The following is a 115343-nucleotide window of genomic DNA, read 5'->3' on the forward strand; positions in this document are numbered from 1 at the left end:
GACTCTCGGTATGACGGTGGCAGATTTTCGCCATCCAGCACCAGCGGATTGCCATACGCAGGTTGCCGTGAAATTAGACCGCGATAAGTTTTGGCAGATGGTCATCGACGCACTGAAGAATATTGGTTAATGGAATCGTATTTAACATGAATAGTGAATTAGAACAGATGCCTTACGAGGCATTAATTGAACGCAGCATGAATTCCCTGCAATTGAAAAACCAGTTCCATTGCGATAATTGGAAACTGGATGAAGCCAGTTGGTCGGTGGATCAAGATGAAGGTACCATTATTTTCCATGCACCGGACAATATAATGGTGACGGCACCCGTGCAAATCGTTGGGACTTATGACCAAAATGTCGGGAGCTGGATGTGGGGCTGGGCGAATAGCTCTATTGACCCATCATTAATGCGAGATGCGATTGTGGTTAAAGCCTACGGCGAGCGCCAAGATAATAGCTTGCTGACTTCCCGAGTGAGCGATATCGAAGAGTATGATGCATGGCAGTTGGCGGCATTGGCTTGTGAGTTAAATGAGCAACAAGGTGTTTATCGCGGCGTTGCTGGTAGTACTCTGATTTTTATGACATTCGGTCAAATTTCCCTTCAAAAAATCTAAGCTATAAACGCCTTTTTTATTGTTGATAAAAAGGGCGTCACTAACTCCTCAAAAACGACTTGCACAGTTTATTATGGCAATAGTTTATTATGACAAAAGAAAGCCAGCTGTTAAAATGCGGCTTTCTTTTGCTATTTCACAACAGCATAAGCCTTAAATTCGATATCAACGCCAAAAGACCAACATGCAACAAAATCAAACGATAGAACAAAATACACCATCAACAACAGATGGTTACAAAAATCTTAACCGCTTCTCGGTTGCGCCTATGCTCGATTGGACCGACCGTCATTGCCGTTATTTCCATCGCTTATTAACGAAAAATACGTTGCTGTACACCGAAATGGTGACGACGGGTGCGATCATTTATGGCAAAGGCGACTATCTTGCTTATAGCGAAGAAGAGCATCCGGTTTCCTTGCAATTGGGTGGCAGTGATCCTGCGGCTTTAGCGCAATGCGCAAAATTAGCGCAAGAACGTGGCTACGATGAAATCAACCTGAACGTCGGTTGCCCATCAGACCGCGTACAGAACGGACGCTTTGGTGCGTGTTTAATGGCAGATGCTCAACTGGTCGCAGATTGTGTCAAAGCGATGCGTGATGTGGTGTCTATCCCTGTGACGGTGAAAACGCGTATTGGGATTGATGAGCAAGATAGCTACGAATTTTTATGCGAATTCATTGATACCGTCTCCACAAAAGGGGACTGCGACATGTTTATTATCCATGCTCGCAAGGCGTGGTTATCTGGATTAAGCCCAAAAGAAAACCGTGAAATTCCCCCTCTGGATTACCCTCGCGTATACCAATTAAAACGTGATTTCCCGCATCTCACCATGGCAATTAATGGGGGGATTAAAACCCTCGAAGAAGCTAAAGAGCATCTAAAACATTTAGATGGTGTGATGGTGGGGCGTGAAGCGTATCAAAATCCGTCAATTTTAACCGCGGTAGATAATCAATTGTTTGATGAAACAATGCCAATTGTCGATAGCGTTGCTGCTGTTCGCAGTATGTATCCATACATCGAAAAAGAGCTGTCTAACGGGGCTTATTTAGGGCATATGACTCGCCATATGCTAGGGATTTTTCAAGGAATTCCGGGGGCTCGTCAATGGCGTCGCCACTTAAGCGAAAATGCCCATAAACAAGGTGCTGACTTATCTGTGGTCGAACAAGCGCTCGCGTTTGTAACTCGCGGCGAGTAAATATTACTTAAATGAAACTGCAATTTTGGTTGATGCGGGCTGAATAGGATTATCTGCATGCTATGATAAAACTCATGAATGAATGGGGAAAAAGCAGATGAAAATATTAATAGTAACTTCTTTGCTGCTGTTAGTTGCTGGATGTTCGGGGTCAGGTGGGCAGATGCGAGAACCACCCAAGCAAGATCCCTATGAGGGAACGGTGCTAAACACCATTAAAGAGAACCAGCAGATCTACAAAGAGCAGCAAGCACGCAAAGGGCATTATTAATTGGTGCAACTGAAGTCATTAATCAGTGCAACTGAAGTGAGTAAAATTGCCGTTGTTAGAATTTTAAAAGCGCCAGTTATTGATAGCTGGCGCTTTTTTATGAATTAAGGAATGAGCAAGCTTGAGCCTTGGGTTTTACGTTGTTCCAGTGTTTGATGGGCTTTTTGGGCATCTTTCAGCGCAAAAATTTGAGATGCCGGCACATCCACATTCACTTTGCCACTTAAAATCATGTCAAACAGGGCTTTGCTGGCTTGGTCTAACTCTTGTCTGTTAGTGACATAGCCACCTAATGATGGGCGGGTCACGTACAGGGAGCCTTTTTGATTTAAGATCCCCAAGTTAACCCCAGTTACGGCGCCAGACGCGTTACCAAAGCTCACCATTAAACCGCGACGTTTCAGTGAATCTAAAGACGCCAACCACGTCGCTTGACCTACAGAGTCATACACCACATTCACTTTTTCGCCATGAGTGATTTCTTTTACGCGTTCAGCGATGTTTTCGGTTTGGTAATTGATAACTTCCCATGCGCCTGCGGCTTTCGCACGCTGCGCTTTCTCTTCAGAGCCAACGGTACCAATCATTTTCGCGCCTAACGCTTTGGCCCATTGGCAAGCAATTAGGCCAACACCACCTGCTGCAGCGTGGAATAAGAAAACTTCATCTTTTTGAACTTGGTAGGTTTGATTGAGCAGGTAGTAAACCGTCATACCCTTAAGCGAACAGGCTGCCGCTTGTTCGAAGGTGATGCCGTCGGGTAAGTGTGCCACGGCATTGACGGGTACATTATGAACTTCACTGTATGCGCCTAGCGGACCTTGTGCGTAAACGACGCGATCACCCGGTTTGAAACCGGTGACTTGGGAGCCAGTTTTAACCACTACACCGGCCGCTTCTGTGCCAAGCCCACATGGCAAACTTGCAACTGGATACAATCCACTACGTACATAGGTATCAATAAAGTTAATACCAATTGCACGGTTTTCGATTTGGATTTCATTTTCAGCCGGCGCATTCGGGGAATAGTCGACAAAATTGAGAACTTCAGGACCACCATGTTGCGAAAATTCAATACGTTTTGCCATGATCATCTCCAATGAGTGAGTTTGTTTTTATTAACAGTATCAATTGCTCCATCATAACGCGATGCTTTAATGAGAAGAATTATCGGTTTGTGCGCTGCGTTAAGATTGTGCCTGCAATAATATCTTGTGCAGATAACAATAAAGACGCCACATGACACCTAAGATTGGCGTATACTAACTGTTGGTTAATTATAGACGTGGATATTTCAAGTATGGCTAAAAAACCCTCCTCAGATTACAAGACAAACCCACCGCGCGATCAGCAAATGGAAGGCTTAAAACTTCCGCCGCACTCTATCGAAGCGGAACAGTCTGTATTGGGGGGGCTGATGTTAGACAACGAACGTTGGGATACGGTTTCCGAGCGTGTTACATCAGCCGATTTTTTTAGTCGTCCTCACCGCACTATCTTTGCACAAATGCAAATCCTGCTTGAGCAGGGCAAGCCTATTGACTTGATCACCTTGTCAGAATCCCTTGAACAGCAAGGTGAATTGGACAGCGTTGGGGGCTTTGCTTACTTAGCGGAATTATCGAAAAATACCCCAAGTGCGGCGAACATCAATGCTTATGCGGATATCGTCCGTGAACGTGCTATCGTGCGAGATATGATTTCCGTCGCCAATGATATTGCTGATGCTGGGTATGACCCACAAGGCCGCAGCAGTGAAGATCTCCTCGATTTCGCGGAAACCAAAGTTTTCCAAATAGCAGAATCGCGCGCAAATAAAGATGAAGGTCCGAAAGGGATCGAAGCGATTTTGTCGGAAACCGTTGAAAAAATTGAACAGCTTTATCAGCAGCCTCATGATGGTGTCACCGGGGTTTCCACGGGCTATCAAGATTTAGATAAGAAAACCGCAGGGTTACAAGGCTCAGATTTAATTATTGTTGCCGCGCGTCCATCCATGGGTAAAACTACCTTTGCGATGAACTTGTGTGAAAATGCGGCAATGACCGAAGAAAAACCAGTACTTATCTTCAGTTTGGAGATGCCCGGCAACCAGATCATGATGCGTATGCTTGCATCACTGTCTCGCGTTGACCAAACCCGTATCCGTACGGGGCAGCTTGATGATGAGGATTGGGCACGAATTTCGAGCACCATGGGCATATTGATGGAAAAACGCAATATGTACATCGATGACTCATCGGGGTTAACGCCAACAGAAGTCCGTTCTCGTGCTCGCCGAATTTATCGCGAACACGGCGGGTTAAGCCTGATTATGATCGACTACCTTCAGTTAATGCGCGTGCCTGCGTTGTCCGATAACCGTACATTGGAAATCGCTGAAATTTCTCGTTCTCTCAAGGCGTTAGCGAAAGAATTAAACGTGCCAGTGGTGGCGCTTTCCCAGTTAAACCGTAGCTTGGAGCAACGTGCAGACAAACGTCCAGTCAACTCCGATTTACGTGAATCAGGCTCCATCGAGCAAGACGCCGACTTAATTATGTTTATCTATCGTGACGAGGTCTATCACGATAACAGCGACCTCAAAGGGGTTGCAGAAATTATTTTAGGTAAACAGCGTAACGGCCCGATAGGGACGGTGAGATTGACGTTTAATGGGCAGTGGTCGAGGTTTGATAATTATGCGGGGCCAGCCTACGATGACGAATAACCTAATCTCGTCATATTTTGAGCTGTAGCTGTGTTGGTTGCTCTCAGCCACCCTAGTCACATACTTGTGTATGCTCCTAGGGATGGCTTCGTTTACCGCCTTGCTACAGTTCAAACTATTTAGAGATTGGTAAGCTCGTCATATTTTGAGCGTATAGAAAATTGAAAACTAAATAAGTTAAATTTTAAAACGAATAATTAAGAGGAAGAAATGAAAGCGGCAACCGCATTAATAAACCGCCGCGCTCTGCGACACAACCTGCAACGCGTGAGAGAATTGGCGCCGAATAGCCGTCTGATTGCAGTTGTTAAAGCAAACGCTTATGGTCATGGATTAATTGGAGTTGGCACCGAAATTCAAGGAATTGTCGACGGTTTTGGGGTGGCGCGTTTAAATGAAGCCCTACTGCTTCGACATCAAGGCGTGACAAAACCGATTGTTTTATTAGAAGGTTTCTTCGAAAAATCCGATTTGCAGTTGATGGTGGAATACAACATCGATACGGTGATCCACTGCATTGAACAACTGGAAATGCTGGAAAATGCCCAACTCGCCACAAAAATCAAAGTATGGATGAAACTCGATACTGGCATGCATCGCCTTGGCGTACTTCCTCAGCATGCGGAAAGTTTTTACCAACGCCTTAAAAGCTGTAGCAACGTTGATTTACCTATCAATATTGTTAGCCACTTCTGTCAGGCCGATGCGCCTGAACTCCCAACCACCAAAAAACAAATCGAATGCTTCCAACAGTTTGTGTCTGACAAACCAGGTGAAAAATCCATCGCAGCATCCGCGGGGATCCTCTTATGGCCAGAAGCTCATTATGACTGGGTTCGCCCCGGTATTATGATGTATGGCGCCTCACCACAGGAAGGCAAAAGCGCTGCAAGCTTCGGTTTATTACCCGTCATGACCTTAAAATCCAGCCTGATTGCGGTACGAGAGCATTCGGCAGGGCAGTGTGTTGGCTACGGCGAAACATGGTGCAGTGAACGTAATACCCGCCTTGGGGTGGTAGCGATTGGTTATGGCGATGGTTATCCGCGTAACGTGCCATCAGGAACGCCAGTTCTAGTAAATGGACGAAAAGTGCCGATTATTGGACGAATTTCCATGGATATGACCGTCGTGGATTTAGGGCCAGATGCCACCGATAAAGTGGGGGATGACGTCATTCTATGGGGAAATGCTCTGCCAGTGGAAGAAATTGCCACACAAACAGGCATCATTAACTATGAGCTTTTGACGAAATTGACCTCACGAGTCGCAATGGAATATGTAGACGAATAGGTTTTAAAGGGTTATTTTCACAAGACAAAAGTAATAAAGAAAACCTACAAGTAGGAGATATCCTGTGTACCAACATGTTGATGCTTATCCGGGCGACCCAATTTTATCGCTGATGGATGAATTTAATAAAGATACTCGTGAAGGCAAAATTAACCTGAGTATTGGTCTTTATTATGATGCAGAGGGGAAAACCCCTGAGCTGGAAACCGTCGGCACAGCGAAAGCTGCACTGAGAAAACTTCCGGCAAGTGCATCGCTTTATCTGCCAATGGAAGGTTTGAAAGATTACCGTACTGAATTACAAAAATTGGTGTTCGGTGAAGATTGCCCGCTAATTGCTCAAGAGCGCATTGCTACCGTACAAACCATCGGTGGTTCTGGCGCACTGAAAATTGGGGCTGATTTTTTACACCACTATTTCCCGAATTCAGAAGTTTGGTGCAGTAACCCAACATGGGAAAACCACGCCTCTATCTTCTCTGGCGCTGGCACGAAAGTGCATTATTACCCTTATTTTGATGAAAAAACCAAAGGGGTTAAATTTGATGAAATGCTAGAAACTTTCAAGAAGTTACCAGAAAATAGCATCATCTTAATGCACCCATGCTGCCATAACCCAACAGGCTCCGATTTAACGCCAGCTCAGTGGGATGAAGTGACGAAAGTGGCACTTGAGCACAAATTGATCCCATTCTTAGATATCGCATATCAAGGTTTTGCGGAAGGTATCGATGAAGATGCTTATGCAATTCGCACGATGGTAAAAGCGGGTCTGCCAGTATTCGTCAGCAATTCATTCTCGAAAATCTTTGGTATCTACGGTGAACGTGCGGGTGGTTTATCTGTTATCTGTAAAGATAAAGATGAGCGCGATCGCGTGCTGGGGCAATTGAAAGCGGGCGTTCGCCGTCTGTATTCAAGCCCACCGTCTAACGGCGCAAAAATTGTTGCGGCAGTACTGACTGATAGCCAACAAAAAGCCAAATGGCTGGACGAAGTGGAAGAGATGCGCCTGCGTATTTTAGATATGCGCACCGTCTTGGTGGATGAGCTGAAAAAAGCGTTACCAAACAAAAACTTCGACCACCTGTTAAAACAGCGAGGTATGTTCAGCTACACCGGATTTTCTCAACAACAAGTTGACCGTCTGAAAGATGAGTTTGCGGTTTATTTAGTTGGAACTGGTCGTGTGTGTATGGCAGGGGTGAACCGCCATAATGTGAAGCGCATTGTGGAAGCATTTGCAGCAGTTAGCCAATAACAAATTGTTATTCAAGCATAAAAAAGGGAAGCTGAGCTTCCCTTTTTTCTTTAACGTCATTTAGTATCCACGCGCTAAGATAGGCTTCAAGAAACGTGCAGTATGGGATTTTTTACATTCAGCCACTTGTTCTGGGGTGCCTGAAATTAAAATTTCACCGCCACCGCTACCGCCTTCAGGGCCTAAGTCGACAATCCAGTCTGCCGTTTTGATAACATCCAAGTTATGCTCGATGACAACGATGGTATTGCCTTGGTCACGTAGCTGATGCAAGACCACAAGCAGTTGTTGGATATCGGCAAAATGCAATCCGGTGGTTGGTTCATCTAAGATATAGATAGTTTGTCCGGTGCCGCGTTTAGACAACTCGCGAGCTAATTTCACGCGCTGGGCTTCACCACCTGACAAGGTTGTCGCAGATTGACCTAAGCGAATATAAGACAGACCCACATCCATCAGCGTTTGCAGCTTACGCGCTAGCGCAGGCACGGCATCAAAGAACTCACGGGATTCTTCGATGGTCATATCCAACACTTCATGGATGCTTTTGCCTTTGTATTTGATCTCTAAGGTTTCGCGGTTATAGCGCTTGCCTTTACATTGGTCACACGGCACATAGACATCGGGTAGGAAGTGCATTTCGACTTTAATCACCCCATCCCCTTGGCAGGCTTCACAACGACCGCCTTTCACGTTAAAACTGAAACGCCCTGGGTTATAGCCACGAGTCCGTGACTCTGGTACACCTGCGAACAGCTCACGAATTGGTGTAAAGATACCCGTGTAAGTGGCTGGGTTCGAACGTGGAGTACGTCCAATAGGGCTTTGGTCGATATCGATCACTTTATCGAAATGCTCTAAACCTTCGACATTGGTATACGGCGCTGGGTTAATCACTGTAGCGCCATTTAATTGACGCTGAGCGATTGGGAATAACGTATCGTTGATAAGCGTCGATTTACCGGAACCAGAAACCCCGGTAATACACGTAAATAAACCAACAGGAATATTCAGGGTAACATTCTTCAGGTTGTTGCCTGTTGCGCCAGAGACAGTCAGTACTTTGTCTTTATTAAACGGAACACGCGTTTGTGGAATATCAATCTTGCGCTCGCCACTTAAGAACTTACCGGTTAACGATTCAGGGTTAGCAACAATATCTTCCAATGTGCCTTGCGCTACAATTTGCCCACCGTGAACACCGGCTCCTGGGCCAATATCAATCACATGGTCGGCTGCGCGGATCGCATCTTCATCATGCTCAACCACAATGACGGTGTTCCCCAAATTACGTAAGTGAATCAAGGTTTCCAGTAATCGGTCATTATCGCGCTGATGGAGCCCTATAGACGGTTCATCCAACACATACATTACCCCAACCAGACCCGCTCCAATTTGGCTTGCTAGGCGGATACGCTGCGCCTCACCACCGGATAAGGTTTCTGCGGAGCGTGAAAGACTTAGGTAATTCAGCCCCACATTCACTAAAAATTTCAGGCGGTCGCTGATCTCTTTCAGGATTTTTTCGGCAATCTTGGCTCGTTGTCCGCTGAGTTTTAAGTTTTGGAAAAATTCCATCGCATGACCGATGCTGTAATCTGCAATTTCAGGCAGCGTGGTATTTTCCACAAATACAAAACGGGCTTCTTTACGCAGACGGGTTCCTGCGCAAGTCACGCAAGGGCGGTTGCTAATGTATTTTGCTAACTCTTCGCGCACCGCGGTGGATTCCGTTTCTTTATAACGGCGTTCCATATTGTTAAGCACACCTTCGAACGGATGGTGGCGTACGGTAATATCTCCGCGATCATTACGGTATTTGAATTCAATAGTTTCTTTGCCAGAACCATACAAAATGACTTTTTGAATGGCAGGGCTGAGTGAGTCATAAGGGGCTTCAACATCAAACTTATAGTGTTCGCCCAATGACATTAACATCTGAAAATAATAGAAATTACGACGATCCCAGCCGCGGATAGCTCCGCCTGCAAGGGAAATTTCGGGATTTTGAATCACGCGCTCAGGGTCAAAAAACTGCTGAACTCCTAAGCCGTCGCAGCTTGGGCAGGCCCCTGCTGGGTTGTTGAATGAGAACAGGCGAGGTTCTAATTCCATCATGCTATAGCCACAAACGGGGCATGCAAAGTTAGCGGAGAACACTAATTCTTCAGCTTTCGGATCATCCATATCTGCAACAACAGCGGTGCCGCCAGACAGTTCCAGTGCAGTTTCAAAGGATTCAGCAAGACGCTGGGCGATATCGTCGCGTACTTTGAAGCGGTCAACCACCACTTCAATGGTATGTTTTTTCTGTAATTCGAGTTTTGGTGGATCGGATAAATCACAAACTTCACCATCAATACGGGCGCGAATATACCCTTGGCTCGCTAAGTTATCGAGTAACTTAACGTGCTCACCTTTACGCTCTTTCACGACCGGAGCCAGCAGCATCATACGGCGATCGGTCGGCTGTGCGAGGACGTTATCCACCATCTGGCTAACGGTTTGTGCCGCAAGCGGAATATCATGATCAGGGCAGCGAGGCTCACCCACACGGGCAAACAATAGGCGCAGGTAATCATGGATTTCGGTAATGGTCCCGACCGTTGAACGCGGGTTATGGGAAGTGGATTTCTGTTCAATGGAAATAGCTGGCGACAGCCCTTCGATATGGTCAACATCCGGTTTTTCCATTAAAGAAAGGAATTGACGAGCATACGCGGATAGTGATTCAACATAACGACGCTGACCTTCAGCATAGAGGGTATCAAAGGCGAGGGAGGATTTCCCTGAACCAGATAGCCCTGTAATAACTATCAGCTTGTCTCGGGGGATGATGAGATTGATATTTTTTAGGTTATGCGTGCGTGCGCCGCGGACTTCGATATTCTCCATTTACCACTTCCCGAATGAATTGATAGTGAACAAAAATGAACTTGGTCGTCTTAATTAATGAGCCAGTACTAATAAACGATTTAGTATTGCACAAAATTTGCTGAATGGATATACAGTATATGTGCTCTTTCTATATCATTTCATAGGGGGCTGATGGCAACTTATCTGTGACGCCAATAATTAGCGTCTATACTAAAAAACAGTAATGCAGATTTCACTTAAATTTGGAAAGCGCTTCGCAACTTCTCATCAGCAATCTCAATTTATGGTGCAATACAGATAGGTCGTGGTAAACTTCACGGTCAGTCCAGAGATTAAAAATTCAATGCATCAGGAGTAATAAATGGCCACCAGAGGCGTAAATAAAGTAATTCTTATCGGTAACTTAGGACAAGATCCAGAAATCCGTTATATGCCTAACGGCGGAGCTGTCGCTAACCTGACTCTGGCAACTTCTGAAAGTTGGCGTGACAAGCAAACCGGTGAAATGCGTGAAAAAACCGAATGGCACCGTGTTGTGATTTTCGGCAAATTAGCCGAAGTTGCTGGTGAATATCTGAAAAAAGGTTCACAAGTTTATATCGAAGGTTCACTGCAAACCCGTAAATGGCAAGACCAAAGCGGTCAAGATCGCTACACCACCGAAGTTGTGGTAAATATCGGCGGTTCAATGCAGATGCTTGGTGGTCGTGGCGGCGATGCCCCATCACAAGGTCAAAGTGGCGGACAAGGCGGTTGGGGTCAACCACAACAGCCACAACAAGCAGCACAACAATTCAGTGGCGGCGGCGCAGCACCAGCGCGTTCACCAGCTCCACAAACCAATGAACCACCAATGGATTTTGATGACGATATCCCATTCTAATTTCTACATTAGAAAATCAAAATCATCGATTAAAGCCCTTAGTATTAAGGGCTTTAATTTTTTATAAGCAATTTCAATTCAAATTATCACAACTCAACAACATTCTGTGATATGCCTCTCATTTGAAATCCACAACCAAGAAAAACGAAAAAAAGGGTTGTGAAGGTTAGGATTTTATGGTTTCTTAAATGCAGCAAACACAAAAATGAAAAATCAGACAGACTTTAGCTAAACAGGAAATTCATTAATTATGGATTTTTGCTAAATCAGACAGAATTAAATGACAGGAAACTCTCGTGAAAATGACCGCTAACCGTTCAAACCTACTACTTACCGCGCCACTAGCCGCGGTAGTCGTGCGTGTGGTGGTGGTCGTGGGCTTAGCGCCGTAACGGGAACAAATCACGCGATTTAGAAACCCCGCCGGCGCAAACCGAGCGGGGTTTTTTTATGACCTAAAACTCGGATCCGCAGGCTAGTGAAGGAATAAAAAATTATGAGCGAGTCGGGCACAACATCACCACAAAAAAACTGTTTTACAGGTGCAGAATTAATCGTCCATTTATTGGAAAAACATGGTATTACCATCGTTTCTGGTATCCCGGGCGGGGCAGCATTGCCATTCTATGATGCACTGGGACAGAGCAAAAAAATTCGCCACATACTGGCGCGTCACGAGCAAGGTGCGGGTTTTATTGCACAGGGAATTGCGCGTAGCACAGGCAAAGCGGCGGTATGTATTTCCTCAAGCGGTCCCGGTGCCACTAATTTAGTGACTGCCATTGCGGATGCGAAACTGGATTCAATTCCACTGGTATGTATTACTGCGCAGGTGCCATCTTCGATGATTGGTACCGATGCGTTTCAGGAAGTGGATACTTACGGTATTTCAATTCCGATTACGAAACACAACTATTTGGTGCGCAGCATTGAGGACTTACCGCGTGTTATCTGCGAAGCATTCCGTATCGCTGAATCTGGGCGTCCGGGGCCTGTTTGGATTGATATTCCAAAAGATGTTCAGACTGCAACCATTGAATTAGATGCGCTGCCAGAGGTTTTACCGAAAGATAAAGCCCCAAGTTTCGATATGGAAAAAGTGATCCAAGCGGCGGAAATGATCAACCGCGCGAAGCGTCCAGTACTTTATTTCGGGGGCGGGGTGATTAGCTCAGATTCAACCACGACGGCTATCGCTTTTGCCGAAAAAGCCTCTTTACCAACGACAATGACCTTGATGGCATTGGGTACCATTCCGATGCGTCATCCGCTGTATTTGGGCATGTTGGGTATGCATGCGGCACGTAGCACGAACATGATCATGGAAGAGTCTGATTTGCTGATTGTTATTGGTGCTCGCTTTGATGACCGCGCCATTGGTAAAGCGGAAAAATTCTGCCCGAATGCCAAAATCATTCACGTTGATATTGATAAAGCAGAAATCAGTAAAATCAAACGTCCAGACATTGCTATCCATGCGGATGCAGGGCAAATCTTAGAATTACTGTTACCGTTAGTTGAGCGCAATGATCGTCAAGAGTGGGTTCAGCAAGTTAATGATCTGAAAAATAATTACCCGCTGAACTTAGCGAATGTGGATGATCCATTAGATCACTACGGTTTGGTATTAGCCACCGCACGTGCTGCAGGGGAAGAGGCGATTGTTACAACGGACGTTGGACAACATCAAATGTGGGCGGCGCAAGCTTATCCATTGTCACGTCCTCGCCAGTGGTTAACATCCGGTGGTTTGGGCACCATGGGCTTTGGTTTACCGGCAGCGATTGGCGCTGCATTGGCTCACCCCGATAAAACCATCGTTTGTTTTTCAGGTGATGGCAGCTTAATGATGAATATTCAGGAACTGGCAACAGCGGCGGAGCATCAATTAAACATTAAAATCATTTTAATGAACAACCAAGCGCTTGGCATGGTGCATCAGCAGCAAGATTTATTTTTTGAGAATCGTATCTTTGCTGCGGCTTATCCTTATCAGACCGACTTTATTAAAATTGCCTCTGGGTTTGGTTTCCAAACGTGTGATTTAAATAATGAAGCTGACCCTGAAATGGCGCTGGAAGCGATTATGAACACTAAAGGACCTTGCTTAATTCATGCCTTGATTGATGTAAATCAGAAGGTATATCCAATGGTTCCTCCTGGTGCCGCTAATATTGATATGATCGGAGCGTAATTATGGTATTTGAACATCACCCAATCGCCTTAGAATTAATTGTTCGCAACCATCCGGGCGTCATGTCACATATTTGCGGGCTATTTGCGCGTCGAGCATTTAACGTGGACGGCATCCTATGTATGCCAATTAAAGATAGGGACGAAAGCCGCATTTGGTTATTAGTTCAGAAAGATGAGCGTTTATCGCAGATGGTTAACCAAGTTGAAAAACTAGAAGACGTCCGTGAAGTTCGCTTTAGCGATGACCTGCGCGTGTTTGAAACCATGCAGGATTACTTGCAGTAATTCTGAATAAATAAGGTCGGCTTACAAGGAGCGTAGGCTGACGAATTACACGCCATCACTTAAATGTGAATAGGTCATCACGACGGTGGCATGCACATCCCCCTCAATGCATAAGTAAGCATGAGGAAAGTCTCCGCTGAACGCGTAAAAATCCCCAGCCTCAAGAACGACATTTTGTTCATTTTCTAAGCGTAGCATTAGGGAGCCCGCGTGTACCATAATGTGTTCATGGGTACCGACCATATGCGCGGGGCTATTAATAATGGCGCCTCTTTTCATACTAAGTTGCCAAATTTCAGAGACGTTACCCATACTGATGCGGAATTTAAATTGCTCTAAATAATCGCCTTCGAGTGGCGTGGCCTTCACCAAATAGGGATAAGATTCATTTTGACGTGTAAATAAATCGCTGAGCGGAAAACGCAGAGCTGCCGCAATGGACTCCAAAGTATCGATGCGTGGATTTGAATCCCCTGATTCCAACTTAGAGAGGGCGGCTTTAGAGATCCCTGATAAATGAGAAAGCTCACTCAAAGAAAGGTTTCTCGCCTGACGTAGCAGACGCACTTTCTGGCCAATTTTTATATTTATTTTATTTTCCATGACACTGTCTTCCACAATATTATTTTTATAAATTCTCATTTCTGCTGCCAATTCTAACATCTTAAATATGAAATGTCAGAAACCCGATATTATGAAAATAATATTTTGCCGAATGAGAATAAATGGAAAAATAATCTAAAAAATTATTTTTTAAATACACAGTTATAAAAATAAGATTTATTGTTCTTTCAGTGTGTTATTTTGTTGAATAAATTCATGATATAATTTAATTTGTATTATTCTAATGACTGAATATGTTACAGCGTTTTATTTCAAATAAATAATATCTTTTCGGAGTTTATATCTGACAATTAATCCTAATTGAGCAGATTAATACAAAAATGAGCCCTGCTAATTCGAGTTTTCAACATTTTCGACGTTCTGCTTCTTTTGCTATTTTTACGATTACAACCAGCATCGCCGTTATCGGCATTGTGATTGGTCTCAGCATCCCTATGGTGGCGCTGCGACTGAATAATTTTGGTGTGGGTGAGCTGTACATTGGCATTATCTCTGCGGCTCCGGCTTTGGGGATGTTTTTAATTGCCCCAGTGGTACAGCGCATTGTGAAGTGGTGTGGAAAGCGTAAAGCGATGTTAATCGCGACGGTGATCTCCGCTATTAGCTTACTGCCACTATTGAGTTCCCTACCTTTATGGCTGCTTTTTCCTTTACGGTTGATTACGGGACTTGCGAGCGGGGTGATGATTTGTTTGGGGGAAACATGGATCAACGAATTATCCCCTGAAAACAAGCGAGGGCGTATATTGGCGATTTACACGACGGTATTTACCGTTAGCCAATTATTAGGTCCGTCATTTATTGCCTATTATGGTGTGGAAGATAAATCGCCGCTGTTTATTTGTACCTTGATTCACTTAATTTCTGTGGCTTTATTTCTACTTATGGATCAAAAAGTGGGAGATAGGCTCGCAGAAACGGCGTCAGAATCTAACTTTTCAATTGTGCAGTTCGTGAAAGTTGCTCCTGGAATTTGTGCCGGAATTCTATTTTTTGCTTTTTTCGATGGCACTATCCTGTCAATGTTCCCAATTTACGGGATGGGTATGGGGCATACCGAGGCGGTTGCGGCGATGATGATCAGCGCAATTTTGGCGGGAGATGCGATTATGCAAATGCCATTTGGTTGGTTAGCTGACCATATGAATCGCGAAAAACTGTACCGAATTTGCGGCGTGGTGACGTTAGGGGCAAGTATGTTGCTACCGTTCTTAATTACGCACACTTACTTTATTTGGATTTTACTGTTTGTGTTGGGGGCGACGGCTGGGGCCATTTACACTATCGCTTTAGTACAGATTGGCCAATACTTCAGAGGGAATGAGCTGATTATAGCCAACGCCGCAGCGGCAATGTTATGGGGAATTGGTAACCTTTCTGGTCCATTGTTGGCTGGCGCTGCAACGGCGATTTCGCCATCAGGTCTGCCGATATTATTGATTGGAATAGCGGGACTATTTTTATGGTTTACCCGTGAAAAATATGGCGCTCAAGCCATTGAGCAACAAGCTCAGTAACATTTTTTATCCTCAATATATAAAAAAATCCCCGGGTTCAGTTCTGGCTCGGGGATTTTTATTCGCTATCAACTATTCTGTCACTCGATAAACCACTAAATTCTCGCGGAATTCATCAGGACGATGATTTGACCAAAACAATTTCATGCCTTCAGGCGCAGGTTGAATTTCTTTGGATAACACAATCAGCCAGCGGCACTGTTGCGGCTTCTCAAACTCCAGCTGCCTTTGATGCAAAATACCCGTGTAGTAATAGAGCATCGGTGCTTCGGATTCCCCAAGGTTTTCGGAAGCCATACAGTCATTCTGGGTAAATTGCCCTTCTAAATGATGACGAAGGTCTACAAAAACGCCTTCGTAGCCTTTTGAATAATCAATCCAACCAACAAACAATGTGAGAATAATGCTCCACACGCTCACCATCCCCAGAGACCAGTTTCTTATCGCTTGGAAAGCGCTGTCTGAAGAGGAAATAAGACGATTGCGGAAGAACCAAAAACAGGTAATAAAAATGCCCGCTATCAACGCAAACACAGAAAAATGCATTTGGTAATCAAGCGGTAACCAACGACCAAAAACAGGTAACCATTGGGCGTGATGACCCGTTAATACGATAACGTAGCAAGCCCACAGAAAGAGAATTAACCCAGACCAGAAAAAGGCAGCGAAGCGTGCAAATGCGTTCAAGGTTTTCTCTGAAAACCAGCCAAGAGCCTGCACGCCGAGGATCGCCATCGGAGCAATAAAGGGCAGCAAATAGAGCGCTCGCCCACTGGCAGACATTTGCAAGAATGCGATGCCAAGGACAGGAAATATGGCAATCAAATATTCATTATGATCGCGCAGGCGTTTGAGTGGATGACGTAAAAAATAGGTTGTCGCTAGTAGCCCTGCAGGAAGGGCAAAGAATGCAATAGCGGAAGGAATTCGCGTGAAATTGGCTTTAGCTCCTAACTTTTCAACGGAAAATCCAAGGAAACGGCCAATATTATTTTCCCAAAACCAAGTCACGAACAGCTCGGGATGCTGCACATACAGCATAATTGGCCAAGGCAGGATAGCGATGAGAGAGACTAAGCCTGCGAATAGCGCGGGTAACCAAAACTGTTTAGACTGGCACTGAGCGAGAAACACAGGTGCCAAAAATAGGCTGATCCACAGAACGCCAGGAATAAATACGCCTTTAGATAAGGTGGTGATAATGGTTCCAAGGCAGAGCCAGAAGGCGGACGTAGCAATTTTCTGTTGCTGAATTAACCCTAATAAGCCATATAAGCCGATGGTAGCCCCTGTAATTAACGAAACATCCGTGAACATTTCATGGGTGTGTCGCAATATTCCCGGCGCACAAACGTACAGTGCAAAGGCTGTCCAAATACGGGCATCAGAAAAACTGTCAGATTTAAAAAAGCGGCGAGCTAATAAAACAAAAAAATAAAAATTAATAATAGAGAAAAATAAACTGGCGCTGCGTGCGGCATCGTATAGCGGCATCACTCCAGATAATAAATGAGAGAAAATCGTCGCCGTCCAATAATAGAATGGCGGTTTTTCCATAAAAGGCTCGCCCGCATTGGTCGGTACCAGCCAATTTCCAGTTTCATACATGGTTTGAATAATACCGAAACTGTAGTTTTCATCTTGCTTCCATGGGCTATGCCCATAAATCCCGGGAAGGAGATAAATCAGTAAAAATACAGCAAAAAGTATTAAGGCACTTTTTGGCATTGTTTTAATTGAGGCTGTAATGGTTGACATAATATTTATAGCGAGTGTTAAGTATTATTAAAAAATATATTTATAAAAATAATCACCAGAGAAATGAGTTATTTAATTAGTATTAGAGAATAAATACTTTCATAAACAGATTATTTATTAAAAACTCAATATTAGTGGGGATTTTAGCAACACTCTTCCGCATGTATTTAAACAAAGGGTATATAGAACGAAATATGACTGACTTTTATGGAGGATTGTAAAAATACGGCGTAGTTTTTATGGTTTTTGGCTAAAAAGCAGCCAATCATAAAACACTTGATCAATTCCCCCCTTTCGAACGATAATTACGCTCTTCACAATTCGCCTCGCTTTGTTCTGAAAGCCAAACGTTTGCGCACTGTTCCTAGAGAGTCATTCTGTTTACCAGTTATCTCGGTTCAGTAAATATTTTTTCAAAAAGGTAATCGTTTACGTGAGTTTCAGTTTGAGGCGATATTCGCTAAGTCACCAAGCAAAAAATGAATAAATGCTTATGAAAAGCTTAGCAAAAATAGTGATATAGAATTTTCTAAAATTAATAGCAGAGGTATACCATGGCAGGCCAACAGGCTTCATCCAATTGCAAATTGGATTCATATTTTAAGATCACAGCGCGTGGCTCATCAGTGCGTCGCGAAATCATTGCGGGATTAACGACATTCTTAGCGATGGTTTATTCTGTCATCGTCGTGCCGGGTATGTTAGGACAAGCAGGCTTCCCCCCTACTGCAGTATTTATCGCAACCTGTTTAGTCGCGGGTTTCGGTTCTTTATTAATGGGGTTATGGGCGAATCTGCCAATGGCAATTGGCTGTGCAATCTCATTAACGGCGTTTACCGCCTTTAGCTTAGTGTTAGGGCAACACATTAGTATTCCAGTTGCGCTGGGTGCCGTGTTCTTAATGGGGTGTTTATTCACCATTATTTCTGTGACAGGTATTCGTAGTTGGATTTTACGTAACATGCCAATGGGCGTGGCTCACGGTACGGGTATTGGCATCGGCCTGTTTTTACTCTTGATTGCAGCAACGGGCGTTGGCTTAGTGGTTAAAAACCCAAATGCAGGCTTACCCGTTGCGCTGGGTGAATTTACTTCATTCCCTGTTTTAATGTCTCTGATTGGTTTAGCTGTAATTTTCGGTTTAGAAAAACGCCGTGTACCGGGCGGAGTGTTATTAGTCATTATCGCGATTTCGATTATTGGTTTGATTTTCGACCCTGCCGTTAAATACCAAGGTTTCTTTAAACTGCCTTCATTCGGTGAAGATGGTTTAGCGCTGATGTTCAGCATGGATATCATGGGTGCACTTCAAGCTGCGGTTCTGCCAAGCGTTCTGGCATTAGTAATGACGGCAGTTTTTGATGCAACGGGAACTATCCGCGCGGTTGCGGGTCAAGCGAACTTACTGGATAAAGACGGTCAGATTATCGATGGTGGAAAAGCGTTAACCGCTGACTCTGTCAGCAGCATTTTTGCTGGGGCGATCGGCGCATCACCAGCCGCGGTATATATCGAATCTGCAGCAGGAACCGCAGCAGGCGGTCGTACAGGTTTAACCGCTGTAGTTGTTGGTGTTTTATTCTTATTTATCTTGTTCTTATCGCCATTGTCTTATCTGGTACCTGCCTATGCAACGGCGCCAGCACTGATGTATGTGGGTCTGTTGATGTTGAGCAATGTCTCGAAATTAGATTTCGATGATTTTGTGGATTCGATGTCAGGTTTACTGTGCGCGGTATTCATCGTATTAACCTGTAATATCGTCACCGGTATCATGCTAGGTTTCGCTTCACTGGTTATCGGGCGTATCTGTGCGGGTGAATGGCGTAAACTGAATATTGGTAGCGTGGTTATCGCGGTTCTATTGGTAGCGTTTTATGCTGCCGACCTCGCTATCTAAAGGTAATTCTAATGATAGGGCGGCACCTGTTGTCGCCCTTTAACGGATTGTTGCGATTCGTTCTAAACTCCAAATTATTTTCCCGTCAGATAGCCTGTTAAGGATAGAATAGTGCTAAGGCGGTATATGAAGTGAAAATGCCTATTTTCAACCAGTGGCTGCCTTGACTGAAAATCTCATGGTCTGGACGGTGCTATCTCTTACTATGCGGCGGCAGGCAAATTTTGGGTTCTCCCGTTATACTTTAAGCTGCGATATTTAGGGTATGCATTAGTTAATAAGTAAGGGCAACATGGAAATTTTCTTTACTATTCTGATTTTGATCTTGGCTGTCTCTGTTTCTGGTGTGGTGACGAAAGTCATTCCCATCCGTATTCCCCTTCCTCTTATTCAAATTGCTATCGGTGCATTATTAGCGTGGCCTCAATTTGGGTTACATGTCTCTTTTGACCCCGAACTCTTTATGGTTCTGTTGATTCCACCGTTGTTATTCGTCGATGGTTGGAAAACCCCTACCCGTGAATTTTTCCAGAATGGACGAGAAATTTTCATTCTGGTATTAGTGCTAGTGTTAGTAACCGTTATCGGGATTGGTTATCTGATTTACTGGTTGATGCCTGGTATCCCACTTATTGCCGCCTTTGCGCTGGCTGCGGTACTTTCCCCAACAGATGCGGTGGCATTGTCCTCTATCGTCGGGAAAGGGCGAATTCCCAAGCGCATGATGAGCGTACTCGAAGGGGAAGCGTTGATGAACGATGCTTCCGGTCTGGTGGCGTTGAAGTTCGCCGTGGCGATTGCCATGGGAACGATGGTCTTCAGCGTATCGGGCGTTACAATCGAATTCTTTAAAGTCGCAGTCGGTGGCCTGTTGGCAGGTGTTGCTGTGACGTGGTTATACAGTAAGTCTCTGCGCTTAATGAGCCGCTGGAGTGGGGATGACCCCGCAACACAAATCGTCTTCATGCTGTTGTTACCATTCGCTTCCTACATGATTGCGGAACATATCGGTTTCTCGGGGATTCTGGCGGCGGTTGCTGCGGGTATGACTATCACCAAATCCGGTGTTATCCGTAATGCGCCTTTGGCGATGCGTTTACGTGCTGATAGCGTCTGGTCGATGTTAGAGTTTGTCTTTAACGGCTTAGTGTTCATTATGCTCGGTTTGCAATTACCGGGGATTTGGGAAACCTCAGTTATTCAAGCAGAACTCGACCCAAGCGTTGAAACTTGGATGCTGTTTACTGCCGTTGTTATTATCTATTTTGCCTTGCTGATTTTACGTTTCTGCTGGCTATGGTTGATGAAGAGATTCAGCCGTCTGTTCCTGAAAAAACGCCCATTACAGTTCGCGAGCTATACCGTCCGTGAATTGTGGTTAGCGTCGTTTGCCGGGGTTCGTGGGGCAATTACCTTAGCCGGTGTGCTCTCGGTGCCATTGTTTCTCACCGATGGTTCTCCGTTCCCTGCAAGGTACCAGCTAGTGTTTATCGCCGCAGGGGTCATTTTATTCTCCATTTTTGCGGGCGTTGTGGCGTTACCGCTTCTGCTGCGCAATTTTAAAGTGGGGGATAAAGAGGCGGATATCAACGAGATCCGTATGGCGAAAGCCGCAATGGCCGAAGTGGCGATTGTCAGCTTGAACAAGATGCAAGAGCGTTTATCGGCGGATGTGGAAGAGCAATTAGACTCGGAAGACATCAACGAAGTCGCGACAAGGGTGATTGGTCATTTACGCCGTCGAACCGCAGACCAAGACGAGATGGAACATAACTTGCAGATTGAAGATCTTGAACGGCGTTTTCGCTTAACGGCGCTACGTGCAGAACGCGGTGAGCTCTATCACTTACGCGCAACACGAAAAATTAGCAATGAAACCTTGCAAAGTTTGCTGGTGGACCTGGATTTATTAGAAGCCGTACTGATCGAAAAAGAGCATTAAAACGAAAAAACGAGTATTCTACGGGCATCTTGTTTGTTAAATCATTGTGCTTGAGAGTGAACAACAATGTGGTTACTCGTTTTCACGACGCTGCTCTGGGCAGCGTCTTTTAGTTTAATGGGGGAATACCTCGCAGGGCAGGTAGATAGCTGGCTATCTGTGCTTATCCGCGTGAGTTTAGCCTCTTTGGTATTCCTACCTTTCCTGCGTTGGCGCAACTTCAGTGCCAAAGTGATCTCACTGTATATGCTAGTGGGCGCTTGCCAGCTGGGGATCATGTATTACTTTGTTTTCCAAGCCTATAAATACCTGAGCGTGGCAGAATTTTTGCTATTTACGGTATTAACTCCGCTATATGTCACGTTGATTTACGATCTTTTAGAGCGCCAGCGACTACGTAAAGGCTACCTGTTTAGCTCGATATTAGCCGTGATTGGTGCTGCCATTATTCGTTATGATCACCTTAGCGAATCATTCTGGATTGGATTGATGTTTGTGCAGCTTGCCAACATCTTCTTTGCACTTGGACAAGTGGGCTATAAGCGCTTAATGGAAGTGCATCCGATCCCCCAGCATCAAGCCTTTTCATGGTTCTACCTCGGTGCGACGTTGATTGCCTTGGTGGGATGGCTACTGTTTGGAAATAAGGCGATGGTGCCGACAAGCCAAGCTCAATGGATAGTTTTACTCTGGTTGGGTGTGGTTGCGTCGGGGATTGGTTATTTTCTGTGGAACTATGGCGCCACAAAAGTGGATGCCGGAACCCTCGCGATAATGAATAACATGATGGTTCCAGCCGGTTTATTAGTGAATTTTGCCATTTGGCAGCAACATCCTAATTGGCTCAGTTTTACCATTGGGTCGAGCCTGATAATTGCGTCTCTGTGGGTGCATAAGCGCTGGATCCTCGCACCGGCTTCACGTAAGACAAATTCTCCACCGCGTGATCAGTAGCGGTATTGGTAAATGTTTCAATGGCTGGCTGGCGCTGTTCCCCTTCACGACATGCAGCGTACAGTCGGCTCCATAACCCACTTCCTAAAGTTTTCGTTGTAATCAAACCTTGCTTTTCAAAGGAATCCACCGCCCAGTGTGGCAGTGCCGCAATCCCCATTTTAGCCGCCACCATCTGAATTAAAATCAGCGTATTGTCGACGGTTTTGATATTGGGTGAAATACCGGCTGGCTGTAAAAAATGACGCCAGATATCAAAACGTTGACGCTGAACTGGATAAATCAGCAATGTCTCTTTGGCAAGATCATGAGGCTCAATTAACGGTTTTTTAGCTAAAGGGTGGTCATTCGCTACCACCAGTTTCACTTCATAATCAAACATCGGCGTGTAGTGCAAATCTTGATCCGCCAGAATATCAGAGGTCATCACGATATCTAATTCCCGCGAAAGTAATTCAGGCTGCGGGTCAAAGGTCACGCCAGATTTAAAATCAACGGTCACTTGTGGCCATGCTTGCCTAAACTGTTGCAATGCAGGGGTTAGCCACTGAATACAGCTGTGGCATTCAATCGCGATACGTAAAGTACTGACCGTCGGTTCATTGCAGACACGAATGGCATCTTTCACCATTGGCAAAATACGTTGCGCTAGTTGCAGCAGAACTTCCCCTTGCGGCGTGAAATGGACGGGCTGAGTTTTACGAACAAACAGTTTGTAGCCTAAGCGATGCTCTAAATCACTAAATTGGTGAGATAGCGCAGACTGAGTCTGGTGCAGGTGCGTCGCAGTGGCAGCTAATGATCCGTATTGGCTGAGCGCCTGCAACGTTTTTAAATGTTTTAATTCGATCATGAGAAACCTTCAAGTAGACGATGAATAATTTGCGCTTGTGCTTTATACAGTACCTGTTGATTATAGATGTGTAAACATCTAGACGGCTAAATATTTTAAGGGGTCAATATGTCTGTTATAAATCATACACTTGGTTTTCCACGTGTCGGTCTGAAAAGAGAACTCAAACGTGCACAAGAAGATTATTGGGCAGGCAAAATTGACCAATCTGCACTTCTTGAAACAGGTTACCAATTACGTGTTCGTCACTGGGAACAACAAAAAAATGCAGGTGTAGACCTGCTACCCGTCGGTGACTTTGCGTGGTATGACCAAGTTTTAACCACTAGTTTATTACTAGGAAACGTTCCGCCGCGTCATCAAAATGAAGATGGCTCTGTTGATTTAGATACCTTATTCCGTGTAGCTCGGGGTCGTGCGCCAACAGGCAAGCCAGCGGCAGCGGGAGAAATGACGAAATGGTTTAATACTAACTATCACTACATCGTGCCGGAATTCCAGCAAGGGCAACAATTTAAGCTGTCGTGGAATCAACTGTTTGACGAAGTCGACGAAGCGTTAAAACTCGGTCATAACGTTAAGCCTGTCGTCATTGGCCCGATTACCTATTTGTGGTTAGGAAAAGTGAAGGGACCTGCCTTCGATCGTCTATCGTTACTGAAAGATTTACTGCCTGTTTACCAAGAAATTCTAACTAGACTGGCTGAAAAAGGCGTGGAGTGGTTGCAAATTGACGAGCCCGCATTGGTACTCGATTTACCTCTCGAATGGCAGAACGCGTATCAACAAGCGTATCAATCCCTAGCTGGTAAAACTAACTTATTGTTAACCACCTATTTTGACGGTATTAGCCATCACTTGGATGTAATTAAACAACTGCCAGTGCAAGGGCTGCATGTGGATGTGGTTGCGGGCAAGGATGATATCGCGGCACTACATCAAGCGCTTCCTAAGGACTGGGTGCTTTCACTAGGGTTAATTAACGGCCGCAACGTATGGAAAGGGGATTTAGGCGAGAAATTCCAACGGGTGAAACCGCTGCTAGGGGAGCGTACTCTGTGGGTCGGTTCATCTTGCTCGTTACTGCATAGCCCAATTGATTTAAATGATGAGACGCGTCTGGATGCCGAAGTGAAAAGCTGGTTTGCATTTGCGCTGCAAAAATGTGAAGAACTGGCGCTATTGACGAAAACACTCAATCAACCAACGGCAGAAAACATCGCAGCGCTAGAAACCTATAGTGCGCCAATTCGTGCTCGCCGCACCTCTTCTCGAGTCAATAATACGCAGGTCGCTCAGCGCTTAGCGGCAATTAACGCGAAAGATACCGAGCGTACTCGCCCTTATGTAGAGCGTACTGAACTTCAGCGCCAACGTTTTAATCTGCCATTGTGGCCAACCACGACGATTGGCTCTTTCCCACAAACCAGTGAAATTCGTTCTTTGCGTCTTGATTTCAAAAAAGGCAATGTGGATCAACTGAATTACCGTACCAGTATCAGTGAGCACATCAAACAAGCGATCAAGGAGCAGGAGCTACTGGATATTGACGTCCTCGTGCATGGTGAAGCTGAGCGAAATGACATGGTGGAATATTTCGGTGAACACTTTGATGGCTATGTCTTTACGCAAAATGGTTGGGTACAGAGTTACGGTTCTCGCTGCGTGAAGCCACCGGTGATCATCGGTGATATTAGCCGCCCAGAAGCCATTACCGTGGAGTGGGCCAAGTATGCGCAGTCGTTGACGGATAAACCGGTGAAAGGAATGCTGACAGGCCCGGTAACAATCCTGTGCTGGTCATTCCCTCGGGAAGATGTCAGTCGTGAAACAATAGCCAAGCAAATTGCGCTGGCATTGCGTGACGAAGTGGATGATTTACAAAAAGCGGGTATTGGCATCATTCAGATTGATGAGCCTGCATTACGTGAAGGGCTGCCGCTGCGTCGCGATGAATGGAATGACTATCTGACTTGGGCGGTAGATGCCTTTAAATTAAGTGCCGCTATCGCCGATGATGAGACACAGATTCACACCCATATGTGTTATTGCGAGTTCAATGACATCATGGATTCGATTGCTGCGCTGGATGCTGATGTGATCACCATTGAAACCTCGCGCTCGGATATGGATTTATTAGATGCATTCGAAGATTTTGATTACCCAAATGAAATTGGTCCGGGGGTTTATGATATTCACTCGCCTAACGTCCCAAATGTAGAGTGGATTGTGGCGCTATTACGTAAGGCTGCACAGCGAGTTCCCGTGGAGCGTTTATGGGTGAACCCAGACTGCGGTTTAAAAACTCGGGGATGGGCGGAGACTCGCCAAGCTCTGGCTAACATGGTGGAAGCGGCGAAAAAACTGCGAAATGAGTATCAAAACTAGTAACAAGTTAGTTTAGTAAAAAGCCCACTTTAAAGTGGGCTTTTATTTGTGCCAAAGACTGGGCTTAACCGAACAGTTTTTGTTTCAGTAAGTTCATGCCAATTGACGCTAAATCGATATTTTCTGGCAGCACACCATTCGGGCTCGCGCTATCCACGATAGTCGGTAAATATTTCGCGACCATATCTGTTGCTTGTTGTGGATCTAAACCAACGCGTTGAGCGAGCTCTTGGATCCCTGAATCACCGAAAACTTGCATTAGCTGGCTAGCATTAACTGGCAAATTTTCACCTTCAGCAATCCATGATGAAACAATCCCGCCTAAGCCTTCAGTGTTAAATTTATCGACGACACCGGAGAGCCCGCCTTGCTTTTCAACCCAATCAATAACAGATTGAAACTGTTGCATTTTATCACCTGCAACCATGCTTAACACTTGATCAAACAGACCCATTTTGACTCCTCGATAACGTAATTGATGCGTTCAATACCAAGTATGGAACATTTTACAAAAAATAATAGGCGGCTATTTTGGGGAATTTACTCAACAGGTCAATGAAAATCAGAGACAAAGAGGGAATTTAATCGGTATAAAAACCAATAGATTAAAAAGTAACCAAATTACTCACAGTTTTTGTCACACTTTCTTGTGAAGGGTAGTATCAGATTGTTAAATATAAAAACACTTAAATATCAATGAGATAATAAATAATTGTTTAAAGTTTATATTATCTTTAGTGTGATGATAGTCATGTGTTTGTGAATTTGGTTATGTGAAAATTCACAACATTCACCAGAATTCACAGTATTTACCAAAACTAACCGTATTCACCAGAATTTATCATTTGTTGGAACTGACAACATCAGGGGGCTAGATGAAAAATACCGTTAACCATGTTGGCGTTATTGGTCTGGGTTCGATGGGAATGGGGATCGCGCAATCACTAATAAGAAATAAGATCCCAACCTATGGGTTTGATTTAAATCCACAAGCGTGTGAGACGCTACTCGAATATGGGGCACAAGCCACAGGGCAAGATGCCGCGCAGTATGCGCAACAGCTAGATGCGCTACTTATGGTCGTCGTCAATGGCCAGCAGGTTGAGGCGATTTTGTTTGGTGGTGAGAAACCACTGGTAGAGCAGCTTCGTCCAAATACGATTATTGTATTGCACAGCACACTGGCGGCGGAGCAGACAAAACAGATAGCTCAGCGCCTTGCCGAATACCAGCTTCTATTAGTCGATGCGCCGATATCTGGCGGCGCGATTAAAGCGGCAGAAGGCAAACTGACCGTCATGGCATCGGGTTCCCCCGAGCTATTCACTCAGCTTGCGACGGTATTTGAGGCAATTTCAGAGCGCCTTTATCGTGTGGGGGATGAAATCGGCCTTGGCTCAACCGTGAAAACTATCCACCAGCTACTGGCGGGGGTGCATATTGCGGTTGCTGCGGAAAGTATGGCGCTGGCGGCAAAAGCGGGCATCGATTTAGATGTGATGTATGACATCGTCACCCATGCGGCTGGTAACTCATGGATGTTTGAGAACCGCATGCAGCATGTACTTGACGGAGACTATACCCCTAAATCGTCAGTCGATATTTTTGTGAAAGATCTCGGTTTGGTGATGCAAACCGGAAAAGCGCTGAATTTCCCGTTACCTCTGGCGGCAACAGCGCATCAAATGTTTATCTCAGCCAGTAATGAAGGTTTTGGCTTACAGGATGATAGTGCCGTTATCAAAACCTTTAAGGGAATTACTTTACCGGAGAAAAAGGCATGACAGTGAAATTAGGCGTGATTGCTGATGATTTTACCGGCGCGACAGATATTGCAGGCTTTATGGTACAAAACGGCTGGAAAGTGGTGCAGCTACTGAATGAGCCGAATGAAAATACGCCAATCCCTCAAGATGTGGATGCCATTGTGGTGAGCTTGAAAAGTCGTTCTTGCCCTGTGGATGAAGCCATTAGTGCCTCGGTTAATGCCTGCCGCTGGCTGAAGGAATCGGCGCAGTGCCAGCAAATTTTCTTTAAATATTGCTCCACATTTGATTCAACCGAGAAAGGCAACATTGGCCCAGTGACTGATGCGCTGATGAAGCAACTGGGTACGTCATTATCATTAGTGTGCCCTGCATTGCCTGTTAACGGTCGAACCGTGGTACATGGGCACCTGTTTGTTAACGGTCAATTGCTCAATGAAAGTGGAATGCAGCATCACCCAGTCACTCCAATGACCGATGCCAACCTGATGCGCGTCATGGAAAAACAGTCCGCAGGTAAAGCGGGGCTGATTAACCTAGCGACCGTGCAAAAAGGCAGTGCCGCTATCACTGAACAGTTAGAACAGCTACGCCAGCAGGGCATTAGTTATGCGGTTGTGGATAGTTTCACGATGGATGATTTACTGCCTATTGCTCAGGCTTCGCAATCACTGCCTTTATTAACGGGCGGGTCAGGATTAGGGGCTGCCCTTGCGAATATTGATAGCCAAGTGGCCTGGGGGCAAGGGGAAAGCCGCGGCACTAAGCCGACGGGGAAAGAGAGAAAAACGGTCATTTTATCGGGAAGCTGCTCGCTAATGACCAACAAGCAAGTGCAAAACTATCAGCAAGTCGCGCCTAGCAAAGCGCTAGATGTGGGTGAATGCATCAATAATCCAGACTATGCAACTGTATTAGCGCAATGGGTTAAAGATCAGAAAATCACAGGGTTAGCGCCTTTGTTATATGCCACCCAACCGCCAGAGTTATTGAAGCAAACGCAGGAAAAATACGGCGCTGCATTATCGAGTACCGCGGTAGAAAATGTGTTTGGGCAGGTAGTGACGTTACTTCAGCAGCAAGGTTATAACACTTTTATTATCGCGGGCGGAGAAACCTCTGGAAAAGTGGTGCAAAGCCTTGGAACTGAACAATTAAGTATTGGCTCACCTATCGCGCCGGGTGTGCCTTGGGTACAAGACTTAGCGAGCGGTAACTGGTTAGCACTGAAATCAGGCAATTTTGGTCAAGAGAATTTCTTCCAGTTAGCACAGGAGATGGTTAATGAGTAATGAAAAGGCGCTACGCCAAGAGTTAGTGGATTGGGCGAAGTCGATGTTTAATCGCGGCTACAGCAGCGGTGGTGCAGGCAATATCAGCGCCCGCCTGCCGGATGGCTGCATTATTGTCACCCCGACTAACTCAAGCTTTGGCGATTTAGATCCTGAGCGCCTGAGCAAACTAGACGCGCAAGGTAACTGGATTGATGGTGACAAGCCAACAAAAGAAGTTTCCATGCATATGGCAATGTATTTGCAGCGTTCAGATTGCCAAGCGGTGGTTCATCTACATTCACCTTGGCTAACGGCACTGTCCTGTTTACCGAATTTAGATACCGCAAACTGCTTACCGCCGATCACGCCTTATTACGTGATGCGTGTGGGCAAATTACCGTTGATTGAATATTTACCACCGGGTGATGACCGTATTGGTGAAGAAATCGCAAAATTAGCGCCAAATCATAATGCGATTTTACTCTCTAACCACGGCCCCGTTGTTGGCGGAAAAACGTTAAGACAGGCGTTTTTCAATGCGGAAGAATTAGAAGATACCGCACGTCTATACATTACATTGCGCCCACACGGCTTCACCACGTTAACGCAAGAGCAGGTTCATGAGCTCGAAAGCCGTTATCCACAGAAATGAGGCGATAGACATGGCTAAATTTGCAGCAAATCTCAGTATGATGTTTAACGAAGTTCCGTTTATTCAACGCTTTGAACGTGCCGCTCAAGCTGGGTTTAAGGGCGTTGAGTATCTTTTCCCTTATGAAGAAGATGCGGATGTTATTGCGGGTGAATTGAAAAAACATCAACTTACTCAAGCTCTATTCAATATGCCTGCGGGAAATTGGGGCGCTGGCGAGCGTGGAATGGCGTCGATTCCCGGCCGTGAAGCCGAGTTCGCTCAAGGTGTACAAACCGCCCTGAAATACGCTTTAGCATTAGGCTGCAAGCAAGTGCATGCTATGGCAGGAAAAGTGGATGATAAATTCACGCCTGAAGAGCAAAAAACGTGTTTTATTAAGAATATACAGCATGCTGCGGACGTGATGGCTGAGCACGGCATTCGTGTGCTTATCGAGCCGATTAATACCCGCGATATGCCAGGGTATTTCTTAACGACCCAAAAGCAGGCTGAAGCGCTGTTACCTGAAATCAATCGCGAAAACGTGTTTATTCAATTGGATTTATATCACTGCCAGATTATGGAAGGTGACTTATTGAAAACAATTGAGCGTCTTTGGGGTAAATTTAGTCATATTCAGATAGCATCAGTACCTTTTCGCCATGAACCTGATAGCGGTGAAGTTAATTACCCATGGATTTTTAATCAACTCGATGAAATGGGATATGAAGGCTGGCTGGGATGTGAATACCACCCAGCAGGACGCACCGAAGACGGTTTAGGCTGGCTAAAGCAAGCTAATTCCTAGGAGAACCGAATGATCCCTTCCGAACGTCGTGATTTTATTTATCGCTATGTCTATGAGCACCAAACTGTGTCTATCAATGACTTGGTTGGTTTAATGAATGTCTCTCATATGACGGTTCGACGTGATATTCGCATGTTGGAAGAGGAAGGGAAGGTTGTCGGAATTAGCGGTGGTGTTCGGTTAAATGATGCGTTACGCCAAGAGCTTCCGTGGAGTGAAAAGGCAAGACTTCATCATCAAACGAAACGCGAAATCGGTCAATTTGCCAGCTCACTGGTTGAAGATGGTCAGGTGGTTTACCTCGATGCAGGCACCACCACCTTTGAAATTGCCCGTGTATTGGGTGAGCGTTTTAATCTCACTATCGTGACCAATGATTTTTCCATCATGCAGTACTTGATGAATAAATCACAACTGAACTTGTATCACACAGGCGGGCAGGTTGATAAACGCAATCACTCCTGTGTTGGCAATACGGCGGCCGCTATGTTGCAGACACTGAATGTAGACATCGCGTTTATTAGTACCAGCTCATGGGATCTGCAACATGGGGTTTCCACTCCTCATGAGGAAAAGGTCCAAATAAAACAAACTTTATTGGATGTTGCTCGTCGGTGTGTACTGGTTTCAGACAGCAGTAAATTCGGTAAATACGGTATGTTCCGTGTCTGCCCATTAGATCAATTGCACGACATCATTTGTGACCAACATTTACCGTCTGATGTGGTGCAACGGATACTCGAAAAAAACATAAAACTTCATTTAATAAATACATAAAAAAACATCTTACCTACTGATGCATAGCCCGACAGGGTTATAGCAAGGAGAATGACAATGAAAGTTATTATTACTGGTGGCGCAGGCTTTCTGGGCCAGCAGCTAGCCGCTGCTTTGCTTAAAAACAACCAAGGATTAAAATTTGACCAGCTCGTTTTAGCGGATATTCAATGCCCTACATCGCCTATTGAAGACTCTCGCGTGAGTTGCGTTGCATTAGATTTAACCCAGCCAGAAGCAGCAGATAAGCTGATTGACGCGCAAACTGACGTGGTATTCCACCTTGCGGCGATCGTCAGTAGCCATGCTGAAAGTGACTTTAACTTAGGCATGAAAGTGAACTTCGATGCGACTCGCCAATTGCTTGAAGTCGCTCGCGCTAAAAACCCTGCCATCAAGTTTTTATTCACCAGCTCCCTTGCGGTTTTTGGCGGTGAATTACCGGATGTGATCACCGACCTGTGTGTTGTGAACCCTCAGTCTTCTTATGGCGCTCAAAAAGCCATGTGTGAATTGATGGTGAACGACTATTCCCGTAAAGGCTATGTGGATGGACGCGTGATGCGCTTACCTACCATTAGTATTCGCCCGGGAGTCCCGAATAAAGCGGCATCTTCTTTTGCTAGCGGTATTATCCGCGAGCCACTAAATGGGATTGAGAGTGTTTGCCCAGTGTCTCCAGAGTTGGCGCTATGGTTATCTAGCCCAGAAACGGTAATCAACAACTTCATCCATGCGGTTTCGATTCCTGCAGAGAAATTTGGTCTTTCACGCACAGTGAACCTGCCAGGGATCACCGTGACAGTACAAGAGATGATTGATGCCCTGCGTGATGTCGCTGGTCAACAAGCAGTTGATTTAATTCGCTTTGAACCGGATGAATCCATCAACCGTATTGTGGCAAGCTGGCCGGGTAAATTCGATATTCGCCGTGCACTGGATTTAGGCTTTAAAGCTGATGGGTCATTTAGCGATGCGATCCGTTCCTTCATTAAGCACCATGGCTGTGCGAAATAGGAGATTAAATAATGTCCTATATTCCTATTATTGGCCTCGCGGTGGCCATATTTGTCCTTATCTTTTTAGTATTGCGAACGCGGGTTCACGCCTTGTTAGCGATGTTGATTGCGGCTGCAATCGCAGGGTTATCAGGGGGATTAACTGCAGCGGAAACCGTCACCGTTATTACAAAGGGCTTTGGTTCGACCCTCGGTAGCATTGGTATTGTTATCGGTCTCGGGGTAATGATGGGAAGGGTGCTGGAAGTGTCCGGTGCTGCTGAGCAGATAGCCTATAGCTTTATCAAATGGTTAGGTAAAAAACGCGAAGAGTGGGCGCTGGCAATTACCGGTTATATTGTCAGTATTCCTATCTTTGTCGACTCTGCATTCGTTATTTTGTATCCGCTGGCAAAAGCGTTAGCGAAGAATGGAAAACGCAGTATTTTAACCCTTGGTGTCGCATTGGCGGGGGGATTAGTTGTTACCCACCATACTGTACCGCCAACTCCGGGCCCTCTCGGTGTTGCAGGGATCTTCGGGGTTGATGTTGGTGCCATGATTTTAGCGGGTATGACGCTGGCAGTGCCGTGCGTTATCGGGATTGTGTTCTACGCCAAGTGGCTGGGAACTAAATACCCTGAATTCATGCCAGATGAGACGGGCAGCGAAGATTTAAAAGAAGTACATGCGCGTTACATGGAAGAAAAAGCCAACAAACCATTACCGAGCTTATTCTTATCATTGTTACCAATTATCACGCCAATTCTGTTGATCTTCATTAATGCTATCAACGGATTATTACTGAAAACAGCCGCATTCCAAGGTATGGATGATAATTGGTACTTCCAATCATTCCAATTCTTGGGAGCACCGATTATCGCCTTATCTATTAGTGTCCTGATTTCGGTCTATACGTTAATGCCAAAAGCATCGAAAGAAGAAGTTATCGACCGTATGGAAGAGGGTTTACAAGCGGCGGGTATCATCCTGCTTGTGACAGGTGCTGGTGGAGCATTAGGTGCAGTATTGCGTGACAGCGGGACGGGAACCATTCTTGCGGAGCATGTCGCGAATTTACCGATTACGCCCGTATTAATCCCGTTTATTATCGCGACATTAGTGCGTTTAATTCAGGGGTCTGGAACGGTAGCAATGATTACCGCAGCATCGATTTCTGCGCCAATCATTAGCCAAATTCCTGATATCAACTTATTGGTTGCAGCTCAGGCAGCAACAATGGGGTCTCTGTTCTTCGGTTATTTCAACGACAGCCTTTACTGGGTGGTGAACAGAATGATGGGGATCAAAGACGTTAAACAACAAATGATTGTTTGGTCTATTCCAACAACAATAGCTTGGGCTATCGGGTTGGTTGGGGTCTTGATCCTTGATGTCGTGCTATAAATCTAGCATGTTGATATTGTAGTATTTTCTATATTCTGCCTATCTAAAGCGCCCATTCGGGCGCTTTCTTTCGATAATCACAAACATTCATCTATACTGGGTGTATCTCATTATTCACATTCATCTTAAGATGATTTATTTGTGATCATGATCTCGTTTTAATGAAATTCAAGTGTATCCGTTTCTATTAAAGTAGATATTGGTCACTAAATTAATCAAAGCTAAGCGCTATATTGACAATAACGTACTAATTCAATGATGCCATTGTGTAAAGGAGTTTGATATGTCTGACGTTTTCCACTTAGGTTTAAAAAAGAGTGACTTACAGGGTGCAACTGTTGCTATTGTTCCTGGGGATCCTAACCGTGTTGAAAAAATTGCACGTCTGATGGACAACCCTGTACATTTGGCTTCATTACGCGAATTCACATCATGGCGTGGCGAGCTCGATGGCAAAGCTGTGATTGTCTGCTCAACGGGTATCGGTGGACCATCAACTTCTATCGCAGTTGAAGAACTGGCTCAGTTAGGTATCCGTACTTTCTTACGTATTGGTACAACAGGTGCAATCCAAGAAAACATCAATGTGGGTGATGTGCTTGTCACCACGGGTGCCGTTCGTTTAGATGGCGCAAGCCAGCACTTTGCACCACTGGAATTCCCAGCCGTCGCTGACTTCACGTGTACTAATGCGCTGTATGCTGCGGCAACAGAAGCGGGTGCAACCGTACACGTCGGTATTACCGCATCTTCCGATACCTTCTACCCAGGTCAAGAACGTTACGACACCTACACAGGTCGCGTAATGCGCCATTTCAGAGGCTCAATGAAAGAGTGGCAAGACATGGGCGTGATGAACTATGAAATGGAATCTGCAACGCTGTTAACCATGTGTGCAAGCCAAGGCCTGCGTGCAGGTATGGTCGCTGGGGTTATCGTAAACCGTACTCAGCAAGAAATTCCAAATGAAGCGCTTCTGAAAAAAACAGAAGGCAATGTTCTGAGCATCGTTGTCGAAGCTGCTCGTCGCCTGCTGTAATCCTAATTAGCTGACCCGTTTACTGACTTCACTCGGTTGTGGATTTGCGGTAAACGGGTTCAGTTATCATCGTGCTACCCATGTATCTTAAATATTCTTGTATCTCTAATTGATCAGCGCAAAATTTATTTTCTCGCGTTTTTCTTATTCCCTTCATCGATGAATCTGTTATTGTCATTTAAAACAATTAATAGAAGCCTCTTAAGTTACTCAAATTACAAGTAATTGATGATTTCGTTTATTTTTAGTTTGAGCAATGACAGAGCTAAAAAGGGAAAATGTATGTCAACCAAACCTTACCTTCACCCCTCTGTACTGCCTTTAACAGGTGGAATTAACTTTCGTGATTTAGGGGGAAAAAAGCTTTCCAATGGCGGAAAAATAAAGCCCGGTGTTTTATTTCGTTCTGGGGCGCTCGACCGATTAACCCAAGATGATGAAAAAGTCTTACAGTCACAAAACCTTTTCCAAATCATCGATTATCGCGATGAAGCTGAAATTTTGGATAAACCAGATGTGGTGTGGCGTGGCGCTCATTATGTACATGCCCCTGCGAACCCGCTGGCAAAAGAAGTGAGTGCGAATCTTGATAAACTCACCCCAGAAGTACTAGAACAGTTTGATCCTCAAGCTTTTATGTTTCGCCTCTATGAGTTGCTTCCGTTGAATAATGCCGCTTATCACCAATTAGTGAACATGTTGAAGCAGCCAGAAAAAGGTGGGCTTGTGCAACACTGTGCTGTGGGTAAAGACCGCACAGGAGTTGGCTCGGCTCTCGTGCTGTTTGCGCTGGGCGCAGATGTGAATACAGTAATGGATGATTACCTTTTAACGAACGAGACGTTAGCGCCATTTCGTAATCATTTACTCGAAGAGTTCTCCAAGACCATGAGTGAAAACGTGGTGAAAAAATTCGAATATGTATTTTCTGTTCGTGAAGAATTTTTACAAACTGCATTGAAAAGTATAGAAAATAATTATGGCGGTGTGGATAGCTGGCTAGAAAAAGACTTTGGATTAGATAACGCTCAGCGCAGCGTATTACAAAGTTACTTCCTCGAATAAACCTCTGCGGAATTGAAGTTGCAATGCGCCAGTTTTGTTGCAACTTTATTTACTTCCAAGAACTATAATATATTCACTTAGCGGCGTAATAATTGCTTATCTTAATAACAGTTAATTAGCTGAATAATAGTTACTTAGTCTACTCATAGTTAACATACTAATCTCAAACCGTAGGAATTCGCCCTTGAGCATTAATGAAATTGTCACGGTCATTACAGAATTCACTCGCGCTCACGAAGTGTGGGCTATCCCTATTGTGTTCATTCTTGCGTTTGGCGAGTCCCTCGCTTTCTTATCGTTATTGCTCCCTGCGACCGTTATCTTGCTTGGGCTAGGGGCATTAATTGGTGAAAGTGAGATTGCCTTTTTCCCGATTTGGTTAGCCGCTGCATTGGGCGCATTTTTCGGGGATTGGGTCTCTTATTGGTTTGGTTTTCACTATAAAGATAAAGTTCGTGAAATGTGGCCGATTTCCCGCAACCCTGAAATGGTAGACAAAGGGCATCGCTTCTTTGAGAAGTGGGGTGTTTGGGGTATTTTCTTTGGTCGGTTTTTCGGGCCACTGAGGGCGGTAGTGCCGCTTGTTGCGGGGATCTGTGAAATGAAGCAGCGACATTTCCAAGTCGCTAACCTAGCCTCAGCGATGATTTGGGCGTTTGGCATTTTAGCCCCTGGTGCGCTTGGTTTACGTTGGTTTGCGAGTTGGATGGGATAAGCTGCGAAGCCGCTCGCAAAAAGTAGCCGTTGGGAGATTTACCTCTGGACACTTATACAGTATCCCATTACCTTACTCTAGATTTTAAAAAGTAAGGATTGAGTCGTGGATACCTCTCTTTTATATGCAATTATTGGCGCCTTGAGCGGCATTTTGGTCGGCGGTTTAGCGGTCTGGTTTTCTATTGTCCAAAAAATAGCGGGAAAAGAGCGAGAGCTACAAGAGGTATACCGCCAATTGGCGGCGAGCGATGAAAAAAATGTGCATTTAGCGCAGTGGAAAGAGGAATGTGACAGGCTCGATCAGGAGCTACGTACACAGCGGGATATTAACCGCGAACAGGAAGCAGAGCTGCGGGAAGTGATGACCCGCTTTGAGCAGACTCAACTCGCCAATGAAGAAAAACAACGGATTTTACAAAACAGCGAGCAGCGCCTTACCGCTCAGTTCGAAAATTTAGCCAATCGTATTTTTGAGCAGAACGAACGTCGAGCATCCGAACAACATCAGAAAAATTTAATGGCGATGCTGTCACCGTTTCGTGAGCAACTTGAAGGGTTTCGCCAGCAAGTACAGCAAAGTTATGGTGAAGAAGCCAAAGAGCGCCATACACTCACTTATGAAATTCGCCAATTACAGCAGTTAAATAGCCAAATGACCAAAGAAGCGGTCAATTTAACCCGAGCCCTAAAAGGAGATAATAAAATCCAAGGGAACTGGGGGGAAACGATTTTAACGCGGATTTTAGAAGTTTCAGGGCTGCGAAAAGGCAGTGAATTTGAAACTCAGGTAAGCATCAATACGGGGTTTAATAGCCGCTATCAACCCGATGTGATTATCCATCTTCCTGAAGGCAAAGATGTGGTGGTCGATGCGAAAATGTCGCTGGTGGCTTATGAACACTATTTTAATAGCGATGATCCAGAACAGCAGCAGCAAGGCATCAAGGAGCATGTGGCGTCCATTCGTAACCATATGAAAATGCTCAGTCGCAAAGACTACCATCAGTTACCGGGAGTTCGCTCTTTAGATTATGTGCTCATGTTTATTCCGATTGAGCCTGCGTATTTATTAGCATTAAAAGAAGCGCCTGAACTACTTGATGAAGGATTAAAACTGAATATCATGTTGGTTTGCCCATCCACCTTACTGGTGGCCGTGCGTACCATTAATAATTTGTGGCGCTATGAACGGCAAGAGCAAAATGCTCAAGAAATCGCAGATAGAGCCGCTAAAATGTACGATAAGCTGCGTTTATTTATCGATGATATGCAAGTATTGGGCTCGAGTTTAGAGAAAGCAAATCATACTTATTCTTCAGCAATGAAGCGCCTTGCTGAAGGCCGAGGTAATTTGCTTGCTCAAGCGGAAAGTTTTAAAGAGTTAGGTGTGGAAGTTAAGCAATCTATAGACCCTCAGCTAGCTGAGCGGGCTGACAAGTCTAATTGTGCGGAATCTTAGAGTTATAATAGGGTTTTCACTCAAAGGCTGGTACACTTCACAAAAAAGTTTGAACGATTAACAGGCATAATAGAAATGACCGAACCAACAAAAGAAACCATCGATTTTGGTTTCCGTACTGTAGAGAAAGAAGAAAAAGCTGGCCTAGTCGCAAATGTTTTTCACTCTGTAGCCTCTAAATATGACCTGATGAATGACTTAATGTCTTTTGGTATTCATCGTATCTGGAAACGTTTCACAATTGAAGCGAGTGGTGTGCGTCGCAATCAACGCGTACTTGATCTTGCTGGTGGAACTGGTGACCTCACTGCAAAATTCTCTCGCCTTGTGGGTGAAAAAGGTGAAGTGGTTCTCGCAGATATTAACGATTCAATGTTAAAAATGGGACGCGAGAAACTGCGCGATTTAGGCATTGTCGGTAATGTTAATTACGTTCAAGCTAACGCAGAAGAGTTGCCATTCCCTGATAACTATTTTGACTGTATTACCATCTCTTTTGGTTTACGTAACGTCACCGATAAAGATAAAGCATTACGCTCCATGTTCCGTGTATTGAAGCCGGGTGGACGCCTATTAGTGCTTGAGTTCTCTAAACCAATTCTTGAACCACTGAACAAAGCTTACGATGCTTACTCATTCCATATTTTACCGCGTATTGGTCAAGTGATTGTGAATGATCCTGAAAGCTATCGTTACCTAGCTGAATCTATCCGTATGCACCCAAATCAAGAAACCTTGAAAGGGATGATGGAAAACGCAGGTTTTGAGCAAGTCTCTTATGACAATATGACCGGTGGTATTGTTGCATTACATAAAGGGTTTAAATTCTAAGATGGAAGCACCATCAGCGCATATTGAAAATCCTAATACTGTTTTGTATTCCTTGATGACGGCATTAATGGAAACTTCCTTGAACCACATGTTGTTCAAGGAAAAAGTCCTGCAACCTGCAAGAATGCGTTTAGCAGGTAAAGTGATGGGGATTGAGCTTAAAGAGCTGAATAAAACTCTGACGCTTATTTTTGCTGAAAATCATGTTGATGTATTAAGTGAATGGCAAGAACCTGCAGATTGCACTATCAAAACGTCACTGTTTACATTGATTAAGTTGAAAGATAAGCAGCAGCTTTCACAACTCATCAATAATGGTGACATTGTGATTGAAGGCGATATGCAAATTGTTCAACACTGGTCTTCATTACTGGATTTAGCTATCTGGAACCCGGCTCATTATTTATCTCCTTATATTGGTGATGTTGCGGCAGAAGGCATCAGTAAAGTGTTGGGTAAAGGGGCTTGCCTCGCGTCTCGTTTAGTCAGTCGCCAAAAAACATACGTTAAAGACATTATTCTGGAAGAGTGGAAAATGGCGCCAAGCCAGCTGGAATTAGTGCATTTTAGCGATGAAGTTGAGCAGGTTTCAAATTCAATGAGTCAGTTAGAACAACGACTCAATCAGTTGGAGGAGAAGAATGACTCCCGGTGAAATAAAACGTCTTTACTTCATTATTCGGGTATTTCTCTCTTATGGACTAGATGAGCTGATCCCTAAAATTAAGCTGACATTGCCTTTAAGAATTGGGCGGTTAGGTTTTTTTTGGATCAAAAACAGACACAAAGATAAAGATCTTGGTGAACGACTGCGCTTAGCATTACAAGAATTAGGGCCGGTTTGGATCAAATTTGGTCAAATGCTTTCGACTCGCCGAGATTTATTCCCTCCTGCAATTGCTGACCAGCTGTCATTATTACAAGACAAAGTGGCGAGTTTCGATGGTAAATTAGCCCGTCGTTATATTGAGGAGTCACTCGGTGGTCCATTAGAACAATGGTTTGATAACTTTGATGAGCAAGCTCTTGCCTCTGCGTCGATTGCCCAAGTTCATACTGCAACATTAAAAGAAAATGGCAAAGATGTTGTTTTAAAAGTGATTCGCCCAGATATTTTGCCTGTCATCAAAGCGGATATTAAGCTGATGTACCGTATCGCCAATTGGGTTCCTCTTCTTCCTGATGGACGACGTTTACGCCCTAAAGAAGTCGTGCGTGAGTACGAAAAAACCTTAATTGATGAGCTAAATCTTCTTCGCGAATCTGCTAACGCTATCCAGTTACGACGCAACTTTGAAAACAGTTCTATGCTGTATATCCCTGAAGTTTATCCTGATTATTGCCGTGAAAACGTGATGGTCATGGAGCGTATCTACGGTATTCCTGTTTCAGACATTGCGGCATTAGAAGCGCAAGGCACGAACATGAAGTTGCTGGCAGAGCGGGGCGTCAAAGTCTTCTTTACCCAGGTATTTCGTGACAGTTTCTTCCACGCAGATATGCACCCGGGCAACATTTTTGTTAGCTACGACCACCCAGAAGATCCTCTCTATATTGGTATCGACTGTGGGATCGTGGGTTCACTTAACAAAGAAGATAAGCGCTATTTAGCTGAAAACTTTATTGCTTTCTTTAATCGTGATTATCGTAAAGTTGCTGAATTGCATGTGGATTCTGGCTGGGTTCCGCCAGATACCAATGTTGAAGATTTTGAGTTTGCTATCCGCACCGTTTGTGAGCCTATCTTTGAAAAGCCATTAGCTGAGATTTCATTTGGGCATGTGTTATTGAATCTGTTCAATACCGCCCGTCGCTTTAATATGGAAGTTCAGCCGCAATTGGTGTTATTGCAGAAAACCTTATTGTACGTTGAAGGTTTGGGTCGTCAGTTATACCCGCAGTTGGATTTATGGAAAACAGCAAAACCATTCTTAGAGGATTGGATCCATAGCCAAGTGGGTATTCCGGCTATCACCAAAGCGTTAAAAGAAAAAGCGCCATATTGGGCGGAGAAAATGCCAGAAATCCCCGATTTGATTTATGGGGCATTAAAGCAGCACCGTTTCTTGCAGTCTAATATTGAACAGCTTACACAAGAGTTAAAGCACCAACGCACTAAACAACGTAAATCACAGTACCTATTAGGAATTGGGGCAACCTTTATTCTTTGTGGTAGCTTATTCTTTATTTCTGACTTAACCCGAATTGCAGCAGCATTTATGGCTGTAGGTGCATTGTCGTGGCTTGTAGGTTGGTGTAAAGGAGAGGATAATTAAGTAGACTTTGTTTTGCGACAAGTTTATAAGGCTGTGATCATTTCCGTATTTAGCGTTGGTTGTATATAATAGAGTTAGTTACAATTGATCCCAAAACTATAGAGGTATTAACAATGGAATCAACTTTTGCAATGGCTGCTTTCGGTAGTCCTTGGCAATTAATTATCATTGCTTTGCTTATCATTTTAATTTTCGGCACCAAGAAATTACGTTCTTTAGGTTCTGATTTGGGCGAATCACTTAAAGGCTTCAAAAAAGCAATGAGTGATGATGAAGCTGCAAAAGCGAAAGCAGAGCAAGAGAAGCAAGACGCTGATTTTGCACCAAAAAATATCACTGAACAACAGGCTCCTGAAAAAAAAGACAGCCCAGTTGAGAGCAAAAATAAAGAGCAGGGATAAACCGTGTTTGACATAGGTTTTAGTGAACTACTGCTAGTTGCGATCATCGGTCTTGTGGTATTAGGCCCACAACGTCTACCAGTGGCAGTGAGAACTGTTGCTGGTTGGATTCGTGCTATGCGCTCTATGGCTGCTAATGTCCAGAATGAGCTATCACAAGAACTGAAATTGCAAGAACTGCAAGAGACTCTTAAAAAAGTTGAAGAGAAAGCGGGTTTGGAAACTCTTTCTCCAGAACTTAAAAAGTCGATGGATGACCTGCGTCATGCTGCTTTGTCTTTACAAAGTGGTTATCAGGCAACAACCAATGATGTCCAATCTGAGTTGAACAAAGCAAAAGAGATCACAGAAAACTACGATGCTGCGGTAAAGGAATCCCATGCTAGTTCTTCGCAAACTCAAGAGTCAGACCCTGATCCTGAGTATGCTGCTAAGATGGCTGCAGTTGTTGAAGAAAAACCTGCTTCAGCAACACCAACAGACTCTAAGCCACTCGATGCTAAAGTAACAAACTCCAATCAAACAGAAAGTGAAAAATAACACATGGCTGTCAATGATGCTCAACCACTTATTAGCCACCTGATTGAACTAAGAAAGCGGCTACTAAACTGTTTGATTACGGTATTAATCGTCTTTGCGGCGCTCGCTTATTTTTCAAATGATATTTATCGCCTTGTTGCTGCGCCTTTGATTGATAAGCTGCCTGTTGGCTCTCAAATGAGTGCGACAGACGTAGCATCGACGTTTTTTACCCCGATTAAACTGACCATGATGGTATCTGTATTTGTTTCGATACCGGTCATTTTGTACCAGGTCTGGGCATTTATCGCGCCTGCGCTGTATAAGCATGAACGTCGATTAATGCTGCCGTTACTGGTATCAAGTAGCTTCCTATTCTATCTAGGAATGGCATTTGCTTACTTTGTGGTATTCCCGTTAGCTTTTGGCTTCTTTGTAAAAACAACGCCAGAAAGCGTTAACTTTATACCGGATATCAGCAAATACCTCAGTTTTGTCATGACATTGTTTATGGCATTCGGGGCTGCGTTTGAAGTGCCAATCGCGATTATTTTACTGTGCTGGACTGGCGTAACGACTCCAGAATCACTCAGACGTAAGCGCCCATACATCTTAGTAGGTGCGTTTATCGTCGGGATGTTCCTGACTCCGCCAGATGTTTTATCGCAAACTCTACTCGCAGTACCGATGTACTTGCTGTTTGAGCTTGGGGTATTACTGTCGAATTTCTATGTTGGCAAAGGTCGACGTAGAGGCGATGACGAAGAAGAAGAGCCAGAAGAATAGTCACGGTGACAACGTTATTGTGAAATAAAAAGCCCACTCAATGGGCTTTTTTTATGCCTGTTTGAAGCAAATATATCGAGAGAAACTTATTCGGACTCTTTTCTAAATTGCGTATTATTAATGACTTTTGCGACAGTGGTATTTAAGATGTTAAGCAAAAGAATTGAACGCGACTCACCATTTGGTTCATTGAAGATGGCCTTAACACCGGCAAAAATGCCTTCAGTAATAACAACACTGTCTCCCTGAGAAGGGAGATCCGGAGATTGAGTATGGCTGATAGGCGTCTGCTGTATGAGGTTAATTATCTCTTCAGGAACTTCAGCCGGTAATGCGCCAAAACGAATAAAGTGGCTGACACCACGTGTAGATTGGATAGTGGTTGTATGAATTTGCTCATGATCGAATTTTACAAACAGGTAATTGGGAAATAGCGCTTCAGTGATAACTGTGCGTTTGCCTCGAACGACTTTTTCCATTTCAGTCATTGGAGTCATGCAAGTCACATCTTGTCGAGTTAAGTGCTCAACCGCTCTATCCAGTTGCCCTCGTTTGCAATACAGCAAATACCATTTTTCCATTTTTTGATCCCATCCAACAAATTTATGCTCATGATAACAAATTAAGGCATAAGAATGTGACTAATGATGAGTAGCACAATATTATTCATCTACACAAGTATCGATTAATTCGATAGTTACGAAATTAGATACATAATAAACACAGCAGTTAATACACTTTTTGTAGGAGACACCATGGATATCTTTTTACTGAGTAATGGCAAACTTTCCGGCAACCCTGTATGGCTAAGTTACGCATTACCAAGAATTAGCGAAATGATTGAACGTAAACAGATTAAGTCTGCAGTATTAGTGCCTTATGCTGTTTTACGAGGTTCTCACGATGAGCGTGCGGAGCAGTTAAGCGATGCTTTAGGTATTAAAGTGACTTCGATTGAACATTTTGAGAGCCCAGTAGAAGCCATCGAACAAGCAGAATGTATTCTTGTGAGTGGCGGTAATACATGGTGGTTAAATAAATGCTTGCATGAGAATGGCTTAATTGTTGCTATCCAACGTGCAGTACGTGAACGCGGTGTACCTTACATTGGTTGGAGCGCAGGTTGCAACGTGGCGACTCCAAGCATTCGTACAACGAATGATATGCCTGTGAGTAATGCAGTTATCATGCCATCCTTGGGTCTGTTCCCAATGCAAATCAACCCACACTATATTGATGCGCATATTTCTGGGCATATGGGTGAAACACGCGATGAGCGCCTACAAGAATTCTGTGTTATTAACCCTCATGAAGTGGTTGTTGCGTTACGTGAAGGTAGCGGATTACAGATCAAAGGTAATGAGTTAAGTTACTTCAGTGGCAAAAATGAAGGCTTCAAGCTGTTTCAGCACAACAAAACATTCCCTGAGCAATTTGATACCGTATCATTAAAGGATTATGTTCCGTTTGATTGCAAGTAAAGTGATATACTTAATCTGAAGATATTGATTATTAAGTATGTTTAACAGCAACTTGTAACCTTGGCTGGGAACCTTATAATGAGGTTCCCCCTGTAATAGTAAAAGAAGATAATGAAATACCGTGACCTTAGAGATTTCATCGCGCAGCTTGAAAAGCAAGGCGAACTAAAACGCATTACGATGGAAGTCGATCCTTACTTGGAAATGACTGAAATCGCAGATCGTACACTAAGAGCAGGGGGGCCAGCCTTACTATTCGAAAATCCTAAAGGCTATAACATGCCCGTTCTGTGTAACTTGTTTGGTACAACCAAGCGCGTTGCTATGGGAATGGGGCAAGAAGATATTAAAGCCTTACATGATGTGGGTAAGTTACTCGCCTTCTTGAAAGAACCAGATCCTCCGAAGGGTTTTCGTGACTTAATGGACAAATTGCCGAAATTCAAGCAAGTGCTGAACATGCCAGCTAAACGCTTGAGCTCAGCGCCTTGTCAGGAAGAGATTTGGGCAGGTGATGATGTTGACCTGACTAAGATCCCTGTTATGCATTGCTGGCCGGAAGATGCTGCGCCGCTGATTACTTGGGGTTTAACGGTCACGAAAGGTCCTCATAAAGAACGCCAAAATTTAGGTATCTATCGCCAGCAAGTCCTTGGTAAAAATAAAGTTATTATGCGTTGGTTATCTCATCGCGGTGGTGCGCTGGATTTCCAAGAGTGGTGTCAGGCACATCCAGGTGAACGATTCCCAGTCGCTGTGGCGCTAGGTGCTGACCCCGCAACGATTTTAGGCGCAGTGACGCCGGTTCCTGATACGCTATCTGAATATGCTTTTGCTGGGTTACTTCGGGGCAATAAAACGGAAGTTGTAAAGTGTATTTCTAATGACTTAGAAGTTCCCGCTGGGGCTGAAATTATCCTTGAAGGGTATATTGAACCTGGCGAAATGGCACCAGAAGGTCCTTATGGCGACCACACGGGTTATTATAATGAGATTGATGATTTCCCGGTATTTACTGTGACTCATGTGACTCAACGTCGCGATGCGATTTATCACTCTACTTATACAGGTCGTCCACCGGATGAACCCGCAGTATTAGGGGAAGCCCTGAACGAAGTTTTAGTACCTATTTTACAAAAGCAGTTCCCTGAAATTGTGGATTTCTATTTGCCACCAGAAGGTTGTTCCTACCGTCTGGCGGTTGTTACCATGAAAAAACAGTATGCAGGACACGCAAAAAGAGTAATGATGGGCGTCTGGTCTTACCTGCGCCAGTTCATGTACACTAAGTTCGTGATTGTTTGTGATGATGATATCAATGCTCGTGATTGGAAAGATGTTATTTGGGCCATCACAACACGTATGGATCCAGCTCGCGATACTGTCATGATGGAAAACACACCGATTGATTATCTCGATTTTGCATCACCGATTTCTGGACTTGGTTCCAAAATGGGAATGGATGCGACCAATAAATGGCCGGGAGAAACCAACCGTGAGTGGGGACGCCCAATTGTCATGACGCAGAGTGTCAAATCCCGCGTAGATGATATCTGGGAACAGTTAAATATTATTGAAAAGTAAGAGGAAAATCATGGCAACTTTGAGCTGTAAAGTCACATCTGTTGAATCTATCACGGATACAGTTTATCGGGTTATTTTGTTGCCAGACGGACCTTTTCATTTTAAAGCGGGTCAATATCTTATGGTCGTTATGGATGAAAGAGACAAACGACCATTCTCTATGGCTTCTACACCTGAAAATAATCAATCTATCGAACTGCATATTGGCGCATCAGAATTTAATTTGTACGCGATGGCGGTGATGGATCGTATTTTAGAACAGCAACGTATTGATATTGATATTCCTCACGGCAAAGCGTGGTTCCGCGAAAATAGCCAAAACCCGATGATCTTGATCGCAGGCGGTACTGGCTTCTCTTATACCCATTCTATTTTATTGGCTGCACTGGCTGAAAATTCTCAACGAGATATTACTTTCTATTGGGGTGGTCGCCAGTTGGAGCATTTGTATGATCTCGGTGAATTACAAGCTATTAGTGAGCGTTATCCTAACCTGAAAGTTGTCCCTGTTGTTGAGCAACCGGATGAAAATTGGCGTGGAAGAACGGGAACTGTTTTGAGTACCGTGCTAGAAGATTTCGGTGATTTGTCTGGGCATGATATTTATATTGCAGGGCGTTTTGAGATGGCGAAGATTGCGCGGGATAGGTTTTGTAATGAGAGGGGGGCAAAGCCCACCCAGTTGTTCGGCGATGCCTTCGACTTTCTATAACTCGTCATATTTCAAGTTGTAGGGGTGTTGGCTTCATAGGCTACCCTAGTCACATACTCATAGTTTGCATATCCCCGTCATATTTCAAGCCACAGGGGTGTTGGCTTCATAAAGCTACCCTATCACATACTTCAGTATGCTCAAGGGATAGCTTTACTCGCCGCCTACCTGTGACCTGAACTATTTAGGGGATGGACGGAGTTGTATTCAATATTCTGGTTGATTGGTTGATTGGTTGATTGGTTGATTGGTTGATTGGTTGATTGGTTGATTGATTTCACTGAGCGGTTCGTGGATAAAAAAATCCCGCCCCTGACTAGGCGGGAACATTGACAACAGATGACAATGTAACGGCAAAACTGATTAAACCCTTTCAATAATTGTGGCGATGCCTTGCCCAAATCCAATACACATTGTAGCTAAACCAAACTGCTTATCATGTTGCTCTAACTGATTAAGTAACGCGGTTGTGATCCTTGCGCCAGAGCAACCGAGAGGGTGACCTAATGCAATTGCGCCGCCACTTAGATTTACCTTCTGGTCCACTTGACTTTCTGAAATTTGCAGTCCTTTTAGGCAAGCAATAGACTGAGCCGCGAAAGCCTCATTAAGTTCAATAATATCAATATCATTCAACGTCAGCCCCGCACGCTTTAACGCTAACTCAGTTGCAGGAACCGGTCCAAATCCCATGATGGATGGATCACAACCAACCACGGCCATGGCTCGAACTTTTGCACGAGGTTTTAATCCATGCTGTTTGGCATAAGATCCACTGGCAAGTAGCATGGCTGAAGCACCATCAGACAGTGCTGACGAATTGCCTGCGGTCACAGTACCACTGACAGGGTCGAAAGCGGGTCTTAGTGCAGCGAGTCCTTCCAAAGTGGCATCAAAACGGATGACTTCGTCATAGTTGATTGAAATCAGATTGCCATCGGCATCATGCCCTGCAATCGGAACGATTTCACGGCTAAATTTACCATTCTTGGTTGCCGCAGCCGCGCGTTGGTGAGATCTCAATGCAAAAGCATCTTGCTCTTCTCGGCTGATTTTATACATTTTAGCAAGCATCTCAGCAGTTAAACCCATTGCTCCAGAGGCTTTTGCTACGCGTAATGTGAGCTTTGGATTGAAATCAATACCGTGAGTCATTGGAACATGCCCCATATGCTCAACACCGCCAATCAAAACGGAGTGTGCATCGCCCGTCATAATGAAACGGCTTGCATCATGAATGGCTTGCATCGAAGAGCCACAAAGGCGATTGACTGTAACGGCTGGCACGGTGTGCGGGATATCAGTTAACAATGCTGCATTTTTGGCGATATTAAAACCTTGCTCTAAGGTTTGCTGAACACATCCCCAAATAATGTCATCCAACTCTTTCTTTTTCGCATTGGGATTGCGTTCAAAAATTGCATTCATCAGGTGTGCAGAGAGGTCTTCTGCTCTTACATGACGAAATACACCGCCTTTGGAACGGCCCATTGGTGTGCGTATACCATCAATAATGAAGACATTTTCCATAGGATTAACCTCTCGCAACTTTTTTAACATCAATAGCCACAACCGGTGGCTGCGGATAGTATCTGGCGTTAGTGGCCGCTTTTTCTTTTAATCCATTTGGAACCTGATAAAGCGGGCTTAAATGGGAGTAGGACTCCGCAGTTTTGACGTAAGACTGGCTACCGAGTGTGTCAAGATAGCAGAAAACACCCCCACGGAATGGTGGAAAGCCAAGGCCATAAACTAGCGCAATATCGGCATCTGAAGGGCTTTGAATAATACCTTCTTCAAGGCAGCGAACCACTTCGTTCACCATTGGTGTCATCATTCGAGCAATAATCTCATCTTTAGTAAATGAACGCTTACTTTGGCGAATCGAATTTAATAGTTCATCGGTTTTTGGGTCATCAGTTTTCTTTGGCTTTCCTTTTTTATCTTTTTCATATTGATAAAAGCCTTTGCCATTTTTCTGACCAAAACGTTGTTGTTCAAACATAATATCGATGGCGTTTTTACCTACTTTTTGCATTCTTTGCGGGAAGCCTTGAGCCATGACTTGCTCTGCATGAAACGCGGTATCAATTCCAACAACATCCAGTAGATAAGCTGGGCCCATTGGCCAACCAAACTCTTTTTCCATGACTTTGTCGATTTCTCTAAAATCGGCGCCATCTTGAAGCAGCAAGTTAAAACCAGCGAAGTAAGGGAAAAGGACACGGTTAACGAAGAATCCGGGGCAGTCATTCACAACGATTGGAGTTTTCCCCATTTTATTCGCGTAAGCCACCACTTTAGCAATGGTGCCATCACTGGTTTTTTCCCCACGAATAATTTCCACTAAAGGCATGCGGTGAACTGGGTTGAAAAAATGCATACCACAGAAATTTTCTGGGCGTTTAAGGGAATTTGCTAACTCGGTAATTGGGATGGTTGAAGTATTAGAAGCCAGTATAGTCTCAGATGTGATGAGTGATTCTACTTCAGACAGTACGGCAGCTTTAATTTTAGGATTTTCAACGACAGCTTCAACGATCACCTGAGAATTTTCAATACCAGCATAGGACAACGAAGGGTGAATAGCTGCTAGTGTTGTCGCCATCTTATCTGCGGTTATTTTTCCTCTTTCAAACTGACCATTGAGCAGTTTTCTTGCTTCATCAATACCTAAATCTAATGATTTTTCATTGATATCTTTCATTAAAACAGGAACGCCTTTGCTCGCAGATTGATAAGCAATGCCGCCACCCATAATACCCGCACCCAAAACAGCCGCATGGGTCGGAGCACCTGCGGAGCCTGCAATTTTTTTACTGGTAGACTTAACCTGTTGATCATTTAAGAAAACATTCACTAATGCGCGAGCAACATCACTGTGAGCTAACGGGACAAACGCGGCAGTTTCATGTTTCAGCGCTTCATCGCGGGTGCAGTTAGCTGCTTTCTCGATGGTATTGACGGCGCTCATTGGTGCAGGGTAGTGTTTCCCTGCAACTTGATAAACCATGCCTTTGGCAACATTAAAGCTCATTGCCTGCTCAAGTGCGCTAAGTTTTAACGGCTCAAGTTTTGGCTGTCGTGCTTGACGCCAATTTAGTGCACCAGAGATAGCTTGCTCGATGATTTGTAAGGCCGCTTGTGGTAATTTTTCAGTTTCGACAATCGCATCCACTAAACCGAGTTTAAGCGCTTGAGGCCCACTAACATCTTTACCTGCAGTGATAATTTCCAGAGCGCTATCAAGACCAATAAGCCGAGGTAAACGTACTGACCCGCCAAAGCCAGGCATAATCCCTAACTTAGTCTCAGGTAGGCCAATTCTGACATCCGGTGACGCAATTCTAAAATCAGTAGCGAGTACACACTCACAGCCACCACCCAGCGCATAACCATTAATGGCACTAATCGTTGGGACGGGAAGATCTTCAAGGCGATTAAATATACTATTTGCGTAACCAAGCCAATCACTGAGGGTTTCTTTGGATGCTTCGAATAGGGATAAAAATTCTTTGATGTCTGCGCCAACAATAAAAGCGGGTTTATCTGAGCGCAAAATAACGCCTTGTAAATCGCTTTGTTGTTCGAGTACTGCAACGGCTTCATCAAGTGAAGCGACGGTATGTGTATCCAATTTATTGATTGGTCCTGATGAGTTAAACACCAGTTCTGCAATACCTTTTTTCAACCATTGAATAGAGATTGTCTCACTTTGATAAAGCATGCTGTTCTCCTTTATGTGGCGGTCTTATCTGGTATGACCAGATGAAAATCAGTGTGACGATAATGTTAATTAAATGCAAATGGTTAATAACAAAACTGGAAGGCGGCTCACAGGAATTAAGGTAAATAACACAAGGTGAAAATGATATTTTCATTAATAATCAATGTATTAATCTTATCTTGTCATTGAGTACATACACGTTATTAGCAGAACGTGATAAGCTTGATTTTTCTAACTAATACTGAAAGGTTGAACGAAATGGAAAAACTGGCTGGACTCTACGCAGAACATATTAAAACGTTACAAGAAACGACTCAGCAAGTTTTACAACGCAGTAAATTAGATGCCATCCTGATTCATTCGGGAGAGCCAATTCGCATTTTCCTCGATGATAGTGACTACCCATTTAAAGTAAATCCGCATTTCAAAGCTTGGGTTCCTGTAACGGATGTCCCTCATTCCTGGTTATTAGTCGACGGTGTGAATAAGCCGAAGTTATGGTTTTACTCACCCGTTGATTATTGGCATAGCGTTGAACCTTTACCAACTAGCTTCTGGACGAAAGAAGTTGAGCTTATTCATCTAAAAAATGCGGATGAAATTAAAGGCTTTTTAGCTAATTTACCGAAAGAGCATCTAGCTTATATTGGCTCCTCTGCAAACAAAGCTGAATCCCTAGGTATTTCTACACACAATATCAATCCAAAACCTGTACTCGATTATTATCACTATCATCGTTCATATAAGACAGACTATGAGCTGTACTGCATGCGCGAAGCCCAAAAAATGGCGGTGAATGGTCACTTATCAGCTTTCGAAGCTTTCCAAGCCGGAGCAAGTGAATTTGATATTAATATTAGTTATTTAGGAGCGACAGGTCATCGTGATACTAATGTACCTTACGGTAATATTGTAGCTTTAAATGAAAATGCAGCAGTGCTTCATTATACTAAATTACAGCAAACGGTCCCGAGTGAATTACGTAGCTTCTTGATTGATGCGGGTGCTGAGTACAATGGTTATGCCGCTGATATTACTCGCACTTATGCAGCTAAGAACAAAAGCGAATTTGCAGAATTAGTTGCAGATTTGAATACAGAACAACTCGCTCTGATCGCATCGATTAAAGCTGGCGTGCGTTATACTGATTACCATGTAGATATGCATCACCGTATTGCCAAATTACTCGCTAAACATGGAATTGTGAAAGGAATTAGCGAAGATGCCATGGTTGAAAATGGCCTAACAACACCATTTTTACCACACGGCTTAGGCCACCCGTTAGGTTTGCAAGTACATGATGTAGCTGGTTTTATGCAGGATGAAGATGGGACTCATTTAGCTGCACCGAAAATGTATCCATTCTTACGCTGCACTCGTATTTTAGAACCAAGAATGGTGTTAACTATCGAGCCGGGTCTTTACTTTATTGAGTCCCTGCTTTCTGCGTGGCGTACAGGGGAGTTCAGTCAGCACTTTAATTGGGATAAAATCGAGCACTTCAAACCTTATGGTGGTATTCGAATTGAAGATAATATCGTCATCCATCATAACCATATTGAAAATATGACTCGAGATTTGCATTTACCGTAATGAAAGCGTACTCAATTCCGGCAGAAACGATCTCTTTTTCGGAAGAGATCAAAAAAAGCCGTTTTATTACTTATATCGCTCATACCGAGGGTATTGAAGCTGCGAAAGATTATATTCAATCGATTAAAGCGCAATACCCCGATGCCCGGCATCATTGCTGGGCATTTGTGGCGGGGCGACCTGATGATTCTCAACAGTTAGGTTTTTCTGATGATGGAGAGCCTACGGGAACAGCAGGTAAACCCATTATGGCGCAGCTATTAGGTAGTAACTTAGGTGAGATCACTTGTGTTGTTGTGCGTTATTTTGGTGGAATAAAGTTAGGTACGGGTGGGCTAGTCCGTGCTTATGGCAGTGGGGTTCAGCAGGCACTGAAGTTGCTCCCAACACAAACGAAAGTCCCTCAAAAAATCTTCAATGTGGTATGTGATTACTCACTTATCAATGGAGTTGAGCAATTATTAGCTCAGGTAAATGGTACTATATTGCTCAGTGATTATAATGAGTCTGTATCTTTGCAAATTTCTATTCCTGCTACTTGTGAGCAGGAGGTTAATGATAAATTACGTGATATCAGTCGTGGGGAAGTTACTCTCTTAGAACCGTCACAAGAGCAAACAGCATAGCAAGGAACCGGCCGAATGCATTTTCGCGCAATAACTCGTATTGTCGGGTTACTCGTCATTATCTTCTCTTTTACTATGGTCATACCTGGTATTGTCGCACTGATATATCGCGATGGTGCGGGACGAGCATTTAGTCAAACTTTTATAACGGCATTGCTGATTGGGCTTTTTTTATGGTTACCTACGCGAAATAGCCGACATGAATTAAAAGCAAAAGAAGGTTTTTTGATCGTTGTTCTGTTCTGGACGGTGCTAGGAAGTGTCGGGGCGCTGCCATTTATCTTCTCTGAAAAACCCAATTTATCTGTTACAGATGCCTTCTTTGAATCCTTTTCTGGGCTAACAACTACCGGTGCAACAACTCTGACGGGATTAGACTCTCTTCCGAAAGCGATTTTATTCTATCGGCAGATGCTGCAATGGCTTGGAGGGATGGGGATTATTGTACTTGCTGTCGCGATTTTGCCTCTCTTAGGTGTCGGGGGGATGCAGCTCTATCGGGCTGAGATGCCGGGGCCATTAAAAGATAACAAAATGCGTCCGCGAATTGCGGAAACGGCAAAAACCCTTTGGCTTATTTATGTATTGCTAACTATTGCGTGTGCGATTGCATTATGGATCGCCGGTATGGATGTGTTCGATGCGATATCACACAGTTTTTCAACCATCGCGATCGGTGGGTTTTCTACCCATGATGCCAGCATCGGCTACTTTAATAGTCCTGCCATTAATACCATTATTGGCGTCTTTCTAATTATCTCGGGTTGTAACTTTGGTTTGCACTTTGCGGTTCTAACGGGAAGAAGCCTTGGAATTTATTGGCGCGACCCTGAATTTAGAATGTTCATCAGTTTCCAGTTTGTTCTAGTCGTGATCTGTACCGCGGTGCTGATGTATCACTCCGTATATGCTGGCTTTGGACAAACGCTGGATCAAGCCTTTTTCCAAGTGGTCTCGATGGCGACCACCGCGGGCTTCACCACCGACAGTTTTTCTGGCTGGCCGATGTTCTTACCAATGCTTCTATTATGTGCGGCGTTTGTCGGTGGATGCGCAGGGTCAACGGGAGGGGGATTAAAAGTTATTCGTATCCTTTTACTGTTCCTGCAAGGCTCACGAGAATTAAAGCGATTAGTACATCCTAATGCGGTCTATACCATTAAATTAGGGCAGCGGGCGTTGCCTGAAAGGATCATTGAAGCTGTCTGGGGATTCTTCTCTGCTTATGCTTTAGTTTTCGTGGTTAGCTTGCTGCTTTTAATCGCTACTGGGGTGGATGAGTTTTCTGCATTCTCAGCGATTGCAACAACGTTGAATAACTTAGGTCCTGGCTTAGGTACTGTTGCTGATAACTTCACGACAATGAATCCTGCAGGTAAATGGATTTTAGTTGTCACGATGCTGTTTGGTCGTTTGGAAGTGTTTACTTTATTAGTGTTACTGACCCCAACTTTCTGGCGTGAGTAATATAGCTGCGTCGCTAACGTATATAGATAGTAACGATTAGGAAGAAAAATGAGTTATCTACTTTTGCACTCAAGCACCGATGGGCAAACCAAAAAAATCATACTTAAAATGGCAGATCAATTACGTCGCGCTGGGCGTGAGTGTGATATTCGTGATTTGAATTCAGATAAAAGCTTTAACTTATCTGCTTACGAAAAGGTGCTAGTGGGAGCTTCTATTCGTTATGGACATTTCAATAAGCAGTTAGTGCGTTTTGCCACAACCCATCAAACTCAACTTAATTCGATGAAGACGGGATTCTTTGCCGTTAACCTTACAGCAAGAAAAGAAGGTAAGAATACTGTTGAGACGAATGCGTATACTCGTAAGTTCTTAGAGAAGTGTCCATGGCAACCGACCGTGAAGTCTGTTTTTGCAGGTGCGCTGTTTTACCCCCGCTATAAATGGTTTGATAGAGTGATGATCAGACTGATTATGAAAATGACAGACGGGCCAACCGACCCAAATACAGAAATTGAATACACTAATTGGGATGATGTCGCTGAGTTCGCAACGAGATTTGATAATATCTAGGCTTATTTTTAAACAAATCGTGGTTGATTTATACGATTTGTTTAAAAAGAAAACGGTCGAATAAAAATATTCAAAAAACACTTGCAGGATTTCTGCGACTCCCTATAATGCGCATCCACTGACCGGGAACAAGCCAACGCAAAGCGCGATGGACACTGAACCGGCAGCGAGAGAATCTGAAAAGATTAAGCAAAAAAATGCTTGACTCTCACTGAGGAAAGCGTAATATACGCCACCTCGCGACAACGACCTAAGTTGATAAAAACTGAGTCGAATTTCTTAAGAAATGTCGCACCGCTCTTTAACAATTTATCAGACAATCTGTGTGGGCACTCACAGGACACTATCAAAAAAATATTTGATTTTAAGTCTTGAAGAGTGACTAACACGTTAATTCATATATATGAACTAATAGGTAATTTGGTTTCTTCGGAAATCAAACGACAGTAACATTCTTTGAGCATCAAGCTTTTTAATTGAAGAGTTTGATCATGGCTCAGATTGAACGCTGGCGGCAGGCCTAACACATGCAAGTCGAGCGGTAACAGGGGAAGCTTGCTTCTCGCTGACGAGCGGCGGACGGGTGAGTAATGTATGGGGATCTGCCCGATAGAGGGGGATAACTACTGGAAACGGTAGCTAATACCGCATAATCTCTTAGGAGCAAAGCAGGGGAACTTCGGTCCTTGCGCTATCGGATGAACCCATATGGGATTAGCTAGTTGGTGAGGTAATGGCTCACCAAGGCGACGATCCCTAGCTGGTCTGAGAGGATGATCAGCCACACTGGGACTGAGACACGGCCCAGACTCCTACGGGAGGCAGCAGTGGGGAATATTGCACAATGGGCGCAAGCCTGATGCAGCCATGCCGCGTGTATGAAGAAGGCCTTAGGGTTGTAAAGTACTTTCAGTTGGGAGGAAGGCGTTGATGCTAATATCATCAACGATTGACGTTACCAACAGAAGAAGCACCGGCTAACTCCGTGCCAGCAGCCGCGGTAATACGGAGGGTGCAAGCGTTAATCGGAATTACTGGGCGTAAAGCGCACGCAGGCGGTTGATTAAGTTAGATGTGAAATCCCCGGGCTTAACCTGGGAATGGCATCTAAGACTGGTCAGCTAGAGTCTTGTAGAGGGGGGTAGAATTCCATGTGTAGCGGTGAAATGCGTAGAGATGTGGAGGAATACCGGTGGCGAAGGCGGCCCCCTGGACAAAGACTGACGCTCAGGTGCGAAAGCGTGGGGAGCAAACAGGATTAGATACCCTGGTAGTCCACGCTGTAAACGATGTCGATTTGGAGGTTGTTCCCTTGAGGAGTGGCTTCCGGAGCTAACGCGTTAAATCGACCGCCTGGGGAGTACGGCCGCAAGGTTAAAACTCAAATGAATTGACGGGGGCCCGCACAAGCGGTGGAGCATGTGGTTTAATTCGATGCAACGCGAAGAACCTTACCTACTCTTGACATCCAGAGAATTTAGCAGAGATGCTTTAGTGCCTTCGGGAACTCTGAGACAGGTGCTGCATGGCTGTCGTCAGCTCGTGTTGTGAAATGTTGGGTTAAGTCCCGCAACGAGCGCAACCCTTATCCTTTGTTGCCAGCACGTGATGGTGGGAACTCAAAGGAGACTGCCGGTGATAAACCGGAGGAAGGTGGGGATGACGTCAAGTCATCATGGCCCTTACGAGTAGGGCTACACACGTGCTACAATGGCGTATACAAAGAGAAGCGACCTCGCGAGAGCAAGCGGAACTCATAAAGTACGTCGTAGTCCGGATTGGAGTCTGCAACTCGACTCCATGAAGTCGGAATCGCTAGTAATCGTAGATCAGAATGCTACGGTGAATACGTTCCCGGGCCTTGTACACACCGCCCGTCACACCATGGGAGTGGGTTGCAAAAGAAGTAGGTAGCTTAACCTTCGGGAGGGCGCTTACCACTTTGTGATTCATGACTGGGGTGAAGTCGTAACAAGGTAACCGTAGGGGAACCTGCGGTTGGATCACCTCCTTACCATTGAAGTGTACTTGTGAAGTGCTCACACAGATTGTCTGATAGAAAGTAGAGCAAAAAGCGCGTCTGCGAAGCTGACTGTAGTGTCCCCTTCGTCTAGAGGCCTAGGACACCGCCCTTTCACGGCGGTAACAGGGGTTCGAATCCCCTAGGGGACGCCAATTGCGCGGAGAATGAGTGAAAGACGTTCCCCACAAATAATGATTAAGCCAATTACCTTGTAGTTGGTTTAACAATTATGCTCTTTAACAATCTGGAACAAGCTGAAAATTGAAAACAACGCACATTGTTTATCGCTTAAACAATGTGAGAGTCTCTCAAAAATCTCAACTTGAACGTGTTTTTCAAACACACAAGCAAGTGGCATGAGCGAGCAGTGTGAAATTCAAGGCGGACAGCGTGCAGCAAGCGCAGCGTACATGAGTACGTGAGCATTGCGAACCCTGCCCAACGAAGAACTTCACCACGCACAGCCATGACGTTTCGTGTCGTCTGATGAAAAGACACCTTCGGGTTGTGAGGTTAAGCGACTAAGCGTACACGGTGGATGCCTAGGCAATCAGAGGCGATGAAGGACGTGCTAATCTGCGATAAGCGTCGGTAAGGTGATATGAACCGTTATAACCGACGATTTCCGAATGGGGAAACCCAGTGCAATTCGTTGCACTATCGTTTGATGAATACATAGTCAAACGAGGCGAACCGAGGGAACTGAAACATCTCAGTACCTCGAGGAAAAGAAATCAACCGAGATTCCCCTAGTAGCGGCGAGCGAACGGGGAGCAGCCCAGAGTCTTAATCAGCATTAGCATCAGGAGAACGGTCTGGAAAGGCCGGCAGTAAAGGGTGATAGCCCCGTATCCGAAGGTGTTAGTGTTGTGAACTCGACGAGTAGGGCGGGACACGTGTTATCCTGTCTGAATATGGGGGGACCATCCTCCAAGGCTAAATACTCCTGATTGACCGATAGTGAACCAGTACCGTGAGGGAAAGGCGAAAAGAACCCCGGCGAGGGGAGTGAAATAGAACCTGAAACCGTGTACGTACAAGCAGTGGGAGCACCCTTGTGGTGTGACTGCGTACCTTTTGTATAATGGGTCAGCGACTTATATTCTGTAGCAAGGTTAACCGTATAGGGGAGCCGTAGGGAAACCGAGTCTTAACTGGGCGAATGAGTTGCAGGGTATAGACCCGAAACCCGGTGATCTAGCCATGGGCAGGTTGAAGGTTGGGTAACACTAACTGGAGGACCGAACCGACTAATGTTGAAAAATTAGCGGATGACTTGTGGCTGGGGGTGAAAGGCCAATCAAACCGGGAGATAGCTGGTTCTCCCCGAAAGCTATTTAGGTAGCGCCTCGTGAACTCATCTTCGGGGGTAGAGCACTGTTTCGACTAGGGGGTCATCCCGACTTACCAACTCGATGCAAACTACGAATACCGAAGAATGTTATCACGGGAGACACACGGCGGGTGCTAACGTTCGTCGTGAAGAGGGAAACAACCCAGACCGCCAGCTAAGGTCCCAAAGTCATAGTTAAGTGGGAAACGAAGTGGGAAGGCTCAGACAGCCAGGATGTTGGCTTAGAAGCAGCCATCATTTAAAGAAAGCGTAATAGCTCACTGGTCGAGTCGGCCTGCGCGGAAGATGTAACGGGGCTAAACTATGCACCGAAGCTGCGGCAGCGATATGTAAATATTGTTGGGTAGGGGAGCGTTCTGTAAGCCTGTGAAGGTGTGCTGTGAGGCATGCTGGAGGTATCAGAAGTGCGAATGCTGACATAAGTAACGATAATGCGGGTGAAAAACCCGCACGCCGGAAGACCAAGGGTTCCTGTCCAACGTTAATCGGGGCAGGGTGAGTCGACCCCTAAGGCGAGGCAGAAATGCGTAGTCGATGGGAAACGGGTTAATATTCCCGTACTGGTGATAATTGCGATGGGGGGACGGAGAAGGTTAGGCTGGCCGGGCGACGGTTGTCCCGGTTTAAGGATGTAGGCAGGTGAATTAGGCAAATCCGGTTCACTATATGCTGAGGTCTGATGACGAGTCACTACGGTGGCGAAGTAGCTCATACCCCGCTTCCAGGAAAAGCCTCTAAGCTCTAGATTATCATTAATCGTACCCCAAACCGACACAGGTGGTCAGGTAGAGAATACTCAGGCGCTTGAGAGAACTCGGGTGAAGGAACTAGGCAAAATGGTGCCGTAACTTCGGGAGAAGGCACGCTGGCATTAGGTGAAGTGATTTACTCATGGAGCTGAAGCCAGTCGCAGATACCAGCTGGCTGCAACTGTTTATTAAAAACACAGCACTGTGCAAACACGAAAGTGGACGTATACGGTGTGACGCCTGCCCGGTGCTGGAAGGTTAATTGATGGGGTTATCCGTAAGGAGAAGCTCTTGATCGAAGCCCCAGTAAACGGCGGCCGTAACTATAACGGTCCTAAGGTAGCGAAATTCCTTGTCGGGTAAGTTCCGACCTGCACGAATGGCGTAATGATGGCCAGGCTGTCTCCACCCGAGACTCAGTGAAATTGAACTCGCTGTGAAGATGCAGTGTACCCGCGGCAAGACGGAAAGACCCCGTGAACCTTTACTATAGCTTGACACTGAACATTGAGCCTTGATGTGTAGGATAGGTGGGAGGCTTTGAAGCGTGGACGCCAGTCTGCGTGGAGCCAACCTTGAAATACCACCCTTTAATGTTTGATGTTCTAACGTAGCCCCATTATCTGGGGTGCGGACAGTGTCTGGTGGGTAGTTTGACTGGGGCGGTCTCCTCCCAAAGAGTAACGGAGGAGCACGAAGGTTGGCTAAGCATGGTCGGACATCATGCGGTTAGTGCAAAGGCATAAGCCAGCTTGACTGCGAGAGTGACGGCTCGAGCAGGTACGAAAGTAGGTCTTAGTGATCCGGTGGTTCTGTATGGAAGGGCCATCGCTCAACGGATAAAAGGTACTCCGGGGATAACAGGCTGATACCGCCCAAGAGTTCATATCGACGGCGGTGTTTGGCACCTCGATGTCGGCTCATCACATCCTGGGGCTGAAGTAGGTCCCAAGGGTACGGCTGTTCGCCGTTTAAAGTGGTACGCGAGCTGGGTTTAGAACGTCGTGAGACAGTTCGGTCCCTATCTGCCGTGGGCGTTGGAAGATTGAAAGGGGCTGCTCCTAGTACGAGAGGACCGGAGTGGACGCACCACTGGTGTTCGGGTTGTCATGCCAATGGCATTGCCCGGTAGCTAAGTGCGGAAGAGATAACCGCTGAAAGCATCTAAGCGGGAAACTTGCCTTGAGATGAGTCTTCCCTGACTCTTTAAGGGTCCTAAAGGAACGTTTAAGACTAAGACGTTGATAGGTTGGGTGTGTAAGCGTAGCGATACGTTGAGCTAACCAATACTAATGAACCGTGAGGCTTAACCTGACAACACCGAAGGTGTTTTCGAGATGAGAGATTAAAGTTGATTCAATGAAGTGGGACGCCGAGAGGTGGACACGACAGCTTGTTCAGGATTGATATTCTGGTTTAGTGGATTAGAGACTAAACGGGAATAAACAGAATTTGTCTGGCGGCAATAGCGCGGTGGTCCCACCTGACCCCATGCCGAACTCAGAAGTGAAACGCCGTAGCGCCGATGGTAGTGTGGGGTCTCCCCATGTGAGAGTAGGGAACTGCCAGACATTAAATTAGCCGAGAAGCCACCCATTGGGTGGCTTTTTTGCGTTTGGGGCATGAAAAATAGGTGATAAAAGGTCAGATTGTCACCCTCTGAGGTGCTATTATCGAAACAGACACCTTCAGATCTTACAAATTCCGTTATTCTTACTCTCTGACTACCTGCATTTAAAGGCGACTATGCAAAACCTACCACCCGAAAATCATTATTCAAGAAACAATAAGTCTTAAAATCCTCTCTATTTCAGATCAAAAAAGTCTAAGCCATTTTAGCTATTAAGCTGTAATATCTTGCTTTTGGAGTATCACCATCTGTGGGGCATCACTGTAGTTATCCAACAAAAAAAGCAATACCATCATCTCAAGGTTAATAACCAAGTCTCGCTAATAACAGATTATTTCGACAGAAAAATTTCTCGTGTGATGTGGTCACTTAACGCCAGAATCAGATATCAAACAGACATTAAGATCCTTCCATTGATCTAATTAAGACTAAAGACTATCGATTACAGTCTCTAATGCTTATTAAAAGACTCTCTGTGGCAGATAGAAAATGAATGTATGCAGTTGACGCAATATAGAAGAAGGATTAGGAAGAAAAATGCAGTAACGGGTATTTTTCCCAGATTTTTTTGAACCATGGAGTGAATTTTTCAGGATAAGCACTGATTTCTTGGGCTAAGGTTTCAAGGCTAACCCAGCGGGTAGCTCCGACTTCTTCAGGATTAGGAATGACTTGATCATCATAGTACCCCACAAATAGGTGGTCATACTCATGCTCAATTAGCCCACCATTAACATCCGCTTTATAAATAAACTCACCAACATGAGTTAATGAAGTTGAAAAACCGAGTTCTTCCGCTAAGCGACGTAAAGCTGCATCATGAGTATCTTCTTGTGGCCTTGGATGGCTACAGCAGGAATTGGCCCACTGTCCAGCAGAATGATATTTATGAAAGGCGCGTTGTTGAATGAGCAATTCGTTCTTACGATTAAAAATGAAGATAGAAAATGCACGATGCAGGCAGCCTTGCTGATGAGCAAGTAATTTTGGCATGCTACCAATCGGCGTGTCTTGTTCATTAACTAAAATAAGCTGTTCTTCTATCATAGTGGTCATCTGTATCAGTAAGAGTCGAAAACAAGCTTATTATAACTAGAAAAAAATGACTTGTAGATTAGAGCTATTAATAGCCTTTGCCCATTTGCAATGGGAGATTGATAAAGTGCATTCATAGCTAGATGAATCGATCATTTAGCTATGAATGAAGACGGTATGATGAAAAATATTATTTTTGTTGGAGCACCCAGACAGCGGCTTCGACTCTAGATTTTAGATTTAGTTTTTTAAGTAAATGTTTTACATGTACTTTTACGGTGCTCTCTGCGATGTCTAAATTTCTCGCGATCATTTTATTTGATAATCCTTGAGCTATAAGCTCTAAAATGTCAGATTCTCTTGGCGTTAGTGCGGCAGCATCGCTTTCATTTTGTGATTGATTTTCTCTTAATGATTCCGCAAGAACAGAAGTTAATGTTGGGCTAACTACCATTTTTCCACTTGCAGCTTCTTTGAGTGCGATAATGAGTTCTTCAGGTTCCATATCTTTTAGTAAATAACCATCCGCACCTCGCTTAAGCGCACTGATCAAATCGTCACTATAATTCGATACGGTAAAGAGAATAATTCTACCTGACAGTTCGCGTTTTCTGAGCTCATCTAGGGTTTCAAAACCATTCATTCCGGGCATATTGAGATCTAAAAGGATCAGGTCAGGATCTTGTTCTTCTGCTATCTGAATACCCGTTTTGCCATCACCAGCTTCACCAATAACTTGAAGTGAAGGCTCTAAGCTAATCAGCTGTTTTACACCATTTCGGAGCATTGGGTGATCATCAATAAGTAGGATCGTTGATTTTTCGGTCATTATATTTTTAGTCTCCATGAATGATTTTATCCGGTGTTTTAAATATCAAATGTTCTAAATGTCAGATGTTTTAAATATCAGATAAAGGGAATGTAACTTTCACTTCGGTTCCCCCTTCTGTACGTTGAGTAATGTAACACTCGCCATTCAGGCTAAGTGCTCTTTCTCTCATAATTATGAGGCCATAATGATTAAGTTTATTTGGATTGTCATCGATACCATTGCCATTATCATCAATTGTAATGATGACGGTGCCTCTATGTTGGCTTAATGAAACTTTAGCCCAAGTTGCATTGGCATGCTTCAGAATATTACTTAGTGCTTCGCGAATAATTTGTATTATGTGGATAGATTGGTGTGGCGAGATACTTTTCGCTGGAATTTCATAATTAAGTTGAATATTAAAGCCAATACGCCCACTAAATTCACCTAAAGTGCTTTTGAGTGAAGGTAATAATCCTGATTCTGTGAGTTTCAAGCGGAAAGTCGTCAATAATTCCCGTAACTGACTGTATGCAGTATTAATTTCTGTACGCATCTCATTGAGCAAATGTAGAGTTGTTTCTGGTAATGGTTCTGGTTGCATTTGCAGATAGCTAATTTGCATTTTTAAACATGAGAGTGATTGCGCGATAGAGTCATGAAGCTCTCTGGCAATCGCGGCACGTTCATCCATAATCAGCAGCTGTTGTTGTTGCTCTATCTGTTGCTCCATGGTGAGCATACCTGAAATTTGCTTCGCGAGCATAAGAACCAATCTGTTTTTTTCATCAGAAAATGGTTGTTTTTGCTCAACTTCACCGATAATTACACCATATTGGTGCATGTTATCAGAGAGATCCCACTGTAACGTTTGATATTCTTTTGCTGGAGCATTGTTTAATTGATCATAGTTTAATGGATGCTGATTAGTAGAAGGTAGCTTTGCTTTATCTATTTCGAGATTGGTTGTTGCATAAGAGATTTCATGGAAATATTGTTCATTGCTATCTTCATATAATTTGAGTCGCAAGTTTTCTAACTGTGTAATGTTTTTCAGCTCCGCGAGAACTTTTTGTAATCTTGAATAAAGCGTTTCCGATGAGTGTAATATTTGATTTGATTGATAAAGATATGACAAAACACGGTTTTTAGCGAGTAAGTCTGCGGTCTTTTCTGCTACACGTTCTTCGAGTTGGTGATAACTTTGCGCCAGCTCATCAGACATATGATTAAGGGTTTCACCTAGGGCATTGAGTTCATCTTGCTTATTATTTTTCATGGGATAGCGCTGAGTAAAATCTTTACGCCCAATGGCATTAACCATAGAAAGTAGCTTCATCCATGGGTAATAAATTTTTCGTCTCAAATGCCAGATTGTCCCCATCAATAGCAAAAAGACTAAGCTAATAAAAGTCAACTGAGTCATCGCAACGTAAGCGATTTTTTTCTCAGTTTTATCATCAATGTTATGAACTAACTCATTGAGCATATTAACAAAAGTAATAACTTCATAGCGGGCATCATCAGGCGAAGATGCCTTAGTGAGTGCGGGTCTTAAAGTGTTCAGCCAAAATTCATGTATTTTATTAAATTCAGGTGTGAGATTTTCAATTTTAACCACTTGGGTGAGCTCGGGGCTGAGTAAGTCTTTCTCTAACTCATCAAGGTAATTTTGGTTATGTTGGTTTATGGGCGTTAAAGAAAGTAGGCGGTAACTTTGCATGCGCAAGGAACCTGATGTGTTAATGGCATGCGCGTTGCCTTGTACACTGATGATCATGCGATTGGAAATCGTCATACCGATAATGCCCAAAACAGCAATAAGCAGCATTAACCCAATAACCTGGTTGATGATCGAAAATCGTCGGTAAAGTGTTGGCATTCTTCCTTTATCCTGATACAAAATAAACTGACTATTACCATAATGTATCTAAGGATATTAGTCAGTTTTTAGCTTTATTTTGTTTTTTTAAATCGAGCAAAAAAGTTAATAATGAAAACAATAAGTAAACCGATAGCTAGGCCAAAAATTAAATTAAGAATGGAAGGAGTTAAAAATTGTAGTGTATTACCAATAACACCGATATTACCTGTCTTTTCTGCTATTTTTTCGATCCATAAGTGTAGATAGATAATTCCGTGAGTGAGTATCCCACCTCCGACCATAAACATGGCAGCCGTCCCTACAACAGATAATGTTTTCATTAAATAAGGGGTTACATAAATTAACCCATTACCGCATTTACGTAGCAAAGTAGATGCTTTTTTCTGTAGATAGAAGCCTAAGTCATCTAGCTTGACTATACCAGCAACTAACCCATACACCCCGACAGTCATGACAATGGCAATAATTGATAAAACTGCAAATTGGTTCAGGAGAGTTGTTGAAGAAACGATACCCAAGGTAATAGCGATAATTTCCGCAGATAAAACAAAATCAGTACGGATTGCACCTTTAATTTTTTGTTTTTCAAATGCCGCTATTTCTTGTTCTGAGGGCTGCGCCTCTCGTGCAGCTTCTGACGGTGAAGTCTCATGTTTATGTAGATATTTATGGGCAAGTTTTTCAGCGCCTTCAAAGCAGAGATATGCGCCTCCAATCATTAATAATGGTGTGACTGCCCACGGAATGAAAGCGCTAATCAATAATGCGAGTGGGACTAAAATGAGTTTGTTGATGAAGGAGCCCTTTGCGACAGCCCAGACGACAGGGATCTCTCTTTCGGCACGAACGCCAGTGACTTGTTGAGCATTTAAAGCGAGGTCATCCCCCAGAACACCGGACGTTTTTTTTGCTGCCATTTTTGTCATCACTGACACATCATCTAGAACTGCTGCGATATCATCTAATAAGGCAAGTAAGCTACTTCCAGCCACAGGAGGATCCTTTTGTTAAGGTGAGGTATAATTGACATCTCTTAGGTAAGAGAAGCCAAAATTAGTTCACAGCGATTTGATAATTTGAGTAATAATAGAATTAGGTAAAGTTGCCGTTATCATAACAGTTTTGATTGAATTATGAATTTTTCATAAAAACTAGAATATATTTTGTCATTATCATTCATTTTTAATGAGCGTAAGGTTAAACATGTCCCTTCAGCCTGTATTGAGTATCGTTGTTGCGGTTTATAACGGCGAAAAGTTTTTACCCCATTTTTTTGACAGCTTAATTGCCCAAAAACTCGAAAACTGGGAACTGATCGTTGTGAACGATGGTTCAAAAGATGATAGCGAATCCGTGATCCGTCAATACGAAGATAAGTTTGAGAATTTCAAAGTACTCACTCAGGAAAATGGTGGTGTTTCCGTTGCGCGTAATACTGGAATGGCTGTCGCAACAGGGAAATACATCACTTTCCCTGATATTGATGATGAAATTGATGCCAGAATGTATGGCCGCTTATTAGAGATTGCCTTAGCGGGTGATCTGGACGTAGCTACGTGTAATGGTACTTATGTTTACACTAATGGAGATGCTCCGAAGGCTATTTTCCCGCCGAATAAAGTGCCTTCTACTGGCGTGATTACGGGTCCTCAATGGCTACAAATTGGCTTGAGCTCCCGTAAATTTCTCCATGTAACATGGTTGAATCTGTATCGTTTGTCATTAATTCGAGAACACAATTTTACCTTTGAACCTAGATTGCACCATCAAGATATTCCTTGGACGACCGAAATGCTGCTGGTTGCCAAACGCGTGCAGTTTATCAATGAACAATATTATGAATATCTGATCCATAACCAATCTGTTTCTCATTCTTTAACCGGAGATGAGCGCTCAGTACGTAAGATCAATACCTACCTGAAGATCTTGGATATGTTGATGGATATCTATAAACGTCATCCTGAGGAAGTGAAACAAGCACCGGCCTGCTTATGGCAAGTGGGGAAAGAAGGCTTAGGGGTTGTTTTAGCGTTATTGGCCATTAAGTCACCGGAAACGCAAAAGCAGATGATCCAGCTGTTTTTTGATAAAGGTTACTGGGATATTGTTTGGAAGCATGCCACAACGCTGAAATTAAAATGGCGTTTGATCCGTCGTTACAGCAAACTGAAAGCCATTATTAATAAATAGTTTTCTAGCGGCCTTTCGGGGCTGCTCTATTTTACCCTTCCTGTACTCTCTTAGAACTCGCCTTCAACTTATTAAATAATTGATAAAATATTATTAATGTTTATAGCATATAATGTGAGTTAATTAACATATTAATAACAAAAAAATTGAGCTTCCTCTCAGAATATGGTCTTTATAGGGCTATAGTTCGCCTGAATATACACGGTGATAAATTATTAATAAGTTAATGAGCGAGGGCTGAATGGATCATTATCTGCATAAATTACCTGACCTTATTGACTCCGTGGCAACCAACCAGTTTTACCCTAATTTGTTGTCATGGCTGTCCTCTTTTGTGGCTTTTGATAACGCCATTATCTATGCCTTCGAAAAAGAAGGCGCACCGCGCTTTCTGTCAAAAGTTGAAAAGCGTAATAGCGACAGTATCAATCGTATTTATCAGCGTGGCGCCTATTTGATGGATCCTTTCTATCAAGAGCTACAAAAGGGTGGCAGCTCTAAGGTGCTAACATTGAAAGACGTGGCACCGAAAGGATTTTATCATACTGATTATTATCTTAATTTTTATCGTAAGACTGGGTGGTGTGATGAGGCGGGTTTATTGCTGGAGCTATCAGCCGATAAGCAATTAGGTATTTTCTTCGGTAATGAAGATCAACCTTTTCTTTCAGACGAAAATAAACAAGCCTCATTAAAAGAAGCTTTTGATATTATTCGAAGTATTGCTCGATTACATAAGGAAGTAGTCCCTAATTCAGTTTCTAGCCATTACCGCAATACTGACTTACAGACTTGCTTTGGTTTGACGCCAAGAGAGTGTGAGGTTGTTGAATTAATTTTGGAAGGTAAAGGTTCCCCGCAAATTGCCGAAGCGCTGTTTATTAGCTTGGGTACTGTCAAAAATCACCGTAAGAATATCTATCAAAAATTAGAGATCAACTCTCAAGTTGAATTGTTTAATTTGTTAATGACTCCAATAAAACAGTAATTGAGTGGGGTTAGTTTATTTCTGGTATATATCAGATGGTTAAACTAAGGTGTTAAAATAAGTTTTATTTTTCAATCAATTACAATTTACTTTCAGTAGTAAAACACTCCTTGTCTTCTCTCTTTATCAGAATATGTAATATTTTCTATTAATATAATAATAAATATTTATCTTTTTGAATTTAAACATAAAAGATTTAAATTGATTTAATTTTGTTTATAAGTAAATATTGTATCCACGTCACAAATGTTAACTTTATGTTTCGAATGTCCCTAAAGGGCTATATAACTGTTAATGATTGGTTAAGATAATCAAGGTTATTGCAAGATACTAGATAGGGTATCCATTATGAATAACCAAGTAGAATCATTAACTTATTACTCAGCAACTAAAAAATATGACCTGCGATTCCCAACCTTGAAAGAAGACATTGATGTAGATGTCGTGATCATCGGGGGGGGATTCTCAGGAATTAATACAGCATTGGAATTGTGTGAAAAGGGCATTACCAACATTGCTATCTTGGAAGGTCGTCATCTTGGTTATGGCGGCACAGGGCGCAATGGTGGGCAAGTGATGGCCGGTATTGGTCATGACCTAGACGCGATTAAAAAGCATGTTGGTTCTGAAGGTTTAGAAACGATTTTTAAACTGAGTAACATGGGCGCGGGGATCATGCGTGACCGTATCGCCAAATACAATATTGATGCGGATTTTTGCCATGGTTACGCCTATTTAGGTAGCAATAAGCGCCAAGAGAAAACCCTGCGCAGTTGGCTGGCGGATTTTAAGGCTGTCGCGCCAGATGAAGAAATTGAATTTTATACAGGTTCAGATTTAAAGCAGATCATCGGATCTGACGCTTATACATGTGGGATCAAGCACATGGGCGGCGGGCATGTTCACTCACTTAACCTGTTACTGGGGGAAGCGAAAGCAGTGAGTGAATATGGCGCAAAAATTTTTGAAAACAGCCAAGTATTAAATGTTGAGTATGGCGATACGGTAACGGTTCGTACCGCGATGGGCTCCGTAAAAGCGAAAAAAATGTTGTGGGCGTGTGATGGTTTCTTGAATGGTCTTGAGCCAACGTTATACCCAAAAACAATTAACACCTATGCCTATCAGTTAATGACAGAAGAGCTTTCTGATGAACTGATTGAACGCATTAGCCCAATTCGAGGGGCATACAGCGATATTCGCCCAGTTATCGATTACTACCGTGTGACCAATGAAAATCGCCTGCTATTTGGTAGCTCGACGTACTTTTTAGAATACATTCCATCTGACTTGAAAGAGTGGAACCGTAAATTGATGCTGAATGTTTTCCCATACCTGAAAGACATCAAAATCGAGCTGGCATGGGGTGGCCCAATGGCGTGCAGTGCCAACCTGTTCCCGCAAATTGGCACGATCCCAGGTCATAAAAACGTGTTCTACGTGCAAGGCTACTCGGGCTTTGGTGTTACGCCGAGCCAGATAGTGTGCAAGGTGCTTGCTGAGGGGATGGTTGAAGGCTCCAGCCGTTATGACCTGATGAGTTCGATACCTCATGCTGACATTATGGGGAAAGACAGCATGCGCAATGCCATTGTGTCACTTGCCAAGTGTTGGCATCAGTTATCAGGATATTGGCAAGGTCGCCGCTAAGTTTTCCTAAATTTAATGTCCATTTTTGATTTTATTACATAAGAGAAGGTAAGAAAGATGATCAGCCCATTACTGTTAAACAAAGCACTTCCTGAATTACTGAACATTGGTAGCGTGAGCAATTTAGGTTCTGTGGTTGTTGAAGGCGACCCACAAGCAAGCGTGGCGATGATCCACGGCGAGCCAACAGATAATCTGACTTGCGGTATTTTTGCGTGTACAACAGGTAAATTTAAGATGGTTTACCCATTTGATGAAATGGCAACTGTCCATGAAGGCTCTGTGAAATTAACCGACGTGAAAACAGGTGTTACCGTGGAATACCACAAAGGCGACACTTGGTTTGCAGCCAAAGGCACTGAAGTACTTTGGGAAATCAGCGCACCACGTTTTGTAAAACACTATTTAGCCTGCGTGAATGCGTAATTCGATAAATTAACGAGGTGGAGATAACGATGAGTGAGTTAACCCTGTTACCAGAAGTGAGAGAATTCTTGAACCGTCAACACGGCCATTTTATTAATGGATTGCCTGTTTCTGGCAAGGGAGATGCTTATTTTGAAGTCGTGGATCCAGCCACCGAGCAAGTGATTGCGAAAGTGAAAGAAGGGACTCGCGAAGAAGTTGATACAGCGATGAATGCGGCATATGCCGCATTTAAAGGCTCATGGGCAAATACCACACCGATGGAACGAGGCAACTGTTTGAATCGTTTAGCGGATTTGCTCGAAAAGCACTTAGAAGAATTAGCGCAATTAGAAACCTTAAGTTCTGGGAAAACCATTCAGTTATCACGTTTTCTGGAAGTGGGATCAGCGGCGCAGTTTTTACGTTATTTTGCGGGCTGGGCAACCAAAATTAGCGGTGAAACCCTGAATGTTTCTTTGCCATCATTTAATGGCGAAAAATACTCAGCATTCACCCAGCGTGAGCCTGTCGGGGTGGTTGCGGGGATTATTCCATGGAACTTCTCCATTATGATTTCCATTTGGAAATTAGCAGCCGCATTGACATGTGGCTGCACGATTGTACTGAAGCCAAGTGAGTTTACTCCTCTGACCATGTTACGCGTGGCTGAACTCGCTAAAGAAGCGGGTATTCCCGATGGCGTGATTAACATCGTTAATGGTGGCGGTCGCGAAGTGGGGCCTGCTTTAATCAGCCATGAACTTTGTTCGAAAGTGACCTTTACAGGCTCTGTTCCGACTGGATTGGCGGTAGGGCGCTCAGCGATGGAAGGCAAACTGACTCGCGTCACATTAGAATTGGGCGGTAAAAATGGTGCAGCATTCTTAGCGGATTTATCCGTGGATAAGATTGTGAGCGGCATCATTGAAGCGGGTTATTTAAACCAAGGGCAAATTTGTGCAGCCGCGGAGCGTTTCTATATTCCATCTAAATTGATGGATGCGGTTCTGGACGAACTAAAAGCGCGTTTATCGGCAATAAAGATTGGTTCTCCATTAGATGAAACCACAGAAATGGGGCCATTAGCCAATAAAGCCCATTACGATAAGATCTTAAGCCTATTTGAAAAAGCACGCCAAGATGGTAGCGAAATTGTCTATGGCGGGCAGCCAATTGCTGGAGCGGGTTACTTTGTGCCGCCTACGATTATTCGCGCAAATGGCCCAGATGATGTGTTAATGAAAGAAGAGACATTTGGTCCTATCGGTACCTTCTTAGCTTATGATGATGAAGAAGAGCTGATTACGATGATGAATAGTACGCCATTTGGTTTGGCTGCGAGCGTGTGGACAAATGATCTTAGCAAAGCAATGCGTATGGTTTCACAAATTGAAGCAGGAACCGTTTGGGTGAATATGCACACCTTCCTCGACCCAGCAGTACCTTTCGGTGGTATTAAATCTTCAGGAATTGGTCGTGAATTTGGTAGTGCATTTATTGAACATTACACAGAGTTAAAGTCCGTCATGGTGCGTTATTAGAGCGTTAGTGGTTTTGTTTTTTCTGTAAAGCAACAGTTTTCCCGGCCAATGTGCCGGGATTTTTTATAGAATTTTATCTTGGCGGATAATAAATCCAGATGAAACTAATTCAGTCCGGTTGCTTACATTGGCTTTGGTAAAAATATTACGAAGGTGGGTTTTCACGGTGGAAAGCGAAACGCCCAATAGCAACGCAATACGTTTATTACTGGCGCCTTCTCGCACTAAGTGAATAATTTCCTGCTCTTTCGGGGTATAGGAAACCAGAGAATCAGGTCGCACATCAAATGTCATAAGCTCCGCAATCGGTAAGATTGCATTGAGCCTAATCACCTCTTCTGGCGTAAATGGTGTATCGCGTAGCACGGAAATTCCCGCCACAATCTTATTTTTACGGCGAATAAAAATCTCTGCCATATCTGCGATATGGTTTGGCTGCATAAAATCATGGAAGAAGGTTTGATCGTGCTGACGCATTTCCACCGGCATCTTCACTAAACGGAGATCCTCACCGCGAAAATGGTCGGGATGTAGAGGGTCGTGCTGGGAAAATGCTGAGAGATACTCTTCATGCATACGTGTGGAAATCCCATACAGTACATGGTTTTCTGGCTGCCAGTGTTCATTCACCAGATAATAAACCGCCGCAGAAATTGGAATGATATGGGCAATTGTATTTAGGCAGCAGTCGATTAAGCCCTGTTGACTCTCACTAAATAGCGGTTGAACCATCATCATACCCCATCAAAATATACAGTTTACTATCATGCAATTTAATTCAATTAACATAAAGTAAACATGTTAATAACGTGAGCTTGATTACACTATTCAAAACTTGTTTTTTATCGCTTAGAGTGAGTTTGCTGCCTTTGGGTATCTTTCGTAGTGCATTTGTTAATATATTAATGAGGCAATTTTCAACTAACCATTGATATTTCAATGATTATTATATTATTTGAGTTTTAAAAGGGTACTTTTCGTCTTGGACTCTGCGCGCGCCCCTCTCTCTGGGTATCGTTCTAAAGGACGATGGCGACATGTTTGTGCTTATTTCTATAGTGAGAATACAGTCACTTCGTTTTTACAAAAAAATTCACAATTCGGGCTGTGAGCAGAGAGAGGGAAGCAAAATGAATTTATCCTCAAAATTAACATCACATATTGAAAAAGGTAAGGTCGGCTTTCCAACAACGCTCGCCAGTTCGGTTGGCGTGATTATGGCAAGCCCTGTGATCCTCACTGTAACCAGTGGTTTTGGGATCGGCGGTGATACTTTTGCCTTAGCTGTTTTACTGAGCTTTATCATGATGCAGGCTCAATTAACCACATTTTCTGAAGCGGCGGCAATTTTACCAACCTCCGGTTCTGTTTACGACTATATCTCCTGCGGTATGGGCCGTTTTTGGGCGATTACAGGGGCGCTGTCTGCGTATCTGATTGTTCACGTTTTTGCTGGCACCGCAGAGACCATTCTGTCCGGTATTATGGCGTTAGTGAACTTTGAAAGCCTGAATACAGTGCTGGAAACTAACAACTCTTCTTGGATGGTGGGTGTTGGTTTAGTCGTGGCATTCGGCTTACTGAATGCATTTGGTATCGAAGCTTTTGGTAAAGTGGAAGTTGTGCTGACATTTGCTATGTGGAGCACGCTAGTGATTTTCAGTATTTGCGGTCTGCTGATGCCATTTCACGTTTCCGCAGAAGGCTGGTTTGGTCAAGGGCTGAATATTTCTGACCCGACCATTGTTCTTAGCTTTGTGGGAATGGCGATGTTTATGTTTGTCGGCTGTGAGTTAGTGACACCGATGGCGCCTGAAATTAAAAACTCAGCCAAAGTGATCCCGCGTGCGATGGCGATTGGTTTATGTGGCGTAGCATTCTGTATGTTCTTGTTTGGTGCAGCACTGACTAACCAAGTCGAAAACGTGATTGTCGATCCGCAAAATGGTGTGAGTCTATTAGAAACGCCAATGGCTATTCCTGCGTTTGCTGGACAAATTATGGGTGACTTCGGTAAATACTGGATTGGGATTGCATTGTTGCTGGCGGGTGGGGCGACCATCAACACCTTAATGGCAGCGGTTCCGCGTATTCTTTACGGTATGGCGTTAGATGGTGCATTACCAAAGGTATTCGCTTATTTACACCCTCGCTTTAAAACGCCAGTGTTCGGTATTTTAGTGGCGGTGATGATCCCATGTTTACACGCATTTGCTATCCAAGGGGATTTAGACAGAATTATCCCGTTGGTGCTGGCGGCTGTGTGTTCGTGGGGAACAGCGTACTTATTGGTGACGATTTCTGTGGTGCTATTGCGTATTCGTCGACCTGATTTACATCGTGCTTATCGCTCACCATTCTTCCCTATCCCACAAATTATTTCGAGTGTGGGGATCATCCTTGCGATTGTTTACATCACGCCGCCGGGCATGAATAAAGCGGATGTGTATATCCCATTTGCCATTATGTTGGGATTAACCGCGAGTTATGCATTAGGTTGGACCGTGTTAGTGCAGAAAGTGAATCCATTTAAACCTGTTCCGGTTGAACAAGTATTATCCAACTCATTTGAAGATGACAATGCAGAGGAGGTGGAACTTGAGCCTTTACGTAACCTTGCCTAAGTCACCATGGTGGAAAAAGTTAACCCAAAAGCGCCTCCCGACAGGGTATCAAGCGGGGTTAACGTTAAATCGGATAGAGAAAGATATCGCCCCTTATGTTTGTGAATGGGGGGCACCTGGAATGCTCCTCATCCAATTGCCTCAAGGCATTAAAGTGGAAGTGACTGAGCGTGTAAAAACCTTGTTTATGGCGTTTATTGTGCATAGCCGTTTTGCAGTTTCAGGTAAATGTGACAGTGCGCTGGTGGCACAGATTGATGTGAAAACCGCAGGATCTGCGCGGAAAAAATACGTTCAGTTCACGACACAACAAACGGATGGGAAACGTTTGGTCGAAAGTTTGGAGCAGTACCCTGTGATCCGCCAAACTTTCGAAGAGCTAGACTTCACTCATTGTCATATTGCTGTCAAAAATGGGGTTTGGCGGTGTGACATTGAGCCTTATACCACATCGGAAATGGTTAGTCGGATCCCTGCTGCTCGGCGTTATTTACGTTTGACTGAGCAGCAGCGTCACCGTTTATTGAGTGCACTGCAGCTGATTTCACAGCTCATGAGCCAACCTATTTCTCATCCATAACGCCCAAATCGGGCGTTTCGCATTTATGACAATCATCTTTATATCGACATAAAACCGTCATTCAACTGTCATCTAGCTGCTCTAGCATGCTGGTCAACTATTCGAAGCATACTTATTTACTCTTCTTATTGATTGGCAAGGATAAAACTTATGACAGGTCATTTTATGAAATCTATGTTAGCCGTCGCCGTAAGTACGTTAATTCTAGGAACTGCAATCCCAACTTATGCCGCGGATAAAAATGATGCAGTTTCAGAAAGTCGCGCTGCAAAAGGGGATATCACTAAATTTGGTGGTGCTCGCCGTTTATCGACTGAACAGACGGATATCATGAAAGCAGCACTGCATAATGGTCAAGCAAAGAACGTCATTTTATTTATCGGCGATGGTATGGGTGATTCTGAAATTACCGTCGCACGTAACTATGCAGAAGGCGCTGGCGGTTTCTTTAAAGGAATCGATGCACTGCCAATCACTGGGCAATACACCCATTACGCATTAGACAAGAAAACACAAAAACCAGACTATGTAACTGATTCTGCGGCATCTGCAACTGCATGGTCTTCCGGTGTGAAAACCTATAACAGCGCTTTAGGGATTGATGTGTTTGGTAACGACCATGACACATTGATTGAAATTGCAAAACGTAATGGCAAAGCAACGGGCAACGTGACGACATCGGAAATCCAAGATGCAACGCCAGCGGCTCAATTTGCTCACGTGACGGGGCGTAAATGTTACGGTCCAGAAGAAACCAGTGAAAAATGTGCAACTAATGCATTAGAAAATGGCGGTCGTGGTTCTATCTCTGAACAGTTAATGATCACCCGCGCCGATGTCACATTAGGTGGTGGTGCAAAAAGCTTTAAGCAGGAAGCTAAAGCGGGTGATTACAAAGGGAAAACCTTGGAAAAACAAGCGGAAGAGCGTGGATTCACTATCGTTCGTGATGCTAAGTCACTCGATGCAATCAAAGAAGCTAACCAAGATAAGCCAGTGTTAGGCCTGTTCCATGATGGCAATATGACCGTGGCGTGGGAAGGTCCAAAAGCCACTTATCACGGCAACTTAAATAATGCAGCTTTAGAGTGTAAACCGAATTCTAAGTTAGACCCGAATGCACCGACATTAGCGCAAATGACGGAAAAAGCGATTGATTTACTGAAAGTAAATCCGAATGGCTTCTTCTTACAGGTTGAAAGCGCATCTATCGATAAACAGGATCATAAAGCGAACCCATGTGGCCAAATCGGCGAGACTGTCTCGCTGGATCAAGCAGTGCAAGTGGGCTTAGATTTCGCTAAGAAGCACGGTGATACGCTGGTTATCGTGACGGCTGACCATTCGCATTCTAGCCAAATTATTCCAGACGGAACTAAGTCATCAGGCTTAACTCAAGCGCTGATCACAAAAGACGGTACTGTGATGACCGTGAACTACGGTAACTCTGAAGAAGAAGATTCACAGGAGCATACAGGTGCTCAGCTACGTGTTGCAGCTTATGGTCCACATGCCGCGAACGTGATGGGTCTGACCGACCAAACCGATTTGTTCTTTACCATGCGCGATGCGATGGGATTGAAGCAATAAACCAACCCCTGTAGTTAAAAGTTCTCTGTGGCAGGATGCTACAGAGAACTTTTTTGTTTATAAAGTCCAATAAATCCTCATTAAGTTTCCTTCTTCATGCCCTGATTTCTTTTTTATTGTGTAGTCTGTATGCTCTTTATGTATCCGATTTATATAATATTTATATCCGAACAAAGAGAACAATAATAATGAGAGAAGTACGTGAACTCACGCGGGATGAAATCCCAAATGTGTGGTCGATTGATAGAACTGAATTGATTGAACACCTTTATCTTCACCAACAAGGAAAATTAGTTCTTTCCGCTCAGCGTTTTGATATGAAAGGTTGGCCGGAAGGTGAAACCGATGCATACACCCCACATTTACTGAAAAGTTATGATAATGGTGCCGTTTTCTTTGGTATTTTTGATGACGAAAAACTGATTGCGGCGGCGAGTTTAGATAACGTATGGCGAGGGGAAAATCAGGATCTGTTACAACTTTCTTTCCTTCATGTTAGTCACCAATATCGTGGTGAAGGGCTGGGTAGCCAGCTTTTCAAACTTTGTCAGCAGAGGGCGTTGGAGAAAGGCGCTGGTGGGTTGTATATTTCTGCAACTCCTTCCGAAAATACGGTGCATTTTTATCAATATATGGGCTGTGAACTGCTCGAAAAGCCAGATCCTGAACTGCTTGCGCTAGAGCCTGAAGATATTCACTTTGTTTGTACTTTTGAGTGATGTTTTTACCGTGGGGGAAATATTTTCCTCACAAAAATTTGATTGATTTTTATAGAAACGCAGATATGATTGATAATCATTATCATCTTTAACGAAATTATAGGCTAATTATGAGTTAGCTTAAGACTCGTTAGCTATAAATGGGAGGCGTTATGGGAACTAGCGTATCAAAAGCAACAGGGTTGCGGCGTATTGGTGCTGGTTTGTGGGGCGTCTTCGCGGTGGTGTTACTGAGTATTATGTATTTGCTAAGCAATATGGGGTTTGATCCACTGAAAGTGGCGATGATCACCTTGATGATTGCGACGGCAGGCATGCTGTTTAATCGAGGTTCTCGCCGCTTATTAATTATTCCAGCAGTGATGTCTTTAGGCTGTTTTTTGCTGATTTTTATTATGCGAAGCTAAGATTATCTAAGCGATATCTCGGTTAGGAATATTGTGTGAATGGCTATTGAGAATTGAATATCTGAAGATTGAATTTTTCAAGATTAAGGCTACGAATCATTAACAGTGGTGCGAAAGGGGGGACTTGAACCCCCACGTCCATAGGACACTAACACCTGAAGCTAGCGCGTCTACCAATTCCGCCACCCTCGCAAATACTGTCAAAATTCTTTCTATTGATACTTGTCTATATCATGCTCAACGCATAGATAATTGAAATTATGATATGAGCTTTCTTACTCAAAAGAATTTCAATTAAATAAAGGCGACAAACGCCACTATTCCGTTGAGCATAGATAACTATGTGATACGGATAGCGAAGAGCAGTCAACGCATAGATAATTGAAATTATGAAGAGTAAGTGGTGCGAAAGGGGGGACTTGAACCCCCACGTCCATAGGACACTAACACCTGAAGCTAGCGCGTCTACCAATTCCGCCACCCTCGCAATACTAACTCTTTTGCATAATTGCTTATGCATCAATAGTACGGTGCGGATTTTAGGCTAATTTGCGCAGACGTCAATAAATTTTTATCAACGCTATCTTGTTTGATGAAAAAACGGCCAACTTATAAAGTTGACCGTTAGAAACAAAATCGACAATGGGATAATTCCGTCGTTTTAGCGCTTAATGGCTTCGTAAACTTTGAATTTACCTGTCTTAGCCAGAACCACATGGCCGCCAAACGCTTTATCCAGCAGATCAGGATATGGTAAAAATGCGTTCGCCACGATCCGTAAGCGTCCGCCTTTTTTCAGGTGCTTAGGTGCTTGGAAAATCAGTGTTTCTACTGCGTTATAACTGGTGTTGATCCCATCATGGAACGGTGGATTTGAAATGATCCAATCAAATTTATCATCAACATCGGAATAGACGTCGCTTGGGATCACTTTTCCGGTAAGGTTGTTGGCTGCTAATGTTGCTGTAGCGGAATCAATCGCGGATGCGCTGACATCACTCAGAGTTAAGGTGACATCCGGATTTTGTGAGCCGATAACCGCAGCGAGTACGCCGTTACCACAAGCCAGATCAAGCACATTACCACTCATTGGCTCAGTTAATGTGGATAGCAGTAAATCACTGCCGATATCTAACTCGTTATGGCTGAATACACCTGGAAGCGCATGAATTTTCACGCTATCAACCTGATAGTTACGCCACCAGCGTTTAATATCAAATTCGGTTGGTTGCTCGAGTTCACCATAATAGAGCCCACAACGGCGTGCCGAGTCAATTTTTTGCAGTGTTGCAATCCCATCCATAATCGCTTCGGCACTTTTTACGCCACTGCGATTTTCGCCGACGATAAAAATTTGGCTGCCAGCAGCAAGATGGGTACATAAGTCATCAAGTTGGAACGCGGCTTCTTGTTTGTTCTTAGACCAAAAGTAAATTAAGGTGTCGCAAGGTTTAACGAATTCCGCGGTTGCTGTTGAAGCAAACAGAACATTTTCACCCAATGCCGGCTGTAAGTTTTTCCAGCGATGGTACTGGTTAGTGAGCACGCGCACGCTGGCGGCTTCTAAAATTGCGCCCAGTTCATCCTGAATATCGCCTGCCAAAAGAACATGACGATCGGTAAAGTGCTCTAAATGGCGTTGAATAACTTCGCTGGCGGGTGTCAGTAATGACATATTCTGTCTATCTCCTAAAATGAATATAACCACGCGGACTACCTTACCAGAAAAAAGATAAATAGCATTGCTCTGTTGGCGCTATTAATCCCCTTTGATAAGATGTGGTTGTTAACTAACGACTGGGTAAAGCAATGACACGACGTGACAGACTTTTAGAACAAATGGGGATCACTCAATGGATGGTGAGAAATCCGACTGTGTTACGTGGTGAACGTGGTGTACGCATTCCTGAGTCGACTAAGCTTATTATTATCACTGATGAGAACCTTGATTTAAACAGCCAGCTGCTAAAAGATATTTTTCTCACAATGAAGATCGATGAGATTGACGTTGTATGCATTAATTCTGATCAGCTCAAACTCATTCCAACACCAATAACAATACCTTGTTGGGTGATAGGGGATGGCATTCATCCCGAGGGTTCAAAAGTCACATTTATTTCTCCTGTTTTGTCTGAACTGATAGCAAGCAGCAATGCTAAACAGGCACTATGGAAACAAATTTATCAATATGATGAAAATTTCAACACTCAAGCAATCTGATCTCGCCACAGCCTTCTTAATTGAAAAGTTAAGCCATGATTTTCCGTGGACTGAGCGAGTTTTTTATGGAAACCAAGGTGAAAAGTACCATAATCTAAAAATATCAGTTAATAATCAAATTGTTGGGTATGCAATAACTCAGTATGTATTAGATGAAGCTACGCTGTTTAACATTGCCATTCATCCTGATTTTCAAGGGCGTGGTTATGGGCGTATGTTATTAGAAAGATTAATTAACGACCTTGTTAATCGAGGGATTTCAACGCTATGGCTGGAAGTGCGAGAATCGAATACCTCAGCCATTCATCTGTATGACAAACTCGGTTTTCAACAGGCTACTGTGCGTAAAGATTATTATCCAACGAAAACAGGCCGAGAAGATGCGTTAGTACTGGCATTAACCTTGTTCAGTGAAGATATGTTTAGTCAAAAAGCGTAATAAGCGTTCGGTAAAAATAGATAAAAAACAAACCACGAGGTAGCAATTTATTGTGATTCGTGGTTTTTTTGTATTGGAGCATATAAACCGAAAATAAAATAATAAGGGCGTTGAAAATGGCACAATTCAATATAGCAGTCATTCCGGGTGATGGAATCGGAACGGAAGTGATCCCTGAAGGATTACGTGTTTTAGAGGCAGCAGCACAAAAGCACGGTGTAAAGCTTAACTTTACACACTTTGACTGGTCGTGTGAAACCTATCACCGTACAGGGCGCATGATGCCGGAAGATGGTTTAGAACAACTGAAAAAATTTGATGCTATTTTCTTAGGTGCAGTTGGGTTTCCTGGAGTTCCAGACCATATTTCCTTATGGGGTTTGTTACTACCAATTCGCCGTGCATTTAATCAATATGTGAATCTGCGTCCGGTTCGTTTATTTGAAGGGATTAAATGCCCGCTGGCGGATAAAAAACCGGGTGATATTGATTTTTATGTAGTGCGTGAAAACGTAGAGGGCGAATATTCTGCAATTGGCGGAATTCAGTATGAAGGGACGGAAGACGAAATGGTGTCCCAGCAAAGTATTTTTACCCGTAAAGGGACTGACCGAATTTTAAAATATGCTTTCGAACTTGCCCGCTCTCGCGATAAAAAACATTTAAGTTCAGCCACGAAATCCAATGGATTATTTCACTCAATGCCGTATTGGGATAGCCGTGTGGCTGAAATGGCAAAACAGTATCCAGATGTGAAAGTTGACCAATTCCACATTGATATTTTTGCGGCTAACTTAGTGAGAATGCCGGAATTTTATGATGTGATTGTGGGATCAAACTTATTTGGGGATATTTTGTCAGATCTTGGGCCCGCATGTACGGGGACGATTGCAATTGCACCGTCCGCGAATATCAACCCTGAAAAACAGTTCCCATCGATGTTTGAACCTGTGCATGGTTCCGCACCAGATATTGCTGGGAAAAATATTGCCAACCCAATTGGGACTATCTGGGCGGCAGCGATGATGATGCAGCATCTCGGTTGCCAAGAAATGCACGATACGATTATGTCAGCGGTTGAAACGGCGATTCGAGAACGTCGTCACTTGACTCGCGATATGGGCGGAAACGCCAGCACACAAGAATTGGGGCTGGAAATTGCTCAATTAGTGGCTGCGTCGGTGTAAGTTTATTGGGCTCCATCCTGTGGGTGGAGCGCCTAACATTTCAGGCTCTGATTGTTTATAACCCCAAGATCTGCGAAAATAACCGCCAATTACGATTAACAATACGGATTTGCTGCGCTTAGAGCCACCTCGAGCCTCTTCCTGATGCCCATACAAATCTGGATATAGACGAAAAGAACGGTTAAATGACAGATCAGAATTTTCTCCATGAAGTTAGCACCCGTAGAACGTTTGCTATCATTTCTCACCCCGATGCCGGTAAAACCACGATCACTGAAAAAGTATTACTTTTCGGACACGCAATTCAACGTGCGGGAACGGTAAAAGGTCGCGGTTCTAACCAGCATGCCAAATCAGACTGGATGGAAATGGAAAAGCAGCGTGGTATCTCAATCACCACCTCTGTGATGCAATTTCCCTATAATGATTGCTTAGTGAACCTGTTAGATACCCCAGGACACGAAGACTTCTCGGAAGATACTTATCGTACATTAACCGCCGTTGACTGCTGCTTAATGGTTATCGACTCCGGTAAAGGGGTTGAAGATCGTACCCGTAAGCTGATGGAAGTTACTCGCCTGCGCGATACGCCAATTCTGACCTTTATGAACAAATTGGACCGTGATATTCGCGACCCAATGGAGCTGTTAGATGAAGTGGAAAATGAGCTGAAAATTGCTTGTTGCCCAATCACATGGCCAATTGGCTGCGGTAAGTTATTCAAAGGTGTTTACCACTTACTGCGTGACGAAACCATTTTGTATCAAACAGGTCAAGGTCATACAATTCAAGAAGTCCGCATCGTTAAAGGGTTAAATAACCCTGAATTAGACGCGGCTGTTGGTGATGAATTAGCTTCTCAGCTTCGCGAAGAGCTGGAGTTAGTTCAAGGGGCTTCCCATGAATTTGACCACGATGCATTTTTAGCGGGTGAGCTGACCCCTGTATTCTTTGGTACCGCCTTAGGTAACTTCGGTGTGGATCATATGCTTGATGGTCTCGTTGAGTGGGCGCCTGCACCGCAAGCACGCAAAACCGATGTGCGTGAAGTGGAAGCCACAGAAGAGAAATTTACCGGTTTTGTCTTCAAAATTCAGGCGAATATGGACCCTAAACACCGTGACCGTGTTGCCTTTATGCGTATCGTCTCGGGTACCTATGAAAAAGGGATGAAACTGCGTCAAGTTCGTATTAAGAAAGACGTGGTGATTTCTGATGCACTGACCTTTATGGCGGGTGACCGTTCTCAAGTTGAGAATGCTTATGCAGGGGACATCATCGGCTTACACAACCACGGGACTATCCAGATTGGGGATACTTTCACCCAAGGTGAAGAGCTGAAATTTACCGGGATCCCGAACTTTGCGCCTGAATTATTCCGTCGTATTCGTCTGCGTGATCCTCTGAAGCAAAAGCAGCTACTGAAAGGCTTGGTACAGTTATCTGAAGAGGGGGCTGTGCAGGTCTTCCGTCCATTAATCAATAATGACTTGATTGTGGGTGCGGTAGGGGTGCTTCAGTTCGATGTGGTGGTTTCTCGCTTGAAGAGCGAATATAACGTTGAAGCGATTTATGAAGCGGTTAACGTTTCTACCGCTCGCTGGGTTGAATGCGATGATGTGAAGAAATTCGAAGAGTTTAAGCGCAAAAATGAGCAGAACTTAGCCTTAGATGGCGGTGACAATTTATCTTACATTGCGCCGACAATGGTTAATTTGAATTTAACCAGCGAACGTTATCCTGAAGTGAGATTCCGCAAAACGCGTGAACACTAATTATTATCCCTAATTAGTATATATATATCGAAATGGTCAACTGAGTTGGCCATTTTTGTTATTTATCCTATTAATTATCAATATTTTCAATGTAATAACTAATTGAATCGATATTTTTTCGCGATGAGCATGCTGCTATGATGGCGGTGGGTGCTTGGATCATTTTGGTTCAAGCAAATTATTGGTTTAAATAAACAATTGGTTTAAGTGAACAATAAGTTGTGAGACCAAAAAGACGAAAGCCCCGAGTTCCATTAACAGTAACTCGAGGCAGTCTCCAACCCAACAATTGGATTCTGTCTCCTTTTTGTACAGGAGTCAAGAGGAATGACCAAGTTTGCTCTGATCGGGCTAATGACCGTGTGCGCCACGGTGTTGTGTCTTTCACTGCTGCTGCGAGACCGACTCTGTTCGGTTAACGTGGTGAGTGGAAACACAATGGTTCAAGCTACTCTGTTATGCGTTGAGTAGTCTGGTGGGGGAGCGATCCCCCACATTTCTCTCTGATTGTGGGTTAGATGATACAGGCACCCTTTTTCTGTTTTTCTCATTGAGAGATATTAGACAGTTATTTCTTAATTTCTTATTTAAATCATCCAATTAAGATTATTTATCTCAAAAGTGAAAATTACCTTGAGTCATACTCTTGAAGATGAGTTATTTGACTTTATTTTTATCTACTTTTTACTTAGGCTATGACATTGTTAGTTTATTAATCATACCAAGAGGAAGGTTCCAATGAAAAAGATCGCCGTTTTACGTTCTTTAGGTGTCATTGGGTTGAGCTGGGCACTTTTTGCTTGTAGTTCATCATCTGATAGCGCCTTGAAAAAACAAGCTTCAGAAACTTGGGACAGCGCAGCTAAAACTGTTGAAATAGCAGGCAAAGATACAGGTAATGCCATCTCAAGTGGTGTGAAAAGTACCGATACCTATATCGATGATTCTTCCATTACTGCGGATATTAAAAGCAAACTCTTAGGTACCAGTGGGCTCCCAAGTAATAGCGTGTCAGTAAAAACCGTTCAAGGTGTGGTTTACCTCTCTGGTTTTCTCAAATCTAGCGAGCAGATAAATCAAGTTGTGCAGATTGCATCGACCGCGAAAGGGGTAAAATCAGTACAGAATGGTTTAGTTCTGACGAACAAATAATTTCTTTTAAATGAGCTTTCAGCCGAAAGCTCATTTTGCTATTTGCTCTTCCTGAGAAAAACAGTTTAATGAGAATCATTTGTTTTAATCTGATTTATTGTGAGATTGTTTAGAAACACGTCAATATAGAGAAAGGGTTACTATGGGAAAGCATGTTCCAGTCACTTTAGGCACGATTGAGCCACTCGCGTTTTCTGATGAAATTAACGGAAGAAAAACTGCCCTTATCTGCGAAGGTGGCGGTCAGCGTGGTATTTTTACGGCCGGTGTATTGGATGAATTTCTGATAGAAAACTTTAACCCTTTTGATTTGATGATAGGGACGTCTGCGGGCGCCCAAAATTTATCTGCTTATATTTGTGGTCAAGCCGGATATGCCCGCCGAGTGATTACTCGCTATACCACGAATCTTAATTTTTTTAACCCGCTAAGATTTATTCGTGGAGGAAACTTAATTGACCTTGATTGGTTGATTGACACGACGGCGAAAGAGTTTCCACTTAATATGGATGCAGGGCTTGAATTGTTAGATTCTGGCCGTGAATTCTATATGGGAGCCAGTCGTAGCGATGATTTTTCCGCTGCATTTTTGCATCCAGATGCGGATTCTTGGTTGGATATCATTCGTGCTTCCAGCGCCATTCCAGGATTCTATCGAACTGGCGTAGAATATAGCGGTGTGCGATACCACGATGGAGGGATAAGCGCCGCGATTCCTGTTGAGGAAGCTTATCGGCGCGGAGCGGATACAATTGTTGTGATCCGCACTGTACCTTCTCAAATGTACTTTACGCCTGAATGGGTAAAACGCATGACCCGCTGGCTTGAAGGTGATAATTCGGCGCTGCAACGCATGGCAGCCATGCTAAAAGTTCACTTGAAGAGTTATCGAAAAACGCAGGAATTCATCGAAAATCCACCCGATGGCGTGCAGATTTTTGAAATATACCCACCGACACCACTGAAAAGCAGTGCTTTAGGCAGTAAAATTAGTGCCTTAAATCAAGATTACCATGTCGGACGACGCTGTGGGCGTTACTTTATTGCGGCATTAGCTCAACAGTTTGCGAGTAATGATGCTGATTTCAGTCGATTTTCTAAGAACACCAATTCATTAGAATTGATGCATAGGGAAGATTTGCGAGAGTCTTTATTAGCAGGAAAGACGGCCGAGGCAGCAAGTGCTAGCGCCCTGCAAGGCAATCCTGCTCATGAGTGATAATATTCAATTTATCGATACTCACTGTCATTTTGATTTTCCCCCGTTCAGTGAGGCACTTACAGAAAGCCTAGAAACCGCGAAGCAAGGTGGAATTACGGATATTATTATTCCTGCGGTGAGTCAGGATAACTTTCAGCGCATCTGGAATTTAGCCCATGAGTATTCTCAACTCCACGCAGCAATGGGATTTCACCCTCTATATTTAAGCCAGTTTCAAGAATCACATTTTGAAAAATTGACGGATTTTCTGATGCGAAAAAGCCAGAAATGCGTGGCGGTAGGGGAGATTGGGCTTGATCTCTATATGGAAGATCCTCAATTTGAAAGGCAACAAATATTGCTTCAGCGCCAGTTGAAGTTAGCTAAGCAGTTTGACTTACCCGTTATTTTGCATTCACGAAAAACTCATGACCAATTGGTTGCGATGTTACGTCGCTACGAAGTCCCTGCACGTGGTGTAGTGCATGGTTTTGCTGGCAGCCTTTCTCAAGCCGAAAGTTTTGTGAAACTGGGGTATTACATTGGCGTCGGAGGGACAATTACTTATGAGCGCGCGAATAAAACTCGCCAAGTGATGGCTCAACTCCCGCTAAGTTGTCTTGTGTTTGAAACAGATGCACCGGATATGCCTGTATCCGGTTTTCAAGGTGAACCTAATCGACCAGAGCGTATTCAGTGGGTATTTCAGTCTTTGTGTGAGCTGCGCCACGAATCTCCGGATGAAATAGCACAACAACTTTACAACAATAGCCGGACGTTATTTAATCTAATTTAGATTATAATTAGCCGATTAATAATTATTTCTTAAGTATTTTATGTATTTATCCGAGTAAATCCATTCAGCTTTTTATCTCTTCGACTATCGCATTAGTGCCTTTCCAGACGAAACCGATCCTCTATTGTGATTTTCGTCACAATATTTGAATTTATGTTACTTATTGCACTTTGGATTTGTGATGAATGTTGGGGGTTATTAATGATGACTGGTTATAATCATCGAACTAAGATTCGTGGAATCTTGCGAGTTTCTTTATACATTAACCTAGAATTAAGTGAACAGGGATACTTCCATGCAACTCATTTTGAGTATTGTTGGGATGGCGGTGCTTATTGCGATAGCCGTTCTCTTCTCCAGCAATCGTCGCGCAATTAGACTTCGTACAGTCGGCGGTGCTTTTTTAATCCAAGTCGCTATCGGCGCATTCGTTCTTTACTCCCCTGCGGGACGTAGCGTTTTACAAGGCATGTCTGACGGCGTTTCTAAAGTTATCGGTTACGGTCAAGACGGGATGAGCTTCATCTTCGGTGGTCTAGTTTCCGATAAAATGTTTGAATTATTTGGCGGCGGCGGTTTTATCTTTGCTTTCCGTGTATTACCTATCATCGTCTTCTTCTCATCTCTGATTGCCGTCCTGTATTACCTCGGCATCATGCAACTGGTCATCAAAATTCTAGGTGGTGGTCTGCAAAAAGTACTGGGAACTTCAAGAACCGAATCACTGTCTGCAACCGCAAACATTTTCGTTGGTCAAACGGAAGCGCCTCTGGTTGTTCGCCCTTATATTTCTACCATGACTAACTCTGAACTGTTTGCCATCATGTGTGGTGGTTTAGCGTCTGTAGCGGGTTCAGTATTAGCGGGTTATGCGCAAATGGGTGTTCCAATGGAATATCTGATTGCGGCATCCTTCATGGCGGCGCCGGGTGGATTACTATTTGCTAAGCTAATGGTTCCTGAAACTGAAGTTGCTAAAGATAATGTGGATGCTAAAGATTTAGTGGCAGAAGAAGATCGCCCAGCTAACATTATCGATGCAGCCGCATCTGGCGCAGCATCCGGTATGCAACTGGCTCTGAACGTAGGTGCAATGTTACTGGCATTCATCGCATTAATTGCGTTAATTAACGGTATTTTAAGTGGTGTGGGTGGCTGGTTTGACTATCCGCAATTATCCCTTGAATTATTACTAGGTTGGGTATTTGCCCCAATCGCATACCTGATTGGTGTGCCGTGGAGCGAAGCAACAATTGCCGGTTCTTTCATTGGGCAAAAAGTGGTTGTGAACGAATTCGTTGCTTTCATGAACTTCGGTGAATATATGAAAGCAGATGCGGATGTGATTGCGGCGGGCAAACAAGTTCTGTCTGATCATACTAAAGCGATTATTTCCTTCGCACTGTGTGGTTTCGCGAACTTATCTTCTGTGGCAATTTTGCTGGGTGGCTTAGGTGGAATGGCACCAAATCGCCGTAGTGATGTAGCTCGTTTAGGTATGAAAGCCGTTATGGCAGGTACACTCTCTAACTTAATGAGTGCAACGATTGCTGGCTTCTTCTTAACATTAGCCGCAATGACCGCAATGTAATCCCCCTGTTTGCAGCGGAAAGGCGATTTGTCTTTCCGCTGTCATTTTCTTCTGCGATATTCTTTTTCTGGTTTTTATCGTAACTTTTACTTTTTCAACTATTCTTAACGTAATCAATTTAAGACGAGAAGGTTGCAGCCTGTATAATGGCTGATAAAGAGTGAGCAATTGCTTGTGGAATTGTGATATCGTTCACGAATATATATTTAATAATGTAACGTTCAGTCGATAAATGTGATTTGTAGCGCATAAAATACCCCAGTTACGTGGTCAAATAGGTAACAGTAAGTTGCCACGGAACTGATAGTTCATAGAGTCAACTGGCTCTAGGGCATCGTGCGGTGAGATGGATCTCAGCTGCTGAGTTTGGAAAACCTAACTAGCATCTTTATGGAACAAGCCCGCTCGCCAACAAAGAACGTATCGTTCTGAAAGAATTAACATCGTTGGAGAGTTATATGACTGATTTAAAAGCAGCAGCGCAACGCGCACTGACCCTGATGGATTTAACCACGTTAAATGACGACGACACTGACGCAAAAGTGATCGCCTTATGTCATCAGGCAAAAAGCCCAGCAGGTCATACCGCTGCTATCTGTATTTATCCTCGTTTTATTCCTATTGCACGTAAAACCTTACGTGACCAAGGAACGCCAGATATCCGCATTGCGACCGTCACCAACTTCCCACATGGTAATGATGATATTGAGATTGCTTTAGCTGAAACTAAAGCTGCCATTGCTTATGGTGCGGATGAAGTTGACGTTGTATTCCCATACCGTGCACTGATGGCGGGTAATGAAAAAATCGGTTTCGATTTAGTGAAAGCATGTAAAGATGCTTGCGCGGCTGCAAATGTATTACTGAAAGTGATCATTGAAACTGGCGAACTAAAAGATGCCGCATTAATCCGTAAAGCGTCTGAAATCTCAATCAATGCAGGTGCTGATTTTATTAAGACATCCACGGGTAAAGTGCCAGTGAATGCCACTTTAGAAAGCGCAGAAATCATGATGCAAGTCATCCATGATATGGGCGTTGCGAAAAGTGTTGGTTTCAAACCTGCTGGCGGCGTTCGTACCGCTGAAGAAGCAGCACAATATTTAGCCTTAGCAAGCAAAATCTTAGGCGATAACTGGGCTGATGCTCGCCATTTCCGTTTTGGTGCATCTAGCTTATTAGCGAATTTATTAAATACGCTGGGATTTGACGTTAAAAAATCCTCCAGCAGCTATTAATAATCGCAATTATTAGTGACATCAGACTGTTGCCCAATCTGACTTGGGCAACAGCCGTGACTATTTAGCCGAAGAATTCGATGTGAATTAAGGAGCCTATTGTGTTTCTCGCTCAAGAAATTATTCGTAAAAAACGTGACGGCAAACCATTAAGCGAAGAAGAAATCCGTTTCTTCATCAATGGTGTGCGTGATAACACGGTTTCTGAAGGTCAGATTGCAGCCTTAGCAATGACCATCTATTTCAATGATATGACAACCCCTGAACGTGTTGCACTAACGCTAGCGATGCGTGATTCAGGTACCGTATTAAATTGGAAATCACTGAATCTTAATGGTCCACTCGTGGATAAACACTCCACAGGCGGTGTGGGGGATGTGACTTCACTCATGTTAGGGCCTATGGTTGCTGCATGTGGTGGTTATGTTCCGATGATTTCCGGTCGCGGCTTAGGTCACACCGGTGGAACCCTTGATAAGCTCGAAGCTATCCCTGGGTTTGATATTTTCCCTGATGATGAACGTTTCCGCGACATTATCAAAAATGTCGGCGTGGCGATTATTGGTCAAACCAACTCACTAGCGCCGGCTGACAAGCGTTTCTATGCGACTCGTGATATCACGGCAACCGTGGATTCTATTCCGCTTATCACCGCTTCTATCTTAGGTAAAAAATTAGCCGAAGGGTTAGATGCGTTAGTGATGGACGTTAAAGTGGGTTCAGGCGCATTTATGCCAACCTACGAAAAATCAGAGCAACTGGCTGAGTCCATCGTGCAAGTTGCCAATGGTGCAGGCTGCAATACTACCGCGCTGTTAACTGATATGAACGAAGTACTGGCATCCAGTGCAGGTAATGCTGTTGAAGTTCGTGAAGCTGTACAGTTCCTGACGGGCGAATACCGTAACCCACGTTTGTTCGAAGTCACCATGGCGCTGTGTGTGGAAATGCTTGTTTCAGGTAAATTGGCTTCGGATCGTGACGATGCGCGTCAGAAATTACAAGCGGTGCTGGATAACGGTAAAGCGGCTGAAGTGTTTGGTCGTATGGTCGCTGCACAAAAAGGGCCGAAAGATTTTGTTGAAAATTACAGCAAATATCTGCCAACTGCCGTCCTCAGCAAAGCCGTTTACGCACCTCAAGCGGGCATTATCACACAAATGGACACACGAGCACTGGGTATGTCTGTGGTAACGTTAGGGGGTGGTCGTCGTAAAGCTACTGATCCTATCGATTACAGTGTTGGTTTAAGTGATATCGCAGCATTAGGTAGCAAAGTTGATACCCAAACTCCACTTGCGATCATTCATGCCAATAGCGAAAAATCATGGGAAGAGGCGGCGAAAGAAGTTCGCGCTGCTATGATTATTGGGGATAAAGCCCCAGAAGCGACACCAATGGTCTATCGTCAAATTAGTGAATAAACCGATATCCGCATTTTTCACAGAAGGGTGCGGGTTAGATGACGCGATGAACAGATAAGCTGTATCGCAGGAGAATAAATATGAAACGCACATTTATCATGGTACTGGATTCCTTCGGGATCGGCGCTGCAGGTGATGCCCACAAATTCGGCGACGAAGGTTCGAACACTCTGGGTCATATCGCAGACGCTTGTGCTCGTGGGGAAGCAGACAAAGGCCGTAAAGGTCCATTACACCTGCCTAACTTAACAAAATTAGGTTTAGGAAAAGCAGGAGAAGAATCAAGCGGAAAATTCCCTGCTGGTCTGGATCCAAATGCAGAAATTATCGGTGCATATGGTTACGCGAGCGAGTTATCTTCAGGTAAAGACACGCCGTCTGGTCACTGGGAAATTGCGGGCGTTCCTGTTCTATTCGATTGGGGCTATTTCGAAAAACACGAAAACAGTTTCCCACAAGAATTGCTGGATACACTGGTAGAAAAAGCCAACTTACCGGGTTACTTAGGTAACTGCCATTCATCGGGTACGGTCATTCTGGACCAACTGGGTGAAGAGCACATGAAAACGGGCAAACCAATTTTCTACACCTCTGCGGACTCTGTATTCCAAATCGCGTGCCATGAAGAGACTTACGGCTTAGACAAATTGTATGAGCTGTGTGAAATTGCCCGTGAAGAGTTAACCAAAGGCGGTTACAACATCGGCCGTGTGATTGCGCGTCCATTTGTTGGCGACAAAGCGGGTAACTTTGAGCGTACGGGTAACCGCCATGACTTAGCGGTTGAGCCACCAGCGCCAACCGTACTGCAAAAATTAGTGGAAGAAAAACAAGGTGAAGTGGTGTCTATCGGTAAGATTGCCGATATTTACGCTCACGTTGGTATTACCAAAAAAATCAAAGCAACGGGCATCAACGCGCTGTTTGACGCAACCTTAGAAGAGATGAAAATTGCGGGTGACGACACTATCGTTTTCACTAACTTTGTCGATTTTGACTCAGCATACGGTCACCGTCGTGATGTTGCCGGTTATGCCGCTGCATTAGAGTTATTCGATAGCCGCTTGCCTGAAATGCTGAAACTGGTTAAAGAAGATGACATTCTGATCTTAACCGCTGACCACGGTTGCGACCCAACTTGGCCGGGTACAGACCACACTCGTGAGCATATCCCAGTGCTGGTGTACGGACCAAAAGTTAAACCAGGTTCTTTAGGTCACCGTGAAACGTTCGCGGATATTGGCCAGACAGTCGCGAATTATTTTGATTTATCACCAATGGAATACGGTAAGCCGATGTTTTAAGCTTGCGACAAGGTGATTTGAAAATAAGGCAGGAAACTGCCTTATTTATTGTGCACAATTTTAATGATTAAAAGGGAATACAAATGGCTACTCCACATATTAATGCAGAAATGGGTGATTTCGCAGACGTCGTACTGATGCCGGGTGATCCACTGCGCGCGAAGTACATTGCAGAAACTTTCCTTCAAGATGTTCGCCAAGTGAATAACGTACGCGGTATGTTAGGTTTCACAGGAACTTATAAAGGTCGTAAAATTTCCGTTATGGGTCATGGAATGGGTATTCCTTCATGCTCCATCTATGCAAAAGAGCTGATCACTGATTTTGGCGTTAAAACGCTGATCCGTGTTGGTTCATGTGGTGCAGTAATGGATGACGTGAAACTGCGTGACGTAGTTATCGGTATGGGCGCATGTACAGACTCTAAAGTGAACCGTCAGCGTTTTAAAGACCATGACTTTGCAGCAATTGCAGATTATGACTTAGTGCATAACGCAGTTGAAGCTGCAAAAGCACGTAACGTAAACGTTCGTGTTGGTAACCTGTTCTCTGCGGATCTGTTCTATTCTCCAGATCCAGACATGTTTAAAGTGATGGAAAAATACGGCATCCTCGGTGTGGAAATGGAAGCTGCAGGTATCTACGGTGTTGCTGCTGAGTTTGGTGCTCGTGCACTGACTATCTGTACTGTTTCTGATCATATCAAAACTGGCGAACAAACCACGTCAGAAGAGCGTCAAACCACGTTCAATGAAATGATTGAAATCGCACTGGATTCAGTTCTGTTAGGCGATAAATAATCGTTGATTAGAACCCTAGTTTGAATATAAAAATGCCACTTTCGAGTGGCATTTTTGATTTATAAATCTGCTTAAATTTTCGATTTAATTCGGCTCATCACAATCGCGTCCACATACTCACCATCACGAAAAGCATAATCGCGCAAAATCCCCTCTTGCTTGAAGCCAAATTTTTCATATAGACCTAAGCCGCTACCATTAGCGGCAAAGACTTCTAATTCAATGCGATGAACATTTAGCCAATTGTCGCAGTAATCCACCATAACTTGCATTAATTTCGAACCAATTCCTTTGCCTTGATAAGCCTGATTCACTGTAATACCGAAACTCGCCACATGTCGGCGGCGTATTTGTGCAGGTTGATGCACGACAAGTAGCCCAACCACGACATTATCAAGTGTGGCGACAAATTGAGTCACCAGCGGGTCATTGGCTCCCAGTCTGGCTTCCCACGTTTTCTTTGTGGGATAGGGCAGCTGCAAAGTATTGGCATAAGCGGAGTAATCAGCGTGCATTTGTGTGATAGCGTGGACATCGTCCAAGGTAGCTCTACGTATTATTACGTTGTTCACAAAATTTTCCTTTTATTATCGTTTTTTAGAAGAATATTAATCACATTAAAAGCAATGTATGTCAACGAAGTAAATAGCTTATCTCCATAGATTTATATGGAGAATATCAATCTTCATATTGTAAATATATAAATGGCGATATTTGATATCGTAGATAAATTGAAGAATATATTATTATTTTTTATTTAATTTAAATTAAGGAAGCGAGTATGCCTATTATTAAAACTAGTTCAGTTGAAAAGAACAATAATATATTCCTAAAGAATGACTTAAATTGTAATGTTCAGCAAAAATATGGGTTCAAGAGTGCATTGAATTCAAAGATTGGATGCTTTATTTCATCTGTTCAAAATAAGCTTGATTCAATCAATGAAATGGTATGCCGAAAAAAAATCATTAAAAGCTGTCATTCAGTTGTTGAAGCCATTGATCTTAAATCAGCGAATAATGATATTTCAAAGAAATCACTAAGAAAAATAGAACGTAAAATTGTAGAGATTAACAAGAATAATTCTTTCTTAGATAGTGTAGATATTAAAAAAGCGATTAAATCTAAAACGAAAAATGCTAATGAGCCTGTACGTGAGAAAATTAGTGCGATGCTTGATCGTAAATTCGGTATCGATATTTATCATAGTGAAGAGAAACCATCTTCTATGTTAACACCCGAAAACGATTTTATTGATACGCAAGTTTCAAATAGAACTGTAAGTTCAGATGTGAACGATGCTGTATTTTTAAATTTAGTAAAAAATCACCAAATGATACCAATGGAAAAGAAAGATAATCGAATTAATAAAGATAGCTATATCCTTTCAAGGATAGAAGAAGTTGATGTGGAAGATGATAATGAAAATAACTTGTTAAGTTTAAAAAAAGATATCGAGGAAATAACTGAAGCACTTTCTAAGTTAAAAATGGAATTTAAAACAAGAAAAAATCAGTTAAGTCTTCGTGATGCTTATAAAGTTAATAAACATTCATTTAAATAAAATTTGGATAAAATAATTTAACTGTTTTCAATGAGGCTTATTTCTTAATTAATATCAAGAATAAGCTTTTTTTTTAAAACTAAACTAGTTTATAAAAAGGAATATACATGAGAACTTTTCAAACTAAATCTCAAGCTGCTGCATTAATAGATCGTTCATTGAATGACATGGTAATCGCAATAACCAAAAACCCCAAGGTTTTCGAAGGGAAAAGCGAGATTATCATCGATAAAATTAAAGCAGCCAAAAACAATGGCGGGGATGGCTGGACAGAAATAAATAATGCATGGGGCATTGTGGCGAGCGGGAAAGCGAAAGAAAAAATTGATAAGTATTTTAAGAAAGGCTTGAGGGATGTAAGTAGCTCGGAAAATGAATATTTAAAAGTGAGTGTGAAATCAGAACCGAAAAGCGAAAGTTTATCGGATAAACCTATCAAAACCTCTTCTTCAGATGAAAAAAAAACAAAGCCACATCGTATGATGGAAAAAATTGAGAGCAGACTTACTCAGTTTAAATCAGATGTGAAATCAGAAATAAAAAGTAAATTGGACTTAATTAAGATAAAAGAAACACATAAAAGTGAGGAGAGTTTAGAGGTAAAAAACACGTATTACAGTAGTTTTGAAGAGTTAATGGATAACTTGAAAAGCGGAGCGAGCTTATCCGAACACGATTTGAGTTATATAAAGGTTTTAATGAGCTATATTAGAACGAAAAAATCCATTGATGGTAAGGATCAGGTAAGAACAGAAATGGAAAATTTTTTTATGGGTATTATTGGCGCATTACACTATGATTCTGATAAAAAAACGGTTCTTAACCTTTTTCAAGAGCAGCGATTTTTATCAATATATAAATCCTATTATCGGACAATGTCTTACTCTATCTTATCTCTGCTTGAGAAGCATCATTTCCCTAAGGAAATTACAGCGGAAATCAAAAAACATATTATGACCTATTCAAATGAAAACTTAGATAAGCTTCAATCTGATAAGGTCAATTACATGGCTTCTATAAGAAATATCAAAGAGATAAAAAGCACTTCTGGATTTGATGCTTTTAACTCGATTGATAGTGTGAAAAAAATTACGCTGATTAAAAAAATTCTTTCTGATAATGAATTTACAGATGAAAAGGGCGAGCGTTTAACCACATTGAGTCATGATGTAAAAGATGGGCGCATTATTGAGTTTATCAAAGAAAAAATGAATTTAGACATTGAATCATTACAATCTGAATGTGATGCTAAACACGCCGAGGAAAAAAGCGTATATGATAAGTACATTAAAGAGAAAAATGAGATTATAGATACTGGGGTCAATAGAATTCAATCAATGTTAGTTATGAAATCAATACGTAAAAGTATTGTAGACTCTGTGATTGACATCATTCAGAAAAAAAGAAATAGCACAAAGATAGACGTTTTTTCCTCTAAAATTGACTTAATTATCAACATGCTTCAGTGTAAGAGAATTAAGCGCAATAAAATTACTAACGATATTGAACACTATCTGAATATGCCAATGGATAAATTACTATCAGAGATTGAAATAGCGAAATCTAAAAAATCATCATTTAAAGAACGCGTGTTTTCATTATTTAATGGCTTCAATAATCGAGTGTTAAACTTTATTTATAACGTAAGACATTCATTTAAATAAGGGTTCGCTTAATGTGGCTACGGAAACCAACAGCTTGATAAAGGAAGCTGTTGGTTTCTGACTATATTATGGCGGCTATGGCGTCATCATAAATACTTTTTGATTTTGCCCTAAGTATTTACCAGCCAATTGATTTATTTCCGGAAGTGTTAAGGACTCAATCACTGCTCGTTCTTGCATGAGACGCTGATATTGCCCATCATCTGCCGCAATTTGCGCGAGAGCTTCTGTCCAATAGCTTGAGCTATCCGTGACTTGCGCATTTTCAGTGAGCCAAATATTTTTGGCTTCCGTTAACTCTTTTTCCGTCACACCCGTTTGGCGCAGCTGTGCAACAGTATTGTGCGCTAAAGTTACCATTTCTGAAGCACGTTCTGGCGCGGTGGTGAAATTTAAGCGTCCGGTGTAATACGGCTGTGGTTTTTTCGCTAACATTTGCGAGAAGCTTAGGGCATAGATGCCGCTGGCTTTTTCACGCAATTCACTACGCAGACGTTGGCTAACAATGGTATCAATCAGTTGCAGAGCCAGCTGATCTTGCTGAGACCACTGTGCGGGCGCGGCAAATTGAATGCTGATCATGCTTTTATCGCTGCTACTGATCGGATATTGCTGATTAAAGCTTGCCATCTTCGGCATGATCCCTTGGTTGCGCCATGCCAGTTTGCCATCATGGGCAGGCAACGTCGCAACCCACTGCTCCAGTAGTGGTTTTAGCTCGCGGGCATTCATCGCGCCGGTGATCACCAATGTCATATCTGAAGTAGAGGTCAGTAACTGACGGTTCGCTTGCTGAAGCTGCTGAGCGGTAAAGGTTTTCCAAGCTCCTTCAGGGGAGATCACGAGAAGCTCGCCATGTTGGTAACTTTGCTGATTAATATGGTCGAGGAATGTACGCTCTACGGGCATTTTCGATAAGTTCAGTGCGAAAGCCTGCTTCTGCTGCTCGAGTTTCTCTCCACTAAATTGCGGTGCGGTCAGTTTTAAATTCAGTAACTGCAACGCCGTTTCAAGATTATCAACAGGGGTTTTACCGCGATAACCGTGGTTGAGCAGCTCGCTATAAGGGCGAACGCTAACCTGATTTTGTTTGGCTAATAACGCCAAATCACGGGCACTGTAATTGCCATAACCGCTGCTTTCTGGCAGCTTCATTGCCCAGTCGGTTAAGCCTGCAGTTTGCAGGGTTTCAAGGGAACGACCACCCGGTAGCTGTAAGTTAAACTGAATATCATCTTTGAGATTTTTATCCGTTTTAACAATCACTTTGATGCCATTACTGAGTGTCCACTGTTCCGTTTTTTCGATAGGAAGTGACGTTTGTTCGGTAATTGTGCCTTTTGCTACAACGGGTAATTTCAGGCTAATGGCTTGAGAACGCAGCGTGAATGGCCCCGGCTGTGTTTGGCGAATACGTTGCCACTGTTCACTGAAGGTCTGTTTGTTGACGGCCTTTTCATCGGTATCAGGGCCAATCAGTGCTAAGCGTGGGGATGCCACCTGTAAAAGGCTAGCCACATGGCGCTGTAAATCTTGAGGTTGGATATTTTGGGTTAATTGGTAGCTATTATCCAACTGCTGGCGTTTGTTCCACATCGGCATTTCATATTCGAGTGCGGTGGTCAGTTGTCCTGCTAAGTATTCATTACTGTAACGCTGCTCGGAACCCGCTTGTTGGCTCAGTTTCTTCAGCATGCCTTGTTTAGCGCTATCCAGCTCTTGCTGCGTCACAGGTTCGGTCGCTAGACGTTGCAGTTCGGTAAACAGAATTTCGGTCGCGCCCGCATAATCATTACCTTTTGGATGGATAATCATTAGCTGCTGAAGGCGTTGGTTATCTAGCATTGCCCCTTGTTCATTAATACTAATGGACGGCAAAATACCATTATCCACCATCACGGAAAAACGTTGATTCAAGATGGTTAACCATAAATTATCCATCAGATCGTCGGTTTGACCTTGGCGAGTATTCAGCGGTGCGGAGACATTTTTTTGCAGTGAAAACTGCACGTAGCGGGCACCTTGTTCTTTATCAAATACCCCTTGAACAAGCATATTGTTGGAATCGGCAAAGCGCTTCCATTCTGGAGAATCTTGGGAAATTTTTTCCGGCTTCGGTAACGCAAATAACGTTTTTACTTCATCACGTACGGTTGATGCGCTGAAGTCCCCAATAATCAATAAGCTCATACGCTGAGGCTGATACCACGTTTTGTAGTAGGCCTTGGCTTGTTCAATAGGAGCTTGGCGAACCACATCAAGGGAGCCAATAGGGTTACGCTCTGCGTAGCGGCTACCGTGGTAACGCAATTTTTCGAGGCTGTCATTGATGCGATAGCCCATGCCCTGACGCAAGCGCCACTCTTCAATAATGACGGGGCGCTCTTTTTCAAATGCCTCGGTATCGAAGGTCATATTTGCCGCCCAATCCGCCATTACTTGTAATCCTGTGCTGATTTGCGCTGGCGTGGCATTTGGCAATGATAATTTATATAGAGTGCTGTTGATGCTGGTGATCGCATTAACGTGGCTACCGAGTTTCAGTCCTTGCTGTTCTAACTGTTTAAAGCCGGTGGTACCCGGAAAATGTTGGGTGCCCTTAAAAGCCATATGCTCAGTAAAGTGAGCTAAACCGAGCTGTTGCTCAGTCTCTTGCAATGAACCCGCATTGACCAATAAGCGCAGCTCAACGCCTGGTTGGTTGCGCTGAAGCAAGTATACTTGCAACCCATTATCGAGTTGATAATGTTGCAGATCTTGGCGTACTGGCAGCAGTGTTTGCTCGCCAGATTGTCGAGGCATGCTGTTAACACAGCCTCCTAAAAGGGCTGCAACGACGGCGGCCAATGTAATTTTACGAAGCATATTCTGGGGCTCCTGTCATAAATGGCGTATTTTGCGTTGTTTCAGATAAACGCAGATGCTTGTCAGCTAATTGGTCAATAAAGCCTTGGTGGCTAACCAAAATGATGCTACTGGCGGGAAGCTGAGCTTTCAGCATGTTCAGTAAAGCGAGTGCACTCGGCTCATCAAGAGCGGAGGTCATTTCATCCAATAGCATTAACTTAGGTCGATTCAGAAGCAGTCGTGCAAACATAATGCGCTGCTGTTCACCACCCGAAAGTCGGTTATTCCAATCGGTTTCCAAAGCCAGTTGTGAATGAAGTTTTTCCAACCCTACAAGGGTTAGCGCATATTTCAGATCCGAGGCTGTAAATTGGCTGGCATCTTGTGGGTAAGCCAGTAAGTTATCTAAACGGCTTATTGGCAAATAGAGTCGCTGCGGGATCCACATGACGTTATCCGTGCGTGTAATTTTGCCGTCAAAGAATGGCCAATGACCGCTTAATGTGCGCAGTAACGTGGATTTACCAATACCAGAACGACCGGAGATCAACATCAGCTCACCGCTATTGATGCTAAGATCAACGGTGCTCAGTAGTGGGCGATGATCTGCCGTAAACAGGCTTACATTTGCTGTTAACGGTAGGCTATCTTCGTTGATAGTGGCTTCTGGGGTTTTATCGTTTTCCAATAACACCACAAAGTTATACAGACGCGCGACAGTGGCTTGCCATGCCGCAATCTCTTTATAGGCAAAAATAAACCAGCCCAATGAAGTCGCTACACTGGTGAAGGCTTGGCGTAACTGCATTAATCCGCCCAGCATAATCTCACCCGCTAAAAACTTAGGTAATGCCAGCAACACAGGGGCGAGGGCGGTCACTTGCTGATAGCCGACGGTATAAAACGATAAATTACGTTCACAGCGGATCAACTGGTTCCAGTTACGGATAATTTCGCTAAAGCGGGTCATCAGCTCTTTACGGTCTTGTGGTTCACCCCGTTGCCCTGCGATGGCATCCCCGTGTTGGCGGCAATTGATTAACGAGCTACGGTAATCCGCTTCACGGCGCTGTTTATCCATATGCAGGCGGCGCAGAGGGAAACCAATCAGCTGGGTTAGCGCGATCCCGATGATAGTGTAAATAATACAGGCCCAGAACATATAGCCCGGAATGGTCCAATCGCTGTCGGCGAAATTAAATGAAAGGCTTCCTGAAAGCGTCCACAAAATTGTGGCAAATGAAATCAATGTCAGCATTGAGTGCAGGAAGGTCACTAACAGATTCAGCGTTGATTCAATCAGTAAGCGAATATCTTCCGCAATACGTTGGTCGGGGTTATCGGGCTCTTGGGATGCTAGCCTCAGCATATAGTGTTTGCTGTTGCCGGAAAGCCAGCGACCAAGTACTTGCTCAGTCATGCCTTTGCGCCAACGGATAATCAGCATTTGCTTGAGGTAGGTCCCCATCACCACCACAAAAATCAGCCCACTGACTAAAATCACAAAATATTGCAGCAGACCATACAGTGCTTGTCCGTCCAGCTTTTGCAGGGCGTTATAGAAATCCCCGTTCCACATGTTCATTTTGACATTGAACCAGACTGAAGAAAGGGTAAGCCCTAACGAGGCAAACAGCAGCACCCAGCACAAAAGGGCAGCACGCTGCCCCCAAAAAGGTTTAACTAAATAGAGAAATTGTTTAATGGTCTTCATGACTCGATTTCTTGGTTATGTGTTTGACATTGCTCATTGGTGTTGCTTAGAAATCGTAATTTACTTGCAGCCAGAATTGACGACCTGGATCATAGGACTTAATAGTTCTATTGCTGTAAGTAAAGGTGTCAGCAACGTTTTTATTATTTAGAACGTTATTGACTTCGACAGAGACACCAAATCCGTAAGCAAAATCAGGTTTCCAGCCTAAGCGGGTATCCCATGTATACTTGCTTGAGTAATGTTGATCGGTGTATCGACGAATTAAACCGTATTCAGGATCGGTGTAGGTACCATCGCCATTTCCATAACGAACGACTTGATCTCTAGCGCCCCACCACTGTAAGCGGTTGTACCAAGTTAGATCGTAGTTATCCCAGACACTGGTGAGCTCTAAGTTAACTTTGAAAGGTGAATTGAAGCTTGTTGATGGTAATTTTGAGGCGTCAATGACTTTGCCATTATAATAAACTTTGTTTAGATTCAGGTCATTACGACCTTCAAAGTAGTTATAGCCAGAGTCTTTTGGAGTATTACTGTCTGTTTGTTGCCAAGTTAATGATGCTGTCATCACATGAGAAGCATCTGCCCATTCCCATGGTTGTGAGTTGTTGACAGACAATGTCACGGTATCATGGGAGCTACGCCCATCATTATCAAAAACGCGGATCTTGCTTTCAGGATCGTACATGTCCAGTTTTTTGGTTTTTGTACGGCTACGAACTTCATCATAACCTTCACGATGAACGTACTGTAAGCGCCATGTTGTTGAAAGAATATCTTGCTGAAGTGCAAGAGTTAGCTCGTCGTTATATGGCGTTTTAAGTGAGTCTAAGCCTTCATAGTCTTTCTTATTTTCCCAAGTATTAATGTTGGGATTAACAGTACAGACATCAGACATCATATCGCAAGTTTGCATTCCGCCATTTTGCGCGCCGTATAATGCGTAGTTAAGCATAGAACGCCCATAATAACGGTTGGCACCCGCAATAATTTGGGTTTTACCATTACCAAATACGTCATAAGTTCCTGTCAGACGTGGGGCAATGTTGGTACGGCTAACGAAATCATCACGATCAAGGCGAATACCAGGGCGTAACGTGAGTCGACCATATTCAATGGTGTCGTCTAAAAACAGCGCATAATTGGTGTAATCGGCGGTGTATTTACCTGCTTTGAAACGTGCGGCGTTCCACAGCATTCCATTAAACATGTCATCTTTATCAACGTTCCCTGTAAAGGTGTATTGAAGATAATCTTTGTCGCGTTTATAGATACCTTTTGTATAGCTGATTTCGGTTCCAAGTGTAGGTTTATGCGTTGCCCCTAAACCATCTTCTAATGGATTAAAGCGCATAACAGCTTTTGCACTTTGGCTTTGTTGTTGGGAAATCAAATCCCCTAAACCACCACTATTGGCATCAACCATATTGCTGTAATCATTGTCAACTGCAGCACGAAGAATGACGGAGTATTTCTGGTCATTATCACGCTCATCTTTTAGATCTTGCGTATTGGCGGTGAGCTCTAATTGACCAAGACTTAACTGATGTTTATAAACGGCAGTTAGACCAAAACCATTGTGCGTTGAATCGTAACCTGAATTCATCACAGAGGATGAAAATAGGCGGCTCTCATATGAGGCATAGTTAGCAGAGAGATCGAGTGAGTTAACATCTGATAAATCAATCGAATATTTTAGGAAATAGTTATCTGATGTTCTGTGCTGGTTTTTGGAGCCAGAAGAGAACTCAGTCATTTCTACTTCACCATTCTCGATGACTGCACCAGCACCACCCGTCACCGTCATCGGAATCGTCGAACTACGGCGAGATGCTGAGAACACCACGCCTGAATTTTCCGTCACGCCCAACTCAAACCAGCCACCAAAATCATTTTTATCGTAGCGATTCTGGAAGCGAGCTGGGTTAGCGGTATCGTTCTTGGAGGTATCGATAGATTGAGTCGAATCGTGGAACAGATTATTCCAGCCAGAACGGGTTAAGCGATAATACGCGTGGGCGCTATTTTCACCTTGCCAACGACGGCTGTTGACCTCAACGGTTCCTCCCGTAAATCCACCAAACTCCACTGGGATGTTGTTATCATAAACGGCCATGCTATCAATCAAGCGGCTGTCGATGTAAATCCCTTGGTCGCTGCTGCTCAGTCGCGTGGCGGTTTCACCTAAGCCGCTGTCGGCAGGGTCAAAGTCATTGTTGAAGCTCACGCCATCAAGGCGATAGGCGTTCTGGTAGCTACTGGAACCATGAATAGAAATACGAGAAGGCTTAATTTCCCCTTGATTCATGGAGTTGCTATCGTTATTCGCAAACTGCACGGCAGGGTTAGTTTTCATTAAATCGGTAATATTGCCGTCACCGGTATTTTTTTGGCTGATCTCTTCTGAGGTGACGTATTGCGGCGCAGACATGACATCCATGGCAGGGTGATTTTGTACCACGCCCGACACTTGAGTTTCCGGTAAAACTAGCGTGCCTTGGTTTAAGTTTTGAGGACGGATAACCAGCATGCCGTTTTCGTTAACCAGCTCTAACCCGCTACCAATAAGAATTTTTTGTAATGCGGTTTGTGGGGTATAGCTGCCAGAAAGGGCGGGGGCGCGCAGCCCGCTGAGCTGGCTTTTGTCATACAGAAGTGAAACTTGGCCTTGGCGACTGATTTGGTCAATCGCACTTGCTAACCCTTGTTCTGGTAATGAGAAAGTGATTTCTTGGGCGATAGCAGATTGGCTGACTAACGCACTGGTGACCGCCAGTGACAGCGCAATCGGCTTGAATCGACCGAGTGTGAATTGAATTGCCATGGATATCCCTTATTCTTAAGCTGCACGAAAAATGTGCTAAAAAGTATTCAATAAAATGAAGCTACTTAAGAAGAGGGTGAAATGAGAATTATCCTCACCTGCAAATGAAAATATTTTTTATTTATTTTTTTTGTTTTGGATAATCAAAAGGTTATTTTTATCCTGATACACGACTTGCACAGGAAGGAGCGAGGGAAGTGCCTGAAAAAAGGCATCTGGCTGTTGAAGGTTAATGCGTCCGGATATTTTTCGGTTGGCTAAATTGCTCGGAGAGAGTTCAACCTGAAAGTCGGAATAGGTTTTTAATTCAGACAGAACTTCGCCAAGGGGCTTATCCACAAAGCTGAGCTCACCAAAACGCCATCTTGCCACCTCTTGCGGGGTGACTGAATTGAGTGCGATTTTGCCATTAATACTCGGGCTCAGCGCCCCTTGTCCAGCAAGCAGTAATACGGGTTTTGGGCTGTTGACGCTTTGAAAGCTCACAATGCCTTGGCTAACATTGACCGCGACTTGCTCGCCTTTTTTATTCACTTCAAATTCCGTTCCCACCACTTGAATACGTCGCTGATCCACGTTGATCACAAACGGGCGATACGGGTTGGATTTCACTTTAAAGTAAGCGGAACCTTGGTCTAAATAGAGCTGGCGGATTGGTGTTTCATAAGCGACTCGAATACGGGTATCGCGATTGAGAAACAGCTGAGAGCCATCTGACAGCGTCACCTCTTTGGTGGAGTCAGTGGAAACTAGCGTCATGTTATTGAGCAACATGGAGGGAAGCTGACTGTATGGCAAAAACAAAACGGCAGCGATAAAACAGGCGGCAACCAGATGACCGAGAGGCTTCCAAAACGATGAAAAACCGAATTTTGAAGCTGTTTGTTTGATAGGTGCTGGGCGCGGAACTTTTTCTATATCTTGCCAAATTCCGGCTATCGCTTCATAGGCATCTGCATGGGCTTTGGATGCACGTAACCAGATTTTAAACTCTTGAGATTGCTGGTCACTGAGCTGCTGGCTATGCACGCGGGTAAACCACAGCGCCGCGTCTTCGTCGATGCGTTGTTGCTCGACTGACGAGGTATTTTCTGGCTGCTGGGTTTGGTTATTTTCCATTACGGATGATTGCTCTGATCGTCTAAATATTTTTTACAATGCACTAATGCCGCTGCAATATGTTTTTCTACCATACTGATCGAAATTTCCATACGCTCTGCAATTTCACTTTGCGATAAGCCATCAAAGCGATACAGCAAAAAAGCTTCTCTGCGCCGAGGAGGTAAAAGGTCAATCGCCTCGCCAAGTCGCGTAATTCGTTGTTGGTGCTCTAAAATTTCGCTAGGATCGGCGGTAGTTTGCTCAAAACTTTGCTCATGCACCACGTCATCAATCGAGGTATGGGACTGGCTCTGTTGATGATTCCGTCGCCAATGGTCAATTAACACATTGCTAGCGATTTTAAACAGATAAGCACGGTTCTCCTTCACAGGATCCTGCGCTTTACGGTTTAGCCATAGTGTAAACACATCCTGTGATAAATCATCCGCATCGTTACTATTACCTAGTCGACTGCGGAAAAATCGCACAAGCTGACCATAGGTTGATTGATATGCGCCGCTGATTTTGCGGGCAAGGGATTTATCGATAGTCATTTTCTGGTGTCAAAAGTGAAAATAGTTTAATAATTAGCTCAAATTGACTTTATAAATTAAATCAATACCTTGTAGTTACTATTGTTATTTTATTAATAATAATGAATATCATTTTGATTTGTATTATGCCTATAATCAGCGAAAAATAAAGATGTGAGGCAAAATATGAACAGCAGTGTGGGGCAGCTGGGAAGCCCAATTTTTCGTCCTCTGGGCGGTTTATGTGGAAGTCTTGTTTTCCATGGAATACTGGCAATGTTTTTTATTGGATGGTTTACATCAAACCTACCAAAAACTGGAGTTTTACCACCCGCAATCTCTTTACAATTAGGGCTTTATCAACTGGAGCAGCAGCAGGAGCCTGAAGTCAATAATGCACCCAAACAGCAGATGGCGACCCGTGAAGAAGTCGAGCCTGAAGTGGTGGAAAAAGCAGAAAAACTGCCACAAACCCCACTAGTTGATAATGGGACATTGACGCGCGTCACTGAGAAAAAACGTCCGCCAAAGAAAAAGCCAGTTCAAGAGAAAAAAGTGGTGGAAGAAGCCCCTGTTTCTACTCAAGAATCAGAAGTAACTTCGGTGCCAACCTCTGGCAGTGCTTCGAATAGCAGTGCGAATTTTGCGAGCAGTGCCGCTGCACCTGTCAGTGGTCATCATGGATGGGAAAGTGAAGTTCATCAACGGTTAGCGAAAGCAAAGCGATACCCACGCGCCGCATTGCGTTTTCGTTCAACGGGCGTGTCTCAAGTCAAAATTATTGTGGATAACCAAGGCAAGTTAGTGAGTGCTAGCTTGATTAACTCGTCAGGCACCAAGCTCCTCGATAAAGAAGCGCTAGCGACTATCGAACGAGCAGCACCATTTCCAATGCCACCCGAGACTTTGCTAGCCAATGGAAAAGTGGAGCTAATTGCGCCGATCGTATTTGATACGACATCAATCTAGACGGAATTGGCCGTTACTGCTTTTCTGATAATTTGCGCGCTACCCGCCTTGGTCGATGTGGACTTGGATCTTTACGGCGTTTGGCGCGTGGTGACTTTAAGGGGCTATGCGTATTTTTCGCCCCTTTTGACCCATTGCTCTGAACTTCGAGCTTATCTTCACTCTCTTCCGTGTTTTCGTCAGGCTCGACGATCAATTGCTGCTGACCTTTCTTTTTCTTCAGGCGCATTAGGGTATTCGCCAAAATAAAGCCAATACATAAAGATAATAAAATAAATACGCGCATGATATTGGCGGTGTTATCCGCTTGCTGAAGATCGCTGGTCAGTGATTCCGTATCGATGGTTAGACGTAAATACCCTTTGGGTTCCTGTGCGCCCTGCACAGGTATCACTAATTGATAATGAAAATTTTGTAGCTCTGATTTTCCATCAAGAGAAAGTCGCTCTTTAACGCTGGCAGGTTCACCAATTTGGGTGACTAATGCGCCCGCCGCCGTGTATAAGCTGGCATCCAAAATATAGTGATCTTTCGCTAGATGATTTAAATTGGCATTAATTCGTTCTAAATTAAAATCTTTGCTGCCGGGAACCATATAATCGGATAAGCTGAATGCCACTTGCTCAGCTAATACTTGAGTTAGTTGCTTAAATTGTTCCAGCCGGCTTTGACTTTGGCTATATCCCAAGTATGAAACCCCGTGCATTAAGAAGGTTATCAGCGCAACGCAAACAATGATAATAACGGTTTTGTGCAGCCTAAATGGGAGTTTCATAGGAATAATCGTGCTCTTTGTCTGTTTTATCGCAATTAGCAAAGTCATGAAGCGTTAACTTGCTGGAAAATTTAAGTATAGTAATTTTATGCAGGGTATACATTATAAAAAAGTTGTATCCACAACAGGAGCTAATTTTCATGCCAACGAGTTTGACCTACTGTTATCTGCCTGATGAAATTCAAAAATGGCCGGGTTTACCCTTATCGCTAAGTGGTGAAGAAGTGATGCCATTGGATTATCGTGCAGGGGATACTGGGTGGTTGTTATATGGTCGCGGTTTAGATAAAGCGCGAATCAGTGATTTCCAGCAGCGTTTAGGGATAGCGATTGTGATTGTCTCCTCTTGGCGCATTGATGATTACCAAGTTGTCCGCATCGCGGGCAGCATTACTCCACGCATTAAAAAATTGGCGGATGAAAGCCAGCTGGATGTGGTGCCACTCGGAAAAATTCCACGCTTACGTTCCCCAGGGATCTTACTCATGGACATGGATTCTACCGCGATCCAAATCGAGTGCATCGATGAAATTGCCCGTCTAGCTGGGGTCGGTGATCAAGTTTCTGAAGTGACTGAACGCGCCATGCAAGGTGAGCTCGATTTCACGGAAAGTCTACGTGCTCGTGTGGCACTACTCGAAGGTGCCGATGCAGCTATTCTTGACCAAGTCCTTGAAACCTTGCCGTTAATGCCGGGGTTAACCAGCTTAGTTCGTAAGTTACAAGCGATGGACTGGCATATTGCTATTGCTTCCGGCGGATTCACGTTCTTTGCCGATAACTTACGCCAGCGATTAAAGCTGGTCGCGGCAGTTGCCAACCACCTCGAAGTCAAAAATGGCAAACTGACAGGCAAAGTCAAAGGGGCTATTGTCGATGCAAAATACAAAGCGCAAACCCTCGTTAAACTGGCGGAAAAACTGAATATCCCAATGGAGCAAACCGTCGCCATCGGTGACGGAGCAAACGACCTGAAAATGCTCAGAAAGGCAGGACTGGGAATAGCGTACCACGCGAAACCCAAAGTGTTTGCCAGGGCGAAAGTGGGGATTAAGCATGCGGATCTCATGGGAGTGTTATGTGTCCTTAGCGGAGGCCTCAAGCACGAAGAACGCTAATTTTCGTCATATTTCGGGTTGTAGGGGTGTTGGCTTCTTTCGGCTATCCTAGTCACATACTTGTGTATGCTCCTAGGAATATCCTCAATTGCCGCCTACCTACAACGCCGAACTATTTAGAAAATTGGTGGAAGTGAAAGTCAAAGAATTGAAAAAATTAAAGATTTAAAAGTTAAAAGAATCAAATCGTTTGTTTTTTATTGGGTGATTAAGGAGTGGCTGTGGCGAAAGGTGCGAAAAGGGCATTTGTGTGTAATGAGTGTGGGGCGGATTATCCGCGCTGGCAGGGGCAGTGTAGTGCCTGTAATGCATGGAATACCATTACGGAAGTGCGTTTGGCATCGACGGCAGCGGCGCGTACGGATAGGCTGACGGGTTATGCCGGTAATGCGGCGGGCGTCAGTAAAGTCCAAAAACTCTCTGAAATTAGCCTCGAAGAACTGCCGCGCTTTACCACTGGATTCAAAGAATTTGACCGCGTGCTGGGTGGTGGGGTTGTGCCGGGTAGTGCCATCCTGATCGGGGGGAATCCCGGAGCGGGGAAAAGTACCTTGCTGTTACAAACCATGTGCTTACTCTCGCGGGAGATGAAAACCCTGTATGTCACAGGGGAAGAATCCTTACAGCAAGTCGCCATGCGCGCTCATCGCCTAGGGCTACCGACCGACTCACTCAATATGCTGTCGGAAACCAGTATTGAACAAATTTGCCTGACCGCAGAGCAAGAGCAGCCTAAGCTGATGGTTATCGACTCCATCCAAGTGATGCACATGGCGGATATTCAATCCTCGCCGGGCAGTGTGGCGCAAGTGCGTGAAACCGCGGCATATCTGACTCGATTTGCGAAAACGCGCGGCGTGGCGATTATTATGGTGGGTCACGTCACTAAAGATGGCTCGCTGGCGGGGCCAAAAGTGCTTGAGCACTGTATTGACTGCTCCATTATGCTCGATGGGGACGCCGATAACCGTTTTCGTACCTTACGTAGCCACAAAAACCGCTTTGGTGCCGTCAACGAGCTGGGCGTATTTGCTATGACGGAGCAAGGCTTGAAAGAGGTCAGTAACCCGTCCGCCATCTTCTTAAGTCGTGGAGATGAAATTACCTCGGGCAGTTCTGTGATGGTCGTTTGGGAAGGTACGCGACCATTGCTGGTGGAGATCCAAGCCCTTGTCGACCACTCTATGATGTCCAATCCCCGTCGTGTGGCGGTGGGGCTAGAGCAAAACCGTTTAGCGATTTTGTTGGCGGTACTGCATCGCCATGGTGGATTACAAATGTCTGACCAAGACGTATTTGTGAACGTGGTGGGTGGGGTGAAAGTGACGGAAACCAGTGCCGACCTTGCGCTATTACTCTCTTTGGTTTCCAGCTTTCGTGATCGTCCATTACCTCGCGACCTCGTAGTATTCGGCGAAGTGGGGCTGGCAGGGGAAATTCGACCAGTCCCAAGCGGACAAGAGCGTATTTCCGAAGCCGCAAAACATGGCTTTAAACGCGCCATCGTCCCTCACGCCAATATGCCGAAAAAATTGCCGGCCGATATGAAGGTGTATGGGGTGAAGAAGTTGGCGGATGCGCTCAGTATTCTCGATGAATTTTAAATTATCGTCATGCTCCGCGCTGTCGCGTTGTTGCTTGCGTTTGCTAACCCTAGTCACATACTTTGTGTATGCTCCTAGGGATTAGCGTCACTTAGCGCCTAGCGACAACACTGATCATTTAGATAATATAATGTTCAGATAATGATGAGATAGCGAGAGAAAAGGTTCCCCGCTAAAAAGGGAATAAAAGCGAAAGGACAAATAATATGGCTGAATTTGACTATCTAAAGAGTGCCATCAAAGGTGCAGGTTACACCTTGCAGCAAGTGGCTGATGCGACAGAGATGACCAAAGGCTATCTCAGCCAGTTAATTAACGACAAAATTAAAAGCCCCAGCGCGCACAAAATCGCGGCGCTTCATCGTTTTTTAGGATTGGAGTACCCGCTTCAACAGAAAACTATCGGCGTCGTTTTTGGGAAATTTTATCCACTCCATACGGGGCATATCTATTTGATTCAACGGGCTTGTAGCCAAGTGGATGAACTGCATGTGATCCTCTGCCACGACGAGCCTCGTGATAAAGAGCTGTTTGTGAACAGCTCCATGTCACAACAGCCAACCGTCAGTGACCGCCTGCGCTGGTTATTACAAACCTTTAAGTATCAGAAAAATATCCATATTCACTCCTTTGATGAGCAAGGGATAGAGCCATACCCTCACGGTTGGGAAGTGTGGAGCGATGGGATGAAAGGCTTTATGAAAAAGCACAATATCAACCCGAGCTTTATCTATTCCGGCGAGCCTCACGATGTGCATCGCTATAAAAAATACCTTGGGATCGAAACTATACTTATCGATCCTGAACGCACATTTATGAATATTAGCGGCAACCAAATTCGCCAAGCGCCATTCCGCTATTGGGAATATATTCCAACCGAAGTGAAACCGTTCTTTGTGCGTAAAGTGGCGGTGTTAGGCGGCGAATCAAGCGGTAAATCCACCCTCGTCAATAAGTTGGCCAATATCTTCAATACCACCAGTGCGTGGGAATATGGGCGCGATTATGTGTTTAGCCACCTTGGCGGTGATGAGATGGCGCTGCAATATTCTGACTACGATAAGATCGCGTTAGGGCATGCTCAATATATTGATTTTGCGATTAAATATGCGAATAAAGTGGCATTTATTGATACGGATTTTGTCACCACGCAAGCATTCTGTTTGCGTTATGAAGGGCGAGAACACCCGTTTGTTCAGGCGCTGATTGATGAGTACCGTTTTGATCTCGTTATCTTGTTAGAAAATAATACTCCATGGGTAGCGGATGGTCTGCGCAGCTTAGGCAGTGATAAAGACAGAATGGAGTTTCAAACATTACTGATTGAAATGCTGAAGAAAAATAATATTGAATTTGTGCATGTGGAGTCGTCAGACTACGATTCGCGTTTCTTAGAATGCGTTTCTTTGGTTCAACAATTATTGATGCTGGATGATTCACTTTCCGCATAAAAAAAATGGCCCCTTGGGGCCATTTTTATATCTACCAATTCGACTATTTAGTCATCTTTTTGTACTTAATGCGGTGCGGTTGCAGAGCATCTGCACCTAAAGTACGTTTCTTGTAATCTTCGTACTCAGAGAAGTTACCTTCGAAGAAGGTGATATTGCCTTCATCTTGGTAGTCGATGATGTGCGTTGCGATACGGTCAAGGAACCAACGGTCATGGGAAATAACCATTGCGCAGCCCGGGAATTCTAACAGGGCGTTTTCCAGTGCACGTAAAGTTTCAACGTCGAGGTCGTTGGTTGGTTCATCGAGCAGCAGTACGTTACCGCCAACTTGCAGCAGTTTTGCCAGATGTAAACGACCACGCTCACCACCAGATAATTCACCCACGCGTTTACCTTGGTCAACGCCTTTAAAGTTAAAGCGACCGACGTAAGCACGGCTTGGGATCTCAAAGTTACCGATACGCATGATATCTTGACCGTTGGAAATCTCTTCCCACACTGTTTTGCTATCATCCATTGCATCACGGAACTGATCCACAGAGGCAATTTTCACGGTATCACCTAAGGTGATTGAACCAGAATCTGGTTGCTCTTGACCGGAAATCATACGGAACAGGGTAGATTTACCCGCACCGTTTGGACCGATGATCCCGACAATCGCCCCTTTCGGGATCGAGAAATTCAGGTTGTCGATCAGAACGCGATCACCATAAGACTTGCTCAGGTTTTCTACTTCGATAACTTTGTCACCTAAACGCGGTCCAGGTGGGATAAACAATTCGCTGGTTTCGTTACGTTTTTGATATTCCACGCTGTTAAGCTCTTCAAAGCGAGCCAGACGAGCTTTACCTTTGGATTGGCGACCTTTTGGATTTTGACGGATCCACTCCAATTCTTTCTCGATGGATTTACGACGAGCCGCTTCTGTTGACGCTTCTTGCGCCAGACGCTCATCTTTTTGTTCCAACCAAGAAGAGTAGTTACCCTCCCATGGAATACCTTCACCACGGTCAAGTTCAAGGATCCAGCCAGCGACGTTATCGAGGAAGTAACGGTCATGGGTGATCGCCACAACGGTGCCTTCGTAGTCGTGCAGGAAGCGCTCTAACCAAGCAACGGATTCAGCATCCAAGTGGTTGGTTGGTTCGTCGAGCAGCAGCATGTCTGGTTTTTCCAGCAGCAGGCGGCAGATAGCCACACGGCGGCGTTCACCCCCAGAGAGGTTTCCGATAATCGCATCCCAAGCTGGCAGGCGCAGTGCATCAGCAGCACGTTCCAGTTGGTTATCTAAATTATGGCCATCTTGTGCGGCAATAATCGCTTCTAGCTCGCCTTGGATTTTCGCCAGCTTGTCAAAGTCAGCGTCTGGATCGGCGTATTGCGCATACACTTCGTCTAAGCGAGTTAAGGCGTTCTTAACTTCGCTAACCGCTTCTTCAACGGCTTCACGAACGGTATGTTCCAAATTCAGTTTTGGTTCTTGTGGCAGATAACCGATTTTAATACCCGGTTGAGGGCGTGCTTCCCCTTCAATCTCAGTATCAATGCCAGCCATGATGCGCAGTAATGTTGATTTACCTGCACCGTTGAGACCTAAAACACCAATTTTCGCCCCAGGGAAGAAGCTCAGAGAGATGTTTTTTAAAATATGACGTTTCGGGGGAACCACTTTTCCCACTCGATACATACTGTAAACGTATTGAGCCAATTTATTTACCTTTTGTTTTATAACATAATTTTTAATTGCATCGCTCGGTTATTCACTTTGTAAGAACTCATAAATTCAAGGCGAATAGTGAGATTCCAAAAGCGAAAGTGTGTAAAACGAGCCACTCAAAAGTAATTGCGTCTAACTGTAATTGTTCCTGCCTTTATGTCAATAACTTCCCATGCAAGTGATGACAATTCAGGGGGCTATCACCTCATCATGCAATCAATATTAATTCATTATTGATGTCGATTATTACATATAACAAAAGGCTCGAAATAGGTGTTGAGTAGGGTGGGGATGATAATTGATGGGATCTGAACTGCAAACGGCTAGACCCCAATATATGAAGTAATGGTATTAAAGATAAGTGAAGTAAACCTCAGACATTTCACATTCGATACCATTTATAATAGCTGTAGAACGTTCGCCAATAAGGTTGCTATTTTCATCAATAAAATCAACAATGTCGAAATCTGTATTAATTCGCTCAACACCTAATTCTTGCAACGTATATATTTCACCTGCATGAGATATGCCGTCCATTTGATGATTTACCCATATGCGCAATGAAGCGTAAATTTCATCATTTTTGTCGATATATCCTTTTTTATCTTTGTCCAAATCAACAAGTTTAAAGAAACCTTCCATGCGCTCAGAGCCACCAAACAGATCATTAACGCTAGTTACGTTGTCAATGCCTTGTTTGTTGTAAACTAAAAAACCAGAAGTTGGCATAATCCACGCGGAGGTAACGTTATGGCCAATTCCTAATAAATCAAACTAATTAGGCAATTGACTACGCCCTAAAGTAGTTTGATTAAATACTTGCATTCCAAAGTCAACACAATTGTCACAAGCCAGCGCATATTTCATATTACCAATACTAGATTCATGATGTGCTTTTTGGGCATATTTTAATGCGTTCGTAAAATCATTAGATGACAACTTTGCGTAACTGAAATGATGCGGTGATTTTGCATCGATTTTACGTCGATTATCACTTTCTTCATTAGATACACCTGATGTGCGATCTTTATTTTTTAGATTTGCACCAAAAGTTCCTTTATTAACACCATTACCATCGATAAAAGTAAAATTAACATGCCCTGTTGCAGATTTAACGCCTACATCAGAGTAATTAGCCTCAAACTGATTAATACGGATATATGGTTGAGCCATAAAAAAAATCCTTATTTTTTATTGCGAATAAGTAATATTGATTGCATCTTTTCATCTACAATCGACGAGTAAGTTTCTGGATTTTTTGTATCACAATCTAGAATGTAACGTGCCTCACCTCCTGTTCTGCCTAAGTATGAAATGTATGGATATTTTAAGTTGGTAAATTTTTTTGCATCTTCAACTGAGGTCAAAAATGCACAAGGGTTTTCCATGGCATTAATGACTAATTCTCTTTGTTGTAAATTATCAAAAATAAAAGGTGCTATTTTGAAAACAAAACAAGAGGTTGGTGTGTCATTGATGCGATAGTCATTACAATTGTTTTTCCGAATTAGAGGATTTGGTTCAGTGATATATTTGACTGTTACTCTCATTGTGGGAGTTATAATTGTATTAGGATCATGAACATCAATTTCTACCATCTCACCGTTTTTATTTATGAAATGCTTAGTCTCTAATAAAGTAAATGAATCGGGTTCAACTAACGAGCACCCTCCAATTAAGGCCGTATTTATAACTTCATCCTGTCCATTACATAAGTGTTGAGATACTTTGTTGTTTTTATTATTTTTTATTAAGCCAATTGCATAAGCTGCGTAGATGTTTTTACCAGTAATGTTTTCCATTAATGCGGATGTAGCGGCATCCTGTACCGCAATAGAAGGGATAAATCCAAACGAATCTCCTTTATGCATCGAGTATGCATTTGTAAAGAAAGGAATTAGCACAATACTGAACATTAATACATTAGGCTTACAACTAAAGTTCATATACAAATCCACTCTTAGTTTGTCGAAAAAACATAAATAAATATTACATATAACACCTATAAATGAAAATAATTATCATTACAAAATTTAATTTTGTTCAATAAAAATGAAAAGATAATAAATAACTCTGCCTCCCTACTTTAACTGAGATATTTCGACTTTGAATTTTCTAACATGCCAAGCTCAACAAGTTTTAAATACTCACTATCTGAGTTTCTGTCAAACCTGCTTCTTGAATATGACTTTTGCAATAGTAGGGCAGAAAATCTAATTATAATTATCTTATTTTAGGGGAAGTCGGCAGAGGCCTATACCCGATCGCCCCTAGGCTGGTCTAGGTTATCCGTGTTGTCAGGGTTAACGAATCGAATAAGTAAAAGATTGTAAACCCAACCATTTCAAGAAATCTCCTCTGTCGCTGGCTGAAAACTTTAGGTAGCATTAACATTATTGATGTAACTAATGAATGCTTTGAGTATGTTTGAGCGCAATCTCTAACAAGATTTAAGCGATGGAGCGAATAAATATGAAAGGTTGGTTAGCGGCAGTTCCGGTCACTATGCTGTTGGTATCCACAACAGTTTGGGCGGATTCTTTACAGGCACAACGTGAACGTTATCAAGCAATTAAGCTTGCTTGGGATGCCAATAAGATGGATGAAGTCGAGCGTTTATTGCCAACCTTACGTGATTATCCGCTGTATCCATATTTAGAATACCGCGAGCTGTCACAAGATTTAGATATTATCTCGCCAAGACAAGCGCAAGAGTTTATCGATGCATACCCAACGTTGCCTGTGGCGAAAACTCTCAAAAGTCGGTTTGTGAATGAGCTGGCACGTCGCCAAGAGTGGACATCATTATTGGCATTTAGCCCTGAGCCGCCACAACCTGCGGAAGCACAATGTAATTTCTATTTTGCGAATTGGGCGACAGGAAATAAACAGGTCGCGTGGCAAGGCGCTGAAAAAATGTGGCTCAATGGTAATTCCATGCCAGCAGCATGCGACAAACTGTTTACTGAATGGGAAAAAGCCGGATATCTTTCAACGGATATGATTTTGGCGCGTATTCACCTAGCTATCAAAGACGGTAATACGTCAACGGCAACTTACCTCGCGAAACGCTTACCAAGCAGCTACAAAACTATCTCTGATGCGTTGGTTAAACTACAAAATGACCCCGCTTCGGTTGTCTCGTTTGCGAAAACATTGACGCCGACGGATTTTACGCGTCAAGCCACATTAGCTGGATTTAGCCGCTATGCGCGTCAATCTCCTGATGCTGCACGCACGGCATTAGCGGGGATCAGCTCTGCCCAGAAAATGAATATGGCAGAAAACCAGCAAATGAAAGACAGCATTGCATGGCAATATATGGGGGTTGATGTCACTCCTGAGCAGGCAATGTGGCGTGATGAAGTAATCCGTGAAACCAATTCTGCCGCTTTAAAAGAGCGCCGTGTACGTTTAGCGCTGGGGGAAGGGGATAAAACGGGATTAGCCTCATGGTTGCGACAACTGCCAAACGACGTAAAAAATAAGGAAGAGTGGCAATATTGGCAAGCTATCACCTTGATTGACCAAGGTAAAAGCGCTGAAGGTGAAAGCATACTGCGAGCGTTAACGTCGAAGCGTGGATTCTACCCGATGGTAGCCGCACAGCAGTTAAAAATGGATTACCCAGTCATGGTGAATAAAGCCGTGAAACCTGACTCCAGTATTCACAGCATGCCGCAAATTCAGCGCATCCGTGAGCTAATGTATTGGGAGATGGACAATCTGGCACGCTCCGAGTGGATAAATTTGGTCTCTTCCATGTCCCCTAATCAACAAGAGCAGCTCGCCCGTTATGCTTTCGATAATAAATGGGCAGATCTGAGCGTTCAAGCCACGATCACCGCAAAACTGTGGGATCATCTTGAAGAGCGCTTCCCGCTAGCGTGGGAAAAACAGTTTGATAATTACACTCGCAGTAAAATGATCCAAAAAAGCTATGCGATGGCCATTGCTCGTCAAGAAAGCGCATGGAACCCGCAAGCGCAATCGCCAGTTGGTGCGACAGGCTTAATGCAGTTAATGCCAGCGACAGCAAAACATACGGCGCAAAAGCAAGGTATCACTGGTTATGTGAATGC

At 43.8% G+C, this 115343-nt stretch carries 96 protein-coding genes, 3 tRNA genes and 3 rRNA genes (2 of these 102 cut by a window edge); 74 read left to right on the plus strand and 28 right to left on the minus strand.

Annotation, left to right across the window (positions count from 1 at the left end; genetic code table 11):
* The 4 genes from uriH to QS795_RS02275 all read left to right on the plus strand — a co-directional run.
* A protein-coding gene (uriH, locus tag QS795_RS02260) for a uridine-preferring nucleoside hydrolase UriH (RefSeq protein ID WP_286272281.1) crosses the window boundary here: on the plus strand, window positions 1-130 show its end. It extends 806 nt beyond the left edge of the window; the window shows 130 of its 936 coding nt (coding positions 807-936); its start codon lies off the left edge, out of view; it ends in the stop codon at window positions 128-130.
* A gap of 16 nt (window positions 131-146) precedes the next feature.
* Window positions 147-620, plus strand: a complete 474-nt coding sequence (locus QS795_RS02265) for a DUF6882 domain-containing protein (protein ID WP_286272282.1) — start codon at window positions 147-149, stop codon at window positions 618-620.
* Window positions 621-804: 184 nt separating this feature from the next.
* On the plus strand, window positions 805-1830 hold the full coding sequence (gene dusA, locus QS795_RS02270; protein WP_286272285.1) for a tRNA dihydrouridine(20/20a) synthase DusA: 1026 nt from the start codon (window positions 805-807) through the stop codon (window positions 1828-1830).
* 97 nt (window positions 1831-1927) lie between these two features.
* Complete coding sequence (locus QS795_RS02275; protein ID WP_195848865.1) at window positions 1928-2101, plus strand: hypothetical protein; 174 nt, start codon at window positions 1928-1930, stop codon at window positions 2099-2101.
* 104 nt (window positions 2102-2205) lie between these two features.
* Here the strand turns inward: QS795_RS02275 and QS795_RS02280 are convergent, their stop codons facing one another.
* Window positions 2206-3189 carry a quinone oxidoreductase gene (locus QS795_RS02280; protein ID WP_154602084.1) on the minus strand — a complete coding sequence of 328 codons (984 nt, stop codon included), beginning with the start codon at window positions 3187-3189 and terminating at the stop codon, window positions 2206-2208.
* Window positions 3190-3401: 212 nt separating this feature from the next.
* On the opposite strand from QS795_RS02280, the gene dnaB reads away from it, so the two are divergent.
* From dnaB to QS795_RS02295, 3 genes are all read left to right on the plus strand, one after another.
* Window positions 3402-4811, plus strand: coding sequence for a replicative DNA helicase (gene dnaB / locus QS795_RS02285; RefSeq protein WP_036955040.1), 1410 nt, complete (start codon window positions 3402-3404; stop codon window positions 4809-4811).
* Window positions 4812-5021: 210 nt separating this feature from the next.
* Window positions 5022-6104 (plus strand): alanine racemase, encoded by a 1083-nt coding sequence (gene alr, locus QS795_RS02290; RefSeq protein ID WP_286272288.1) that lies wholly within the window; start codon window positions 5022-5024, stop codon window positions 6102-6104.
* A gap of 64 nt (window positions 6105-6168) precedes the next feature.
* Window positions 6169-7365 carry an amino acid aminotransferase gene (locus QS795_RS02295; protein ID WP_036955033.1) on the plus strand — a complete coding sequence of 399 codons (1197 nt, stop codon included), beginning with the start codon at window positions 6169-6171 and terminating at the stop codon, window positions 7363-7365.
* A gap of 60 nt (window positions 7366-7425) precedes the next feature.
* On the opposite strand, the gene uvrA is transcribed toward QS795_RS02295, so the two are convergent.
* Window positions 7426-10260, minus strand: coding sequence for an excinuclease ABC subunit UvrA (gene uvrA / locus QS795_RS02300; protein WP_154602086.1), 2835 nt, complete (start codon window positions 10258-10260; stop codon window positions 7426-7428).
* A gap of 343 nt (window positions 10261-10603) precedes the next feature.
* On the opposite strand from uvrA, the gene QS795_RS02305 reads away from it, so the two are divergent.
* From QS795_RS02305 to ilvN, 4 genes are all read left to right on the plus strand, one after another.
* Complete coding sequence (locus tag QS795_RS02305; protein ID WP_286272292.1) at window positions 10604-11125, plus strand: single-stranded DNA-binding protein; 522 nt, start codon at window positions 10604-10606, stop codon at window positions 11123-11125.
* A gap of 302 nt (window positions 11126-11427) precedes the next feature.
* The gene (gene ivbL / locus QS795_RS02310; RefSeq protein WP_108479355.1) at window positions 11428-11517 is read left to right on the plus strand and encodes an ilvB operon leader peptide IvbL; all 90 of its coding nucleotides are present in this window, start codon (window positions 11428-11430) and stop codon (window positions 11515-11517) included.
* A 104-nt stretch (window positions 11518-11621) separates the two neighbouring features.
* Window positions 11622-13319 carry an acetolactate synthase large subunit gene (ilvB, locus tag QS795_RS02315; RefSeq protein WP_286272293.1) on the plus strand — a complete coding sequence of 566 codons (1698 nt, stop codon included), beginning with the start codon at window positions 11622-11624 and terminating at the stop codon, window positions 13317-13319.
* Between the two features lie 2 nt (window positions 13320-13321).
* Window positions 13322-13606 (plus strand): acetolactate synthase small subunit, encoded by a 285-nt coding sequence (gene ilvN / locus QS795_RS02320; RefSeq protein WP_132497153.1) that lies wholly within the window; start codon window positions 13322-13324, stop codon window positions 13604-13606.
* A 45-nt stretch (window positions 13607-13651) separates the two neighbouring features.
* Here the strand turns inward: ilvN and QS795_RS02325 are convergent, their stop codons facing one another.
* Window positions 13652-14209, minus strand: a complete 558-nt coding sequence (locus tag QS795_RS02325; protein ID WP_272522383.1) for a helix-turn-helix domain-containing protein — start codon at window positions 14207-14209, stop codon at window positions 13652-13654.
* 341 nt (window positions 14210-14550) lie between these two features.
* Here QS795_RS02325 and QS795_RS02330 point away from each other — a divergent pair, with 341 nt between their 5' ends.
* Window positions 14551-15747, plus strand: a complete 1197-nt coding sequence (locus QS795_RS02330) for an MFS transporter (RefSeq protein ID WP_286272295.1) — start codon at window positions 14551-14553, stop codon at window positions 15745-15747.
* A 72-nt stretch (window positions 15748-15819) separates the two neighbouring features.
* Here QS795_RS02330 and QS795_RS02335 read toward each other — a convergent pair whose 3' ends face one another.
* Window positions 15820-17505, minus strand: coding sequence for an ArnT family glycosyltransferase (locus QS795_RS02335; protein WP_286272296.1), 1686 nt, complete (start codon window positions 17503-17505; stop codon window positions 15820-15822).
* Window positions 17506-18059: 554 nt separating this feature from the next.
* Here QS795_RS02335 and QS795_RS02340 point away from each other — a divergent pair.
* The 3 genes from QS795_RS02340 to QS795_RS02350 all read left to right on the plus strand — a co-directional run bounded on the left by QS795_RS02340 (window position 18060) and on the right by QS795_RS02350 (window position 22302).
* Window positions 18060-19406, plus strand: a complete 1347-nt coding sequence (locus QS795_RS02340) for an NCS2 family permease (RefSeq protein ID WP_036955005.1) — start codon at window positions 18060-18062, stop codon at window positions 19404-19406.
* 292 nt (window positions 19407-19698) lie between these two features.
* Entirely contained in the window at window positions 19699-21348 is a 1650-nt protein-coding gene (locus tag QS795_RS02345) for a Na+/H+ antiporter (protein WP_036955001.1), read from the plus strand.
* 66 nt (window positions 21349-21414) lie between these two features.
* Window positions 21415-22302 carry a carboxylate/amino acid/amine transporter gene (locus tag QS795_RS02350; protein WP_154602094.1) on the plus strand — a complete coding sequence of 296 codons (888 nt, stop codon included), beginning with the start codon at window positions 21415-21417 and terminating at the stop codon, window positions 22300-22302.
* Here the strand turns inward: QS795_RS02350 and metR are convergent.
* On the minus strand, window positions 22199-23155 hold the full coding sequence (metR, locus tag QS795_RS02355) for an HTH-type transcriptional regulator MetR (protein ID WP_154602095.1): 957 nt from the start codon (window positions 23153-23155) through the stop codon (window positions 22199-22201). The genes QS795_RS02350 and metR overlap by 104 nt on opposite strands.
* Window positions 23156-23263: 108 nt before the next feature.
* Here metR and metE point away from each other — a divergent pair, with 108 nt between their 5' ends.
* Entirely contained in the window at window positions 23264-25543 is a 2280-nt protein-coding gene (gene metE, locus QS795_RS02360) for a 5-methyltetrahydropteroyltriglutamate--homocysteine S-methyltransferase (protein ID WP_286272300.1), read from the plus strand.
* 64 nt (window positions 25544-25607) lie between these two features.
* Here the strand turns inward: metE and QS795_RS02365 are convergent, their stop codons facing one another.
* The gene (locus tag QS795_RS02365; RefSeq protein WP_154602097.1) at window positions 25608-25997 is read right to left on the minus strand and encodes a YidB family protein; all 390 of its coding nucleotides are present in this window, start codon (window positions 25995-25997) and stop codon (window positions 25608-25610) included.
* A 421-nt stretch (window positions 25998-26418) separates the two neighbouring features.
* Between QS795_RS02365 and ltnD the strand changes: the two genes are divergently transcribed.
* From ltnD to tatC, 17 genes are all read left to right on the plus strand, one after another.
* Window positions 26419-27327, plus strand: a complete 909-nt coding sequence (ltnD, locus tag QS795_RS02370; protein ID WP_154602098.1) for an L-threonate dehydrogenase — start codon at window positions 26419-26421, stop codon at window positions 27325-27327.
* Complete coding sequence (otnK, locus tag QS795_RS02375) at window positions 27324-28601, plus strand: 3-oxo-tetronate kinase (RefSeq protein ID WP_286272305.1); 1278 nt, start codon at window positions 27324-27326, stop codon at window positions 28599-28601. The genes ltnD and otnK overlap by 4 nt, the downstream gene beginning before the upstream one ends.
* Window positions 28594-29235, plus strand: a complete 642-nt coding sequence (otnC, locus tag QS795_RS02380) for a 3-oxo-tetronate 4-phosphate decarboxylase (RefSeq protein ID WP_318626804.1) — start codon at window positions 28594-28596, stop codon at window positions 29233-29235. Before otnK ends, otnC begins: the two co-directional genes overlap by 8 nt.
* A gap of 10 nt (window positions 29236-29245) precedes the next feature.
* A complete protein-coding gene (gene otnI, locus QS795_RS02385; RefSeq protein WP_154602101.1) occupies window positions 29246-30025 on the plus strand; it encodes a 2-oxo-tetronate isomerase in 780 nt (259 codons plus the stop codon).
* A 9-nt stretch (window positions 30026-30034) separates the two neighbouring features.
* Window positions 30035-30802 (plus strand): DeoR/GlpR family DNA-binding transcription regulator, encoded by a 768-nt coding sequence (locus tag QS795_RS02390; RefSeq protein ID WP_036954967.1) that lies wholly within the window; start codon window positions 30035-30037, stop codon window positions 30800-30802.
* Between the two features lie 57 nt (window positions 30803-30859).
* The gene (gene denD, locus QS795_RS02395; protein WP_154638718.1) at window positions 30860-31819 is read left to right on the plus strand and encodes a D-erythronate dehydrogenase; all 960 of its coding nucleotides are present in this window, start codon (window positions 30860-30862) and stop codon (window positions 31817-31819) included.
* 11 nt (window positions 31820-31830) lie between these two features.
* The gene (locus tag QS795_RS02400; RefSeq protein ID WP_036954960.1) at window positions 31831-33207 is read left to right on the plus strand and encodes a GntP family permease; all 1377 of its coding nucleotides are present in this window, start codon (window positions 31831-31833) and stop codon (window positions 33205-33207) included.
* Between the two features lie 283 nt (window positions 33208-33490).
* On the plus strand, window positions 33491-34246 hold the full coding sequence (gene udp / locus QS795_RS02405) for a uridine phosphorylase (protein WP_006658334.1): 756 nt from the start codon (window positions 33491-33493) through the stop codon (window positions 34244-34246).
* A 282-nt stretch (window positions 34247-34528) separates the two neighbouring features.
* Complete coding sequence (locus QS795_RS02410) at window positions 34529-35311, plus strand: tyrosine-protein phosphatase (RefSeq protein WP_154602103.1); 783 nt, start codon at window positions 34529-34531, stop codon at window positions 35309-35311.
* Between the two features lie 184 nt (window positions 35312-35495).
* The gene (locus QS795_RS02415; protein WP_154602104.1) at window positions 35496-36026 is read left to right on the plus strand and encodes a DedA family protein; all 531 of its coding nucleotides are present in this window, start codon (window positions 35496-35498) and stop codon (window positions 36024-36026) included.
* 105 nt (window positions 36027-36131) lie between these two features.
* The gene (gene rmuC / locus QS795_RS02420; RefSeq protein ID WP_286272312.1) at window positions 36132-37487 is read left to right on the plus strand and encodes a DNA recombination protein RmuC; all 1356 of its coding nucleotides are present in this window, start codon (window positions 36132-36134) and stop codon (window positions 37485-37487) included.
* A 75-nt stretch (window positions 37488-37562) separates the two neighbouring features.
* Window positions 37563-38318, plus strand: coding sequence for a bifunctional demethylmenaquinone methyltransferase/2-methoxy-6-polyprenyl-1,4-benzoquinol methylase UbiE (gene ubiE / locus QS795_RS02425; RefSeq protein ID WP_036954951.1), 756 nt, complete (start codon window positions 37563-37565; stop codon window positions 38316-38318).
* A gap of 1 nt (window position 38319) precedes the next feature.
* Entirely contained in the window at window positions 38320-38973 is a 654-nt protein-coding gene (locus tag QS795_RS02430; protein WP_154602105.1) for a ubiquinone biosynthesis accessory factor UbiJ, read from the plus strand.
* Window positions 38960-40594, plus strand: a complete 1635-nt coding sequence (gene ubiB, locus QS795_RS02435) for a ubiquinone biosynthesis regulatory protein kinase UbiB (RefSeq protein WP_154638720.1) — start codon at window positions 38960-38962, stop codon at window positions 40592-40594. The genes QS795_RS02430 and ubiB overlap by 14 nt, the downstream gene beginning before the upstream one ends.
* A gap of 113 nt (window positions 40595-40707) precedes the next feature.
* Window positions 40708-40995: a twin-arginine translocase TatA/TatE family subunit gene (tatA, locus tag QS795_RS02440; RefSeq protein WP_036954943.1), complete on the plus strand. Its 288-nt coding sequence runs from the start codon at window positions 40708-40710 to the stop codon at window positions 40993-40995.
* A 3-nt stretch (window positions 40996-40998) separates the two neighbouring features.
* Window positions 40999-41535 (plus strand): Sec-independent protein translocase protein TatB, encoded by a 537-nt coding sequence (gene tatB / locus QS795_RS02445; protein ID WP_036954940.1) that lies wholly within the window; start codon window positions 40999-41001, stop codon window positions 41533-41535.
* A 3-nt stretch (window positions 41536-41538) separates the two neighbouring features.
* The gene (tatC, locus tag QS795_RS02450) at window positions 41539-42300 is read left to right on the plus strand and encodes a Sec-independent protein translocase subunit TatC (protein ID WP_036954937.1); all 762 of its coding nucleotides are present in this window, start codon (window positions 41539-41541) and stop codon (window positions 42298-42300) included.
* An 86-nt stretch (window positions 42301-42386) separates the two neighbouring features.
* On the opposite strand, the gene rfaH is transcribed toward tatC, so the two are convergent.
* Window positions 42387-42881 (minus strand): transcription/translation regulatory transformer protein RfaH, encoded by a 495-nt coding sequence (gene rfaH, locus QS795_RS02455; protein WP_286272316.1) that lies wholly within the window; start codon window positions 42879-42881, stop codon window positions 42387-42389.
* Between the two features lie 174 nt (window positions 42882-43055).
* Between rfaH and pepE the strand changes: the two genes are divergently transcribed.
* From pepE to fre, 3 genes are all read left to right on the plus strand, one after another.
* Entirely contained in the window at window positions 43056-43781 is a 726-nt protein-coding gene (gene pepE, locus QS795_RS02460; protein ID WP_036954932.1) for a dipeptidase PepE, read from the plus strand.
* 111 nt (window positions 43782-43892) lie between these two features.
* Entirely contained in the window at window positions 43893-45365 is a 1473-nt protein-coding gene (gene ubiD, locus QS795_RS02465; RefSeq protein WP_006658346.1) for a 4-hydroxy-3-polyprenylbenzoate decarboxylase, read from the plus strand.
* 10 nt (window positions 45366-45375) lie between these two features.
* A complete protein-coding gene (fre, locus tag QS795_RS02470) occupies window positions 45376-46077 on the plus strand; it encodes an NAD(P)H-flavin reductase (RefSeq protein ID WP_286272320.1) in 702 nt (233 codons plus the stop codon).
* 363 nt (window positions 46078-46440) lie between these two features.
* Here fre and fadA read toward each other — a convergent pair whose 3' ends face one another.
* Both fadA and fadB read right to left on the minus strand, forming a co-directional pair.
* Window positions 46441-47607, minus strand: a complete 1167-nt coding sequence (gene fadA / locus QS795_RS02475) for an acetyl-CoA C-acyltransferase FadA (protein ID WP_154602110.1) — start codon at window positions 47605-47607, stop codon at window positions 46441-46443.
* 4 nt (window positions 47608-47611) lie between these two features.
* Window positions 47612-49804, minus strand: a complete 2193-nt coding sequence (gene fadB / locus QS795_RS02480; protein WP_286272322.1) for a fatty acid oxidation complex subunit alpha FadB — start codon at window positions 49802-49804, stop codon at window positions 47612-47614.
* A 258-nt stretch (window positions 49805-50062) separates the two neighbouring features.
* Between fadB and pepQ the strand changes: the two genes are divergently transcribed.
* The 8 genes from pepQ (at window position 50063) to rrf (ending at window position 59760) form a co-directional block, all read left to right on the plus strand.
* Window positions 50063-51397: a Xaa-Pro dipeptidase gene (gene pepQ / locus QS795_RS02485; RefSeq protein ID WP_286272324.1), complete on the plus strand. Its 1335-nt coding sequence runs from the start codon at window positions 50063-50065 to the stop codon at window positions 51395-51397.
* Window positions 51397-52023 (plus strand): IMPACT family protein, encoded by a 627-nt coding sequence (locus QS795_RS02490; protein ID WP_154638724.1) that lies wholly within the window; start codon window positions 51397-51399, stop codon window positions 52021-52023. The genes pepQ and QS795_RS02490 overlap by 1 nt, the downstream gene beginning before the upstream one ends.
* Before the next feature lie 15 nt (window positions 52024-52038).
* On the plus strand, window positions 52039-53490 hold the full coding sequence (trkH, locus tag QS795_RS02495) for a Trk system potassium transporter TrkH (protein ID WP_286272325.1): 1452 nt from the start codon (window positions 52039-52041) through the stop codon (window positions 53488-53490).
* Window positions 53491-53538: 48 nt separating this feature from the next.
* Window positions 53539-54063 carry a menaquinone-dependent protoporphyrinogen IX dehydrogenase gene (gene hemG, locus QS795_RS02500; RefSeq protein ID WP_154602114.1) on the plus strand — a complete coding sequence of 175 codons (525 nt, stop codon included), beginning with the start codon at window positions 53539-53541 and terminating at the stop codon, window positions 54061-54063.
* A 473-nt stretch (window positions 54064-54536) separates the two neighbouring features.
* Window positions 54537-56077: ribosomal RNA gene (locus QS795_RS02505) — 16S ribosomal RNA — on the plus strand.
* An 85-nt stretch (window positions 56078-56162) separates the two neighbouring features.
* A tRNA-Glu gene (locus QS795_RS02510) sits at window positions 56163-56238 on the plus strand.
* Between the two features lie 359 nt (window positions 56239-56597).
* Window positions 56598-59503 (plus strand): 23S ribosomal RNA (locus QS795_RS02515).
* Between the two features lie 141 nt (window positions 59504-59644).
* Window positions 59645-59760: ribosomal RNA gene (gene rrf / locus QS795_RS02520) — 5S ribosomal RNA — on the plus strand.
* The 16S, 23S and 5S rRNA genes sit together here with 1 tRNA gene alongside, the layout of an rRNA operon.
* 584 nt (window positions 59761-60344) lie before the next feature.
* On the opposite strand, the gene idi is transcribed toward rrf, so the two are convergent.
* The 4 genes from idi to QS795_RS02540 all read right to left on the minus strand — a co-directional run bounded on the left by idi (window position 60345) and on the right by QS795_RS02540 (window position 64542).
* Window positions 60345-60866, minus strand: coding sequence for an isopentenyl-diphosphate Delta-isomerase (gene idi, locus QS795_RS02525; protein ID WP_286272375.1), 522 nt, complete (start codon window positions 60864-60866; stop codon window positions 60345-60347).
* 178 nt (window positions 60867-61044) lie between these two features.
* Entirely contained in the window at window positions 61045-61683 is a 639-nt protein-coding gene (gene narL, locus QS795_RS02530; protein ID WP_230086564.1) for a two-component system response regulator NarL, read from the minus strand.
* A gap of 70 nt (window positions 61684-61753) precedes the next feature.
* Window positions 61754-63547: a nitrate/nitrite two-component system sensor histidine kinase NarX gene (narX, locus tag QS795_RS02535; RefSeq protein ID WP_286272378.1), complete on the minus strand. Its 1794-nt coding sequence runs from the start codon at window positions 63545-63547 to the stop codon at window positions 61754-61756.
* Window positions 63548-63621: 74 nt separating this feature from the next.
* The gene (locus QS795_RS02540) at window positions 63622-64542 is read right to left on the minus strand and encodes a DUF808 domain-containing protein (protein WP_286272380.1); all 921 of its coding nucleotides are present in this window, start codon (window positions 64540-64542) and stop codon (window positions 63622-63624) included.
* A gap of 211 nt (window positions 64543-64753) precedes the next feature.
* On the opposite strand from QS795_RS02540, the gene QS795_RS02545 reads away from it, so the two are divergent.
* From QS795_RS02545 to QS795_RS02565, 5 genes are all read left to right on the plus strand, one after another.
* Window positions 64754-65740, plus strand: coding sequence for a glycosyltransferase (locus QS795_RS02545; RefSeq protein ID WP_286272383.1), 987 nt, complete (start codon window positions 64754-64756; stop codon window positions 65738-65740).
* Window positions 65741-65981: 241 nt separating this feature from the next.
* Window positions 65982-66728 (plus strand): helix-turn-helix transcriptional regulator, encoded by a 747-nt coding sequence (locus QS795_RS02550; protein WP_154602816.1) that lies wholly within the window; start codon window positions 65982-65984, stop codon window positions 66726-66728.
* A 348-nt stretch (window positions 66729-67076) separates the two neighbouring features.
* Entirely contained in the window at window positions 67077-68378 is a 1302-nt protein-coding gene (locus QS795_RS02555; protein ID WP_286272387.1) for an NAD(P)/FAD-dependent oxidoreductase, read from the plus strand.
* 57 nt (window positions 68379-68435) lie between these two features.
* The gene (locus QS795_RS02560) at window positions 68436-68804 is read left to right on the plus strand and encodes a cupin domain-containing protein (RefSeq protein WP_154627266.1); all 369 of its coding nucleotides are present in this window, start codon (window positions 68436-68438) and stop codon (window positions 68802-68804) included.
* A gap of 29 nt (window positions 68805-68833) precedes the next feature.
* Window positions 68834-70327 carry an aldehyde dehydrogenase family protein gene (locus QS795_RS02565; RefSeq protein ID WP_286272389.1) on the plus strand — a complete coding sequence of 498 codons (1494 nt, stop codon included), beginning with the start codon at window positions 68834-68836 and terminating at the stop codon, window positions 70325-70327.
* Window positions 70328-70390: 63 nt separating this feature from the next.
* On the opposite strand, the gene QS795_RS02570 is transcribed toward QS795_RS02565, so the two are convergent.
* Complete coding sequence (locus QS795_RS02570) at window positions 70391-71059, minus strand: helix-turn-helix transcriptional regulator (protein ID WP_286272448.1); 669 nt, start codon at window positions 71057-71059, stop codon at window positions 70391-70393.
* Between the two features lie 398 nt (window positions 71060-71457).
* Here QS795_RS02570 and QS795_RS02575 point away from each other — a divergent pair, with 398 nt between their 5' ends.
* From QS795_RS02575 to QS795_RS02595, 5 genes are all read left to right on the plus strand, one after another.
* On the plus strand, window positions 71458-72951 hold the full coding sequence (locus QS795_RS02575; RefSeq protein ID WP_154602812.1) for an APC family permease: 1494 nt from the start codon (window positions 71458-71460) through the stop codon (window positions 72949-72951).
* The gene (locus QS795_RS02580; protein WP_286272393.1) at window positions 72926-73531 is read left to right on the plus strand and encodes a DUF3156 family protein; all 606 of its coding nucleotides are present in this window, start codon (window positions 72926-72928) and stop codon (window positions 73529-73531) included. The genes QS795_RS02575 and QS795_RS02580 overlap by 26 nt, the downstream gene beginning before the upstream one ends.
* 150 nt (window positions 73532-73681) lie before the next feature.
* Window positions 73682-75121: an alkaline phosphatase gene (gene phoA / locus QS795_RS02585; protein WP_286272394.1), complete on the plus strand. Its 1440-nt coding sequence runs from the start codon at window positions 73682-73684 to the stop codon at window positions 75119-75121.
* Between the two features lie 188 nt (window positions 75122-75309).
* Window positions 75310-75840, plus strand: a complete 531-nt coding sequence (locus QS795_RS02590) for a GNAT family N-acetyltransferase (RefSeq protein ID WP_318626821.1) — start codon at window positions 75310-75312, stop codon at window positions 75838-75840.
* A 152-nt stretch (window positions 75841-75992) separates the two neighbouring features.
* On the plus strand, window positions 75993-76247 hold the full coding sequence (locus QS795_RS02595; protein ID WP_036950193.1) for a DUF1435 family protein: 255 nt from the start codon (window positions 75993-75995) through the stop codon (window positions 76245-76247).
* 106 nt (window positions 76248-76353) lie between these two features.
* Here the strand turns inward: QS795_RS02595 and QS795_RS02600 are convergent.
* The 3 genes from QS795_RS02600 to rsmC form a co-directional block, all read right to left on the minus strand.
* Window positions 76354-76439, minus strand: a tRNA-Leu gene (locus QS795_RS02600).
* Window positions 76440-76648: 209 nt separating this feature from the next.
* A tRNA-Leu gene (locus tag QS795_RS02605) sits at window positions 76649-76734 on the minus strand.
* A gap of 174 nt (window positions 76735-76908) precedes the next feature.
* Window positions 76909-77922, minus strand: a complete 1014-nt coding sequence (rsmC, locus tag QS795_RS02610; protein ID WP_154602809.1) for a 16S rRNA (guanine(1207)-N(2))-methyltransferase RsmC — start codon at window positions 77920-77922, stop codon at window positions 76909-76911.
* A 134-nt stretch (window positions 77923-78056) separates the two neighbouring features.
* Between rsmC and QS795_RS02615 the strand changes: the two genes are divergently transcribed.
* The 13 genes from QS795_RS02615 to deoD all read left to right on the plus strand — a co-directional run bounded on the left by QS795_RS02615 (window position 78057) and on the right by deoD (window position 91374).
* On the plus strand, window positions 78057-78467 hold the full coding sequence (locus QS795_RS02615; protein WP_154602808.1) for a DNA polymerase III subunit psi: 411 nt from the start codon (window positions 78057-78059) through the stop codon (window positions 78465-78467).
* Window positions 78436-78906, plus strand: coding sequence for a ribosomal protein S18-alanine N-acetyltransferase (gene rimI, locus QS795_RS02620; RefSeq protein ID WP_154627273.1), 471 nt, complete (start codon window positions 78436-78438; stop codon window positions 78904-78906). Before QS795_RS02615 ends, rimI begins: the two co-directional genes overlap by 32 nt.
* Window positions 78907-79022: 116 nt before the next feature.
* Window positions 79023-80093: a tartrate dehydrogenase gene (locus tag QS795_RS02625; RefSeq protein WP_272522921.1), complete on the plus strand. Its 1071-nt coding sequence runs from the start codon at window positions 79023-79025 to the stop codon at window positions 80091-80093.
* Between the two features lie 185 nt (window positions 80094-80278).
* Entirely contained in the window at window positions 80279-81868 is a 1590-nt protein-coding gene (prfC, locus tag QS795_RS02630) for a peptide chain release factor 3 (protein ID WP_036950211.1), read from the plus strand.
* Window positions 81869-82195: 327 nt separating this feature from the next.
* Entirely contained in the window at window positions 82196-82339 is a 144-nt protein-coding gene (locus QS795_RS02635; RefSeq protein ID WP_108479205.1) for a Hok/Gef family protein, read from the plus strand.
* A 267-nt stretch (window positions 82340-82606) separates the two neighbouring features.
* Window positions 82607-83020 carry a BON domain-containing protein gene (locus QS795_RS02640; protein WP_286272408.1) on the plus strand — a complete coding sequence of 138 codons (414 nt, stop codon included), beginning with the start codon at window positions 82607-82609 and terminating at the stop codon, window positions 83018-83020.
* A 142-nt stretch (window positions 83021-83162) separates the two neighbouring features.
* Window positions 83163-84239, plus strand: coding sequence for a patatin-like phospholipase family protein (locus tag QS795_RS02645; RefSeq protein ID WP_318626823.1), 1077 nt, complete (start codon window positions 83163-83165; stop codon window positions 84237-84239).
* Window positions 84232-85017, plus strand: coding sequence for a TatD family hydrolase (locus QS795_RS02650; RefSeq protein ID WP_154628360.1), 786 nt, complete (start codon window positions 84232-84234; stop codon window positions 85015-85017). Before QS795_RS02645 ends, QS795_RS02650 begins: the two co-directional genes overlap by 8 nt.
* A gap of 295 nt (window positions 85018-85312) precedes the next feature.
* Window positions 85313-86608 carry a NupC/NupG family nucleoside CNT transporter gene (locus QS795_RS02655; RefSeq protein WP_154602796.1) on the plus strand — a complete coding sequence of 432 codons (1296 nt, stop codon included), beginning with the start codon at window positions 85313-85315 and terminating at the stop codon, window positions 86606-86608.
* Between the two features lie 458 nt (window positions 86609-87066).
* A complete protein-coding gene (gene deoC, locus QS795_RS02660) occupies window positions 87067-87846 on the plus strand; it encodes a deoxyribose-phosphate aldolase (protein WP_154602795.1) in 780 nt (259 codons plus the stop codon).
* A gap of 101 nt (window positions 87847-87947) precedes the next feature.
* Window positions 87948-89270 carry a thymidine phosphorylase gene (gene deoA, locus QS795_RS02665; RefSeq protein WP_286272413.1) on the plus strand — a complete coding sequence of 441 codons (1323 nt, stop codon included), beginning with the start codon at window positions 87948-87950 and terminating at the stop codon, window positions 89268-89270.
* A gap of 80 nt (window positions 89271-89350) precedes the next feature.
* Window positions 89351-90574: a phosphopentomutase gene (deoB, locus tag QS795_RS02670; protein WP_154602794.1), complete on the plus strand. Its 1224-nt coding sequence runs from the start codon at window positions 89351-89353 to the stop codon at window positions 90572-90574.
* Window positions 90575-90657: 83 nt separating this feature from the next.
* Window positions 90658-91374, plus strand: coding sequence for a purine-nucleoside phosphorylase (gene deoD, locus QS795_RS02675; protein WP_006657106.1), 717 nt, complete (start codon window positions 90658-90660; stop codon window positions 91372-91374).
* 71 nt (window positions 91375-91445) lie between these two features.
* Here the strand turns inward: deoD and QS795_RS02680 are convergent, their stop codons facing one another.
* Window positions 91446-91946, minus strand: a complete 501-nt coding sequence (locus QS795_RS02680) for a GNAT family N-acetyltransferase (RefSeq protein WP_286272415.1) — start codon at window positions 91944-91946, stop codon at window positions 91446-91448.
* Between the two features lie 209 nt (window positions 91947-92155).
* Between QS795_RS02680 and QS795_RS02685 the strand changes: the two genes are divergently transcribed.
* Entirely contained in the window at window positions 92156-92938 is a 783-nt protein-coding gene (locus QS795_RS02685; protein ID WP_286272417.1) for a hypothetical protein, read from the plus strand.
* A 107-nt stretch (window positions 92939-93045) separates the two neighbouring features.
* The gene (locus QS795_RS02690) at window positions 93046-94602 is read left to right on the plus strand and encodes a hypothetical protein (protein WP_286272418.1); all 1557 of its coding nucleotides are present in this window, start codon (window positions 93046-93048) and stop codon (window positions 94600-94602) included.
* Between the two features lie 75 nt (window positions 94603-94677).
* On the opposite strand, the gene QS795_RS02695 is transcribed toward QS795_RS02690, so the two are convergent.
* The 5 genes from QS795_RS02695 to QS795_RS02715 form a co-directional block, all read right to left on the minus strand.
* Window positions 94678-97467, minus strand: a complete 2790-nt coding sequence (locus QS795_RS02695) for a M16 family metallopeptidase (RefSeq protein ID WP_286272419.1) — start codon at window positions 97465-97467, stop codon at window positions 94678-94680.
* Window positions 97457-99163: an ABC transporter ATP-binding protein/permease gene (locus QS795_RS02700; RefSeq protein ID WP_286272421.1), complete on the minus strand. Its 1707-nt coding sequence runs from the start codon at window positions 99161-99163 to the stop codon at window positions 97457-97459. Before QS795_RS02700 ends, QS795_RS02695 begins: the two co-directional genes overlap by 11 nt.
* A 46-nt stretch (window positions 99164-99209) precedes the next feature.
* Complete coding sequence (locus tag QS795_RS02705) at window positions 99210-101990, minus strand: TonB-dependent receptor (protein WP_286272426.1); 2781 nt, start codon at window positions 101988-101990, stop codon at window positions 99210-99212.
* A gap of 117 nt (window positions 101991-102107) precedes the next feature.
* A complete protein-coding gene (locus QS795_RS02710; RefSeq protein WP_286272427.1) occupies window positions 102108-103109 on the minus strand; it encodes a FecR family protein in 1002 nt (333 codons plus the stop codon).
* A complete protein-coding gene (locus tag QS795_RS02715) occupies window positions 103109-103645 on the minus strand; it encodes an RNA polymerase sigma factor (RefSeq protein WP_286272429.1) in 537 nt (178 codons plus the stop codon). The genes QS795_RS02710 and QS795_RS02715 overlap by 1 nt, the downstream gene beginning before the upstream one ends.
* Window positions 103646-103810: 165 nt before the next feature.
* On the opposite strand from QS795_RS02715, the gene QS795_RS02720 reads away from it, so the two are divergent.
* Window positions 103811-104593, plus strand: a complete 783-nt coding sequence (locus QS795_RS02720) for an energy transducer TonB (RefSeq protein WP_286272430.1) — start codon at window positions 103811-103813, stop codon at window positions 104591-104593.
* A gap of 13 nt (window positions 104594-104606) precedes the next feature.
* Here QS795_RS02720 and QS795_RS02725 read toward each other — a convergent pair whose 3' ends face one another.
* On the minus strand, window positions 104607-105368 hold the full coding sequence (locus QS795_RS02725) for an AhpA/YtjB family protein (protein WP_286272432.1): 762 nt from the start codon (window positions 105366-105368) through the stop codon (window positions 104607-104609).
* Between the two features lie 140 nt (window positions 105369-105508).
* Between QS795_RS02725 and serB the strand changes: the two genes are divergently transcribed.
* From serB to nadR, 3 genes are all read left to right on the plus strand, one after another.
* Complete coding sequence (gene serB, locus QS795_RS02730; protein WP_036950248.1) at window positions 105509-106486, plus strand: phosphoserine phosphatase; 978 nt, start codon at window positions 105509-105511, stop codon at window positions 106484-106486.
* A gap of 221 nt (window positions 106487-106707) precedes the next feature.
* The gene (gene radA / locus QS795_RS02735; protein WP_286272433.1) at window positions 106708-108090 is read left to right on the plus strand and encodes a DNA repair protein RadA; all 1383 of its coding nucleotides are present in this window, start codon (window positions 106708-106710) and stop codon (window positions 108088-108090) included.
* Window positions 108091-108296: 206 nt separating this feature from the next.
* A complete protein-coding gene (nadR, locus tag QS795_RS02740) occupies window positions 108297-109541 on the plus strand; it encodes a multifunctional transcriptional regulator/nicotinamide-nucleotide adenylyltransferase/ribosylnicotinamide kinase NadR (protein ID WP_181477997.1) in 1245 nt (414 codons plus the stop codon).
* Between the two features lie 43 nt (window positions 109542-109584).
* Here nadR and ettA read toward each other — a convergent pair whose 3' ends face one another.
* From ettA to QS795_RS02760, 4 genes are all read right to left on the minus strand, one after another.
* Window positions 109585-111252 (minus strand): energy-dependent translational throttle protein EttA, encoded by a 1668-nt coding sequence (gene ettA / locus QS795_RS02745; protein WP_006662825.1) that lies wholly within the window; start codon window positions 111250-111252, stop codon window positions 109585-109587.
* Window positions 111253-111612: 360 nt separating this feature from the next.
* Window positions 111613-111990: a hypothetical protein gene (locus QS795_RS02750; protein WP_230086587.1), complete on the minus strand. Its 378-nt coding sequence runs from the start codon at window positions 111988-111990 to the stop codon at window positions 111613-111615.
* Between the two features lie 45 nt (window positions 111991-112035).
* On the minus strand, window positions 112036-112434 hold the full coding sequence (locus QS795_RS02755) for a hypothetical protein (protein ID WP_286272437.1): 399 nt from the start codon (window positions 112432-112434) through the stop codon (window positions 112036-112038).
* Between the two features lie 11 nt (window positions 112435-112445).
* Window positions 112446-113132, minus strand: coding sequence for a hypothetical protein (locus QS795_RS02760; protein ID WP_224063684.1), 687 nt, complete (start codon window positions 113130-113132; stop codon window positions 112446-112448).
* Window positions 113133-113733: 601 nt separating this feature from the next.
* Between QS795_RS02760 and sltY the strand changes: the two genes are divergently transcribed.
* Window positions 113734-115343, plus strand: partial view of a murein transglycosylase gene (gene sltY, locus QS795_RS02765; RefSeq protein ID WP_181477998.1) — the 5' portion only. Its footprint extends 307 nt past the window's final position; the window shows 1610 of its 1917 coding nt (coding positions 1-1610); the start codon lies at window positions 113734-113736; the stop codon falls past the right edge of the window.

Source organism: Providencia zhijiangensis (assembly GCF_030315915.2).
Taxonomy (GTDB): Bacteria; Pseudomonadota; Gammaproteobacteria; order Enterobacterales; family Enterobacteriaceae; genus Providencia; species Providencia zhijiangensis.

What these genes read in the sequence shown, in the direction of transcription:
- QS795_RS02265 (WP_286272282.1), top strand. Translation starts at nt 147, where the DNA reads ATGAATAGTGAATTAGAACAGATGCCTTACGAGGCATTAATTGAACGC.
- dusA (WP_286272285.1), top strand. Translation starts at nt 805, where the DNA reads ATGCAACAAAATCAAACGATAGAACAAAATACACCATCAACAACAGAT.
- QS795_RS02275 (WP_195848865.1), top strand. Translation starts at nt 1,928, where the DNA reads ATGAAAATATTAATAGTAACTTCTTTGCTGCTGTTAGTTGCTGGATGT.
- QS795_RS02280 (WP_154602084.1), bottom strand. Translation starts at nt 3,189, where the DNA reads ATGGCAAAACGTATTGAATTTTCGCAACATGGTGGTCCTGAAGTTCTC.
- dnaB (WP_036955040.1), top strand. Translation starts at nt 3,402, where the DNA reads ATGGCTAAAAAACCCTCCTCAGATTACAAGACAAACCCACCGCGCGAT.
- alr (WP_286272288.1), top strand. Translation starts at nt 5,022, where the DNA reads ATGAAAGCGGCAACCGCATTAATAAACCGCCGCGCTCTGCGACACAAC.
- uvrA (WP_154602086.1), bottom strand. Translation starts at nt 10,260, where the DNA reads ATGGAGAATATCGAAGTCCGCGGCGCACGCACGCATAACCTAAAAAAT.
- QS795_RS02305 (WP_286272292.1), top strand. Translation starts at nt 10,604, where the DNA reads ATGGCCACCAGAGGCGTAAATAAAGTAATTCTTATCGGTAACTTAGGA.
- ivbL (WP_108479355.1), top strand. Translation starts at nt 11,428, where the DNA reads ATGACCGCTAACCGTTCAAACCTACTACTTACCGCGCCACTAGCCGCG.
- ilvB (WP_286272293.1), top strand. Translation starts at nt 11,622, where the DNA reads ATGAGCGAGTCGGGCACAACATCACCACAAAAAAACTGTTTTACAGGT.
- ilvN (WP_132497153.1), top strand. Translation starts at nt 13,322, where the DNA reads ATGGTATTTGAACATCACCCAATCGCCTTAGAATTAATTGTTCGCAAC.
- QS795_RS02325 (WP_272522383.1), bottom strand. Translation starts at nt 14,209, where the DNA reads ATGGAAAATAAAATAAATATAAAAATTGGCCAGAAAGTGCGTCTGCTA.
- QS795_RS02330 (WP_286272295.1), top strand. Translation starts at nt 14,551, where the DNA reads ATGAGCCCTGCTAATTCGAGTTTTCAACATTTTCGACGTTCTGCTTCT.
- QS795_RS02335 (WP_286272296.1), bottom strand. Translation starts at nt 17,505, where the DNA reads ATGTCAACCATTACAGCCTCAATTAAAACAATGCCAAAAAGTGCCTTA.
- QS795_RS02340 (WP_036955005.1), top strand. Translation starts at nt 18,060, where the DNA reads ATGGCAGGCCAACAGGCTTCATCCAATTGCAAATTGGATTCATATTTT.
- QS795_RS02345 (WP_036955001.1), top strand. Translation starts at nt 19,699, where the DNA reads ATGGAAATTTTCTTTACTATTCTGATTTTGATCTTGGCTGTCTCTGTT.
- QS795_RS02350 (WP_154602094.1), top strand. Translation starts at nt 21,415, where the DNA reads ATGTGGTTACTCGTTTTCACGACGCTGCTCTGGGCAGCGTCTTTTAGT.
- metR (WP_154602095.1), bottom strand. Translation starts at nt 23,155, where the DNA reads ATGATCGAATTAAAACATTTAAAAACGTTGCAGGCGCTCAGCCAATAC.
- metE (WP_286272300.1), top strand. Translation starts at nt 23,264, where the DNA reads ATGTCTGTTATAAATCATACACTTGGTTTTCCACGTGTCGGTCTGAAA.
- QS795_RS02365 (WP_154602097.1), bottom strand. Translation starts at nt 25,997, where the DNA reads ATGGGTCTGTTTGATCAAGTGTTAAGCATGGTTGCAGGTGATAAAATG.
- ltnD (WP_154602098.1), top strand. Translation starts at nt 26,419, where the DNA reads ATGAAAAATACCGTTAACCATGTTGGCGTTATTGGTCTGGGTTCGATG.
- otnK (WP_286272305.1), top strand. Translation starts at nt 27,324, where the DNA reads ATGACAGTGAAATTAGGCGTGATTGCTGATGATTTTACCGGCGCGACA.
- otnC (WP_318626804.1), top strand. Translation starts at nt 28,594, where the DNA reads ATGAGTAATGAAAAGGCGCTACGCCAAGAGTTAGTGGATTGGGCGAAG.
- otnI (WP_154602101.1), top strand. Translation starts at nt 29,246, where the DNA reads ATGGCTAAATTTGCAGCAAATCTCAGTATGATGTTTAACGAAGTTCCG.
- QS795_RS02390 (WP_036954967.1), top strand. Translation starts at nt 30,035, where the DNA reads ATGATCCCTTCCGAACGTCGTGATTTTATTTATCGCTATGTCTATGAG.
- denD (WP_154638718.1), top strand. Translation starts at nt 30,860, where the DNA reads ATGAAAGTTATTATTACTGGTGGCGCAGGCTTTCTGGGCCAGCAGCTA.
- QS795_RS02400 (WP_036954960.1), top strand. Translation starts at nt 31,831, where the DNA reads ATGTCCTATATTCCTATTATTGGCCTCGCGGTGGCCATATTTGTCCTT.
- udp (WP_006658334.1), top strand. Translation starts at nt 33,491, where the DNA reads ATGTCTGACGTTTTCCACTTAGGTTTAAAAAAGAGTGACTTACAGGGT.
- QS795_RS02410 (WP_154602103.1), top strand. Translation starts at nt 34,529, where the DNA reads ATGTCAACCAAACCTTACCTTCACCCCTCTGTACTGCCTTTAACAGGT.
- ubiE (WP_036954951.1), top strand. Translation starts at nt 37,563, where the DNA reads ATGACCGAACCAACAAAAGAAACCATCGATTTTGGTTTCCGTACTGTA.
- QS795_RS02430 (WP_154602105.1), top strand. Translation starts at nt 38,320, where the DNA reads ATGGAAGCACCATCAGCGCATATTGAAAATCCTAATACTGTTTTGTAT.
- ubiB (WP_154638720.1), top strand. Translation starts at nt 38,960, where the DNA reads ATGACTCCCGGTGAAATAAAACGTCTTTACTTCATTATTCGGGTATTT.
- tatA (WP_036954943.1), top strand. Translation starts at nt 40,708, where the DNA reads ATGGAATCAACTTTTGCAATGGCTGCTTTCGGTAGTCCTTGGCAATTA.
- tatC (WP_036954937.1), top strand. Translation starts at nt 41,539, where the DNA reads ATGGCTGTCAATGATGCTCAACCACTTATTAGCCACCTGATTGAACTA.
- rfaH (WP_286272316.1), bottom strand. Translation starts at nt 42,881, where the DNA reads ATGGAAAAATGGTATTTGCTGTATTGCAAACGAGGGCAACTGGATAGA.
- pepE (WP_036954932.1), top strand. Translation starts at nt 43,056, where the DNA reads ATGGATATCTTTTTACTGAGTAATGGCAAACTTTCCGGCAACCCTGTA.
- ubiD (WP_006658346.1), top strand. Translation starts at nt 43,893, where the DNA reads ATGAAATACCGTGACCTTAGAGATTTCATCGCGCAGCTTGAAAAGCAA.
- fre (WP_286272320.1), top strand. Translation starts at nt 45,376, where the DNA reads ATGGCAACTTTGAGCTGTAAAGTCACATCTGTTGAATCTATCACGGAT.
- fadA (WP_154602110.1), bottom strand. Translation starts at nt 47,607, where the DNA reads ATGGAAAATGTCTTCATTATTGATGGTATACGCACACCAATGGGCCGT.
- fadB (WP_286272322.1), bottom strand. Translation starts at nt 49,804, where the DNA reads ATGCTTTATCAAAGTGAGACAATCTCTATTCAATGGTTGAAAAAAGGT.
- pepQ (WP_286272324.1), top strand. Translation starts at nt 50,063, where the DNA reads ATGGAAAAACTGGCTGGACTCTACGCAGAACATATTAAAACGTTACAA.
- QS795_RS02490 (WP_154638724.1), top strand. Translation starts at nt 51,397, where the DNA reads ATGAAAGCGTACTCAATTCCGGCAGAAACGATCTCTTTTTCGGAAGAG.
- trkH (WP_286272325.1), top strand. Translation starts at nt 52,039, where the DNA reads ATGCATTTTCGCGCAATAACTCGTATTGTCGGGTTACTCGTCATTATC.
- hemG (WP_154602114.1), top strand. Translation starts at nt 53,539, where the DNA reads ATGAGTTATCTACTTTTGCACTCAAGCACCGATGGGCAAACCAAAAAA.
- idi (WP_286272375.1), bottom strand. Translation starts at nt 60,866, where the DNA reads ATGATAGAAGAACAGCTTATTTTAGTTAATGAACAAGACACGCCGATT.
- narL (WP_230086564.1), bottom strand. Translation starts at nt 61,683, where the DNA reads ATGACCGAAAAATCAACGATCCTACTTATTGATGATCACCCAATGCTC.
- narX (WP_286272378.1), bottom strand. Translation starts at nt 63,547, where the DNA reads ATGCCAACACTTTACCGACGATTTTCGATCATCAACCAGGTTATTGGG.
- QS795_RS02545 (WP_286272383.1), top strand. Translation starts at nt 64,754, where the DNA reads ATGTCCCTTCAGCCTGTATTGAGTATCGTTGTTGCGGTTTATAACGGC.
- QS795_RS02550 (WP_154602816.1), top strand. Translation starts at nt 65,982, where the DNA reads ATGGATCATTATCTGCATAAATTACCTGACCTTATTGACTCCGTGGCA.
- QS795_RS02555 (WP_286272387.1), top strand. Translation starts at nt 67,077, where the DNA reads ATGAATAACCAAGTAGAATCATTAACTTATTACTCAGCAACTAAAAAA.
- QS795_RS02560 (WP_154627266.1), top strand. Translation starts at nt 68,436, where the DNA reads ATGATCAGCCCATTACTGTTAAACAAAGCACTTCCTGAATTACTGAAC.
- QS795_RS02565 (WP_286272389.1), top strand. Translation starts at nt 68,834, where the DNA reads ATGAGTGAGTTAACCCTGTTACCAGAAGTGAGAGAATTCTTGAACCGT.
- QS795_RS02570 (WP_286272448.1), bottom strand. Translation starts at nt 71,059, where the DNA reads ATGGTTCAACCGCTATTTAGTGAGAGTCAACAGGGCTTAATCGACTGC.
- QS795_RS02575 (WP_154602812.1), top strand. Translation starts at nt 71,458, where the DNA reads ATGAATTTATCCTCAAAATTAACATCACATATTGAAAAAGGTAAGGTC.
- phoA (WP_286272394.1), top strand. Translation starts at nt 73,682, where the DNA reads ATGACAGGTCATTTTATGAAATCTATGTTAGCCGTCGCCGTAAGTACG.
- QS795_RS02590 (WP_318626821.1), top strand. Translation starts at nt 75,310, where the DNA reads ATGAGAGAAGTACGTGAACTCACGCGGGATGAAATCCCAAATGTGTGG.
- QS795_RS02595 (WP_036950193.1), top strand. Translation starts at nt 75,993, where the DNA reads ATGGGAACTAGCGTATCAAAAGCAACAGGGTTGCGGCGTATTGGTGCT.
- rsmC (WP_154602809.1), bottom strand. Translation starts at nt 77,922, where the DNA reads ATGTCATTACTGACACCCGCCAGCGAAGTTATTCAACGCCATTTAGAG.
- QS795_RS02615 (WP_154602808.1), top strand. Translation starts at nt 78,057, where the DNA reads ATGACACGACGTGACAGACTTTTAGAACAAATGGGGATCACTCAATGG.
- rimI (WP_154627273.1), top strand. Translation starts at nt 78,436, where the DNA reads ATGATGAAAATTTCAACACTCAAGCAATCTGATCTCGCCACAGCCTTC.
- QS795_RS02625 (WP_272522921.1), top strand. Translation starts at nt 79,023, where the DNA reads ATGGCACAATTCAATATAGCAGTCATTCCGGGTGATGGAATCGGAACG.
- prfC (WP_036950211.1), top strand. Translation starts at nt 80,279, where the DNA reads ATGACAGATCAGAATTTTCTCCATGAAGTTAGCACCCGTAGAACGTTT.
- QS795_RS02635 (WP_108479205.1), top strand. Translation starts at nt 82,196, where the DNA reads ATGACCAAGTTTGCTCTGATCGGGCTAATGACCGTGTGCGCCACGGTG.
- QS795_RS02640 (WP_286272408.1), top strand. Translation starts at nt 82,607, where the DNA reads ATGAAAAAGATCGCCGTTTTACGTTCTTTAGGTGTCATTGGGTTGAGC.
- QS795_RS02645 (WP_318626823.1), top strand. Translation starts at nt 83,163, where the DNA reads ATGGGAAAGCATGTTCCAGTCACTTTAGGCACGATTGAGCCACTCGCG.
- QS795_RS02650 (WP_154628360.1), top strand. Translation starts at nt 84,232, where the DNA reads ATGAGTGATAATATTCAATTTATCGATACTCACTGTCATTTTGATTTT.
- QS795_RS02655 (WP_154602796.1), top strand. Translation starts at nt 85,313, where the DNA reads ATGCAACTCATTTTGAGTATTGTTGGGATGGCGGTGCTTATTGCGATA.
- deoC (WP_154602795.1), top strand. Translation starts at nt 87,067, where the DNA reads ATGACTGATTTAAAAGCAGCAGCGCAACGCGCACTGACCCTGATGGAT.
- deoB (WP_154602794.1), top strand. Translation starts at nt 89,351, where the DNA reads ATGAAACGCACATTTATCATGGTACTGGATTCCTTCGGGATCGGCGCT.
- deoD (WP_006657106.1), top strand. Translation starts at nt 90,658, where the DNA reads ATGGCTACTCCACATATTAATGCAGAAATGGGTGATTTCGCAGACGTC.
- QS795_RS02685 (WP_286272417.1), top strand. Translation starts at nt 92,156, where the DNA reads ATGCCTATTATTAAAACTAGTTCAGTTGAAAAGAACAATAATATATTC.
- QS795_RS02690 (WP_286272418.1), top strand. Translation starts at nt 93,046, where the DNA reads ATGAGAACTTTTCAAACTAAATCTCAAGCTGCTGCATTAATAGATCGT.
- QS795_RS02695 (WP_286272419.1), bottom strand. Translation starts at nt 97,467, where the DNA reads ATGCTTCGTAAAATTACATTGGCCGCCGTCGTTGCAGCCCTTTTAGGA.
- QS795_RS02700 (WP_286272421.1), bottom strand. Translation starts at nt 99,163, where the DNA reads ATGAAGACCATTAAACAATTTCTCTATTTAGTTAAACCTTTTTGGGGG.
- QS795_RS02705 (WP_286272426.1), bottom strand. Translation starts at nt 101,990, where the DNA reads ATGGCAATTCAATTCACACTCGGTCGATTCAAGCCGATTGCGCTGTCA.
- QS795_RS02710 (WP_286272427.1), bottom strand. Translation starts at nt 103,109, where the DNA reads ATGGAAAATAACCAAACCCAGCAGCCAGAAAATACCTCGTCAGTCGAG.
- QS795_RS02715 (WP_286272429.1), bottom strand. Translation starts at nt 103,645, where the DNA reads ATGACTATCGATAAATCCCTTGCCCGCAAAATCAGCGGCGCATATCAA.
- QS795_RS02720 (WP_286272430.1), top strand. Translation starts at nt 103,811, where the DNA reads ATGAACAGCAGTGTGGGGCAGCTGGGAAGCCCAATTTTTCGTCCTCTG.
- QS795_RS02725 (WP_286272432.1), bottom strand. Translation starts at nt 105,368, where the DNA reads ATGAAACTCCCATTTAGGCTGCACAAAACCGTTATTATCATTGTTTGC.
- serB (WP_036950248.1), top strand. Translation starts at nt 105,509, where the DNA reads ATGCCAACGAGTTTGACCTACTGTTATCTGCCTGATGAAATTCAAAAA.
- nadR (WP_181477997.1), top strand. Translation starts at nt 108,297, where the DNA reads ATGGCTGAATTTGACTATCTAAAGAGTGCCATCAAAGGTGCAGGTTAC.
- QS795_RS02750 (WP_230086587.1), bottom strand. Translation starts at nt 111,990, where the DNA reads ATGCCAACTTCTGGTTTTTTAGTTTACAACAAACAAGGCATTGACAAC.
- QS795_RS02755 (WP_286272437.1), bottom strand. Translation starts at nt 112,434, where the DNA reads ATGGCTCAACCATATATCCGTATTAATCAGTTTGAGGCTAATTACTCT.
- QS795_RS02760 (WP_224063684.1), bottom strand. Translation starts at nt 113,132, where the DNA reads ATGCATAAAGGAGATTCGTTTGGATTTATCCCTTCTATTGCGGTACAG.